The organism is Symmachiella dynata (genome assembly GCF_007747995.1).
Lineage (GTDB): Bacteria > Planctomycetota > Planctomycetia > Planctomycetales > Planctomycetaceae > Symmachiella > Symmachiella dynata.
On sequence record NZ_CP036276.1, the window covers coordinates 4,100,781 to 4,216,123 of the forward strand.

The window sequence follows — 115,343 nt, forward strand, 5'->3', positions numbered from 1 at the left end:
CCCCCTTCAATCAAAGTCTCGTACGTTTTGATGGTATGGCCAGCGGGGGTCACACTGCATCCGGTACAGACGTCAAACTCCCATTGATGCCAAGGGCAGGTGACGACCCCGTCGGTGACTTCGCCCTCGGCTAGTGGTGCCCCTTCGTGAGGACACGCGGCATCGGTGCAGGTGATTTTGCCATCGACTTCAAATAGTGCGTACTCGCGCCCTTGGACTTCGACCGTAAGGCTTCCGGCAGCTGACAGTTTTTCCAACTTGGCGGCAAAGTTGAATCCATCGGAACGCACCGGTGATGGATCCCGCGCTTCCACTACGGTTTCGGTTGGCGAAGTCTCATTGTCTAAGCGGGCGAAATGACGCCGCAATCCCGCACAGCTGGGGCAAAAGACCGGCGGGTCTTCACCGATGTGGCGATGATCACAGCTTTCGCACAACCAGACCGGCGGTTGATACTCCTCATCACCAACCTTGTCCGCTTTGGCGGCTTGAAGTTTCTCGCGCCAATACGCACTGAATGTCTGTCCCGGCTTGTGCAACAGGTAATATTCTCCGACAACGTCTTCAATCAGCGTCGGCAACTGGTCGACATCGACGCCCAATCGATAGGGCATGCCCATGTGGACCTGTCCGGCAATTCCTCCGCCAAGAAACACGTCGAAGCCTTCGCGGGTGCCGATCAACCGTCGTACGCGGACCCCTTTGAGTCCGATGTCGGCCGTAAAATGTTGAGCGCAACTCGACGGGCAACCGCTCATGTGAATGCGAATACCGTGCAGTTTGAGAGCGCGTTTTCGCAACTTTTCGACCAGTTGCAACATCTGCCCTTTGGTTTCGGTCACAGCAATGTTGCAGAACTGGCTTCCCGTGCAGGCCATGGTGTTTAGGTCAAACGGGTCGGCATGCACGCCGAGCCCCAAAGCCGCCGCATCGGTTGCCGCCGCATCCTTAAACCCCGAAGGGATGTTGATCACGGCGATCCCCTGCTCGTGCGTCACCCGCAGTTGGCCATCGCCCCATTTTTTACTGAGGCGGCCCAGTCCTTCGAGTTGTTGCCACGTCATGCGGCCCAACGGAACCGAGAGTCCCATTGTCCACAATTTTGGATTTGTTTGGCGAAACCAGCCCACCAGTTCGTCGTGACTGGACGCGGGAGTCGGTTCGCTGATTCCCGGTTGCAAAGGAAACGGCAGCGTCTCCTCCAACCATTGCAGCACCCCGCTGACACCAATTTCGTCGACGAGAAACCGAAAGCGCGCCGCATTGCGTTTGACCCGCGAGCCTTTCGCACGAAATAGATCCAATATCGACCGCGTCACATCGACAACCTGTTCCGGATAGATCAGCACCGGCAAGTGCGACGCTAAGCGGGGGTTTTGTCCCTGGGTGCCGCCGATGAGCGGCTGAAAGACTACTTCGCCATCGTCGTTGTGCGTTGCCAGAAAGCTAATGTCCTGCGTCCAAAAATGCGCCGAATGTTGATCGGTACCGTTGAGACAAATATTCATCTTCCGCGGCAGGTCAGAATATTCACGGCTATCAACAAACAGTGCCGTGACGTCGTGGCACAGTTGCCGCGTGTCGATCAGTTCGTCAGGAATCAATCCGCTAAAAGGATGCGCGAACACATTGCGGATGTTATCGTGCCCTGTTTGTTTGGAAGTGACACCCACCTTGTCCAGCCGAGCGGCAAATTTGGGAAGATGCTCAATTTCCAGCCCTTGCACTTGAACATTCGCGCGGGTTGTGACATCGACAATTCCATGCCCATATTCATAGGCCAAGTGCGCGATTTCTCGTGCCTGTTCGGCGTTCATTTCCCCGGCAGTAATCCGGATCCGGTTCATGTACCGGCCTGAACCGTCCCGTTTCCGGTAGAAGAAGCCGTACCATTTCATGCGTTCCAAATCAGGTTGGGGGATCTCCTTCATGGGCGTGCGGGTGGCGGCGTATTTCTCACAGTCCTCCCAGACCTCGAACGAATGTTTTTCCGCTTTCCAATCTTCAACAGGGTTGGCCATGTTGTTTTTTCTTCTATCCGTGAGAACTAGTCGAGCGTGAATTCTGTACAGCAAGTTTCTTTAAGATGTCGCCGGGGCGGGTTCCAATTCCAACGGCCCGGAAAGGCCGACACCGACCGCATCGGTGTGGAGCCGAGCTTCGGTTTCGGCGGCCTCGCTGAAGTTCACCGCGAAACAAAAGAACGAGCAGCATGTGACAATCGAGCCAAGGACAAATAGTGCCGTCGGCCAGGTGAGCGACTCGGCTTTGAAGAGAAAGCCCGCCGCAACAGCCCCTGCGTTTCCACCGGCCCCTACGATGCCCGAGACCGAACCCAAGGCCCGTTTGTTGATGAACGGCACCACGGAAAAGGTCGCGCCTTCGGACATTTGCACAAACAGGCTAAACAAGATCAAAGCCGGAATCGCCAACAGCAAGACACTCATCTGTGAAAACAGCATCAGGGCCAAACCTTCACAGAACAGCACCACGAATAACCATTTCACGCGGCCCGACAGTCCCCATTTCGCTCCAAATTTATCGCCGAAGTGCCCACCCAGCGTCCGAGCAAACAGGTTCATCAAGCCAAAGGAACCGGCAATCAATCCGGCGATACTGAGCGCTTTGACGCTATCCATTTCTTGGAAGTAGTCGAAGTGATTGAGGAAATACAAAGTGGCCACGTTGTTGATCGTCAGCTCAATACCGAAACAGGTCCCGTAGATAATGAACAATGCCCACACCCGGTAGTCCTTCGCGGCTTCGAGAAACGTCCCTTTGCTTTCCTCTTTTTTAGGGAGCAAACCCTTGGCGCGTAGTTCACTAAAATTGCCATCCGGCGCATCCTGCGTGAAGAGATAGTAGGCCACGCCGGTCAATGCGCACATCAACCCGGCGACAAACATCGAGGCCCGCCAACCGATTGATTCGCTGAAACCCAGTAGCGTGACGAATCCGGCAAATACAAGGGGCATCACCATTTGTGTCACGCCCCCGCCGAGATTACCCCATCCGGCGCTGGTGGCATTGGCCGTCCCCACACAGTTCGGGGCGAACATCACTGAGGTGTGGTATTGCGTGATCACAAATGAAGCCCCGATGGCTCCGATCGCAATTCGGAAAATCAGGAACGTCGTAAAGTCGTGCGCAAAGCCGATGCACATCACCGGAATCGAACCGAGCAGGAGTAGCCATGTGTAAGCCAGTCGCGGACCAACGCGATCACACAACCAACCAATAAACAGACGGGCGAGGACCGTGATGGCCACCGAGCCGATGATGCACCAGCCGATTTGCGATTTAGTGAGGCTCATCTCCTTTGCCACGATCTTCATCAACGGCGCAATGCCAAACCAAGCGAAGAAGCAAAGGAAAAATGCAAACCAACTCATATGAAACGCCCGCATCTGCGGCGTCCCCAGAAGTTTGAAATTAAAGATTTCACGCGGACCAAACCGAGTGGCTTTGTTTTTCAGTTCCATGAATCAAAAACCTGTAAGAGTGTATTTGTCGATCAGGCTCGCAATGCCTCCAGCAGCGCGCAATCTCTACGCAGAGCGATATCGCTTTCGCGAATCGCTGCTCACCAAAACCATTCGGAAACAGCGTTTGTTGGGGTGGTCTTTACAGAGGTAAACAAACGGTCTCGGATGGGTCTCCGAGGCAGGAGGTGAAATTCATTGCAGCGGTTCGATCTGTGAAGACAACCTCTGCGAACTTGTCGAATGACGCTCCCGACGATTGAATGTCTGAGTTTGTTTAATGATCAAACCTCTTCCTCAGACAGACTAGAAGCAATTTATGTGCCACACTCCGATCGACGAGCCACAACTGCGAATTCTCACTTTGCGAAAAGAGTTGTTTCCCCACCAGTTTTAAGACAAACCAAGCAATGTCACCGGTTTGAGGCTGAAGCTCTTTCAATCTCCCCGCCTGCCTACCCAATGGGCAAGTCTGGTTGAATTTCAATGCAGGCTGCTCGAAGATGTTTGCGTTGCAAGAGCGCGAGTTTTCCCCGGTCATTTCCCACATAGCGAGCATCTGTTTAACTAGGCTACTGCATCTGCAACCTACGCAGTGCCATCAAGCAAATGGTGCGTTCTAACCGTTTCCCGGTAGAGAACGGTTTGTTAACCTGAATGGACCTGAGGAAATATGGCCGTGAAGTTTGTTCGGATGTCTGTTTATGAATTCACTCTCAAAGCTCAACACGGCCGTTTTGACTGCCTTGATATTGTTAGCAGCGGCCTGGTGGGGACGCTCGGCGTTGAGTGATATCGATACGCTTGGTGAGGCTGAGATCCACCAAATTCCCGGAACGAGAAAAACGGGGAAACCGGCGAAGGCATCTCTCCAGAGCAGTGGGCGCATCCAGTTGTCAGTAACCGAGGCTGGCCGACCGGTCTTCTGTCGCGTGAATGTCGTGGGGGCCGATGGAAACTATTACGAACCGGCCGACAATCTCCTGGCCCCCTGGAGCCTGTCGCGTTTAGGGAATCGCCAGGGGAAAGGTCCATTTCGTTATTACGGATGGTTTTTCTATTGCGACGGCCAGTGCGAAGTGGTCGTGCCGGCCGGTGAGACGCGGATCGAAGTCTGGAAGGGCTTTGAGTATCGTCCAGTCGTTGTCAAAGCAGAGGTCGCGGTTGGGCAATCGACCGCAGTAGACGTTCCGCTCAAGCGAACGATCGACCTGGCGGCTGAGGGGTGGTATTCGGGCGATACGCACATTCATCTCGATCGCCGCAGTGAGGAAGAAGATCAACGAGCACTTGATTTGCTGGCCGCTGAGGATATTCGTTTCGGCCACATTCTCTGCATGAATGACACACGTTCGTACCGACCGGTGATGGATCAGCAGATCTGGCACCAACTCAACGGCATGGGAAAGAAGTCCGTTCGGCGCCGCGGCGCTTACCAGATTTCGTCCGGCCAGGAATACCGCTGTGGGACGTTCGGTCATATTTGCTTGATTGGCGGAAGCCGCCTAGTCGATGCGGATGGCTTAAAAACAGATCCCAACAATTGGCCGCCGTTCGGCATGGTGGCCGACGAACTACACGGGCTGGGTGGATTCGCCTTCCATGCCCATGGCGGATATTCCAAAGAGATCTACATCGACTTCGCGCAGCGGGCGACTAACGGCGTAGAGTTACTGCAATTTGCCGAGTACCGCGGCATCTCGTTGGAGGGTTGGTATCACATCCTCAACGCGGGCTATCACTTTCCCGGTGTCGGCGCGTCGGACTATCCGTATTGTCGCGCATTAGGAGACTGCCGGACCTACGTCCACCTGACGGCTGCACCAACGTTTGAAAACTGGAATGCCGCCGCCGCTGCCGGTCGTAGCTTCTTCACGACCGGACCGTTATTGCGAGTTACCGTCAACGACAAACCCCCGGGGGATACCCTCGCTCTTCCCGATGGCGAACACGAATTATCAGTACGGGTGCGCATGCAGAGCTTACTCAGCCCTGTCGATGAGATTCAAATAATCGTGGGAGGAGAAATCATTTCCCGAAAGCGGTTGGAAGGTGCACAGCGCACCGATCCGGTGGACTGGACTGAGGCTGTAACCGTCCAGGATTCCACATGGGTTGCGGTGCGTGCCTTTTCCAAAAGCGCCAGCGGCCGGGATGACTCCGAAGCCCACACGAATCCCGTCTATGTCAGCCTGGGCGAGCGCCCCGTCCGGAATGAAGCGAGTATTTTGTGGCTACTGAATCAGGTGGACGAACGCATCGCCTTTCAACGTAGCCGTGAATTTCCGCAACGCGAACAAGTCTTGAACTACTTCCAAGCCAGCCGCGACGCATTGACTAAGCTGCTGAAATCGACAGATTAAACCCGAGCGGCCGCCGGGTGGCCGACTCTACATCGAGCTGAGGAGCAGACTCATCAGCACGCGCTCAATTCGCCTGTCGTGCTCGCTTCGTATCCCGGCAATGAGTCCAATAACCGGCGATAATTTTTCGAACGGACGACCTTGAGCAAAGCTTGGATGCGCGGGTCGTTGATGAATGCATTGGGTATGCATAGGTCATAGGCTTCGAGTTGCACAGGCAGGAAAACCAGTCCCGCCTCGGAGCTGGTCAGTTCCACACAAACTCCGGCATCCGCCCAACCGGAATGTACGGCATCTGCCACACCGCGATGATTGTGAGCGACACGGCGGGGGCCGCTGCGATTGCCCAGCAAACGATCCAGACATTGCCGGGCCCCAGATCCCGGTTCGCGGCCGACCCATCTCAGTTTTGAGCGTAATGCCCCGCGCACGGACTTGATGCGGGAACTGGAGGCCACAGCGATCCCCTCTTGCCAGCGAGCAATGCGCAACAATTGATAATCGCTCCCCAGGACCTCGCGCACCACTTGAGCATTACCTTCCGACTCGTCCGCTGTGGAAAGGTGTAACCCGGCGAGATGCACTTTGCCTTCTTGCAACAATTTAAGAGCTTCGCGACTCGAGTGAGACAAAATCAACATCCGCTGGCCGGTGGCTTGTGCAAATTCGCTCGCCAACAATCCGGCAGCGGGATCACAGCAGGCAATCACCAGGGTTTTGCTGAGAAGCCGTTGCGAGCCAGCTGTCGTCGACACTTCGGAAGCCCCGCTCCCATCAGGCAGCAGCGTATACATCGGGGCTGTCTCGGCCGGATACAACCAATGTCGTCCCCCAACTTCGGCTTGCCAGTAAGACTGCTTTGTCGTCTGCGGCTCCCAGGCCCACGTGGGAGATTGTTCTGAGGCGTCCTTCGGCCCAAACAACACTTCCACAGTCGTTTCCAGCGCCAACGCCAATGCCAATGCTGCTGAGACAGAGGGAACAAGCCGCTCGCCCTCAATAGCGGTCACTGCCGTGCGGGATATCGCCGCCAGCTGTCCCAGCTCCGCCTGCGTCAATCCAGCGGCAGTGCGAAGTTGGCGAACACGGTTACGGTTTGATGGCTTGGCTGTCATGGTCCTGCCATTCTACGCTCTGATCCTGCCATTGTCACTCCGGTCGCCGGTCTAACTGCGTTTCAGCATCCCGGGAGGGTGAAGCTCCCGCTGAGCCACAACAAGGCGTTTCGTGAGTGAAAATGGAAGATTTCCATGGCCAAGACAAGCCGAAGGGTTCATCACAGCGCGGCAGAAGCCGCCCCCTCCCCTTGCGGAGAGTTACACCTCAGAGAGCGCCACATTTCAGAGAATGCGTCAGCGCCGCTCCGCTACTGTGGACCCTGCTCGTCATCATTATAGGCAACGGTAGGGGCTTGCGGTGCTGGGTTTTGAGTGCTGAATGCCACCCAATGCCCTGTCTCGGTCACCGGATAAAGCCCGCGGCGAACCTCCGGATTCAACGACCGCCAATGTTTTCGTTTGAACACCAAGATTTCCTGCGGCGATTGCTCGACTCTCTCCAATACGCAAGAGGCACCGCGATCCGTATGCCGAACGATCTGCCCGTTATGGCAGGCCTCGACGTAGAAGTTTGCCGAATTCTCGTCTCCCATAGGCAGCACAATCGGCCATCCGCGCGCCTCGGTCAGGCCGGCAACTTTCGCAACGATCGTTTTTGTGGAATAAGTATCGTTAATCAACGTGCTCCCGGACGACAAAACCATTGTCATAAACAGCGGAATTCCCATGCCCACGGCTGACGAGAGAAACATCCCATCACCACGCTGGTGGCCAAACCAAGCGGCTGCAAAGCACAAACTGGCCGCTGCCAGAAAGCCGACGAATTCCACAGGCGTAACGGGATAAATCAGTTCGCCGGTAAATGCGACCAGTAACAGAAATGTACTGCAGACGGTACTCACGCGCAGTAACCTCAGCAATTCTGCTTTTTCCGTCGACTGCAGCCAACGCACAAGGACAACCGCCGCTGCCAATGCCAGTCCCGCAAATCCAGGCACCACGTAGGTAACCAGAATTTGTCGGCACAGCGTGAAAAAGATGGCCGGTGTCACTCCCCACACAATCGCGTACGTCAACCACAGATCGCGCGGCTCCGCCGCGGCACTACGGCGACCGCGCCACGATTCAATGGCAAAGCGAATCAACAGCGGTGTCCATGGCAGAAACGCGACCACCAGCATCACCCAACTCGCGCCATAAGGCTGAGTATGTCCGCCGCCGTATCGATCGCCGTAGTCGTGTTTCAGGTATCGTAAAATGTGTTCGTTGATCAGAAAGTAGCGAAGAAACCCCGGATTCGCCCGCTCCGCCAGCACGTACCACGGAGCGGCTACGGCAATGGCAATCGCTGTCCCGGAAATCCACGGCAGACGCTTCAGCACCTTCCACTGATGTGTTATGGCCAACCAGCCCAGGAGCGCAATCCCCACGAGCACAACTGACACTGGCCCTTTGGCCAAACATCCCAGTCCCAAGGCAAGGAAAAAGGCCCGCCCCCACCAAATCGAATTTGTGTCGCCGGCTACAAAGAACGCAAAAGACAGCATGGCCAAACAGACCGTAGCGGCGAGCGCCATATCAAGAATGCACGCTCCACTGAGCACAAAGAATAAGCCGGATGAAGCCAGCACCAATCCCGCCAGCAATCCCACCTGCGCGCTCCAAAACCGGCGGCCGAACAGGACCGTCATCAAGACGATCGCTCCGCCGAGCAGCCAACTAGAAAAACGCGCCGCCCACTCCGAGACTCCAAAAATCTGATACGCAGCAGCAGTCATCCAGAATGAAAGCGGAGGTTTGCCAGAGAAGGGTTTGAGTTGCCCCCGGAGATAAAACGTGGGTGTCACCCAATTGCCCGTGCGATACATATGCCAACCAATTTCGGCATGACGCGCTTCAGTATTATCGGTAACGGCAAGCGTGCCCAGCGTCGCCAGACGGACGGCGAAAATCGTAAGAATGGCGACCAGAATCATGGAATTCGACGAGCGAATCCAAGAGCTGCTTGGGCGATCAGCACTGCCGATAATCATTGCTCCCTCGAAAAAACAAACCTGCGACCGCGTACGGGCCTTCAATCCAATCCCAGCATTCATCTGGTCTTTTGCGGGCTCTAGGTCTGCAATTTGGCACAATACGAAGCGATATTTCGCCCGTTACACAGCAGAAACACTCATTTTCCTGGCCCCAAAGTGGCGTAGCGAGGTTCTTTATCTCATTCGGCCAAATGCGTCAACGCGAAATTGTGTTGGGGCCATAGGAGTTCAGGTCACGAATTGGGGAGCAGCAAAATCTGTTCGGTGACGAGGCAAGCGGAACAATGGTAAAATATCGATCACGTTAAAAGAGATCCGATTCCACAGAGACACTCTCTGTCAGCAAGGAGCGTTCACCATGTCCGAAACGGAAAATCATAAATCTCTTTGGCCCCGGCCGGGAATGCTGTTGCTCATTGCGGCGGTTCTACTTATCGGCGGTGGCGTGATCTTGGTATGGCTACCGTATCAGAAAGAGCAGCAAGTAGTAGCTGAGGTTGAACGACTCGGTGGGAGAACAGTATCAGTGATTCAGCGTCCTTTCTGGATTCCAGATGCAGTGGACGATGAATACTTGAAAGTGTTCGAGAGAGTTAACGAAGTCAATTTAGCCAACACCCCTGCCAACAATGCAACACTTGAGTCTCTCAGCGGATTGCCCCATCTTGCACGCCTAGATCTCATGAACACACAAATAAGCGATGCGGGACTGGAACGGCTTTGCAAATTGACGAAGCTTGAATATTTGTCCCTCTTCGGTACTAAGATAACCAATATTGGGCTGGAGTATATCCAGCAAATTTCGAGTCTCTCGTATTTATCCCTCGCGTCTACCAAAATTGACGACGAAGGTATGAAGCAGATGAAAACATTGACTCAACTTGAGCAACTATCGCTCACTGAAACTCAAGTAAGCGATGCCGGAATAAAGCATCTTTACGGAATGACTAATCTGAAGGGAATTATCCTGGCGGACACACAAGTCACAAAATCAGGAATGCACGGACTCCATAAATCTCTGCCCAGGCTCATCATCGTCGGCCGTTTAGTTTCTCCTGCCTCACCGTAGCGGTCGGTTTAACTGGCAGCGTGGCACGTTGGTGAAAGTCCTGAAGGTGCTCTGACCTTTTTTGCCAGGCACCTCCTTTTTTCTCTTCACAGCTCGAAAGTGATCGCTGTCTCCATTCAGTTCGACAATTTTGCTCATCACGCTTTGACCGCCGAGGAACTTGCACATTCTCACCACGCACGAGAGAATGTAGGGTCGAATTTGCTCCCTCTACGCGACACGGGAGTGAACCTTCTGAATCACCAGCCTCCTTACAGATACGGATCAAATCATAGATGTCAGCTGAACCCTTGATTGCAGTGTTTGTCGATTTTGAAAACTTGGCAATCGGCGTGCGTGATATGAAGGCGGGCAATTTCGAGATGCGGTTGATCCTCAAGCGGTTGCTGGAGAAAGGGCGCATTGTCTTCAAGCGCGCCTACTGCGATTGGCGAAATTATGCCGATGATGTGCGAAAGTTCCACGCACAAGGCATCGAGCTGATCGATATTCCGCAGACCAAAATGAGCGGCAAAAACAGTGCGGACATTCATATGGTGGTCGATGCGCTCGATCTGTGTTACTCAAAGCAGCACATCGATGCCTTTGCCTTGATTTCAGGCGACAGCGATTTCTCACCGTTGGTTTCCAAGTTGAAGGAAAACAACAAGCGCGTGATCGGCTGCGGGGTGAAAAGCTCCACCTCTGATCTGTTGATCGCCAATTGCGACGAGTTCATCTACTATGACGACTTGATCCGCGCAGCTACGAAAAGTCGCGCGCCTAAAAAGGACAAGGCCAAGCCCGACAAAAAGCAGGAAGTCGCCGACCAACTCCTGGAAGTCTTACATTCCGTGGAACAGGACTATGACATCGTCTGGGGTTCCGCACTCAAACAAGCGCTGCGACGCGTGTATCCGGGATTTAACGAAGGTTATTACGGCTACTCAAGTTTCTCCCAGTTACTGCAGGGCATCGCCGCCAAGGGGCTGATTGAACTCGATTACGACGAAAGTCGCGGCAACTACGAAGTCCGCTCCATAGAAGAGTAAGCTTCGCCCAATCGACAGATGATCCGTCAAAGGGGGCCCGGCGTTCAACTCCCAAGCTTAGGAAAAAAGCCTCACGCAAAGCCGCAAAGGCCGCCAAGGAATCATTGGGATCGCCACCTTCTGGAATCACCGCTACGGCGCGGGGATCTTGTTTTTGAAAGCAAATATAGCCCTGGCAAGTTGAATTCGATCTAGGTAGACCGCGACACAACAAATTGACTTTGCATTTTCTTTGCGAGCTTCGCGGCTTTGCGTGAGGCTTTTTTAGAAACCAACCAGTGACCGCAATCACTAGCTGGTGGCAACGCGTTACCGACTCCACGACGAACGATAATCTCCCCCCGACCTCTGACCACGGCAATTCCGCGCCCGCGATTCGTAGACTGGCCCCAACCGGCGCTCTGGTAGGTAACTAGCCATTGGTCTAAAATTAAGTGGCAGCAAGGTTCCGTTACGATGGAACGAATTCAGAACCGGGAAAATGACTCCTCAAGGGCGTATCGACAATGCACAATCCTGTCCGTATTGCGAAACAGAACTTCGCGAAATCCATCTCTGCTTCCAGCGCGTCGTTTTGGGCCTTGCTCATCATGATCGTAGCGACGCCCGGTACGTGGGCTCGGGCGGATGAATTCAAACTCAACGGGCATACGTTTACGTTGCCGGCAGGGTTTACGATCGAACAGGTCGCCGGGCCTCCTGTTGTTGATCGCCCGATCAGCGGAGATTTTGACGAACAGGGCCGGTTCTATGTCTCGGATTCGAGTGGATCCAACGAAAAGATCCAAGTGCAACTGGAGAAGCGCCCGCATCGTCTGCTTCGTCTGGATGATATCGATGGCGATGGCCATTTCGACAAGAGCACTGTTTTCGCCGACAAGATGATGTTTCCCGAAGGGGTGCTGTGGCACGAGGGATCGGTTTATGTGGCGGCTCCGCCTGAAATCTGGAAACTGACCGACAGGAACGATGATGGGTTCGCCGATGAGCGCGAGGTTTGGTTCGATGCGAAGACGCTGACCGGTTGCGCCAATGACCTGCATGGTCCTTACCTCGGACAGGACGGTTGGATCTACTGGTGCAAAGGAGCTTTCGCCGAACAGACCCACCCGCAACCAGGGCGGCCCGATTTGGTCACCAAGGCTTCGCATATCTTTCGTCGACACCCCGACGGCGGGCCGGTGGAATCGGTGATGACCGGCGGGATGGACAATCCTGTGGAAGTCGTCTTCACGCCCGGCGGCGAGCGAATTTTCTCCACGACGTTTTTTCAACATCCAGCAGGAGGGCTGCGCGATGGTTTGATTCATGCCATTTACGGCGGCGTCTATGGAAAAGAGCACAGCGTCCTCGACAACCATCCGCGAACCGGCGGGCTCATGCCGGTGCTCACCCATCTCGGCGCCGCTGCCCCCTGCGGATTAGTGCGTTTGAAATCCGACGAGTTGGGCGAAGGGTATCGGGACAGCATCATGACCTGCTTGTTCAACATGCACAAAGTCACCCGCCATGTGCTCGTTCCCCACGGGGCCTCATTTAAAACGCAAGACGAAGATTTTTTGGTCAGCGACAACTTGGACTTTCACCCCACGGATATCATCGAAGATGCCGACGGCAGCCTGTTGGTGATCGACACGGGCGGATGGTACAAGCTCTGCTGTCCGACATCGCAGTTACACAAACCCGACATTTTAGGAGCCGTCTATCGCATTCGCCGCACCGGAGCTCACGAAATCAGCGACCCGCGAGGACTGGAGATCAACTGGAAAGAGATCACCAACCCGCAGTTGGCGGCCCTTTTGGGCGATCCGCGACCAGCGGTTGCGCAGCGGGCGATCGAGCAGTTGGGAAAGCAAGGCGACGCAGCAGTCGCGCTGTTAAGCGACCTGTTAAAAACGTCGCAAAATCCTCAACAGCGGCTCAACAGTGTTTGGACACTCACGCGCATTGATGCGCCTACGGCACGCGCCGCTGTCCGTGCTGCTCTGTCGGATAGCGATGAAACCGTGCGTCAAGCGGCGCTACATTCAATCAGCTTGTGGCGCGATGCCGAGGCAGAACAATCGCTGATTGCGATGCTCGGCAATTCTTCACCCAGCAATCGCCGCGCCGCCGCCGAAGCATTGGGGCGAATCGGCTCGGCCGAAACGGTCGACAAGCTACTCGCCGCGGTAGATGAAACAACGTTACAAGACCGCGCGCTGGAGCATTCACTGATTTATGCGGCGATTGAAATTGGCGATCCGGCGCAGACGCGACGGGCATTGGCGCATGCCAACCCCTTAGTGCACCGAGCGGCTTTGATCGCGCTCGACCAGATGCCAGGCGGCGGACTGCAGGCGGCCGATGTGGTCGGTTTGTTGGAGTCGCCAGAGACGCCGCTACGAGAAACAGCGTGGTGGATTGCGGAAAGTCATCCGGAGTGGGCGGGCGAAATGGCGTCAGTGTTTGAAAAGGCGGTGCGCCGCCCACAAACAGACCCCGAACAACTCACGGCCTTATCCGGGCGTTTGGAACGTTTCGTCAAAGATCCCGGGGTACAAGCGGTGATGGCGACCGCATTGACGGATCCATCCATCAAGCCCGAAGTCCAGGCAGCGGTGTTGAATGCGATGATTTTCAGCGGCCTCAAAACAATGCCGGCTACTTGGTCCGCGCCGCTACAGAAACACCTCTCCGCAACCAATCCCGCCTTGCTAGAAAAAACCGTCAAAGCGGTCAGCACGCTATCCAATGGCAAACCATCCGCCGCAACGGCGACTCAATTGCGAAACATCGTCAACGATGCCACGCTCCCGGCGCAAATTCGCCTACAGGCGCTGGTCGCACTGCCGGCAAAGGACCGGAAATTGGACCGCGATTTGTTGGCATTCCTCTGCGAGAATTTGGATATTGAAAACGGAATCTCGCTACGGTCGCTCGCCACGGATATTCTGCTCAGCACGCCGCTTAATAGCGAACAGTTGCAAGTCGTCGCCGACGCAACAGAGACGACCGGCCCTATGGAACTCAAACGTCTCATGGAACTGTTCACAAAATCCGGCGCCCCGCAGGTCGGGACGCGGTTGGTCAATGCCCTCGCGAACTCCGCGTCGGTCTCTTCGTTGTCTCCCGATGAACTCCGCAAGCAGTTTGCGGTGTTTGGCGGGGAGGTCCTCACCCGTTCGCTCCCCTTACTGGCACGGATTGAACGTGAGAACCAACAAAAATATCAAAAACTGGAGTCAATCCTGGGCAAGCTCGACCAAGGCGACATCCGTCGCGGTCAAAAGGTGTTCCACAGTTCCAAAGTCTCTTGCATCGCCTGTCATGCAATGGGGTATCTCGGCGGCCGTGTGGGGCCTGACCTGACACGGATCGGCGGCATCCGTAGCGAGCGGGATTTGCTGGAGTCGGTCCTGTTCCCCAGCGCCAGCTTCGTGCGCAGCTTCGAGCCAACTGCGATTGCCACGGTCGACGGCAAAGTTCACAGCGGGATTATTATCAACGAATCCTCAACTGAGTTGGTGTTGCAAGTCGATGCGGAGAAAGCTCTTCACATTCCCATTGATGATGTCGACGAACGCGTCGAGGGGACAGTCTCCATCATGCCCGACGGCCTCGACAAACAACTCACGCCACAACAACTGGTCGACCTGATTACATTCTTGAAAGCTTCGAAGTGAATCACCGGTTCAGTTGTTAGCCGCACTCTGAAATTGCTTAGACCACAACTCGCCCAGAGCCTCAAACCTCCACATGCCTTGATTGCCGCGAAGGGAGCGCCGAGGATCGACCGCGTTTTTTGCCGACGGACGGCAGGTCAAATCGTCGCAGAAATGCCGGACGATCGCTCCGGCCGCCGCGCGTGTAGTCCGCCCAGATGTTCTGAGCGACGACATCCTCCGGGCGTCCCAGCTCTTCGGTCAAAAACTGGAACAACAACTCGGCCAATCTCTGCAAGGAAATGCCGTGAGCGCGATTTTCCGTGGCAAACAACCATTCTGACAATTGGCGAAATACTTGATAAGGAGATTGCCCGTCACTCCATAGCAGCTTGCGCGTTTGCACAAAGTTGCCGCTGTTGGAGACCAAATCCCAGTACCGCGAAAAACGCCGTAATTGATGGATTTCTTCAAAATCGATGAGGCCGGTCGACAGAATTTCGTACGGCGCGTGCGGGCTATACACCATGTCGTAAGGCTCGTCGTGCCGCACGATCGGAGTTCCGCGTAGTCGCTTGAGTAATCCGACTTGAATTTCCTGCGGATCAAGCGCGACCAACCGGTCGAATCCGGCGGCGAAACTTTCTACGCTCTCGCCCGGAAGCCCAACGATCAGATCCGCGTGGACATGGACTCCCGTCTCCTCGCGCAGAAAACGAAAGTTCTTCGCCAATTTGTCGTTGTCCTGCCGCCGGCTGATCAACTCGCCCACATCGTCATTGAATGTTTGAACTCCGATCTCGAACTGCAAAGCCCCGGGTGGAAACTGTTGAATCAATTCCCGCAAGGAGTCCGGCAACCGGTCCGGAATCATTTCGAAATGCAGAAACAGCGCCGGATCATATCGATCGAGGAAAAACTGTAAAATTGCCTGGCTGAATCGCAAATTCAAATTGAATGTGCGATCCACAAATTTAAACTGCCGGACGCCGCGATCCAGCAATTGCTGCATTGCGGCGAGAAAATCTTCCACCGCGAACGTCCGCACCGGGATTTCGAGGGCGGACAGACAAAATTCACAGGTGAATGGGCAACCGCGCGATGCCTCAACATAGATCACACGCTGAGTGATATCTTCGTCGGTATACAGATCGTAGGGCAGCTTGATTTGGTCCAGCGGCGGCACCGCTGCTGCAATGAACTTCTCCGGCTGGCTTGTGCCGCTCAGCAGTTCAGTACACAACCTGGGGAAAGCTAAGTCCGCTTCGCCGCTGATGACATGATCCGCCAATTCGACGATCGCCTGCCCCTGGGCTTCATAGCTGACTTCCGGCCCGCCTAGCACGACGATTGTCTCGGGTCGCACGCGTTTGAGTTCAGCCACCAGTCGGGTCAACGGCTCGACATTCCAGATATAAACGCCCAGCCCCACAATCCGCGGGTTGTCGGCCAGAATCCGGGAGAGCATCTCAATGCTGTCATCATTGATGCCGAACTCCAGGATTTCTGTTTTGTCTTGGAGCGGCCCCATGTTGGCCAACAGATAACGCAGTCCAAAGGCGGCATGCCAATAGCGTGCATTGAGTGTCGCCAGGATAATTTCAGGCATCGATACAATTTCGAGGGAATAAGTCGAGGTCAGACCCGAGGAGTCTTGGTGCGCAGTCAGCCACGCGGACAATGCGCCCGCGTACTTCGGCTCTGCACTGAGTAGAGTAACAGCCGACACGCATGTTTTCCATCATACGTTCTGCGCGGTCCTCGACTACTGGCTCGGCTTGGTGAAGAGCCCCTCCCCGATTCACGCCCTCTGCGGGGGCAACTCAAAGCTCAATTAGAGACAGAAATGGCCTGACATTGTGGGTATCTATTTGTCGGCTTCTGTTGTATCGAGCCAACCATTCCCGTCAGTATCCAATTTCTTAAAGACATCCAGCGGACCGAGAAATTCCCGCTTGGTAAGCCTTCGATCGCGATTGCGGTCCATTTTGTGAAACCAACGATCGCCTGTGACGACCCGACCCCTGGATACCCCTCCCCAGGTAGCTTGCGTCGGGGAGACTCTGTTTCGCATTTGCTGAAGATTAGCATCCCCGCGTGCCAGAATCATCTCCAACCCGCCGGACAGTTCATCCCGGTCTATGTTGCCATCTCCGTTGCGATCCAACGCTAGAATTTTCGATTTGAGTTCTGCTAATTCTTTAGCGTCCAATTGGTTGTCAGCGGTCGTATCGACAACACTAAACAGCGACGCACTCTTGCTGGCTAGATTGAGGTTCAATACGTGCTTCTGAAGTTCCAACTGCTGTGTTACGAACGAGGTATATTCCTCTTGGACGATCATGCCGTCCCCATCAGTATCGACGAGTTGGAATTGATTCCTGTCGAACCGTCGGATCGCTGAGCCAAACTCATTTTCATCGAGGTATTCGTTCTTGTCATTGTCAGACCGAACGAAGGTTCGATACTGCTTAGCGCGGACTTCCGGCCGTTTCGGAGAAGCAACCAGCTTAAATTCGACGTTGTTCAGCCGCACGAATACGTCGCCGTTCTCATGTGTGACAAATTGCAGCGGCGCCGTTGGTGGCGATTCCGCATTGACCACGGTTTTAATTACAGGCGTAGTGGATTCGTCGCCGAACTGTATTTGAATTTCGATGATCGGCTGCGGATTGGCCAGAAAATCGCGGAGTTCCTGTTGATCGAGGAGCTTATCCTGGTTGTGATCAAAGGGAGACACGATTTCAGCAGCCAGTCCCAATTCCTTGGCACTGAGTCGCCCATCCTTGACGAAGCGGCGCGCGGTCGGCCCGCGACTGAGTTTGTCATATAGTTGTATCAGCCGACGGATGAGTGCGTCGTCGACATGGTTGCGATGGATCGGTTTCAATAACGACAGGGAGGCGGCCGCCTGTCCCTCGGGGGTATCGGCACTCTGCTGCGCGACACCGAATACAGTTGGCAGGGGAATCTCTCCGGCCGTAATTTGTTCGTCCAGGTTGAAATCCATCAATCGCAACCGGCGGGCGGCTTGTGTCAATTCGTCGTCGCTGAGTCGATTGTCATGATCGCGATCCAAGCGATCAAACAAATTGACTGATTGGCCGGGCGATAAGGATTGGACTTCACTGTTTATCTGAAACGGCGAGCCGGTAGCAGCCAGGAGGTAAGCATTGAACTCTTCGCGTGTGACTTGCCCGTCAGCATCCGAATCCGCCGAACCAGAATTGCCCGCTCCTGCGGTGTTTTGACCACCAACAGGCACCAGATGACCGACGGGGGGAATCTTCTCCAGTTCTTCCTCTTTTAGGACGCCGTCACCGGATGCGTCGAGTTCGTCGAAGAGTTTGGCCGAATAGGCTTCACGCTGTGTGAAGAAGCCCTGGCCTTCGCTGCGGACACGGAATCGCACAAAGATCGGAGCGCGGGGCGCCAAATAAATGAGATCTAACGTTTCATGGTCAGGCCCACTGGCCGCCGTCTCTTCAGCAAAAACGTGAGTCGCGGGAAAAATCATGACCGCTGCAAAACAGAGCAGCGCGCTGAACAGTCTACCGATAGTCTTGTAGAATTGATCCACTTGTAAGCAATGTGGTCCCGTCATGCGATCACCTCCTGAATTGGCTTGGCTTCCGGATCGACGACTGAGATGGGGCGACCCACGTTAGAGATATTTTCGGCCTGCGAGTCGATTCCCAAGCAACCGCAAATAGTCCCCAGAAAATCTTGTGCGTTCACCGGTCGGTCGACAACCTTCATTCCATCGGGACTGGTTTGTCCCACAATACGCCCCCCTTTGACACCACCGCCGGCGAGGACCGACGACCAGGCTGCGGGAAAATGGTCCCGGCCCGCGTTGCTATTAATTCGAGGAGTCCGGCCGAATTCTCCCATCCAGATGATGGTCGTCGAATCGAGCAGTCCCCGCTCATCGAGATCCTCCATCAAGGTCGCCCAGGCGGGGTCGAGGACCTGGCACAACGAAGCGACGCGGTCCAGGTTTTCTTGATGCGTGTCCCAGCCGAAACTACCGCCGTTTCCGGCAGCATTGTTGAGCGACACCTCAATAAAGGGAACGCCCCGTTCGACCAGCCGTCGGGCCAACAGGCATCCCATGCCGAATTCTGTCAGCCCATATTTTTGTTTCAACGCATCCGGTTCACCGTCCAACTCGAATGCGGCGATCGATTCGGAGCGCATCATGCGAATCGCATTTTTGTAAGCCGTCCGATGTCCGTCGACAGCGTTTCCCGGACGACTGCCGGAAAAATCATCTTCCAAACCTGAGAGAATCGAGAGGCGATCGTCATGTCGCGCCACATCGACGGTGCCCGGCAAACTGAGGTTCTCCACCTTCAAGGAACTGGACGGTTTACCGTTGACGCGGACCGTACCGCCGTTGCCGACAACGAGTGGCGCGTACCGCGGTCCCAAAAAACCTGGGCCATAGGCGGACGCATTAAATCCACGGAAGGGAGAAATGCTGACGTAGCCGGGTAAGTCGGCGTGTTCGTTGGCCAACTCCTTGGAATACAACGCGCCAATCGCGGGATACTGAATGGGCCCCTGCGGACGATAGCCAGTCCGCATCACATACGTGCCCCGCGAGTGGTCCCCCTCTTTGGTACTCATCGAGCGGACAATCGCCATTCTCTTCATCCATTTGGCGACTTGTGGTAGGTTTTCGCTAATCCGGATGCCCGGCACTGAAGTCTCGATCGATAATCGTCCGCCACCGTTTTTATGTTCCGGCTTGGGGTCAAACGTATCAATCTGACTGGGCCCGCCCGACATCCATAGCAGGATGCACGCCCCGGGGCGACGCGGTTTGTCAGCGGTTTCGGCAGCGAATGCTGGGAACCAATTCGATGAGATTGCACTCGCCGCGCAGCCGAGCGTTGCCTGCAACAGCGTTCGACGCGAAACATGCCTGGTAGCGGACTGCGGTGGCTGTGATTTTTGCCGTCTGGTCATCGCGCTTACTCCAGAGAAATGGCTATTGTGAGAAATCGTCATCCACACACGTGGATTAGTGATTGAAGATAAACTCACTGCTATTGAGCAGAGCCCAGAATATATCCGCCAACGCCTTCTCCTCATTGGCGTTATTTTTTTCTGCGACAGGCTGAATGAGAGAACGCGCGGCTTCAAGAAAAGAGAGTCGTGGGGCGGGTTCCTCTGACTTGGTCTCGACATAGGTCCGCAATCGGCTCAGTTCGGCTTCGCGTGGTTGGCGATTCAAGGTCGTCAGATACATCGTTTCGATCTTGCCGTCCGTATCGAGGAACGGACTCTGCAAGATGGCGGAAAGTGTGTTGCTGGAAGCCGACTCGGTTTGCTGCGTGATAAATTGGCAATTCATTAGCGCCAGTGCTTGCAAAATGGTCGATTGTGGGTCGACGTTGGAATCACGTTGGTTCTCAAACAACGCCTGTATCTGTGTGTCGACTTGCCGTCCCCCCAAAAACTGATTGCGAGGATTGGAAGTCTCAAATCCCCCGGTCGCCTGAATCAAACAGTCGGCAAGTTGTCGCGGACTCATCCCTTTGACCGGCATGCGTCCGATCCAACGCTGCTCATCCTGACTGTCGTCCGTGCGATGGCTGGAGAGTTGATAGGTTTTGCTAGCGGTGATGGCGCGGATTAAAAACTTGAAGTCGAAATCGTGCGCCGCGAATGAGCGAGCCAGGTCGTTGAGTAATTCCGGATGCGTGGGTGGATTGGCTTCATCAAAGCCATCGGGCGGGTCGACGATCCCCACACCAAAAAAGTGTGCCCAAATGCGATTGGCGCCCGTTCGGGCGAAATAAGGATTCTCCTTGCTGGTGATCCAATCAGCCAACACGTCTCGCGTTCGTGCCTCACCCGACCAGTCAGGGGACGTTTCATCAATAAATCGCGCTTGGACCAGCGTCTGACTGCCGTCGAGACCGATTTCGCGACGCGAGGCATCGTCACTCAAGCTACCAAACCGGTCACCGTCTATCCCCGCAAAAAAAGCGGTGAACCCCCAAAATTCTTCCTGCTGCCATTTGGCAAAGGGATGATTGTGGCATTGGGCACAATCCAATTGCACCCCCAAAAATAACCGGCTGATGCTGGAGGCCACGCTTTCCGGTTTGACCTCTTTGGCCCGATAAAAGGCGACCGCTCCTTCACGCTCGTTGCCCGAGATCCGGCACGCAATCAACTCGCGGGCCATCTCGTCGTACGCCACATTGTCGATGAATTTGTCGCGCAGCCACCCTTCAAAACTCGGCGCCAAGACCCGCGCTTGCTGGTCCACATCGGCTTCAGGAATCATCAACATTCGCCATGTATGCGCGAAGTGGTTGACATAGCCCGGGTGATCGAGCAGTCGATCCACCAATTGGCGGCGCTTGTTGGGATCGGTATCTGCCAAGAATTCTCGCACCTCGGAAACCGGTGGAATCCGTCCGGCAATATTTAAATAAGTACGGCGCATAAATTCGGCATCATCGGCCTGGGGAGCTGGAACAACCCCTTGCGTCTCCCACGCAGCGGCAATGTGACGATCGATCGTGGCTGCCAATTGAGCGACGTCGTCTGACGCGACATCGTCAGCCCAAAGCGGGGTCGCAGCGAGAGACGTGGAGATGACTGTGACGATGATCCATAGCAAATGTCGAATGCTCATTTTGCTCTCCGTAAAAAAGCGCTTTCCACGGTGGTAACCGCTGGAGGTCATTTAGTGAACTCGAGGATGGCGCCGTCAGCCTTTGACTGAAATTCCGATGGTTTCAACACATCGAATGACCCATTGGGTTGTTCGACAAGGTACACGACTCGTTCTTCCAGGACTTCTGGATCGCCGGAGGTGACTTGCCCCGCCCGATTGAAGGCAATGCCGACATGATGCGGTATTGATGAATCTTCGGCAGGGGGTTCGAGACCGGCGACATAGATCGCCATTGCTAAGATTTCGCCTGTCTCGACATCCACAATCCGGGCCATCCCATCCCAACCGCACGTTGCTAACTTTGTACCATCGGGGCTATACGCGACGCCCGTACAGGGAGCCGCATGATTGGGGAACTCTCTCAGAAATGTGCCATCGGATTTCCAAAGGAGTACCGATGTATCCCAACAGCCCGTAGCAACCGTCTTGCTGTCCGGACTCCAATTCACGCCCATGATCGAGGCTTCAAATCCCGGCACGACCGGCCCCGGCGTTCCATCCGGTCGCCAAAACCGCAGACTGGTGTTGTGCCCCGAAACAATCCACTCGCCATCCGGACTCCAATCGATGCTATCCACGTCTCCGTCGTAAGCCTGCATTACTTTCAACTCTTTGGGGGGAGCCGTTGGATCTTCAACCTGTGAGACCCGCACGTTTGCATCCAGGCCACTCGTCGCCAACTGTTTTCCATCGGGACTGAACACGGCTCCTGTTGCTCCCTGGGCATGCATGTTGGACGACTTGACATCTCCTTCCATATCGAAAATGTCCAGCGATCCGCCGCGCCGCGTGACGACCAAACGCTTGCCATCGGGCGACCAAGCCATCCCACGGGGGATCCCGCGACCTCCGCTCAGTTCATTGAGCAATTCGCCTTCGGCGCTGTAGAGGCCCACCCGCTGGAAAGCTTCATTCGCCGCGAATTTCTCCCCATCAGGGCTCCATTTGACGCTGCCGACAAAGTTTTGGAATTCGTCAATGGTCAGTTCCTTCTCGAAGTTCCCTGACCAAAGATGCACTGCAGAATCTTCGGCGGCAATTGCAATTTGATCGCGCGAAGGATGCCAATCCAAGTTCATCAGTTTTGCACCACTGGGGCGAATTAACTTTCGGGAACCAGCAGGACCGTCGGTTGTAAAAAATCGCACGGAAAAGCGGCCACCGGCAAGAATGCGGTTTGTCTTCGGGTTCCAATCTAGTGTAAAGACATCGCCGTAATTGAAATTCGTTCGTTCCAGCCGACGGATCAAATGCCCCTCGACCGACCACAGTAAGATTTGGCGGTCTTCGGCTGCCGTGATCAACTGGGTACTGTCCGGACTCCAGGCGAGTCCGCGAATCGATCGACTGTGGCCGCGTAGCGTCGGGCCGGGTGTTCCGTCAGCTTTCCAAAGTCGTACGGTGGCAATGGCTTGTTGTCCCGGTTCGGTCGGGATCAATCCCATACTACTGGAAGCCAACCACTTGCCGTCGGGGCTCCAGCGTACGCGGGTCATGCCGCCGTGATGGCCTTCCAAAACCGCTCCTGGCTGGCCATCTGCTTTCCAGAGACGGACCACGCGGTTGTCATCTCCAGCGGCCAGCACCGTCCCTTCTGGATTCCAGGCAATCGTATTGACCGGTGCTTCGTGTCCTTCGATGACAATTCCGGGCGTCCCGTCAATTCCCCAGGTACGAATCGTGCCATCCATCGCAGCTGTCGCAAAGGATTGACTGTTCGGATGCCAAGCGATACTTCGAACTGGAGCGAGATGATCTTTTAATACGGGACCGGGCACGCCCTCCGCACTCCAAATCCGCACCGTAGCATCATCGGCGCCTGTCGTAATCCACTTTCCATCCGGAGACCAACCGATAGCACGTATGTTGCTGCTGTGCCCAACCAGTACCCGCTGTAGATCTAACGTTTCGGCGTCATGGATCCGAACATAGGTCCCCTCGCCGAATGCGATTGATTTTCCGTCGGGACTGTGCACGGCTGCTTCGACATAACCACCGACCGGCACCATCATCGCCTGCCAGCGACCTAATCCAGGAATTTCGGCCGGCGCGGGAATCAGGCCCGGCAAGGTCGTCCCGGCAGTTCCAGGCTGCCAGCGTCCAGATTTCTCCGCGACCGCCTCTGTATTTTTAGTAGGACTCGCCGAGTCGGGCGTCGCTTTCGATGGTTCATTGACAGATTCCTTGGCAGCAGTTTTCGGGGCATCGCCAGCGCCGTCAGCTAATGTAATTGTGCCGCAGACAGCGACGATCGCCATCACGATTGACATCATCACGACCAACGTTGTTCCGCGTGCCGTCAGTCTAATCATGTGGCTTCGCCGTTCGTCAAGCAATCCGGCCACGCGGCGTTCCAGCTTCCAACGCGATGTGAACAACCCGACCGTCCCCGGAAGCGGACGCGAAGCGTGTATCAGTTCTGCAAGCGTCAACAGTGTGCGGCCATAGGAGTGCGGATCGGTGTTGGCCAGCACATAGTTATCGCAAACTTCTTCACGAGCGCGGGCCAGTTGTTGATTGACCGCAATTGCAAATGGATGCAGCCAGAAAATGCAGGATGCGACTTGCTGAAACAGCACCACCACTTGATCACGACGCACAATGTGGGCCAACTCATGGATCAAAATATCATTTAATTGCGTAGGCGTAACTCGTTCGACCATTCCTTCGGGAATCACCACCCGCGGCCGCAAAAAACCAGTGGCAACCGGCCCAACAATCACGCGCGAACGCACAACTTCCGGCGTCTGTTCTAACTTGAGTTTTTGCACAACCTGCTGAAACGCTGTCGCTAATTTTGCATCCGTGTTCGGTACAGCCAAACGGAGAATCGAAATCAGCCGAGCCCAACCCCAGGCCAGCCGTACCAAGAAAAATAACGTACCAGCAGCCCATACAACAAACACGCCCTGCATTGACACGCGCAGCAAACGGCCATACCAAGTCATCGTCTCCTGAGCTACGGGAACCACAGGGACGGTTTGTGCCTGGGCCGAGCCGGAATCCGTGGGCAGCGGTGAAACAACGGTCGCTTCATTCGGCTCTCCCTCTGGCAACACAGCGACTATCTCAGCACTTTGGGACTCTGCCACCGCAACCGGCTCTGATTCCGGAAGGTTTTCCGCTGCATCGGCATTACGCGGCGGGACGATCACAAATTGTTTCGGCAACCGCGGCGTTGTTGGAGTCACTTCTGGAGTAGTCGGCATCACCGTTGGAGCGTGCGGCGTGGGAGCAACCGGCGCCGCAACCGGTTCAGCGACGAGTGACACAGAGATCAAGCTCCTGCCTGAAGACTGCATCACCCAGGCAATAACCGGGCTCATTAACATGAACATCAAGGAGGCACAGAGCACCCAATAACGCACCGCTGGACGGCGACGCACGAAGGCAATCACGACCAAGGCAACCGCGGTGACTAGCGTGACCTGCAGTAGGACATTTACGGCCCACACCAGAAGTTGGTCACTCGGATCTGTGAAAATCGATGCGATCATTGGTTTCACTCCCGCAGTTTGGATCGTTATCGTTTGCTGGATTCTGCCTCGTCAATCATGTCGCGAATGCGTTCTGCTTCGTCCGCAGTCAAACCGCGGTATTCGATCAGCGCGGTGACCATTTCTTCCGGGGAACCTGCAAAGAATCGGTCGACCATTTGAGCGACCTTTGCCCCCAGTGACACCGTGCGCGGTCGATTCGCAGAATACACGAAAGTTCGCCCTTGTTCGCGATGTTTCAGCCAGCCTTTATCCTCCAGGCGGACAATCATCGTCTGCACCGTGTTCCGCGCCAGCTGTCGCCGCGCGGAGAGCGCATCGCGGACTTCGCTGACAGTCACCTCATGGCGCTCCCACACGATTTCCATGATTTCGCGCTGTGCATCGGTCAGCGGAGAAGAATTTGATTTTGCCATCCGCGGCCCCTCGAAACGGTGAACCCGTATTCAACTGACCGCATATTACCTACAAACAGTAGGCAACGCAAGATCGGATCGGAAAAATCGTCTCAGCGGGGGCAATTCCCAATACCGCGCGGCGCTATTCATATCCGCGCAGCTCGAACCACAGGCTTGGGGCAGAATCAGCTCATCGAGCTATAAGAAGATTACCGCGTTCACCAACAGGTATGCACCGAGCAACACTAAGCCGAACCCGCGTTTCATGTGACTGCCCGAGAACAAAATCCCCACCCGAAACACAATCAGCACGGTGAGCATTGCTGGAAAAAGCACATGGAAGAATTGGGGCCCCGCCTCTAATCCTTGCGGCGTAACAGCTGCTGCCGCGCCGGTCACGAACAGCACGTTGAGGATATCTGCTCCGATGACATTTCCGACCGCGAGATCGCCGTGCCCATGCCGGGCAGCGGTCACGCAGGTGACCAATTCCGGCAGGGATGTACCAAACGCGACAAGCGTTGCCGCAATCAAGGCCTCGGGAATACTCATACGAATCGCCGCTTCCTCAACGCACGGAATGAGTATATGTGAAGCTCCGACAACCAAAATGACAGCAAATGCTAACTTGGTGAGAATCCAAGCCGTTGAGGCTTTGGCATCGCCTTCGAAGTCTTCCAACGAGGTGCCATTCTTCTCTTCACGCGCCCAGCGAACCGATTGCCAAATATACCACGCCAAGATTGCCAGGAACGCAAAGCCTGTGATTTGTGCGATATGGCCTCCGTCGGTAAAAGCCGTTCCGGGCGCGTTCCATGGCCAACTGACTGCGACTAATAAAATTCCGGACCCCAACTGCACCCAGCCTTGGCGATTGACGATCTTTTTGTGCAGCGGTAGGGGAGCGATCAGACAAGCAATCCCCAGAATCAAGCCGGTATCGCAAATCACCGACCCGACTGCATTTCCTAGGGCGAGACCGGGTACCCCGTTGACAGCTGCAAAAACAGAGACTGCCACTTCAGGCATCGTTGTCCCCAAACTCACCACAGTGGCGCCGATGACAACCTTAGAAAGCCCGGACCGTTCAGAAAGCACGACCGCTTCTTCAACCAGCCAATCGGCTCCTTTGGCGAGGACCGCCAGATTCACCGCAATCATGCCCAGCAATACGGTCCACGCCAGTGCAGGCGTGGTATCCCACGGCAGATCGTTAATGAAGCCTTTGATTATCTCTTCCATGTCTCGTCCACAGTTGTTTGAATTCAGCGACTACGACGACTGCCAAATGCCCCGCCTTGAGACATTCGCTGGTTTCGCCCCCCTCTTACACCCTTACCACGGCGAGTCAGGGAACGGTGATATCGGGATGGCCCCACTCTCCACTGGGTCAACCGAGCCAGGGTAACCGTTGCGATATTACCGACCGACAGTCGGAATCACAACTCGCGGAATCACCGGCACGGCGTGATCTCAGTTTCCAAACGTCCAGCGGGTGAAATTGGATCACGAATTGCCCCAGATCCACTTTAAGGGGCGCGTTTGGAAGACTTGGGGCAACAACAGACCCGGCATAGCCGCCGTTTATAAGTCGTTCAACTGCCCAATGCCAACCGCGTCGTGCGTGACCTTTGATTGATCCGTTCCAGTCGTACCTGGTGGGAGTGGTGTACGGCGTACGTATACGCCGATCACTTTTCCATCCTTGGCCAATACCGGACTGCCGAACCACTCGAATCCAGAAAAATCACCTTCACACTTGAGCACCAGTCGCTCGACAGGTGCCGAAGCAGCTTGGGGCAACAGCACAAGAATACGGCCTGCACTTTGACTCGGAACCGGTGGTTCCTCTGGGTCCCACATAAAATCTGCTGTTTTCACAGGACACCCTTGTAGCACAATCTTCGAACTGGTGCTGGGGCGATCGCCAGTCTCAACCAGGCTCAGATAACTCTCCAAGTCGTCGGTGACTTCGATCGCGCCAATGTCAAAATAAAAGCCTTCTTCCGAGATCTGAAATGCCTTTTCCTCCAAAGGCTTCATTTGTTCATCAATGGTGTTGCGCTCCGATGCGTCAGCCGCTTGTTCCTTTTTCTCGTCCAACGCCTCAAGTTGGGGGATGAGTTGCCCCAACTGCGTCATAGCGTTTGCGAATTCGGGATGCACCTTCGTCTTGTCAAAGTCGATCAAGATCTCACGTTTGGTCATCGGTGAAATCAGAAGTGCCGTCATCTCAGATTCGGGCGTGCAGAGTTTCCGTGCCGCTTCAATCGCGCTGGCCGTGGTGGCAAGCCGATGCGGAGAAATTGCAAACGCAGTCCCCAGTTGATTCATCTGTCCCCCAGGCGACTTAATCACAATCGCATACAACGCCTGGGTTGCTGGCGGTGGTGCTGGAGTTTTCGGAAGAGGAGAAGGCGAATTTTCTGGCCCGGGCTTGTCAATTGGCTCGCGGTCTGGTTCAGCAACCACCGGCGGCAGCGGTTCCTCAGCCGTCTTGTCAGGTGTTTCTGAAATCATAACACGTTCATCACCGCCACCGGAATTCCCACTGAGCAGAGTGAACGCAACGACGAGCACTACTGCCAATCCTCCCACGCCCCAAACGGCGAGTTGCTTCGGCGAAAATGCGCGGTTCTCATCGGCAGCCTGCGAAGCTCCCGTAGTCTCGGGGGAAATGGGAGTGTCTGCCGTTACGGCATTGTCATGCGCAGCATCAGTCGCAGCGACTGGAACGGCAGAAGCCAACGGGGGGGCTGCGGGTTGCGCAGGTTCAAAAACGAGTTTGGGACCCGTTTCGGTGAGGCCAATCGACTCGCCCGGTTGCAACCAGTGCACCCTGGCCGGCGCCGCATTTCCGGCGGTGAGCAAATGATCCCCTTGGCTTTCAATCATCCAGCGTCCCGCAACACGTTTGATTGTAGCGTGCTGACCGCACAGTCGTTCGTCGTCGGGAAAAGCGATTGCACAAAAGCGGTCGCGACCGATCACAGCCGACGTGCCTTCGATTTCGATGATTGCCCCCGCCTCGGTCGCTACTCGAAATGCCATAGGTTTCCAACTCGATTGAAGCGTTTGGTTGGCGGCACCAGCCGCTGGGTGTAGATTCTTCGATTCTCAGTGCGGAGAGAAACCGATTATTGAGTGACGGAATCGTCGTCCTCGACAGTTCGATAAAGGTCACGCATGATGAAAAATGTTTCGCGATAGGCGGATTCATCACCGTTGAGCGCCGGTGCAAATTCTAATCCGTGCCGCGACATGTGCGTGACCAACGCAAGCAGGTTATCGCCCTGGAATTGCGCGGAGTCTTCGAGGACCACCGTACTACCTAACTCTTGCAAGCGCGCCATTTCGCCAGCCAGGCTTTCCAAGAAACGTCGAGAGGCCAAAAACCGGAAAAAATTCCGGCCGCCTGATTCCGTGCGCCGCTCCTGGGTGTAATATTCGATGAACGTAGTAAACAGCCGATCGTGGGCTTCCATGAGCACCTTCATCCGGTCGTTGACAGCTTTTTTGTCGCTCGGCGAGGTTTGAGCCAGTTCAGCCCGGGCTTTCTCAAAGTCATTGCGCTGCGATTCGAAACGATCATCCTGTAAGGCAAGCGGCCACTTTTCGATGTTGAGCGATTCTTTGGAGTTCACACGAAACACACGTTGTTTGCCACCAGAGAGATCTTCACGCACGCGGAGTTTGGATAGCGTTTCCGGCGAGAGCTGCAGTTGCGCACTTAGCCCTGGGTCCGCATTGGTTAACCCGTACTGCGTCGCTAAAATTGGCCCCGACAAACGATGCAATAAAAAGTTCAGCGCGACACCGTTATTGATCTCATTGTCGTTCAGTTCCGGAAAGTCCTTCAAGCGGCGCCACGTTTTAGCATTCCGCTGTTCAGCGGCATCTAAAGGTGCCGTGTACAGCCGCAATTTTTGGGCGCGATAAATCTCTTTCTTCTCCCAGTAGGCCTTCGCGTATTCGACGGAGTTAGCGATTTCCTTGCTATAGGCTTCAGCGCGCCGATTCCGCGCATCGGCCTGCAAGACAGCATTATCACCGATGCTGCGAACCAAGTCCGCCTGAGCGCGAATCCGATTTGAAATGGCGTCGGCCGGACCGTAATAGTGTCGCCATCCCCAAGCGGAACGAAAACCAGGATACCGGCGTCCGGCTGGTTCGATTTGGGAATAAGCCGGGGCAGCGGCACTCAATACCGCAACACTTGCCAATAGCAGGCAGCGAAGACCGCGGCTGAACTGTTTGCATCGTTTCATGACGTTTCCCCGTTTGGTCCACGATTAGTTTGGTTTTGAAATCCGAGCGGCCCAGCTGTGTTGGAAAGTCTTTCGTGCCACTGGCGAAACGTGGCTTCGGTCAAGCCGGAATCGCGTTTGATGGTCATCGCGACTTCGCGATCGATCAACGGCACACGTGCCCGCACCTTTAGGCGACCGTTGGCAGCGTACTGAAAGATCACCTCGACCGTTGTCCCCGCGGGTAGATCGTCGGGTAAATTGTCAATCAGGCATTGTCCGATAGGCGTTGCGTTGTTACCACTCGAATCGCCCCCTTCAATCACCTTGACGGCAATATTCTTTTGTGCCGATTTGGAGGTACGAAAACGCTTTCCCTTGGTGACGGGCAGCACTGTGTTTTGTGTGATAATCACCGAGTTGCGGGGCCGACGGGTTTCGGGGTCTTGGGCCAACACTCCCAGGCTGTGTGAATTGACGTTCTTAATTTGCATCGAAGGTGGTTCGCCGTCACGGACAGCCAACAATAAACCCGCATAGATTGCCGCCCCTTGAGCAACCGCCTCGTCTTCCGATGCTGAATGCACTGAGTTGAGACCGGACGCTTGCTCCACCGCGCGGCGAATCATCGGCATGCGGCTCGAGCCTCCCACGAGCAATAGCCGCGTGACATCGCCCCACCCGACGCCGGCATCTTTGAGAACCTTTCGCATGGTGAACAGCGTGCGTTCGACTAAATCGGCCGTTAAGCTTTCAAATTCCTCACGCGTAATCGTAACGCGAATCCCTTCACCAGCATGCTCGAAACTAATCGTCGCTTGGTCACGCGCCGTTAATGTTCGTTTCGCATCTTCGGCTTCGCGGAGCAGCTTCTGCATACCGGAAGGATTTTGTCGTGGGTCGAGGCCACGATATTTTTCTTGGTACTTCTCGGCAATGAAGTCCACAAGACGCCGGTCCCAATCCAGTCCGCCCAGATACACGTCCCCTGCCGTTGCTACCGTGTTGTAGTTCTTGCCATCGATCTCCATCAGCGTGACGTCGAACGTGCCTCCTCCCAGATCGTAGACCAACACACGTTCCATTTTCCGCGCAGCCCCGGCATCATCCAGAAATCCCTGTTGATAGCCATAGGCAATGGCTGCGGCGGTTGGCTCGTTGATTACGTCCAGCACATTCAGCCCCGCCAATCGTCCGGCATCTTGCGTGGCTTTGCGGCGCGGCTCATTGAAAAAGGCAGGGACGGTGACCACCACGTCTTTGATCGGCCCCAGTGTCTTTTCCGTATCATTCTTAAGCTTTTCAAGAATGAGCGATTGAATCACTTCGGGCGGAACCTGCTCTCCCAAGATCGGGCGCGAGAAGTGCGGGCTGCCGATGTCGCGTTTGACGTAGTCGGCGATCCGGTCCGGTTCCATGGCAGCCGCTTTGACTGCTTCTTTGCCGACAATCACCGAGGACTCGTCAAATAACACCACGCTGGGAGTAACCCGATCCCCTTCGCTATTGACGATCATGCAGGGGCGGCGCGACGCGTCAAGATACGCCACCGCTGAAAAGGTGGTGCCGAGATCAATCCCGACGGCGATTTGGTTGGTATTCGACATCCAGGCGGCTTTGTTGGCGTTTTTTATCAATGGTTCGCAAACGAGCATTATGCCACGTTTTCCTTGAAATAGCATAAAACGAACGGATGTGGATGGCAATTCGATTTGTATGGAACGGTCCAAGAATGCCAAAGTCCTAAGACAATCACTCCGACCACCTAGTACGATATCCGAAACCAGAACCGTAACCCGACAAGAAATCCATGCTTTTTTGTTGGATGTTCTCGCGCAGACGCATTATCGTAGCTTTTGTGTAGACGTTGGGTGTTTGGGCGGCAGGCCCCCACTCTTTCCTGGCAAGCGGCCCCTCGTTGAAATGAATTCATGGAAGACCCCGTTGACGGCTCTATCACACACGTTTTCGGCCAGATGCGCCGCGGCAACCCAAATGCGGCTGGCAAACTGTTGAATCAGTTTTTTCCACGTCTCGTAGGGCTGGCACGCAAAACTTTGGACGGCAATCCGCGTCAAGTGGCTGATGAGCAGGATGCTGCGCAAAGTGCCTTTGCCAGTTTTTGGCAGCGGGCCGAACGGGGGGATTTTGGCGGCGATCTGGACCGCAATGAAATCTGGAAACTGCTCTCAACCATCACCGTTCGGAAGGCGCTGAAGCAAATCGAACGGGAAAAGGCCCAAAAACGGGGCGGCGGCCGCGTACACGCCGAATCCTCCTTGGCAGCCATGGCCCACGCCCAAGGGGGGACTTTTGGTCTGGACCAACAGTTCGGAGCGGTGCCGTCTGAGGAGTTCGACCTCATTTGTGAAGAACTGTTGATGCAACTGGACGATGAGCCGCGTGCCTTCGCGCTCATGCGTCTGATGGGCTACAAAAACCGCGAAATCGCCAAAATCCACGATTGCACCGAGCGAAAAGTCGAACGGAAATTGCAACTCATACGATTAATTTGGCAAAATGAGACAGCGGACTGAATGGCAATACAGTCTTAATGCTGTCTCGAAATTCGAAGACCGACGAGTTTTTTTAAGAATCCTGTTTTTTTGTGTCGGATTTCAGATGGCGTTGGGAATGTACTAATGGGGAACGCAGGCAACGCCTCGACATCGAAATCGTGTTGCGACGCACTCCTTGGAAGATATCTGTTTGGAAATGAGGCCGGACGATGACAGGCGATGCCATCCCACTTTCGGTAGTGCAGCAGATCGACACTGCTTGTGACAAATTTGAAAGTGAGTGGAAATCCGGAAAACACCCACGGATCGAAGATTATCTGGACCATGCCGAAGCACCACACGCGCGGGAATTTCTGAAGTCATTGCTGCAAGTCGAATTGGAACTATTGCGGCGGGACGGACAACCCATTTCCGCCGAATCATTCGTCGCTCGCTTTTCTGAATATGCGGACCTCATCTCCGATGTCATGGATTCGGTTCAGGCCTCTTCTCCCAAAGATTTTGGAGAAAACGTCACCCGGAAAGCTCCCACAGTGAGTCTGCGGGATGCTTCGATTGACACATCGCGAGTGGGAAAAACCACTGTCGCCAGAAATCGAAAATCGACACCGGAGTCCATCGGCCGTTTTGAAATCATGGAAGTGCTCGGCGAAGGAGCATTCGGTACGGTCTATCGCGCGACTGATCCGCAACTGCATCGTGAAGTTGCCTTAAAAGTCCCTCGCGCCGGCGTCCTGGAGACGCAAGAGGACGTCGACCGGTTCCTACAAGAGGCCCGCGCAGCTGCGACGTTGCGACAACCGCACATCTGTCCCATCTATGATTTCGGGAAAATCGGCGATCACTATTTCATCGTTATGGCCTATATCAAAGGCCAACCGCTCTCAGAAGTACTGGCAAAATCGAAGAAGATCTCGCCTCGAAAAATCGCCGCCGCCGTCCGTAAAATTGCGCTCGCTTTAGGCGAAGCCCACAAAAATCACGTCGTGCATCGCGATTTAAAACCCTCGAACATCATGATCGACAAACGGGGCGAGCCGGTTGTGATGGATTTCGGGTTGGCACGAAAGGTCTCCGGCGACGAAGCGCAATTGACGCACAGTGGGGCCATCCTGGGAACGCCCGCTTATATGCCGCCCGAACAAGCCCGCGGTCAGTCCAAAGAAGTGGGACCAACGTCCGACGTTTATAGTCTGGGGGTGATTCTCTATGAGCTGTTGTGCGGCCAGCGCCCCTTTCGCGGCGCCGTGGCAGAAGTGTTGGCAGCAATTCTTTACAAAGAGCCGCCACCTCCCTCGTCGCACAAACCGGATGTCGATCCCCAACTCGAAGCGATCTGCCTGAAGGCGATGGCCAAGAAACCGGAGGAACGGTATTCCTCGATGGAGGGTTTGGCCGAGTCGCTGACTGAATATTTGCGGGCAAAACGCGACAGCAGTTCGGGAGCACCAAGCGATTCGCAGGAAATGGGTGCCTTTGCGTCCATGGCCGATAGCGGACCGGTTCCGGTGCCGAAGAAATCCCGACCAAAGCGAAAAGCCAAACGCACCAAGCGCGCTGCCGGTGAATTTGATCCTTATCACAAATGGCTGGGCATTTCTCCCGAGGAACAACCCGCCAATCATTATCGCTTACTGGGCCTCAAACCGTTTGAAGATGACGCCGACGTCATCGATGCAGCCGCCGAACGGCAAATGAGCTACCTACACCAAATCGCCGCCGGCCCGCACTTGGCGGACTCGCAACGGTTACTGAACGAGTTGGCTACTGCGCGGTTGTGTCTACTGAACGAGGAAAAGAAGACCGCCTATGATGCGCAGTTGAGGGACGAACTTGTCACTGCCGAAAGTTCCGTGGAACAGATTGCCGTGGCCGTCGAGGTCGACGATGACTTTGACGAGTTCGCGACACTCCCCCAGCGGTCCCAATCATCGAGTGATGAACCGCCATGGTGGAAAACGCTGGACCGCAGGATTGTGGCTGCGGGCGGAGTCGTGTTTTTCGTTTTGCTGGGGATTGTGATTTTTTGGCGTTCGGGAGGCGTAACGTATCGCGTCGAATTGAGTGACGAGCTTTTGGCGGATGGAGCGGTCACCCTCAAGACCGATGGAGAAGAATATGAAATCGGCCTCGATGGGCTCGGCATCACCTTGAAACCGGGTACGTACAACTATGAAGTGCGGCGCGGCGAAGAAATCATCCGGGGCAACGGCGAATTTACCGTGGTGCGAGGTGGTGAGAATCTGTTGACAATCACGCGGGAGAAGCAAGGACCTGAAACGCCCCTCGAACCCCTCACCTCCGGGGAACGGGAATGGTCTGAGCCGGTAGAAATCCACCGCCTCAAAGTAATCGGCCAAAACACAGACACCTACGCCCTGACCTTCACCCCGGACGGCAAGAAACTCATCACGGGCAACCAAGACCAGCAACTTCGCATTTGGGACGTTGAGAGTGGACAACTCATCTCATCAATTAAGACGCCCAGGGCTGGTCGCGCCTTGGCCGTCTCACCGGATAGCCGTTATGTCGCCTATTGTGGCGTGGCGGCGAAAGCCTGGATTTGGGACCTCAACAATGGTTCAAAGGTCCTTCAACTCAAGAGCAATTTTGGAAATCCCGGTATGCTGATGGGAATCGATTACTCCCCCGATGGAAAGTGGATTGCCGCGAGTTGTTTGGACGGATTCGGGAGGATTTGGGAAACCACAACCGGCCAAGAACTACACAAGTTTCCCATCAAAGCGCCCAAGAACGGTGGTTGCTCCATCTACTTCACGCCAGATGGGAACAGACTTTTGGTCAAGGGCAGCCATTCTCGCGTGCAGGTTTTTGACGCACACTCCGGGACATTGAAAACTGAGTACGATCTTGGTCCGGACTCAGCAGGCGGCCCCGACATGGCGATCTCCCCCGACGGCCGACAATTCGTCACTTGCACCTTTCATGCTCAAGCCTATGTCTACGATCTGGATACCGGTCAGAAATTGGGCGAATGCGAAAAAGGTCATTCGGACGTGTCGCAGGTAGCGTATTCTGCCGATGGGCGTTGGATTGCTGCAGGGCACCACCATGGAAGCATTCAATTGCTCGACGCAGCAACTCGAACACAAAAATTCGTGCTCCATCACGAGCGAGCGCACGTAGCCGGGTTGGCGTCTTCGCCCGACGGACGCCATCTCGCTGCGGCCACCATGCGCTTTGACAAAGATCACTTCACCGGAGGCGACATCCGCATTTGGCGAATGCCCGATGCCGCGCCGTTGGCGCAGGCGGACGATGGCCCCGAAGGCAAGAAGGCAGAGGGCCGTCTCACGCATATTACAAGTCCCCCAAAGAACAACAGCCTATCGACAAAGTCGGGCCATTATATTGCCGCACGGGGCGGCCTACCACAGGATGCCGGCTGGACTTTCCAACAGGACAATCTGGGAGGAACTGCGCAAGTGCAATCCAACAGGTTGGTCCATGACGCCACGGGTAAAGGTAGCAGTTTCTGGACAGCAGCGCGGCCGGTATCGGAGAGTGCAACACCTGGCGTCTATATGGAAACGTCCGCTAAGATTATCGAAGAAAGCCACACATCGACCTCCGCCGGCGTCACGCTACTGGATATTTCTCGACCAGTGACCGGCGGAATCTTGGCCGCCTCGTTGTTGGCCCAGGATAATATGTTGTTGCTTCGGGACAGTCATCATAACATTTTGAAGACAGTCTCCATGAAGACGACGGACCGCGTCCACACCTATCGCCTCGAACTTGCCGACGACACATTCTGGCTGTTCATCGACGGGGAGCTGAAAGAGTTCGCATCAGCTCCGCAATTGGTGCGCCCCATTCAAGGGATGAACGGGATTTCGCAAATCACAGCAAGATTCGGAGACACCTTCGCAGCAACTTCGAGTTCTCGGGTGGAATATCAACAAGTCTCCTTTGGCGAACTGGCAGACGAGGGCGGACCGACTGTGCTTCGGGAGATCAATAAATTTGAGAACCCGCGCTATCCGGCAAACATGAATCCGCTAGTCACCGTCTATGACGCCGGTCAAAACGAATTACCGAAGTCAGCGGGTTGGAATTACAGCAGCGAAGCGGGCGCAGCTGAAGCGGAGATTCGTGACGGAATTCTAATCCATGATTCGTCCAAAACCACACGGAGCTTCTGGACCACATCGCTGCCCGCCGGGAGCGCTCCGACGGGCGCTGGGGTATTCATGGAACGAACCCTCAAGGTCAATGATGAACAACATACCAATCCCCGCCGTGGCATCAACGTGGTGGAAATCAATGAAGTCACTCCCCAATCTGTTGGAGGGGCGACGGTCTATGCTTGGCAGGACCGCGTATTTGTGATGGATCATGACGATCGAACTGTCATCAGTGACATCAAATTCGACACGACGGACGGATTTCACACCTATCGTCTAGAAGTACTCCGCGATCGGTTTTGGTTGTACATCGACGAACAATTGAAAATTGAGGGGACCGGACTGCTCACCCCGACGCCGAAAAACGGGGAAAGCCCGATCCCCACTGAGGACCTGGCTGTGCCGAGGTTGGTCGGAAAGTTCGGAAACGGCAGCTCAAGTTCGCAATCTGTGACCGAAACCAAATCGATCGTATTCGGTTCGCTGGCCGCATTGGGCGGCCCCACCGCAATGCGCAAACCGACCGACTACGACGATTTATTGACCGGCTATTGGCAACAGATTCCGTTCCCTACGACCGGTGGCGAGTTAACGAAGCCCGACGGCGTTCCTACGTTTCGCCCCCAAGGTAATGTGCTCCTCGGCAGTCGGCCCTATCGTGATGTGATCATCCGTGCTGAGATCAAGAAAATTGGTGGATGGCATCCTACGATGTCTTTGCGGTCGAACCTAAAAGGGGTCTACACCGCGTATTTAGACAAATTCAAACGCTTTGGCCTGGGTAAAAACGTTTCAGGAGAGCGTTGGAAAGATCTGAAAGTCCAATTCACTAAACAAGACCATCGCGACTATTTTCAATGGACACTCGCAGCCATTGGTGACCGCTTATTGGTCTATGTCGATGGTGAAAATATCATCGATCACCGCGATTCTATTCATGCGGTTGGATTTCCTCAAATCGGGGAAACGAAGTCTATGGCCGGCTTTCGTAACCTGCAGATCATGGATCTGACAAACGGGCCTTCCCGCCCACATGGAGCCATCAAGCAAACCGTCACAGCGCATGTGACAACGCCAATCGGTCAACCGACTGACGCGGACGAGTCGCAATTTCAACCGCTGTTCAATGGCAAAAACCTAGATGGATGGGTGGGAGATGAGTCGGCCTTCGCGGTGCAAAATGGGAATCTGGTCAGTCTCCCCAATAAGAAAGGCAACTTGTACACAGCGAGCGAATACACCGACTTTACTTTGAGGTTTGAATTTCAACTCACAGCGGGAGCCAACAATGGCATTGGCTTACGAACGCCCTTGACCGGAAATCCAGCCTATGATGGTTTTGAAGTCCAGATTCTCGACAATTCGGCAAAACGCTTCCAACAGATTACAGCCGAAAGTCGCCACGGCTCCCTGTATGGCGTTGCAGCGGCCAAATCGGGGCATTTAAAGCCTGTGGGTGAATGGAATACACAGGAAATCGTCTGCATCGGCAATCAGCTAAGAGTCAAACTGAATGGGGTCACGATCCTCGATACAAAACTCGACCAAACGGGAACCGTGATCACGCCCGACGGCAAGGCTCATCCGGGCCTTCAGCGACGAAGCGGGCACATCGCACTGATGGGTCAGAAATCGCGAGTCTTATTTCGCAATCTGCGGATTCACACAGGCCGGCAATTCGATTCAACCTCGACAAAAGAACACACCGCCCCCACATCCGAGTGGGACGATTTATTCAACGGCAAAAACCTCGACGGCTGGACGCCCAGCAATACCAAACAGTGGAAGGTTCTAGCCGGGGCAATCCAAGGCGATGCGCCGGCGGGCGGGAAAAGTTGGTCCGCTCTCACGTCCGATCACGACTACGATGATTACGAATTCTCCTTCCAATACCGTTTGGCCAAGGGAAGCCGGGCACGGGTCCTCTTACGTTCCAATCGTGGTCTGCCCGGCGATCCCCACGATGAAGGTGCTCAAATTCAATTGATTGACGACGACGCCCAGTTCTATTTCGGAAACAGAACGCGACGGGTGCCCCCCCAACGAAAAAACGGGGCCCTCTTGACCATGACTCCGCCGGTACTTTCACCGGGGATGGCGATCTGGGATCGAAACGGCCTTCCGGCCGGGAAATGGAACGAGATGACCATCGCAGTCGAAGGGCTGCATGTGATCGTCACGCTCAACGGTAAACGAATCGTCAATAGGCAGATCGACCAGACGTCCAAGTACAAAAAATTCCAGAACAAACCGAAGTCCAGCCAATTTGATCGCCTGAATAAAACGTCCGGCGCGATCAGATTTTGTGTACTCGACAACACGATCGAAATTCGCAAACTGCAAATCCGGGAACTCGGCCAAAAGACAGCAACCAATTCGAAACCAGCACAACCACAAACACAACCACTGCCAAGAGCCCTGTCCGCACGAACCGCTGCACAGTGGGTTCTCGACAACGGTGGCGAGCTGCACGTTCGTGGCGAAGGGGGTTGGAACCAGAACCTCGATCACCCCACCAAACTTCCACAGCGTCCGTTTCGTGTCACAAACGTAAACTTGTCGAGCAATGGAATGTTTCAGCCCAACGACTTATTTCGCCTGGAGAAATTATCGGAGATTGTGCAATTGAATCTCAACGACGTTCAGCTGTCAGATAAAAGCATGCAAGTTTTGGCAAAGCTGCCTGATATACAACGTTTGTACCTGAGCCGGACAGGTCTTGGGGACGGTTGCTTCGAGGGCATTGCCACCCTTGCGAACTTGCATCAACTGCACCTCCCGACCACTAACATTACCGATGCTGGATTGGCGAAACTGACGCACCTCAAAAAGCTGCACCTTCTCTGGATTTGGGAGACGAAAACGACTGATGAAGGGCTAGGTCACATCAGCCGACTCACGGCGCTAGATGACCTGAATCTCGATGGCACCAATATCAGCGACAACGGATTGGTGCACCTGACGAAATCAACCAAATTGAAGCACCTAAATATTGGCAGGACACGCGTCACCGACGACGGCTTGAAACACCTCTACTCTTTAAAAACGCTCCGCACGTTGAACTTGAAGGATACCGCTGTCACGGCCAACGGCATCGCCGCACTGCAAGCCGCACTCCCCGCCTGCACGATCAAAGGGGTGTTTGTCGGTGGCAACCAAGCGAATTAAGGGACAGACTTCCCTGCCCTTCATCTGCCACGAGGATTGTGAAGAATGTTAAAAATCTGTTGTCCTAGCTGCGGAGTGAAATTAAAAATCCGCCCGCGGATGCTCAATCGCAAAGGCAAATGCCCGCGATGCGAGCAACGACTGCGCATCGAGCCACAAAATTATGTCGTGCACGCCGTGCTACGTGCGAACCCCAAATCCTAATCGATACTGACCGATTTCAGCTAGAACTCGCCTCCTCAGCGCTTTGGTGTTTCCCGAACGCTCGAAATTTCTCCAGACCATTCTCCTCGTATTAAAAACCCGATGTTGTCTATTCCGTTTACCGTTGTTTGCCGGTGAGATCCTTGTCATACTTCCCGCAAGTTTGCGTTTGGATCTACCGTTTGAACAACAAAGGATAGGCGGGCCATGACTGTTTTGGTGACGGGCGGCGCAGGGTATATCGGATCACATGCGGTCCGGAAGTTGATTCACAATGACCATCGCGTCGTCGTCGTCGACAATCTATTCCGCGGCCACCGTGCCGCTGTCCATCCCGACGCAACATTTGTGGAACTCGATCTCGCGGCAACCGACGAGTTATCCCGGATCATGCGCAAGAATGAAGTGACGGCGGTTTTGCACTTCGCGGCCTTGGCCTATGTCGGCGAATCGGTTACCTCTCCGCTGCAATACTATCGCAACAACACCGCCGGGACGTTGAGTCTGTTAGAAGCCATGCAGGCGGCCGACGTGCACCGTTTGATCTTCAGTTCGACCTGCGCGACGTACGGCGTGCCGGAACAGTTACCACTGAACGAGTCGACACGGCAGGTCCCCATCAATCCCTACGGTTGGTCAAAACTGTTTGTTGAGCAGATTCTCAAAGACAAGGCAGCCGCTGACCCCAAATTTGCGTGCATCGGTTTGCGGTACTTCAATGTCGCCGGTTGCGCCGATGATGGGAGTCTCGGCGAAGACCACACTCCGGAAACGCACCTGATTCCGCTCTTGCTGCAGACAGCATTGGGGCAGCGTGAATCAATCACGGTCTTTGGGAACGATTACCCCACGCCGGACGGAACCTGCATTCGCGACTATGTGCATGTCGATGACCTCGCCGACGCGCATCTGCTGGCACTGGAGCACCTGCAACCAGGATGTGCCGAATTTCTCAATGTGGGAATTGGCCGCGGCCATTCGGTGCGCGAGACAATTGACGCTGTGATCCGTGTCACCGGCCGCGAGGTACCGCTTGAGTACGGTGCCCGTCGTCCGGGTGATCCGCCGGAACTGTGGGCCAACGGTGATCGCATTCGTCAAGAATTCGGCTGGGAACCGAAATTTGCCAATCTGGAGGACAACGTGGCAACGGCGTGGGAATGGTTTCGAAGCCACCCTCACGGTTACGAAAAAACGGCAACTTGATTCGCCGGCCAGCCAGTCTCTTGGTCGCCCCTTTGATTAGCGGGAGCGGGCCAAGAGAGTGAACAGATCGTCGTCGTCATCCAACAGACGGAACTGGCCGAAAACAAAGTCGTCTCCCAAACCGGAGTCGATAAAGCTGCTGCCGAAAGCCACGATGAAATCGTTCCCGGCGAAGGTGTAGATGGTATTGAACCCGCCGTCGTCGCGAATACTATCGTCGTGCGCACCGCCGAGGATTGTGTCGTTGCCGATACCGGTGCGGACCACGTTGCTGCCGTCTCCAACATCAATATGGTTGTGGCCCCCTAGGTCGTTGACGTGATCCTGGCCCGAGCCGGTGATGATCACATCGTTCCCCTTGCGGACATTGATGTCGTTGTTTCCATCGCCGGCATCGATCATGTTGTTGCCGCCAAAGTCAGTGATCTTGTCATCGCCGTTACCCGACTTGACGTAATCGTCGCCGATATTGGTTTTGATTACGTTGTTGCCGTCGCCCACCGAGACGTAATTGTCCCCGCCGTAGTCGTAAACGCGATCTCGGCCGTCACGCCCCAGGATCGTATCGTTGCCGTAGTAGGTATAGGAAACATTATTGCCGCGCCCCCCATCGAAGTAGACATCATAGTCTCCATGGTCACCGCGGAACCAATCGTCGCCCCCCATGCCCATGGCATAGATCGTACCAGGCACGGTATGCACGCCCAACGAAATCCGGTTATGGAATATTTCCACGCGATCGGTGCCGGCAAGTGTCACCACGCGGAATTCGTCGCGGGCGTTTGTGCCGGAAATGGCAAAGTCATCCCCTTGCCGTTGCGACGTCCCGATGCGAATGCGGCGTGAATAAGATGTATTCAAGCCGGTCTCGTTGCTCACCGCCGTGGCACTGATGGTGTAGGTCCCAGGTTTGTTGTAGATTTTGCTGATCGACAACCCAGAGATGCCTGTAACAACCCGCGGCTTGCTGCCATCGCCCCAATCGACGGTATAAGTGTATTGGCTGTCCGTCACGGTTCTGCCGTAAAGTTTGAGCGAAACGACTCGTCGCTGCCCGACCACCCCATCGTAATCGCCGCGAATCCGCAGCACCGCAGTGTCCTCGCCAAACACGCGTACAAGGTTGGATCGCTTGGCGCCTTCATCATCGACCACCGTCAATCGCACGACGATATTGCTTTTTCCGTTTAAGTCGGCAGCAGTGATGTAGGGTCGTACCCCCTCGGCATCGAAGGTCCCATCGTTGCCGTAATCCCACAGATAGGTCAGCGTATTCGCAGGTTGATCGACATCGTAGCTGCCGCTGCCATCCAGCCGGATCCGATCACGATTGCCCAACACATAAGGCCCCCCGGCATCGGCAACAGGGCGGGTGTTGACGAAGGGAATGACGATAATCACCAAGCTGACAGTGGCATCAGGAGTCGTACCGACAGTCACATCGTCTACGGTGACCGTCACGTTCAAAACCGGATTCGAGTCGCTATCGAGAACCGCGCCGGCTTTCAGAAATAATTCGGCGCCAATGATCTCAAATAGATTCGCGTCCGCTCCGGTGAGCGCGAGTTCGTTGTCACCCAACGTATCATCGGTGACCACAATGTCCGCCACTTTAATGCGGAACGTCGTGTCGATTTTCTCCGGTAGACTGTCGACCGTGTTATCTAACGTGACCAGCGGCGGATCGTTCACGTCGACGATAAAAATGGAAAGCGGCACACTGTCGTCGGGCGTGCTCCCTACCGACGCGTCATCAACGTTGACGACAACGTTTAAAATGGGATTGCTGTCGTGATTTAAGATCGTGCCGGCCTTGAGGAACAGTTCATCACCAATGATCTCGAAGAGATTCGCGTCCGCTCCTGTCAGATAAAGAACATTCACGCCCAGCCCGTCGTCGCTGACGGCGATGTCAGCGACTTTGAGGCGGAACGTCGTATCGGTATTTTCCAGGAGAGTCGTGACCGCATTGCCCAATCCGACAATCGGCGGGTTATTGACTTCAGCCAGTTGAATGGCCAAAGCTGCGGTATCGTCCGGCGTGGCTCCGACAGTGTCATCATCGACATTAACAACGACATCCAAAACAGGATTCGAGCCGATATCAAGAACCGTGCCAGCTTTCAGGAATAGCTCATCGCCGTCGATCTCAAACAGGTCCGCGTCCGCTCCAGTCAGCGAAAGCACGTTCGTTCCCAACGGGTCATCGGTCACGACAATATCGGCCACTTTAACGCGAGACGTTGTATCGGTGTTCTCTGGCAGGATCGTGACCGTGTTTTCCAAGGCGACCATCGGCGGGTCGTTGACATCGTCGTTGACGGTAATCACCATCGCCGCACTGTCATCGGGCGTGCTGCCTACCGTGCCATCGTCGACATTGACCGCGACGTTCAGAACCGGGTTGGTGCCGCTATCAAGAACCGTGCCGGCCTTCAGGAACAATTCATCGCCGATGATCTCGAAAAGATCTGCATCCGCTCCGGTGAGCGTCAACTCGTTGGTTCCCTCTGCATCGTCGGTAATTACGATGTCGGCCACTTTCACGCGGGAGGTGGTATCGGTCCCGTCGAACAAATCAGTGACCCTGTTCTCCAACTCGACCATCGGCGGCGCGTTGTAGAACATCGAATACCCGACAATCGGATCGGCCGTATCAGACGCCCACTCTCCGTTAGGATTCTGCGGAGTCCCATTGGCCAACTCGCCGCTCGCTTCCAAAGAAAACGAGAGATTAAGAATGCTGTCCGCGCTAATAATCGGATTGCCATCTGGATCGACCAAAAAGCCCTTGAGCGGGACCTTCATCTCCAATTCATGCCCATCCGCCGAACGCATTTGGGTGATGATGCTTTCATAAACCGGCCCTTTGTCTTGAACGAGGATGATCTGATCTTTGACGCCTCCTCCTTCCAGCGGGACTTCTTGATAAACCCATTGCGTATAATGCTCGTAAACGCCTGGCCGTACATCCACGAATCCAGGCGTATAGGGACCAACGACATCTTCAGGGAGTTCACCAGTAACGTCGTCGATGTCTCCAGTGAATTCACCCGATGTCTGGTCCAGAAAAGCCTGATACAGCTCTTCCTCGTCAAGTGCGCCGTGACTCAGATAATGCCCCGTATTGAACTCGCCATCATAAAATTCGATCTCGGCGTTCATGTCGTAGCCGGAGGTTGTGGGATAATATCCACCTTGATGCAAAGGGTATCCCGTATTTACATCGTTGTCGACATCGATGGTCACGATCACATAATACCGCCCCGCCTGCCCGCCGCCCGAAGAATCCTGCGTCCGTCCGATTACTCCCTCAGAGCGGAAGTAGAAGTACAGGTTCTCCGCATCATGAGTGACGCGAAACTCTCGTAGATCGACGTCCGGGTGATAGACATAATCAGGCTCATCATTTTCCCCTTTGGGATCGGTGTCATGCTGGTCGTCTTGCCCGTCGGTTCCCCCGACATAGACAAGGTCGTCTTCTTCCCAGTCAGTGAAGTCCCCATCAATGATAATCGGCGGCGCCGCGGAAAGGACCAGTCGATCTTCGAGATTTTCGATCAACAGCGTTCGATTGAAGGGATTTCCTCGCCCGCTAGCTGAAAGTGCGGATGAACGATTCGTTTTAAAGAAATGTCGTGCAGCTTTACTGTTGGCCCGTTTGGTCATTTCCCAATCCCTCTTGGAGACGCCTTAGCGTGTTGCAGATTCCGGTGCTTGGTTTACGTTTCTCAAATGTTTGCGCAAACTGCGCACAACAATCAGCAAATCAAATGACGTGGGAACGATTAATAGTCGCCCACGGAAAGCCAGCGCATCTTACCAATGCTACCGGACCGTTACCCCCGATTCAATCGATTTGTTTGCGATTGAAGCCTTTTCTGACCGCCTGACGCGCTGCAGACACCTGACGCGAGACGCCTCGGACCGGCTCATTCATCCGCATCGGGGCCGCAAACCGATCTAAAGCGTAGCCAACAGCGCGCAATCCCGCTTTAGGAAGAATGCGCTGCCAACGCTGTGCCCTGTCCCCGATTAGTTCCCAGCGGAATCTTTTTCCGGATTAAACAGCCGGAAGGTTTTGTAGCCGCCGCTGACATTCACAACATCATATCCGGCTTGCAACAGCACCCGCGTCGCCAAGTACCCCCGCTGCCCCACTTGGCAATAGGTGGCAATCCGTCGATCAGTTGGCAATTCATCCAGCCGCGATCGCAACTCGTCAATCGAAATGTTCACCGCGTCTGGGAAATGCCCAGCTGCATACTCCTCCGCTGTGCGGACATCCAACAGCAGCGGACGTTCCTCGGGCGACTGCTCCATGAGCGTTGCGACATCAATCTGCGGATGATCGCCGCGCAACAGTCCCGCAGCCACAAAACCCGCCATGTTCACCGGGTCCTTAGCGGAACCGTATTGTGGTGCGTAGGCGAGTTCCACTTCTTCGAGATCAAAAACTGTCATCCCTGCCTGAATCGCGATCGCCAGTACGTCGATGCGTTTATCCACACCCGCGCCGCCGATGCCCTGCGCGCCCAGTATCCGTCCCGATTCGGGATCGAACAGCAACTTGAGCGTCATCTGTTCGGCGCCAGGGTAGTATCCGGCGTGGTTCGCAGGATGAACATAGATCTTCCGAAATGCGATTCCGCTTCGTTGCAGCGACTTTTCCGACGCACCGGTCATGGCTGCCGTCTGATCAAACAATCCCAAGATGGCCGTTCCCTGCGTCCCGCGGTAATGCACCTCCCTGCCAAAGACATTATCAGCGGCAATGCGCCCTTGCCGATTCGCCGGACCGGCCAGTGGGATTTGAGTTGGTTCGCCGGAAACGAAGTCCTGGACCTCAATGGCGTCGCCGACGGCATAGATGTCGGGATCGCTGGTTTGCAGAGAATCGTTCACCTGAATCCCGCCACGCGGACCGACCTCCAAACCAGCGTCGACAGCTAGCTTGTTCTCCGGTCGCACTCCAATCCCCAATGCAACCAGCTGCGCCGGTAGCGCGCGGCCGGATTTGGTATGGACGACAACTCCCGTCTCCGTCGTTTCAAATCGGTCGGCCGATTCTCCCAGCAGCAGTTTGACACCCCGGCGCGTGAGCAGTTCTGCAAGCGGCGTCGACATCTCCTTATCAAACGGCGGCAGCACCTGATCCTGCAATTCGACAATTGTCGTGTCGATGCCAAGTTGCAACAGATTCTCAACCAACTCCAGACCGATAAACCCCGCTCCCACCACGACTGCCTGCTGGATGTTGGTATCAAGCATGGCTTTGATACGGTCGGTGTCCTGAAGATTGCGCAGCGTGAACACACCGGGCGAGTCGATCCCCGGAATCGATGGTCGCAACGGCGCAGCCCCCGGCGCCAGGATCAATTTGTCATAGGCCTCGTCGTAAATCCGCCCCGATTCCAGATCATGAATCCTTACGGTCTTTGCCTGACGGTCAATCGATTCGACGGAGGAACGAACCCGCACATCCAGCCGCATGCGGGCCTCCAACCGCTCAGGCGTCACAACCAACAGTTTCTGCCGATCGACGATAGTCCCGCCCAAGTAATAAGGCAGTCCACAGTTGGCAAAGGAGACGTCGGGGCCCCGTTCCACAAGCACGATCTCGGATTCCTCCGAAAGCCGACGGGCACGGGCAGCCGCTGAAGCGCCTCCAGCTACGCCTCCTACGATAACAATCTTCATGTCGAACGGTCCTCAGTCTCTATATTTCATTCCTTGAAACACGGGCGCACGATATTCGTGCTCCGAAAATTCTTGTCGCGGTATTCTTGCCGTCAACCCCCTCTCGCTGCAAGAGTGCAGAAACAGAGAATAGGAAACATGGCGTGCTCATCAACAAGATCGTGCTGATGAGCGCCTGGCTGCAATTCTCGCTTGCGCGGGAACTCCCAATCAGCACCGGGTTTGTCGCATGGCGTTGGCGGCCGCAAAACAAACTGGCACCAAATCCCGGAACGGTTCAACAGCACGACTGGCCAATCCCAAGACAATTAGCTTCCCCAAGCACCTTTGTTGCACGTAATTTCAGTGCATCCGAATCATGCGGGCGCATTGATTCGTTGTGGAACTCGACCTATCTTGAACGAACTCATTCAACGACTTCCACTCCGAAAATGCAAAAGGTGACCTAAGTGCCTAGCGTCGATCGAATTACGTTGCGACTGATGGTCGCGTGTATGATGGCCTTGGCAGGACAGCTTCTGTTTGTCCCACGTACGGCCCACGCGGCGGAAAATCCACCGACCGGTTTTCAAGTCCCGGTTGGCCAGCGACAATTGTTCCTCGACGATCATGGCATCGCTCAGCAAAACAACTTACGGCGCCAGATGCATCAACCGGAAAAACGCGGAGCAGTGATCCGCAGTCCGCAGCCAAATAAATCCATTCAGACACGCACAGCGCCGGTCTGGGACGAGAAAGCGGGGCTTTACAAGACGTGGGTCATCACCGTTGACGACAATCTGTGGCAAAGCCGAGATGGTCTGAACTGGACGCCCGGACCGAAGACCAACATGCCGATCATGCTAGCGGTTTATGATCCACTTGACCCCGATCCTGCGCGGCGGTTCAAAGCGCCGCTCTTAAACCGCGGTTTCGCCGTCTCGCCCGACGGAATTACCTGGAAACAACTTGATCTCAAGGCGGTCCCCAGTTCTGACGAAGGGAATTTTAGCTTTGATGCCGAAAACGGTCTGTTCATCCATACCGTCAAACGCGGCGGTCCGCACGGCCGCGCGCTTGCGCTGGCTACCAGCAAGGATTTTAAGACCTGGGACGATCACGGTGTCGTGTTCCAGACCGATGAACTGGATCAAAAACGCGGAAAGCAACACATCGCGGATCGGTTGGCCGACGCCACTTTGCAGCAACCGTTATACAACGACCCCAGTTTCTATAATGTCGATGTCTACAACATGGGCGTGTTTCGCTACGAAGGATTGTATATCGGCCTGCCGGCCCTGTATCACGCAGTCGGGCCCGTTCCGAATTATCCCAACACCGACGGCTTTCAATTGATTCAACTGGCATGTAGCCGCGATCTGAAAAACTGGCAACGGCTGGGCAACCGGGAAACGTTCATCGGCCCCTCACACATCGACTCCGGCGCCTATGACCTCACACAACTGCTGCCCCCCTCCGCACCGATTGTTCACGACGATGAATTGTGGTTCTACTACACCGGACTGAAATGGCGCAGCAATTTCCATTACATCGGAACCTACCCCGACGGGCGGACTGAACTGATTCCCGGCCGCGATCGCGATGGAGGCGGAATCTGTTTGGCTGTACTCCGGCGTGATGGTTTTGTCTCACTGGATGCAGGGGACGAAGAAGGCCAGATCGTGACCCAACCCTTTAAATGGTCCGGCAAAAACCTGATGATCAACGCCGACGCTCGCAATGGTCAAGTGCGGGTTGAGGTTTTAAACCCACAAGGCGAAGTCGTCGCTGCCGCGAAAAATGTCGCCGAGGATTCCCCCCGCAAGCAATTGCAATGGATACAGGGCGACCTGGATGCACTGCAGAATCAGACGGTGTCGCTCCGATTCAAACTCCGCAATGCCAGCCTTTTCTCTTACTGGCTGACGGATTAGCATCAGGGGCGTCCGACAAGCGCAGTCTCAAGCAATGGTTGTCGGCAACTCAGCATAGGATTGCTGCTTCATCCACCAGAGGGAAATCCCGCCCCCGCATCATACTGTACATTGAGAATCGAAGATTGACTCTCCAGCCGTTCATTGCCCGCATAAACGGTAACGAACTAAACAAAAGAGGACACCATGAGAAGAATGCTTTCACGCAGTGCCGTTGTTATCGCCATCGTCGGTTTATCCATCCTGCCTGCAACCGCAGCCGATTTTTCACCGGTGACCGTTTTTCAAAACGGCCAGGATGGCTACAAGATATTTCGTATCCCGGCCATCATTAAAGCAGCCAACGGTGATCTCTTGGCATTTTGCGAGGCTCGCGAAGGGGGAGACGCCAGTCAGATTGACTTGGTGTCGAAACGCTCCACCGATGGCGGGGCGACATGGGAAAAACTTCAAGTTGTGCAACACAACAAAGATTTTCGCGATTTGTACAAGGACGATCCCCGGCCGATCACCGTCGGCAATCCCGCCCCGGTTGTCGATCTGCTAGATGAAAAACACCCCGGACGTATCTGGTTGCCGTTTAACGTCGAAAACGATCTCGTGTTTGTGACCTACAGCGACGATCACGGCCAGACTTGGGCACCGCCCCGCAACATCACTGCGGATGTGAAACCGGAAGCATGGGGCTGGTATGCGACCGGTCCAGTCCATTCGATCCAACTACAACATGGCAAACATCGTGGCCGGTTAGTCATCCCCGCGGATCACCGCCTCGGCGACGATGGCGCAGACCGTGGAGGGAACGGCGCGCAGGCTATTCTTAGCGATGATCATGGGAAAACATGGCGACTCGGCGCCATCGACGACACCTACGAGGATGGTTTGAATGCCAATGAGACCACCGTCGTGGAACTGAACGACGGCCGGTTGTATTTCAATACGCGTGATCAAAACGGCAAAGCCCAGGGGACGCGCGGCGGTGCTTATAGCAGCGACGGCGGCGAAACGTTCGATCCTTCAAATGAGACCGCCTACAAATGGTTCGCACCGGAAGCCGCGCTCCTCGATCCCCCCGTCGTCCAATGTGCCTTACTCCGCGGTCTTTCGACCCAACTCGGCGACGAGACGAATTTAATCCTCTTCTCCGGCCCCGATGAAAATGGCCCCTCAGGCAAAGGCCGCAGCGATCTGCGGATTCGCTATTCGACCGACGAAACCGCCACCTGGCACGATGGTCCATTGATCCACACCGGCCCAGCCGCCTACAGCGACATGGTGCGGTTACAGCCAGGCGAATTCGGCGTTTTGTTCGAAGCGGGCGATGCGGGACAAAAACGGTACGATCGGATCGATTTCGTGCGGTTTGATGCCCTGCCCTTTTCGCAGCAATAGTTATCGTTCCACCTCGAAATCGCCCATTGCGAGTCGCGAATCTACGGCAACTTCATGTGGCTTGCGATACCACTCCGGCCCATACTCAGAGCGTTCTAAGCCAGTTCGGATCCCCTTTAATAGCAAGTGATAGCCGCAATCTGGATAAGATTTACTAGCCGCATGTTGGCAGAACGAGGTATCCAAAGGTTAATGGGCATGGTACTCTCATTAGTTAGCTAACGAACCGAAGCTCAAATCCACAGCGGGCATGGAGCGAATGGAGTTGAGTGTTTGGGCGGGAGATGGCCCGCAACCACCGCGAAACAAAACGCTGAAAGCGATCGTTTCGCATCACGAGAACAAAAGCGTCGATCTGATCAAGCGTAGCGTTTCGCTGAACAGAGTGTTCTGGGAGTACATAATGAGCTCGTCACATGTCATAAAAATTGCTTTGGCCGCTTTACTGCTTTTAGTGTGTGATCACACAGCACATGCCCAAAAGCCGCCCCGGCCCCCCGCGCGTGTCGTTGTCGAAAAAGTGGTTGCCAAAGAGATGGCGTCCGGACAATCCTTTGTCGCCACAGTCCTGCCGATCAAGCGCGCCATCGTCGGCAGCGCCGTTGATGGGCGTGTCGTCAAGATTTTGGCGCGCGACGGCCAGCGCGTCACAAAGATGCAGCCGCTGGTTCAACTGCTCACCGAAACAATCGAACTGCAACTGGTGGCCGCCGAAGCTGAGTTGGAATTGCGGCGGCAGGAGTTGTTGGAGTTGGAGAACGGGACGCGGAAACAAGACATCGAGCAAGCGCAAGCCAAAATGCTGGGAGCCAAGGCCAACATGGCCTATACCACCACGCGGCGCAACCGACTTCAAAACCTGCGCGATGCGCGGGCAGCGACACAGGAGTTGATTGAAGAGGCTGAAGCAGCGGCAACGCATGCCGAACAAGATTATTATGAATTCAAGTCCGCGTACGAATTGGCTGTCGAAGGCCCGCGGCCGGAAAAAATTGCGCAAGCCCGCGCGAAAGCCGCTATCCAACAAGCGTTGGTCGACGAACTGAAATTACGCATCAAAAAGCATACGATGATTTCGCGTTTTGATGGATATGTCATCGGTAAAAAAACAGAAGAGGGAGCCTGGGTCTCGTCGGGCGATCCTGTGATGGAATTGGTCGCGCTGGATTATGTCGAAGTGCAGGCGTTTGTGACCGAAAATCACGCCGCCTTTGTAAAACCCGACATGACTGTCCGCGTGGAAATTCCTGCATTACCCGACCGACTCTTTACCGGATTTGTCAGTGCCATTATTCCGCAGGCCGATGCACGGGCCAGAACCGTTCCGATTCGCGTCCGGGTGAAGAACGAAATTACCGAAGCAGGGCCCATATTGAAATGGGGCATGTATGCACGTGTCGAATTACCAACCGGCTCAATGCAACAAGCTGTCATGGTCCCCAAAGACGCATTGGTCCTGGGTGGCCCCAAGCCATTGGTCTATATCGTCGAAGTGGGAAAGGATCAATCCGGCACTGTCAAAGCAGTCCCGGTGGAACTGGGAGTCGCCACAAAGAATTTGATTCAAGTCAAAGGACCGATTCAAGTGGGGGAATCGGTTGTTGTCGAAGGGAACGAACGTCTGCGCCCCGGTCAGAATGTCGTGATTGTCAAGAAGATCCCGTCAACGGCCGCGGCCAAGAACTAACTGAGATACGTTACGGCACAATTTCAACATCTCCGAGAACGGAGAACTGAAAAACAAAACATCCCGCCCCGTGTCTGCATGGGAATTGCTCCTCAACTCGAGCATCGTTCACGATCCATCCGCGGGGATTGAAACCAGTCGCACGCAAATTCGCAGGTTTGATGGTACCCAGTCATGCAGCTCATAGAATCGTTCGTTCGCAATCCCGTCAAAGTGAGTGTCGGCGCGCTCTTGGTCGCCCTCTTCGGTCTGGTAGCCCTGACGCGAATGCCGATGCAACTCACGCCCGAAGTGCAGACGCCCACGATTACCATCGAAACGCTCTGGCCCGGGGCCAGTCCGCAGGAAGTCGAACAGGAAATCGTGTTGGAGCAGGAGGAGCAGCTCAAAAGCGTCGAGGGGATCACGAAAATGACCTCCGAAAGCGCCGACTCCAAGGGAACCATCACGCTCGAATTCCAAGTCGGCATCGACATGGGAGAATCGCTGCTCAAGGTCAATAGCCGCTTGCAACAGGTACGCGAATACCCCGAAGATGCCGACGAACCGGTCATCTCGACCGCGAACTCCTCAGACCGGCCGATTGCCTGGTTTATTCTTAGTTCGCGTGCTCCCTCAAATGAGCAATACGATGCATTCGAAGCCAAGTATCCCGAATTGGTCGAATTGATCGCTCCGGCGCGGCGGGCCAACAACGTCGGGTTGGGAATGCTGCGACTCCGCTTGCTGTCCAAGGAACATCCCGAGCTCAAGGAGTTATTACCGCCGGACGATCTGGATGTGACCAAGATGCGGCGTTTTGCTGAAGATGAAATCGAGGCCCGCTTTGAACGCGTCTCAGGCGTATCGCAATCGAATGTGATTGGCGGACTCGAAGACGAACTGCAAGTCGTCGTCGATCCGGAAAGACTCGCCGCTCGGCAATTGACTCTCACAGACGTTCGTAACGTCCTGCAGGCTCAAAACTCCGATACGTCAGCGGGCGACTTCTGGGAAGGCAAACGACGGTGGGTCGTCCGTGCTCTAGGACAGTTTCGTGATCCCAAACAAGTCGAGGATCAACCGTTGGCCGTTGTGAACGGCGCCCCCGTTTTTGTGCGAGACGTGGCAGAGGTCCAGTTGGGATACAAAAAACCGGACGGTTTGGTGCGGCGGTTCGGCGAATCCAGTATCGCCATCAACTGCCTGCGGGAAACCGGGGCCAATGTGTTGGACGTGATGGATGGTTTACGCGCCGCAGTCGCCGAGGTGGATGAGGACATCCTGAAGCCCCGTGGTCTGCAACTGGTACAAGTCTACGACGAAACGGACTACATCAACTCTTCCATCAATCTCGTGCAACAAAACATCTTCATCGGTGGTGCGCTAACCATGATTGTGTTGATGTTGTTCTTGCATCTCGGGATCCGCACCTTGTTGGCTGTGCCGCTGATTGTGGCCAGCGCCTGGGCCGCCGCCTACATCTCCCCGATATATTTTGTCGTCTGTGTCGCAGTCATCGTCGCCTCGGGATTTTGGTTTGCCCGCGGTGCGTTGGTTGTCGCGTTGGCGATTCCCACCAGTTTGATTGCTTCGTTCCTCGTCATGGGGATCCTCGGACGATCACTCAACGTCATCAGCTTGGCCGGATTGGCATTCGCCGTGGGGATGCTGGTCGATAATGCCGTGGTCGTTCTGGAAAATATCTATCGTCGCCACGATTTGGGCGAAGGTCCATTTGAAGCCGCCGTCCGGGGGACGCAGGAAGTTTTAGGAGCCGTCGCCGCTTCAACTATTACGACAGTCGCCGTGTTCCTCCCGGTTGTGTTTGTGCAAGAAGAAGCTGGCCAGTTGTTCCGCGATATCGCACTGGCAATTAGCGCCGCGGTTGCGTTATCGCTGGTCGTCTCCATGACCGTAATTCCCACCGCCGCATCCCGACTGTTTCACTCTGACGACGAAGACGCGACTCCCCGTAAGCCGTCCGTCTTGCACCGCTTGTTCCACCGATCCGCTGGAAAGAATGGCACGCAACGGAATCAATCCGCACCGGAAACCACGCCCGCCCCGAGTACACGTTTGGGCAAATTCGCACAAATCATCGTTGCCCCTTTGACAATTTTCGGCAACTTATTTGTCTCAGCGATCGTCGGCTTCAACCGTTGGATCCAACGCGGAGTGTTGCGTCGTCTCGCCGTTGTCACGGCACTATTCGGCTTAGCGGTCGGAGTCAGTTGGGCACTCTGGCCTAAAATTGAATACCTGCCAACCGGGAACCGCAACTTGGTCTTCGGGATCGTGCTACCACCGCCGGGGTACAACCTTGACCAGTTGACAAAATTGGGACAGACCGTCGAAACAGAATTGCGGCCCTATTGGGACGTCGACGTCGACAGCCCTGAAGCCCAAGCTCTGGATTACCCTGTCATTAGCGACTTCTTCTTCGTAGCCCGCGGACGGCAAGTCTTCATGGGAATTCGTGCCTACGACGGGCAGCGGGTGGGAGAACTCGTCCCGTTGGTGCAACAGGTCGGATCTAAAATCCCCGGTGCATTCGCCATCGCAAAACAATCAAGCCTGTTCGAACAAGGTCTATCGGCAGGTCGGACGATTGATATCGAAATCACCGGTCCAGACCTGAAGAAACTTGTCGCATTGGGTGGACAGATCTTGGGGCAAGTCTCGCAGATTATGCCCGCAGCCCAAGCACGTCCCGTCCCCAGTCTGGACTTATCCACGCCCGAATTGCACATCGACCCCAAACTCGTCCAAGCAGCCGAAATGGAGGTCAGCAGCCGCGACCTAGGATTTGCAGCCAACTCCTTGATCGACGGTGCTTATGCCGGTGACTACTACTTGGACGGAAAGAAAATCGACTTGTCGATCGTCGGACGAGAGCACTACGCCGATACGACACATGAAATCGAAGCATTGCCCGTGGCGACGCCCAGTGGGCAGCTTGTCCCGCTGTCGTCGTTGGCTCATGTGACCATGTCCAGCGGACCGGAACAAGTCAATCACCGCGAACGGGTCCGGGCGATCACCATCGAAGTCTCGCCCCCGCAGGGGACCGCTCTAGAAGATGCGATGATTCAAATCAAAGAGCGTATCGTCGGTCCGATCATGCAAAGCGGGCAACTGGATGGAGGTTATCAAATCAACCTTGCGGGGACTGCCGATAAACTGAGCAAAATGCAAGACACCTTTTTCGGCCGGTGGACCGGCTGGAACGTAGACAGTCTCACCAGCGTATTTACCAGCCAATTTGTGCTCGTCGTGCTGATCACGTATCTCTTGATGGCGGCATTGTTCGAATCGTGGTTGTATCCCCTGGTGATTATTCTCACCGTGCCGTTGGGTGCTGTGGGAGGCATCTTGGGGCTCAATTTGCTCAACGTCTATCTGGTTGCCACCGGTCAGATCACACAACAATTGGACGTGCTGACCATGCTTGGTTTCGTAATTTTGATCGGTACCGTCGTGAATAATCCGATTCTGATCGTGCACCAATCGTTGAATCATATGCGTGAAGATGGCATGCTCCCCCGCGATGCGATTTTGGAAAGTATTCGCACGCGGATCCGGCCGATCTTTATGACGACGCTCACCACCGTGTTGGGCTTGCTGCCGTTGGTGCTGTTTCCCGGAGCGGGGAGCGAACTTTATCGCGGATTGGGAAGCGTTGTCTTGGGCGGCTTGCTGGTCTCGACCGTCTTTACGTTGGTTTTGGTTCCCACGCTGTTCAGCCTCATGCTCGATGCCAGAACACGGTTTGTGCGGTTGTTTGTTGGGGAACGAATTCCAGAGACAACTTCACCGCCCGAACCGCCACAAACACCCGCCCCGCAACGGGAACTGGTGCACCCAAGTTAATCAGCGACGTTGGGCCACGTTATTTGCGAAAGATGTCGCTGACGGACTTGCCAATTCCCGCCGCAACCAAAATCCAACCGCCGATGAGCGTACCGGCCACCGGCGCAGGTGTGCCCACCACAACGCCGATCACCAACGCCTTTAAGATAGCCTTCCAGAGCGGGTCTTTCGCAAATTGTTTTTGAAAGAACAACGTACCCGCGCCGCCCAGCAGAAACCCTATGACCATGATGATGGGTGTCGCCAATCCCCCCATCAAACTGTTTGACCCAAACAGCAGCCAGTCCAAGCCGAGGACCCACACACCGGTCAGCGGCAACAACATCCGCCGCGGTTCGTTATCGATCAACCAGCGAAACTGACCACCCGGACGCGATGGCTTTGCTGGTTCCAATTTATCAGCGCTAGATTCAGGCACGATGGCAATCCTTCGAGACAGTCTCGTGGGTACCGCTACTTGGAAGCCGCCATTTTGGAGGCAATAAACAGCACCAGGCACGCGCCAATGGTGGACATAATCCATCCCCCGGGGTGCATCGCTGCCCCGTCGCCCCCGCCGAAGATGAGTGTTGAGATAAACCCACCGGTGAAGGACCCCACCACGCCAAGCAGAATTGTCATGATCAGCCCCATACTCTGCGTGCCCGGCATCAAAAAGCGAGCGATGGCGCCGATGATGAGCCCAAACACACACCAACTGATGATTCCAATGATCATGGCAGACTCCAATGCATTCGATGTGATGAAGTAGAAAACGCTACGGCAGTATTCCGCAAGGCCCGGGAAAGGCAGTCTGAATCCAGCATTTGAGACGGGACGATAACCACAACGCTATACGGTGACGTACTCAACGTCAAGCTTTGCCCCGCAACGATAAACATGCTTGAACCGGATGCGGTCGGTTTTTAGTCCGTGTCAGGCATCACGAATAATCGATGCCGGAAGATGGATGCATCTGCGCTTCTGCATGCGCGAGACTAGCGTCAAACTTGTTGGTCAATTCCTGCCTGTCGAACGACGAGCCGATGGCGACGATTTGTGTCCGCGGCGTTCGATCACCCCACGCATCTAATTCCGCGATCTCCGTACGACGTCCGACAATCTGCAGGGCGATCCGCTTATCCGGTGAGTCGGCGGCAAACACGACGCCTTTGCAACGATAAATCGATGCTGGAAGCTCCCTCCGCACCATCTCTCGCAGAGCTTCTAACGAAAATGGCCGGTCGGTCTCGTAGCTCCAAGTATTGAATATGTTGCCAACGGTTCCATGTCCATGAAGGTGTTCCTGGTTTTCGCCTTCACGTTTGTATTGTGCCACAACGTGTGCGGGGTCGAAACGTCCAACCGCAAGCAGAACTTCCAGCGGGACATCGCAACGTGTGGCGTCGATGATCCGTATCCGATGCAAATGGTGATTGATCCACTCCTTGACAACCTCAAGGTGCTCAGCACCAATAAGATCAACCTTGTTCAGCACGACCAAATCCGCGAAACCAATCTGGCGCAACTTGAGCATATTCAGCGCTTCATTGTCACCATCCGCAAAAATCCCCTCGGCATCGACAAGGCACGTGATGCTGTCAAGCCGCAGCAACTTTTCGTACCTCTGATCCAAGAAAGTCATCACAATACCTTCCGGGTCAGCCACGCCGCTCGCTTCCAAGATCACGTAATCGATCGTTTCGGTCCGTGTGAGAAGCTGCTCAAGCGAGTTCACAAGGTCATCGCGAATTTCGCAGCAGACACAGCCGTTGGTGAGGTTGATCGTATTTTCCTCAATGCCGTCTATCAGTTCAGCGTCAATATTGATGGCACCAAAGTCGTTCACAAGCACGCCCACCCGCAGTCCATGCTGACCGTTGAGAATTCGGTTGAGAAGCGTCGTTTTTCCAGCACCGAGGAATCCAGTTAGAAGCGTGACCGGGACCGGATCGCGCCCCGGTATAACGAGAGGTTCGGTTCTAGGGGCCGGAGCAAGAATCGGGGGGGCAAGATGCTCGGTCATGATATTCCTTGTGAAGAAAATAAGGCAAATCACCGACTCAATCGTGATGTGCTCTGGAGCCTGAAGTAATCTATTTGTCGTCGCCCACGTCGATTCCCTTTGCCTTGAGCATCTCGCGCGGGTTCAGCACCACGCCGGGCCACTTCTGAACCGGCTTGCGATAGACATCCGGCGGGTAGTATTTCTTAGGGTCGATTTCTAAATCGCGCACGAATTGCTCTTGCTGCACTTCACGCGGCATCGTTGGCGTTGGCAACTCGATTTCATCAGGCAGTTTTTCACCAGGCTTCAAAAACCAGCGTGGGTCCATGTTCGCCGGAGCAGCTCCATCGGCAACCACTGCTTCCCGCGACCAAATCGCATCTTTGGTGACGTTGATTACCTGGAGATCCAGGCCAAACATAAATAGCCCGTCCCAGTTCGACCGAACCTCCGCCACCGATTCGGCGGCCAGTTGATCGCCTGACCATTCGAAATGGCAGATAGCAGCCATGCGGGGCTGGGCCTGCTTGAACAGGTAACCGGCTGCATAGTACATCGTGTGGAAGATGTCGATCGTATACTCCCAGAGTTCGGCGGGCGACCCAAGCTTCATTGCCGAAAGAGTTGGAACGTCGATCGTGCCTTCCGAAACGAACACGTCTGCTCCCTTGCCGTATTCGGCGGAGAGTTCGTCGGGGCGGCCGTCCCCGGTCCAGACAAACGACAGGCCGGCATCTTCCCAATCAAGTCGATAAGCAGACGCGCCGTCCTTCACATGCGAGCGTGGCCAGTGACGTACCTTCACACCGTCTTTGTCGTAGCAGATTCCGTTTCGTTCCTTCCAGTCAAATTCGGTGACTTCGATCTCCATCCCATCACCGACGGGGCAGGCATGGAAGTTTTCTTCGTGCCAGCGATTCATCTCCCGCATATGTTTGATCATATGCTTGATCCCCAACTCGGGTGTCCTTCCCGAGGGTCCATACACCCGTAGAGGGGTAAATCCGCCCGAAAACGCGCGGAAGGGATACATGTAAGGCAGATCAGCAAAGTGATCTGAGTGGAGATGGCTGATGAAGATGTCGTTGATGAACGGCGCAGGGACTTGCAGCGCAATGGCATTTCCAACGCTGCCGTTGCCCAGATCAAAGAAAAACCGCCGTGGTTGGGACGTCCCGTTTCCCAGTTCGACCAGCATCGAGGTCCCTTTTTGCAGCCGATTCGGCGGCCAGGGCGAGCTTCCCAGGAATGTGATCCGCATCTCGTTTTTGGGCAGCGTTTCTGTGCCGGGGAGGTACATATTGCGGTTTTTAATCGCCGGCCAAGGTTTGTAGTACTCCGGGAGACTGATGCCCCCACCCGGGCGTTTTCCATACGGATTTTTGGATGGAGCATCTGATGGGGAATAGGAAGCTTGCGAATCCGCCGCGTCGGCCTCTGCCAAACCGGGAACGGTTGCCGCGGCAAGCCCGCCCGCAACAATGCCCCCTCCCTTTAGAAAATCGCGGCGGCTTTGCTCACTGGTCTCCTGGTCCTCTGGCTGGGTCTCTTGTTCGCGCATGGGTACAACTTTCCTTGTTGGATTCATCCCGGAGGCTGGCTGCAAGGGGAGAAGACGTATAGTCGACCAACTTGAATGGTTTGCTGTACCCGAGATCTGGCATGAGACATGTCTTTCGCCTCTGCCGGATAGGTGCTGCAAACAAGAAAGTCATCTCCCGTCAAATCGAGATATCGGGATGTTTGCCCAGGCGCGAAGAGATGAAGTCTGTATGGAATGCCAGAAACAGTCCAATTCCGAGCCAAATCCCGTAGAACCCGTCGCTCCCAGAAAGCCAATGACCGGGTAGCCCCCAAGGCCCATCTCAGAACCCAGCATCCCGGACAGTCGTGAATTGACGCACGAAGTAGCCCAGCCCAGCGCAGCAGAGCCGCAACCCAAACGACGATTATTTTTAGCCACAGATCAAACACAGATCAAACACAGATTCGCGTGCGTGAAACCGCAAAGTCCCAAACCGACGGCTTGCCGTCGTGCACGGCGATCCTTGTCGGGCACGGTGGCCGAATGATTTCCGACGTAAAACAACCTGTCGGATCGTTCTGCATCGTTTTTTAAATGGCCACTATGCACCAGATCCTCAAAAAGCCTCGTCACACGAATATGGGGTGCAGCGCGTCACTGCAGAAGCTGGAAATTCCAATAGTCCGGCTATAAGATGATGCAAGCTGCGAGACTTGCGTTGACGGTGGGGCAGCAAGAAGCATGTGATTCGCGGGATGGGCAGCATATTTTGATCGTGAGAGGCAGTGTGCGGCGAAGCGTCTTAGGATTCTTGTTCTGGCACTTGTAAAACGGAGAGACAAATGACACCAGGAGTCAAGTTCACCGTAATCCTTTCGTCAACTCTTCTCTGCGCTGTGTCGCTCTTCCCACCCCGAGTTACAGGAAATTCCACACCCGTTGGTCGTGGCTTCTTGTTTGGGGATCTCTATCGAGCCAATGTCCCTCAAGTCATAAACGTAAATTCTGGAGTCGACGCGTCGATTTCTTACCAAGAGGTCTCTTGTCGCATCGACTTCACGCGACTAATTCTGGAATTGTTGGTTATCGTTTCTGCCACCATTGCCCTTGTGTCGTGGATAACCCCATCTCGAAAGCCAAAGCAAGTCGTTCAATCTGATGACGAATTCCGCCCGTAATGCTTCACAAGTCTCCCGCTCGGCAAGTTTGCTCCGACTCGAAAGCGTAACTGACGCATCGAAACCGCCGCGCTCACAGCTGACTATACGGAATCGAAAACGTATCCCCATCGTTTACGTCGCCCCCTTTGAGGCCGCGCATAAACCAGCGAGCGCGTTGTTCGGATGTGCCGTGGGTGAATGATTCGGGAACGACGTAGCCGCGTGATTGTTTCTGCAAACGGTCATCGCCGATCGCAGTCGCTGCACGTAGGGCTTCTTCGATATCTCCTTCTTCTAAAATCCGCCAGTTCTGTTGCGCATGATGGGCCCAGACGCCAGCATAAAAATCGGCCTGCAATTCCAGCCGCACCGACAATTGGTTGGCTTCCTCTTTGCTGACTTGGCGTTGCCGGTTGTGCACGCGTTCGTTGGTGCCCAATATTTTCTGCACATGATGTCCGACTTCATGAGCGACAACGTAAGCTTGTGCGAAATCGCCCGGCGCGCCCAACTGGCTTTTCATGTCGTCGAAGAAACTCAGATCAATGTACACTTGCTCGTCGAGTGGACAATAAAACGGCCCCGTGGCCGCATTTTGAAAGCCGCAGGCGGAACGGACTGAATCGCGAAACAAAATGAGTTTGGGATCCCGATATTGTTTCCCGTCTTCTCGTAACAGTTCGTCCCACACTTCCTCAGTGTCGGCCAACACCACCGAGACCATTTGCGCCAATTCGTCTTGTGCCGGATCGTTGCGAGCCGGAGCCCCTGGTTGCGCCGGCTGATTTTGTTGCATCTGTTGCAACAGCTGAGCCGGATCGCCCCCCATCACAATCACAATAATCACGATGACGATGCCGATGATCCCGCCACCGGCGACCGCCGGACCGCGAGCGGACCGCCGGTCCTCGACATTGTCGCTTCCCCGTCTACCTTTCCAACGCATCGTATCGTACCCTCATGTCAATCTGGAACTTGGATGTTTGAACAAGGCAACAAGCAGCCCAACTGCGGACGGGCTGGATTCTCAACAAGATGAACGGCCGCCAAGAAAACGGTTAATCGTTGGTTGCGTCCGCGAGTGGCTGGCCATCTCCGGCAACGTTCTCATGATACACATGCACATCGCGTTGTGGAAATGGAATCGAGATGCCGTTGCGGTCGAATTCCTCTTTGACTTGACGGGTCACGTCCCAAAAGACGGTCCAATAATCACCCGCTTTGGTCCAAGGCCGACAAATGAAATTGACCGACGAATCCCCCAACTCGTTGAGCTGAATGACAGCGGGGGGATCCTGAAGGACCAGTTCGTGGTTGTTGACAATCGATTCCAAGATTCCCCGAGACTTCTCCACATCGTCGTCATAGCCGATTCCAAACATCATATCCACGCGCCGCGTGTCGCTGGCCGTTGCATTGGTAATCGTGTCCGTGGCGATCTTGTTGTTGGGGACAATCATCACCTTGTTGTCGAAGGTGCGAATTTTTGTCGAGATCAGATTCATCGAATCGACGATGCCGGTAATCCCTGCCGCTTCGATCACATCACCCACATCAAAAGGACGATACCCCAGGATAATCAACCCGCTGGCAAAATTACTCAACGTCCCCTGCAGCGCCAAACCGATCACAAAAGCCGCACCGCCGATGGCAGCCAGCAACGGCGAAATGTTGATTTCTAATGCCGAAGCGGCGATCACCAAGCCGATCAACAGCACGACTTGTTTGACAAAGGTTCCCAGGAATTTTTTTAATAACTCCGACGAACCCTTGGTACGCGATGATGCCCGCACGACAAGATTGCTAATAATGCTCGCCAAAATATAAAACGCCCCAAGAATGAGCACGAATTTCAATATATTCCAAAACCATCGCTGTCCCCCCTGCTCCGACATCGCCCAACCTTGCAACGCCGCCCAAGTGGTACTGGCATCGGTCACGTCAATTTCCAGACCACCCACCGCTGACACATATTGTCGATACTCTTCATCCTCTCCCCCCTTTAACTCCCAAGCATCGAGCACCACATTGAGTCGATCGATCAATTGTGTCCGCTGTTCCTGCAATTGGGGAAGTTTCTCAACCAATTCCGCCTTCAGATCTTTTCCGTCGGCATCGGCACCCGCGTCCCCCGGCGCTTCCTCCGCGCCCTCTTCGCTCGCTTGGGTTTGCTGTTTTGCGCTAACTTGCAGTTGGCTGGATTCTTCCACCTTTTCCTTGAGCAGTTCGCGCCAACCCGCTGCTTCCACAGCCAATTCTTCGCGTGTCAACGGTTTGACAAGTAACTCCAACTGATCAACGGTAATCTCGACATTGCTCGTCGTAGTCGGTTCTGGTGGTGCGGCAGCTTCTTCTGCGGCTTGAAGTAAGCTCGGCATCCAGGGCAGAACAAGAGCAATGGCCAGAGCCCCCGACCTGCAAAACATCCGTAGACAAAACTTCATCCCAGTTCCCTTTCTTCCTAATTGAAGGATTCACCGCCATCGTGATTACCCGATCCCCAATGGCTCATTGGGGCCACGAGAGCAGCGGCGGATGAATAGATCCACCGCTGATCAAACGCGTGTGGCCCGACTGTACACTCTACCTGTTTAATTGCCAGACATTGATTTCAACTTGTCCATCAACTCCGCCAACTTGGGTTGAATCACATCGCGGACTCCGGGAATCGCTTCGACCTTCTCAATCAGCGCTTTCAATTGAGCGGTCCCCGCAGCGATCATGGGCCCGATCGATGCTTGGGCACTTTCGGGTAACTTGCCGACCATGTCGCCAATCTTGGCGATCGCACCGTCCAGATCGCCTAACTTCGAGACTGCGGCTTCGGCTGATTCCTTGTTTGTGATTCCCTTGAGTGTCTCTTGGGCCGAGCCAAAGAATTCTTTGACCTGTGTTAACAACTCACTCCCACCGTCAACACCTTCTAAAGCGCTCGCCGCCTTTTCGGCGGCCGCCGAAAAGCCTGCACTCAGTTTGTCGCCAGCCTCTTTTGCAAGTTCGCCAGCAGACTCTGAGGCCTCACCCACCGCCTCACCAGCATCTTCAGCTGCTTCTTTGACCGCACCACCGGTTTCTTCAGCGGCATCTGTCACAGCCTCTCCCGCCTTGTCCAGTGCATCCCCGGCTTCTTGCGAGCAACCGAGATTCACAATCGCCAACATCGAACACACAAGCGTGGAAACGACCCAAAGATTTGCCGGACGTGCGATACCACGCTCACTCAGATTTCTCATCGACATCGTTTTCTTCCCCTTGCTGAGTCTGCATGAAACAGACATAGACGTGAAATAGAGACAGCCTTCGTTTCGTTATTCTGCCAATTTCCGCTTGGGCTTCAATCGCATAATCACGTATTTCCCAACGATCCCAGAATTAATCTGGCCGGCCCCAGGACCAATTCGGGCGTCAGAAACCTGCTAAACCATAGGAGTTTCAGCCTATTTCAGCACAATTCCGCCACCTTTCTCTAGACCCACGTAACGACCGATCGTCATAATTGATGTGGGACCATTGCGCACAGTCGGTGGCCTCTCCCTCTTCAGGAAGCGACCAACAGACTGTTTTCTCCAAGTTGACCGAGTTTTTTCGCATGCTTTTTCGCACCTATTGGCTGACGCGGCTTTCGGTAGCTAACTGCCTAACGGCCCTACGTCACCCGCGACTTCTCGACGATTCGACGATCCTGCAGCCGCTACGGCTTGAGGAACGCCGTCTCTTAGACAGCAATCCGGTGATCACTGCCCTTGATGTCACTCCCACGGTTGTCGACGAAGGTGAGACGGTCACTCTCAGCGGAAAATTCCAAGATGCCCCACCCGGCGAGGCCGATCACCACATCCTGATCAATTGGGGAGACGGACAAACCAGTGAACTGACAGGTGACTTTAGCGGATCAACGTCCGGAGCCAACCGCGAATTCACCGCAACCCACATCTACCAGAACGCACCGACCGGCGGCTCTTCGCAAAGTCAATACACAATCACCGTCATCATAACCGACGCAAGTAACGGCAGTGACACTGCACAAACCCACGTCAGCGTCAACAACACGATCCCCACCCTAGCGGATTTGACCATCACCTCGCCCGTGCTGGAGAACGACTTCGCCACCGTCAGCGGACGCGTCGTCGCTGCCGGCATCCGCGACACGCACACCGTCAGCGTCAATTGGGGAGACGGCAGCGCAGCGTCGATCATCCAACTCGCCGCCCGGGAAACCACCTTCACCGCCACGCACCGCTACCTCGACGACAACCCCACCGGCACACCGCAAGACATCTATCCCGTCACCGTCTCCGTCGTAGACAACGAAAACAGCGGCAGCCAACAACAACTCGACGTCACCGTGCAAAACGTCGCTCCACAGATCACCACGCTGGCCACCAAACCGGATGCCGTCGAAGAAGGCTCACCCCTCGTGCTCGACGGCACGTTCAGTGACATTGGTTCCCGCGACACGCACAGCGCCACCATTAACTGGGGCGACGGCACCAGCAGCAGTGTCGCCGCCGGCGGCGGGATCTTCAGCGGCGAGCACACCTACGTTGATTCGGGTGTCTACACCATCTCCGTGACCCTCACCGATGATGATGGCGGCAGTAGTACCTCACAGATCAACGTTATCATCGGCAATTCAATTCCCACACTGACGGACCTCACCATCACTTCACCCGTGCTGGAAAACGGCCTCGCCACCGTCACAGGAAGGGTCGTCGATGCGGGCATCCGCGACACGCACATCGTCAGCGTCAATTGGGGAGACGGTAGCGAAGCGACGATCATCCAACTCGCCGCCCGGGAAACCACCTTCACCGCCACGCACCGTTACCTCGACGACAACCCGACCGGTACGCCACAGGACATCTACCCCGTCACCGTCTCTGTCGTCGACAACGAAAACAGCGGCAGCCAACAGCAACTCGCCGTCACCGTCCAAAACGTCGCACCGCAGATCACCACGCTGGCCACCAAACCGGATGCCGTCGAAGAAGGCTCGCTCCTGGTCCTCGACGGAACGTTCAGTGACGTCGGCAGTCGCGACACACACAGCGTCACCATCAACTGGGGCGATGGCAGGACCAGCAACGTGTTGGCCGGCGGCGGAATCTTCAACGGTGAGCATACCTACGTCGACTCGGGAACCTACACTATCGCCGTCACCCTCACCGACGACGACGGCGGTAGCAGTACGTCGCAAATCAACGTCACCATCGGCAACTCGATCCCCACACTCAACGATCTGACAATCACTTCGCCCATCTTTGAAAACGGCCTCGCCACCGTTACGGGAAGGGTCGTCGATGCGGGCATCCGCGACACGCATACCGTCAGCGTCAATTGGGGCGACGGTAGTGCAGCGTCGATCATCCAACTCGCCGCCGGCGAGACCACTTTCACCGCGACGCACCGCTATCTCGATGATAACCCCACCGGCACGCCACAGGACATCTATCCCGTTACCGTCTCCGTCGTCGACAACGAAAACAGCGGCAGCCAACAACAACTCGACGTTACCGTGCAAAACGTCGCACCGCAGATCACCACGCTGGCCACCAAACCGGATGCCGTCGAAGAAGGCTCACCCCTCGTGCTCGACGGCACGTTCAGTGACATTGGTTCCCGCGACACGCACAGCGCCACCATTAACTGGGGCGACGGCACCAGCAGCAGTGTCGCCGCCGGCGGCGGGATCTTCAGTGGCGAGCACACCTACGTCGACTCGGGAACCTACACTATCGCCGTCACCCTCACCGATGACGATGGCGGTAGCAGTACCTCACAAATCAACGTCACCATCGGCAACGCGATCCCCACGCTGACCGATCTGACGATCACCTCGCCCATCTTCGAGAACGACATCGCCACGGTCACCGGACGCGTCGTCGATGTTGGCATCCGCGACACGCACACCGTCAGCGTCAATTGGGGCGACGGCAGCGCAGCGTCGATCATCCAACTCGCCGCCCGGAAAACCACCTTCACCGCCACGCACCGTTACCTCGACGACAACCCGACCGGCACGCCACAGGACATCTATCCCGTCACGGTCTCTGTCGTCGATAACGAAAACAGCGGCAGCCAACAGCAACTCAACGTCACCGTGCAAAACGTCGCACCGCAGATCACGTCACTCACCACCAAACCGGACGCCGTTGAAGAAGGCTCACCCCTCGCGCTCGACGGCACCTTCAGTGATGTCGGCAGCCGCGATACGCACACCGCCACGATTGACTGGGGCGACGGCACCAGCAGCAACGTATCGGCCGGCGGCGGGATCTTCAGTGGCGAGCACACCTACGTCGATTCGGGAACCTATACCATTGCGGTTACGCTCACCGATGACGATGGCGGTAGCAGTACCTCACAAATCAACGTCACCATCGGCAACGCGATCCCCACACTCAACGATCTGACAATCACTTCGCCCATCTTCGAGAACGGCTTCGCCACCGTTACGGGACGCGTCGTCGATGCGGGCAGCCGCGACACGCATACCGTCAGCGTCAACTGGGGCGACGGCAGCGCTGCGTCGATCATTCAACTCGCCGCCCGGGAAACCACCTTCACCGCCACGCACCGTTACCTCGACGACAACCCGACCGGCACGCCACAGGACATCTATCCCGTCACAGTCTCCGTCGTCGACAACGAAAACAGCGGCAGCCAACAGCAACTCGACGTCACCGTGCAAAACGTCGCTCCACAGATCACCACGCTGGCCACCAAACCGGACGCCGTCGAAGAAGGTTCCCCCCTCGTGCTCGACGGCACGTTCAGTGACATTGGTTCCCGCGACACGCACAGCGCCACCATCGATTGGGGCGACGGCACGACCAGCAACGTCGCTGCCGGCGGCGGAATCTTCAGTGGTGAGCACACCTACGTCGACTCGGGAACCTACACTATCGCCGTCACGCTCACCGACGATGACGGCGGTAGCAGTACCTCGCAAATCGACGTTACCATCGGCAACGCGATCCCCACGCTGACCGATCTGACGATCACCTCGCCCATCTTCGAGAACGACATCGCCACCGTTACGGGACGCGTCGTAGATGCCGGCAGCCGCGACACGCATACCGTCAGCGTCAACTGGGGCGACGGTAGCACAGCGTCACTCATCCAACTCGCCGCCGGGGAGACGACCTTCACCGCCACGCACCGTTACCTCGACGACAACCCGACCGGTACGCCACAGGACATCTACCCCGTCACCGTCTCTGTCGTCGACAACGAAAATAGCGGCAGCCAACAGCAACTCGACGTCACCGTGCAAAACGTCGCGCCGCAGATCACAACACTCACCACCAAACCGGACGCCGTCGAAGAAGGCTCACCTCTGGTGCTGAACGGAACGTTCAACGATGTCGGCAGCCGCGACACACACACCGCCACGATCAACTGGGGCGACGGCACCAGCAGTAACGTGGCCGCTAGCGGCGGGATCTTCAGTGGCGAACATACCTACGTTGATTCGGGTGTCTACACCATCTCCGTCACGCTCACCGACGATGACGGCGGTAGCAGTACCTCGCAAATCGACGTTACGATTGGGAACGCGATTCCTACGCTGGCCGACCTGACGATCAATTCGCCAATATTAGAGAACGGCCTCGCCACCGTCAGCGGGCGCGTCGTCGATGCGGGAAGTTTGGACACGCACATCGTCCGCGTCAATTGGGGCGACGGTAGCGCAGCGTCACTCATCCAACTCGCCGCCGGCGAGACCACCTTCACCGCCACGCACCGTTACCTCGACGACAATCCCACCGGCACACCGCAGGACATCTACCCCGTCACTGTCTCCGTCGTCGACAACGAAAATAGCGGCAGCCAACAACAACTTCCCGTCACCGTGCAGAACGTCGCTCCGATTATCGACAGTGCTGCATTAACAGCGATTCCGGAGGTCGATGCGGAATTCGTGGTATCCGGTAAGTTTTCAGATGCCGGTTCACTGGACGACCATACGCTGACAGTCGACTGGGGTGATGGATCGGCGCCCTCAGTGATTCAGTACACGGGTGGAGCACAAAACTTTATTGCCTCGCATGTGTTTGAGTCCGAAGGAGCCTTTGCGATTACGGCTACGCTGCGGGACGATGATGGTGCGACAGCCGTTTCAAGATTTTCAGCCGATGTCAGCCTGGAAACACAACTGATTGTCACCGAGTTCCCTCAAGCGACGGTGGCGAATGCCCCCAGCGGTGGGTATGTCGCTGGCGTCGTGATTAAGTCGTCTCGCGAAAACATTACGACCACGGTCTCCCCCAATCCGACAACATCAATTCCCTTCGAAGGCAATACCAGCGACCGACCGGTGAAGGCCATGGAAAATCGCGGTTCTCAGGAAGAAGTGGTTGTGATTGAACTGCTGTCTCCTGAGGGAAAGAGGATTCGACACCAGAATCTTCCCAAGACCATTCTGGTGGATCTTCCCGAATATATTCGAAAATTGCCCGACGGTCATTATCGCTTTTACTTCAAGACGCCTGAAGCTCAGCGTCTGATTATGGATGTTCATGTCAGAGGCGGACAAATTATTGATCCGGGAGATTTGTTGAAAACGCAACAACAAAACGTTTCACAAACCCCCACAAATGACGGCGAATTACCGGCGCAGGCGAGTGCCCTGCGAATTGATGCCGCGGATCAAGGCGAATCGACCAGCGCTCACATCGATCATCCTAACTGGGAAGCAACGGTCGACTCGGCGATGTCCAAGTTTCCCGAAAGTTCGTCCCAAGTCCCGTGGTCGGCACGGCGCTCCACTTCAACTTTCTAAGCCAATTGTTTCTGTAAGACTGCCATACCATGTTAAATTGTCCGCACTGCCGAACCACGTTAAAAACGTCGGACTTGGAGTTAGACGCCTGTCCGCATTGCGGCGCCGTATTAGTACCATCCAATAGCGAGTCTTCGCTGGGGACCGATCGAACTATAGCCGATAACCCCGACGAAGCTGCCGATGCGACGACCGCCGAAACTCCCACAGTCGCCGACGTCGATGCGGCCAAGTCTGCGGAAACCGACGAGACTTTCGTGACGAATGTCCTGGACGACGACCAGACATCTGCGAAAACAATTGCGAATACCGAATCATCCGATTCACCGCGTGATACCGAAAGTGATAAAACGATCGTTGTCGATTCCGGCACTTTCGAAGCGCCCTCTGATGGCAACCAAACCATCGCCGATTCCGGTCACATCGCCGCCACGGAACAAACGTTTGTCTCCGACGAATTCGATGCAGATCGCACCATCGCCAATGATCCGGATCAGGGTCCAGGTTCCGATCAAGCCGCTGCGATCGATCGCACTTTTGTGACTGAAGATGTCGACATCACTGCCAACCTGGATCGTTCGATGGCCGACGATTGGTCGATCGCGATCAAGAACGACGATGCTCCCACTACGTCGATCCGGGCCAAGGAACGATTCGAACCTTCTTCCAATTCCTCGTTGGTCATCAAACCCCGCGCCGTGCAGTCCACAACCATCCCCACCGAGACAGACGAAGCGGAATACGAAATTCTCGGCATTCTGGGAAAAGGCGGCATGGGGGTCGTCTATGAAGCACGGCAAACGTCGATCGATCGGTCTGTCGCCGTCAAAATGCTGGGAGAAAAAACAAAGTCCGGTGCGCAAAACCAGCAAAAGTTTCTCGCCGAAGCCGTCGTCACTGGCGAACTGGACCATCCCAACGTTGTACCCATCTACGACGTGGGCGTGAATGATCGTGGCTCCCTGTTCTATTCGATGAAGAAAGTCCAAGGAACTCCTTGGAGCAAGGTCATCAAGGACAACTCGCAGGCCGAGAATCTCGACATCCTGCTGCGTGTTGCTGATGCGGTCGCTTTTGCGCATTCCCGCGGAATCGTACACCGCGACCTCAAGCCCGATAACGTCATGCTGGGAGAATTTGGCGAAGTTTTGGTGATGGACTGGGGTCTGGCGCAACCTACAGAAACCTTCCGCAAAAAAAACACGGTGGCCAATATCAGATCCCTGGGCGGTACTCCGTCCTATATGGCTCCGGAGATGGTGCTCGGTCCGGTGGAGTCCATTGGACCAGCCAGCGATACCTATCTATTGGGCGCGATTCTGTATGAAATTCTGACCGGCAAACCACCTCACACTGCCTCGAACGTCTCGCAGGCATTGGTCTATGCGGGCAAAAACATCGTCAAGCCGCCCGAGGAAACAAACGAACTCACTGAAATTGCCATGCGGGCGATGGCGACCAATCCGGAAGATCGTTATCCCAGCGTGCGGGATTTCCAAAATGACATTCGCGATTACCAATCACATATCGAATCGGTCGCCCTCTCCGGTGTGGCTGAAGAGTATCTAAGAAAATCTCGGGAAACAGATGAGTATGAAGGTTTCTCGCGCGCCTTGTTCGCCTTCGAGGAAGCATCGTCGCTGTGGGAAGGAAACACCTCCGCCAAACGGGGCGCTGCCGCAGCCCGGTTGGAATATGCGCAGACGGCTTTGGAGAAAGCCGACTTCGATTTGTCGGAGTCGCTGCTCGACGCCGATAATCCCGACCATACTGAACTCCTGCAACAAGTCATCACAAAAAAACAAGAGCGTGCCGCTCATAAACGACGATTACGCAGAGCCAAACTACTGGTCCGCGGACTGGTCGCAATCGTTTTGGCCGTGGTCAGCATCGGCCTGCTGCTAGTCATGAAAGCCGAAAAAACCGCCCGCCGCGAACGCGACGTCGCGGAACAACAACGGCAACTCGCGGAATCGGAAACACTCCGCGCCAATGAAGCAGCGGAAAAGGAATCCTTGGCAAGAGTCGTGGCTGAGAAAGCGACCATTTTAGAAAAAGAGGCAACGGCCAAAGCGAAGAAAGCCCTCGCTGCCGAAGAGGCTGCCAGGAAGGCTGCGGTCCTAGCCTGGAAAGCGGAAGAAGAAGCCAAACAAAAGGAAACTGAGGCCAAAGAAAAGGAAACAAAAGCCCGCAAATTGGCCGAAGAGGAACGGCTACGTGCCGACGAAGCGCGTGTCGCCGCCATCGCAGCCAAAGAAGCGGAGGAATACGAAGCCTACATTGCCCGCATCGGTTTGGCGGCCGCTAAGATCGATGAGAATGCTTTTGATTCAGCGCGTGTATTGCTCGAAGATTGCGACCCCAAGTTTCGCCAATGGGAATGGGGCCGGTTGATGTATCTGTGCAGCCAGTCCGAGAAGAGTTTTGATGTGCGGGAACCGGCGAGTTGTTTAGCACTGGCGCCGGATAATCAAACATTTGTTACCGGCGGCCCCAGCGGTACCGCCCGGATATGGAACGCGCAAGATGGAAAGCTTCTGCACGAATGCCGGCACGTGGGCGATGTGATCCACGCGGTCGCGTTTTCTCCCGATGGACGACTGCTGGCCACCGGCGGTGATGATACGAACAGTCTCATCAAGATCTGGGATGCAAAGACCGGACAACCGATCGAACGGCAATTCGGCCCCCCCGCTTCCGAAGACGCCTTTGAAACCGGCCATACGCAAACTGTGACCAGCGTCCAGTTTTCACATGACGGCCGCCGGTTGCTCACCGCATCGCTGGATGGCACAGCACGCTTGTGGGACGTCGAGTCCGGGAAACAGATACAACGTCTTTTCGGTCACAATTGGTGGGTCTGGTCGGCAACCTTTCGTCGCGAACAGGATGCCCAAGGCCAAGCAGTTGATGAAAAACGAATTGTCACGACCGGGCAGGATGGTACAGCCATCGTCTGGTCGGACGAAACCGGTCAATGGACCGATGACACTCAGATCCGACAAGGCATTCCGTTTCGAGGTCACAAAGGCCCCGTGTTTTGCGCCCGCTTCACTCCCGATGGCAAACACGTAGTCTCGGGAGGTTATGACCGCCGCATTTTGATCTGGGAACCCGAAGCGATTGTCGAATTCGATTTCCGCAATCTGGCCGAAGGATTAGCGCCCACTGAAACCACATTTCAAGAATTGACCGGCCACACGGACACCGTGCGGTCGATTCGCTTCTCACAAGACGGATCGTTGATCGTCTCCAGCGGTCGCGATAATACCGTCCGCGTGTGGGACATTGGCTCCGAGAAATTGATCCGGACATTTCGCGGGCACGGCAGTGCGGTCGCGGCGGCCGATTTTTCCGCTGATGGACGCTGGATCCTCTCTGCCGGAGGCGATGGGCAAGCCAAACGTTGGAGTCTGGACGGCGACGACGAAATCCAAACGCTGCAAGGTCGCCGGCTTGCTGGGCATACTAACGCCGTGTTGGGCGCCAGTTTTTCACCCGACGGCCAACAGGTGGTAACCGCCAGTCAGGACCGCTATGCCAAATCATGGTCGGCCGAATCCGGCGACGTCACACGCGCGTTCTTCGAAGGACATCAGTTTCTTTCCTCCTCGGTCGTATTCTTGCCCGACGGACGGCGACTGATCACCAGCGCCATGGATAATACGGCGCGTGTGTGGGATTTGGCTTCGGGAACGGAGGAATTCTCGCTGTTGGGGACGGGGCGCAAAGCGGCTGTGGCCGCCTCGCCTGATGGAGATTGGATTGTGACCGGCAGCGATCAAGCGACCGTAAAGCTATGGGACGCCGCCAACGGAAAACTGGTGCGAGAATTCACCGGTCATGCACATGAAGTCACCGCCGTTGCCATGAGCACGGCCAAGGGAGGATTAGTACTCTCTGGAGATGAAGCTGGCCGCTGCTGGTTATGGGATGCCAGTACTGGAAAGCAAATTCGGAGACTGACCGGAAAACTAGGAGGACATTCCGGACGCATCGTCGCGGCCGCGTTCACCATCGACGGACGCCGCGCATTAACGGCCAGCAACGACCGTACCGTCGCCCAATGGGATGTGGAGACTGGTGAGGAGTTGGTTGACCGCGTTTTAAAACATCCCGCAGCCGTCACGGCAATGGCCCTCGCGCCGGAAGGTGGGTTTGCCTTAACCGGTTGTCTCGACGGTACGGTCCGATATTGGGATATTCAAAGTGGAAAGCTGTTGCACTCGTTCGTAGATGTGGGTGGGAGTGGCGCTGTTTCTGATAACTTGCGGTCGCTGATGGAAGAACGTGCCTGGTCTGTGGCTGATCTAAGCCGGCAAAGTCACGTTCGTGAGGAAGAGATCGACAAACTATTTTCCGGCAAGGCGGTAGTTGAAGCAGCCACGATTGATCAGTTGGCCAAAGCGTTTGATGTTGCAACGACAAAACTACATGAATCGGTCCCGGTTTCGGTGAGCCTTTCCCCGGCTGGGATGGCAGCGGCAACCTATGCGGCCGACGGGAAAGTCCGCGTGTGGGAAGTAGCCTCGGGACGTGAAGTCCTTAATCAAGAGTATCCATTTTTGATTTGGTCGGCGGCGTTTGACCCGCAGGCGCAAGGCTCACGGCTGGCCGTTGTCGGTGGAAATCAGACGCATTTGCTCGAAGCGGCTACCGGACAAGTCGCGATGGCGTTCGGCCCGCACGGAGCGGTCGCCTCCGCGAACTTCTCGCCCGATGGCAATCGCCTAGTGACGGGCAGTTGGGATAGTTCGGCACGTATCTGGGATGCGGTCAACGGACGTGTGCTGGCCAAATTGGAAGGGGCACATGCCGGCGCCATCAATAGTTGTGTTTTCTCGCCCGATGCCGAAGGCCGATTTGTCCTCACCTCCAGCGACGACGGAACTGCTAAACTTTGGGAGATTGTCACCCAACGGCACAAAGTCTCTCCAGACGCCGCTGAAGTCGATGTCCGTATAGGCCGCGTGGTACGCACCTATGCCGGACACACCGCTCGCGTGGGATTTGCAACATTCTCTCCCGACGGACGCTGGGTCCTGACCGCTTCGGACGACAAAACAGCTGCCCTGTATGAAACATCGGCACCCGCAACCTCCGGCGCAGACGAACAGCAAATCCAACCCGCCTGCGTATTACGGGGGCATGAATGGGAAGTCCTCTGCATCGCCGCTTCGGCCGACGGGACACGGGTCATCACCGGCAGCGCCGACAATACAGCCCGTGTCTGGGACCTCGATATCCAAGAGGACGGCAGTATAAAGGCCGCTCCCAGCTTGCTATTGGACGGACATACTTCAAGCGTCACCTGCGTCGCATTTTCGCCGCCGCAGGACAAAAACAACAACGGCCAGTGGGATCCCGGTGAAACCAACGCCGTCCGTGCCATCACTTCCAGTCGGGACAACAGCGTCAAGCTGTGGGACACCACAGTCAATTCCAGCCGTGACCAGGACGACGGGACCGGAGGAATGTTGAATGCGACCGAGATCCTGACCTTGACCGAACATGATCGTACGGTGACATCAGTAGCGTTTTCCAACGACGGCCGCCGCATTCTCTCAGCCAGCCGCGACGGTCGGGCGATTGTTTGGAAATCCGTCGACTGGTCAGCACCGTAAGCAGAACCTGGAGACACCTCTCTCGACATGTGGGGCATCTTGTCACAATTCGGAATGGTCTCGGCCCGCGGCGAATTCAACCGCGCTCAAGCCGCGCTGCGCCGTGTGACAATCGCCGAACGAGACCTGGGCAGTTTCACCGACGAGCAATTACTCCGGGAAAGCTCCTCGCTACGGTATCGCGCCAAGTGCGGAGACGCCTTAGATGCATTACTGCCCCGCGCCTTTGCTCTGGTGCGCGAAACCGCCGGTCGGCAATTGGGCATGCGGCATTACGACGTGCAAATTATCGCGGGAACCTTATTAGCACGCGGATGTTTAGCCGAGATGGCAACCGGCGAAGGCAAGACATTGTCCGCCGCATTACCGTTATACTTGCACGCTTTATCCGGCAACGGCGCGCATTTGGCGACCGCCAACGACTACCTAGCGAATCGCGATGCCGAATGGATGCGGCCGATTTTTGCGGCATTGGGGCTTTCCGTCGGCGTGATTCAATCCGACATGCTCCCCGATCAGCGGCGCGCGGCGTATGCCTGCGATGTCACCTACGGGACAGCTAAGGAGTTCGGCTTTGACTTTTTGCGAGATCGGTTGCTAGGAAGCGAACATGGTCTCCTCAATACCGGATTCCACAATCACGGCGAACACCGCGCCGCACAGTTCGTACAACGCGACTTGAACTACGCGCTGGTCGATGAGGCTGACAGCATTTTGATCGACGAAGCTCGTATCCCCTTGATCATCAGTCAGTTTGAGTCCGCATCATCCGCAAAACTGACCGCAGTCTCAAAATGGGCCGCTGACATCGTCGGCCGTTTAGAACAGACGACAGACTTTGTGCTGGATCCGGAAATCTCGACATTTCGCCTCACCCCCGCCGGTCGAGAATTGATCCGCCGATTTCCCAAACCGTCGACCTTGGCGGGCATCCCAGTCAGCGACCTTTACCACAGCGTCGAACAAGCGATCTTGGTGCACCAGCGATTTCGCCGCGAACAACAATATGTGATTCAAGACGGCGAAGTCGTGATTGTCGATGAATTCAACGGACGTATCGCCAATGGACGCCGCTGGCGCAACGGTTTGCATCAAGCGATCGAGGCCCGTGAAGGTTTGGCAATTTCTCCCGTCTCGTCATCCGCAGCACAACTCACCACGCAGGAGTTATTTCTTCGCTACAACTGTTGGGCCGGCATGTCGGGCACGCTTCTACCCGCCGCAAGGGAAATCAACAGCGTCTATCACCGGCCCACCGTCGCCGTCCCTCTCAACCGTCCCTGCCAGCGGAGCCATTGGCCCGATCAGGTCTTTTTAACGGCCGCCGAGAAATGGACGGCGATCGTCGAAGAGATACGCACCGTCAGCCAGCAAGGCCGTCCCGTCTTGGTCGGAACGCGGTCGATTGAGAAATCAGCACACCTCTCCCAATTACTCGACCAAGCGGGCATCTCGCACCAAGTCCTCAACGCGCTGCACGTTCGTAGCGAAGCCGAACGCATTGCCAGTGCCGGGCAGCAGGGACAAGTCACCGTCGCCACGAACATGGCCGGTCGCGGCACGGACATTGGTTTGGGACCGGGAGCAGCTGAATTAGGCGGTCTGCACGTGATCGGCACGGAATTGCACGAATCTCCACGGATCGATCGCCAACTCAGCGGCCGCGCCGCACGCCAAGGAGATCCTGGAAGTGACCGGATGTTTCTTTCACTGGACGATGAAATCCTCGAAGCAGGTTTTGGAAAGGAACAATCCGCCAAACTGCGAGCAGCTGCCCAGAAGCGCAAAGACACACGCGGCTTAGCCAGTCTCTTTCGATCCGCGCAGCACCAAGTCGAAAAGCGACACGCAGGTCAGCGGCGGCAATTGATTCAGTCCGCACTGCGCCGACAAGACCAGCTTGAACAATTGGGACTCGATCCGTTTTTAGAAGTCGAAGAGGACGCGTCCATCGCGCTTTCTTAAACAGGTTACCCGTGTCGACGGGTTGCTACGTCGAACAGAGACCGCGTCCCCGGAAGGGCGAAGCTCCGTCTGATCCGCATCGGTACACTCAGCATGGTTTGCAAGATCGTAGAGAAAGCAAGCGTCTCGATCAGTTCACATAACCGCCTGGGGTGCCACTGGCGGCTTGTCCGCCAGTGCGATGGAAGAGCATATTCTCCATGCCAATCGACGACAAACAACATGCGTACTGCAAGCCTCCAGCGCGCCGACAAACGTGAACGGAGAAGTCATGTCGAAACGCTGTAGTATTTGCCTACGATCAGTTCACATCGAATAAACCAACCGCGTCTTCGCTCTCCCCATCGAACTCATCATCAAACCACGCTTCCGCTCCATCGTTATCGTCGGGGGCAGGAGGCACAGCGACGGGTTCTGAGATTTCCGGTTCGCAATCTTCCGGCAAGACCTCGGCGAATCGGCTCACCTGCCCGTAAGGGCCGCGGCTGACCACCGGATCGGAATAGGTCTTTTGCAGATCCTCGAGATTATGAATCCGTGATTGCAATCGTTCTTCCGCATCGCAATAAGCGGCTTGCGGCCAGGGGCCTTCGGATAGATAAATCTGATTATGCTCCAGCAAAGTCCCTTCAGCATAGAACAGATTTTTTAGTCCCAGCGCATATTCGACGCGGGCTTTGTAGTGGGCGCTATCTGCTTCGGCAAACCGTCGTTGTGCGTCGAGAACGCGGTCAAGATCGGTGATGTTTTCCTTCTCGAATTTGTCCTGTAACACTTCAAATTCCCGCTTGGCTGCCAAACGTCGATTGAATGTCGTCTTCACCGAGGCCTGTGACCGCTTCACCTCGCCCACGCTATTACTCAAATCGTGGACCACTTCCCGTTCTTGCTCGTGCAAAATTGCTCGGTCGCGGGCCAAGGCCAATTCCGCGTTTTTCACCGCAGCATTCGCACGTCGATGGCCCAACGGCACCGCGAATTCCATCCCCAATTCCCATTCTTGGTAGTCGCCGCTCCCGAGATTTCCCCAGGCATTATTAAACTGGCCGTTGACGCCGGCATGTTGCCCCATCAGGTCCTTACCGAATCCGCGGAACCGGTAGGTCCCCAAGGCATCTAATCGCGGCAGCAGGAATTTGTTCGTGGCTTCCAACTCCAACATCCGGCGTTTGACTTGCCATCGTTGCCGGCGCAATTCGACGCGGCGTGCTAAGGCTTCGGATTTGATCGTCTCCCAATCGAAAATCACTTCCGCTACAGGGGGTTCGTCGATCGGGCGCAGTAGCGTCCCATCCGAGAGTGGCAGCCCCATCAACAGCCGCATCCGCCGCTCAGCGACCTGAATTCCTTCCAGTCCGCGAAACGTACCACCGCGACTGCCGTTGTTGTCCCGCGTCCCTTCGACCAATCTGCCGGAGAGCGCGTCCTGCACCGCCTCTTCAAATCGATAGTATTGTTCTTGAGCCTGCGCTTCGTTTTCTTCTTCACCACCCACGCGTCCGGCAAGATTGAGCGCCTTAACGCGCCGCCATGTTTCTAAAGCGGCGTCGCGGGCAGCGATACGTGAATGCAAATTGCGGTACGAAAAGTAGAGGTCCCAATACGCGTTTTCTACGTTACTGATGAATTTGATCACACTTTCTTCAAAGTCCGCCAGACTGACATCTTCATCAATACGTGCCAGCATCACGCCGTTAAATCGCGATCCGTAGGGCAATCGCGGTAACGTTGCCGTGCTGCCGGTACCGGGAGGAAATTGCGGACCGGCGATGCGGTTGAATTCCACACCGGCTCCCAATAGCAACGGTTGGCGGACATTGGCCTCGATCCGCGTATCCCATGCACTGGGAAATCGGTTGCCCGGAGCGTTGTTCGCGTCGTAACCGGTGATTTGCCGAATGCCTAACTCGGCCCCAGTCACCGCTCGTTTGTCCAATCCATATTGCATAAATGCGGCGTCTTGTTGCAGCATCTGCGTGCCGAATGCGGTGACCGCGTTATTGACGGCCCGGTCATTCTTCTGATGGAAGCCATTGGCATAAAAATTGGGATCAAAGGCGCTCAACGCTCCTTCCACACCAAATCGTGGATCAGTCTCGGTGATGGCTGGATCGTAGGTTGTGGCTACGACTTGTGGGGCATCCAAGACTCGTCCGCCCAGATCCCGCAGTACGCGGGAATTCGAGAGCGCCGTCTTGACGGTTTGTTCCAACGTCAGGTCCGTAAACTCGGCGATGTCAACATCTTCAACGGTCAAGGGTGCCGGCGTGATGGACGCATCGAGATCCGGCCCCTCATCGACAAGTGGTTCTTCGATTTCAGTCGAGGCGATCTGATAATCACTCAAATCAGGCGAGAACGGCACGTAGGAATTCGTGCTGCTACAACCCGTGTACGCCACAGCCATGAAAATCATGGCTGCTAACCAGACCGCTCGTGTTGCAGGTGAACGGGTGTAATACACGGAGGTTATCTCGACTTTTTGGAAATTGAGATCGACAACTTTGCCCCAGCGGCACCGCACCAACGCTCGACCGCCACGACCTAAGACTAAGCGTTAGGCGATCATCCGTGAGCGGACCCTAGACATTGATGTGGACGTACCAATACGAAGTATCGGCAATCCACGCGATCGGCATGACCGGTACTATTGATACAAGCCGGAAATTCCATATTTCCCATTCAATTGCCCCAGTCTGCCATATGAGAGGCACGTGCAGATAGCCTCGCCCAGCGAACAGATCCGCCATCAAGCCGCGCAGACAGCTGTTCGGTAGCGGTTTAGAATGAATCACCGCCCGTACAAAACATCATATCAATTGCCGCCCCTGTTCTTTTTTCCGAGCCTTCGATGCCTCCTTCTCCACTCAGTGATCCGCCGGATGCCGCCGCGGCGGCACTGCGCGAAATCCACGAGTTGATCGCCACGATCGCCCATACCGGGGAAGGCGATGCCACGACCGAGGTGTTTTACGACACCCTGCTAGAGAACTGTGTCCAAGCGACCGCTGCGATTGGCGGGGCGGTCTGGTATCAAGATGTGGACTCCGGCTTCTTTAAGACAGTCCGCGAGCTGAATTTCCCCCCGACGCTGTTCAACGACTTTCAATCTGAAGAAGCGCATGCAGGACAGCTGGCCGAGGTTTGCCGCACGGGCGAACCGCAAGGTCTCCCCTACTCGACGACAGCACCTGATTCAGGCGATGCCCCGCATTCCCCCGATTATCTCCTGTTGCTGTGTCCGGTTCCCGTGGACATAGATTCGAAATGGATCGTTGAACTTGTCCTGCGACGTACAATCTCGCCTTCTGCACAACAAGGACATCTGCGATTTCTCTCCGCCGTCAGCGAGATTGCCGCCGACTTTCATCGACACGCTGAATTGCGAACACTTCGCGGCAACGAGGAGCGTTGGCAAGAACTCTACCGTCTCTCGATCGATGTCCACCAAGGCCTCTCCGTCGACGAAACCGCCTACGCCATCACCAACGGTAGCCGACCATTATTGGAGTGCGACCGTGTGAGCGTGCTCCAACGGCGTGGCGGTCGCTGTCGTCTCCTCAGCGTCTCGGGTGTGGATCAAATCGAAAGCCGCTCACTTTCCGTACGACGGCTAGAGTCACTCGCCGAAGCGGCCATCGCCACCAGAGAACCGCTGTGGTACACCGAAAACGGCGACCCGTTGCCGCCACAAATTGAACGTCCGCTCGAGGACTACCTCAACGAAGCGCACATGCGGCAACTCGCCGTGATCCCGATGTTTCAAGCTCGCGAATCGTCCGAGACCAATACGGCCCCCGCGTTTGCAGCGATTGTTGTCGAATGGAAACGAGCACACGACTTAGACGACGTCGCTCGCAAGCGATCGCTCCGCGTGGCCCACGTCTGCGAATCAGCATTGGCACGGGCACTAATGCTGCGCGGGTTGCCATTCTCCGGTTGGTTACTGCGACGACGGAAAACGACTCTAGCGACACCACGGCGCTGGTTCAAAAGACTCTTTTTCGCCGCAATATTAATCACCGGATTGACGTTGCTGGGCATGCTCCCCCGGCCCTTTACGGTTTCCGGATTGGGTGAACTTCAACCGCGAAATGAGCAGCGTATCTTTGCCGTCTCCGATGGCGAAGTCGAAAAACTGCATGTCCAACATGGAGATGATTGCGCTGTCGGTGAATTGTTAGTCACCATGACTAACTCGCAACTCGATTTCGATCTCAAACAGGTCGGCGGCGAATTACAGACCACGCGCACGCGCCTCACATCCGTCCGCGCCGCCTATTTGGGCATTGACCGTTCGCTGACGCAATCCAACCAGCGGTACGAAGAACTCACGGCCGAAGAACAAGAACTCCAAGAGAAAATCGATAGCCTCAACAAGCAGTACCAGATCCTGTTGGATCAAAAACAGCGGTTAGAAATCCGCAGCCCGCTCGACGGACGCGTACTGACCTGGGACGCCGAACAATTACTGCAAGCACGACCGGTCCGTCAGGGCCAAGCACTTTTGACGGTCGCCAACCTCAACGGTCCGTGGCGCGTTGAATTGCACGTTTCTGAAGAAGACGTGGGCTATCTGATCGCCGCTCAAGATGAACTCGGTGCGGAATTGCCGGTGAGCTTTCTGCTCGAATCGGACCCCAGCGTCACCTATACCGGAAGACTCGAAACCACCAGTCTCTCGACCAGCTTCGACGAATGGGACGCAGCCGGTATGGCAGTCACCATCGTCATCGACGAAGGTCAACAAATCCCCCTCCGCCCCGGCGCCCGTGTCCGCGCCAAAATCGCGGGAGGGGAACGCTCACTCGCGTTTGTTTGCCTACACGATTTGTATGCCGCTGTGCAGCGCTGGTTGTTGTTTTAAGGTGCCAAGTGACATGAGAATCATGGACCTGAATAAAACGATGCGAATTTTCATAATCCTGACAGCCGGTGTATTGCTGACGGCGCAGTCCTTACCGGCGGATGAACCACAGACCATTGTGATTGATTCCGTGCTGGTCACCGTGCTAGAAAAAGCTGACGTACCGGCGCGAGAAGCGGGGTTGCTGGCAAAGCTCAATATTCGTGAAGGGGATCTGGTTCGTGCAGGCCAGATTCTGGGTGGGCTGGATGATAAGGTTCCTCAACTCGAGCGGGACCGCGTGAACGCTGAACTCGATTTGGCCAAGCAGCGTTCCACAAACGATGTGCGGATTCGTTTTTCTGAAAAGGCCGAAGCCGTGACGCGCGCAGAATTAAAACGGGCTCAGGAGTCGGTCGACAAATTCAGCAAAGCGATTTCGCAGACCGAAATGGACCGCCTACGGCTTTCCACCGAGAAATCGACACTGGAAGTGGAGCAAGCGCGGCGCGAGCAACGGGAGGCGGAATTGGAAACGCGGGTGAAAGAACAAGAATTGCGCCTCGCCGATGAAGCCGTGCACCGACGTACAATCAGCGCCCCAATTTCCGGCATTGTCGTGCAAGTCAGCAAAAGCCCCGGCGAGTGGGTCGAACCAGGAGAAACTGTGCTGCGCATCCTTCGCGTCGATCTACTCCGCGCCGAAGGATTCGCCGATGCGCGTCTCATGCAACGCCGCCAAGCCGGCCAACCTGTCACTTTGACGATTGATCAACCAGGCGAAAAATCGCAAACGTACTCCGGCAAATTGGTATTCGTCAGCCCCGAGGTGAATCGCTTCAACGGACAAGTCCGCGTTTGGGCCGAAATCGAAAACCCCAGCTTGACGTTGCGTCCCGGGTTGACCGCCACAATGACCGTGACGTCCAAGCCCCACAAAGACAACGAGCCACCGGGGGAATAAACGTCATGATTTCCCTCACGCCCGTTCAACCACTTCGGCAGGCAACACCCCGCGCCATGCCATTGCGTCTGCGCGATGACTTGATCATTCAACAAGTGGGCACCGACTCCGCCACACGGTGGGTGGTCAAAGATCCCATCTCCTTGCGTTACTTTCATTTTCGCCGCGAAGAGTTTTTTGTCCTGCAACGGTTGGATGGAACACGCTCCTTGGAAGATATTCGGCGGGAGTTTATACGGGAATTCCCAGCTGAGAATTTGACAACAATGCGGTTGCAGACCTTCATGGCCTATCTGCACGAGAACAGCTTGATCATCACCGATGCCGAAGGCGAAGGGCAGCGGATGCTGGTTCGACGGCGACGGGCACGAGCGAGCGGCGCGCGGGCCGCCATGACCAACCTGTTGGCGATCCGTTTTCCTGGATTTGATCCAACGCGTTTGTTGGACTGGCTGTCACCGCGTTGCCGGTGGATGTTTACGCGCACGTTTGTCGCCGCTTGCCTCCTGGTGATCATAGCAGCGGCGCTGCTATTGGCGGTCCAGGCCCGCACTTTCCTCGTGCGCCTGCCTGATTTTCACGCGTTTTTCACCGTGATAAATCTCGTCTATCTGATGGCGGCGGTGGCCGGTGCGAAAGTCCTGCATGAATTGGCCCACGCTTTAACCTGCCGCCATTTTGGAGCGCAGTGCCATGAAATGGGATTCATGCTGTTGGTCTTCACCCCCTGCCTGTACTGCAACGTCACCGATTCCTGGATGCTCCGCCATCGCCGCGAACGGATTCTCATTAGCGCCGCGGGCATGTTCGTCGAAGTGGTTTTGGCCGCCCTTTGTGTATTCGGCTGGTGGTTCAGCCACCCCGGTCTGTTCAACTCCTTGTGCCTGAATCAATTGGTGGTCTGCTCGGTGGCCACGTTGCTATTCAACGGAAATCCGCTGTTGCGTTACGACGGTTACTATATTTTGTCCGATCTCGTGAATGTCCCCAATTTGCAGCAGCGCGCAACGGAGGCGCTCCGTGCAGTACTGGCAAAGTTTTTTCTCGGCGTGAAGTTGCCCCGGACTGAGTTCGGACAGCGGTCCCATACCGGCTGGCTAGCTGCTTACGCCATCGCCTCCATGCTTTACAAGCTGTTCATTCTCGCCGCGATTTTGTGGTTCTATTACAAATTGCTTGAGCCATACCAACTACAGGTCTTCCCTCAAATCCTCGGCGGATTAACGATTGCAACCGCATTCTTGCTTCCCTTATGGCGCTCGATGCGATTCTTCGGCGGACTGGCGAGCGGCGGACATGTGCACTGGTTTCGGTTCTTGTTTCGAACAATAGTTGTCGCCGCAATCTTAGGCGTGATCATTTTCGTTCCACTCCCCAGAACGGTTTCGGCACCGGCGGTTCTCGAATCCCAAGATGCACGGCGAGTGTATGTCACCGTCCCGGGGGAATTGAAGTCGATAGTTGCCGAAGGAACCGTCGTGCGGCAAGAGGATGTGTTGGCGGAATTGGAAAGCCCCCTATTGCGGCGGGATGTCGCTGAATCGCAAGGCTTGCTAAATCAAGAGCAACGCCATCTCGACAATTTGCGGAAACGACGCATTCAAGAACCGGATGTCGAATTGCAAATTCCCGCTGTCATCGAACGGATCAAGGATTTGCAGGACCAATTGCAGCAGCGGCTCACCGATCTGCAGGCACTTTCGATCATCGCCCCACGCAACGGCACGGTCATCGCCGTGCCCAACGACCAATCGCAGGCTGCGGAAGGCGAATTGATGGCCTGGTCAGGCAGTCTGCACGATGCCAAGAACCGGGGATGTTTTCTCGAATCGGGAACTCAACTCTGTCTCATCGGTGATCCCGATCAAGGTGAAGCGATGTTGCTCATCGATCGTAACGATATTCCGTTGGTGCAGCCTGGCCAAAGCGTGAAGTTGTATTTCGGCGCGCTTCAGAACCATTTGATGACTGGCAAGATCGTTGAAGTGGCCGAAGCAGACACCGACGTGCTGCCTCCCATGTTGGCCAAACAGGTGCAGATTCCGGTGCGTGATCAAACCGACAATGGAGCGCGGCCGATGGAGACGGTTTATTTGGCTCGCGTCAAGTTTGAAGACCAGCCGCAACGGATCATTTCCGGCAGTTCGGGCGCAGCCCGCATTCGCGTCGCCCCACGTTCGCTTGCGCTGCGACTGGCCGATTATGTGACGCGCACGTTTCGCATGGAATTCTAAGCTAATTCCCACCGGCGAATCAGCGACAACATTCGTATGCCTTGCCGACGGTCCGGCAATGCCACTCGAACGGGACGCAGCGACCGGGACGATAATGGCCCAGATAGTATTCGCAGTCGTGGGGTGGTTCGATCAACATCTTCAGCGGCAATAATCCGATGGAAGCGTAATAATGTCCGGCAGAGACCCACGGCTGCCAACATCCAAACGTATTGCCATACCGCTCCGCATTGACTTCCTCGAAGTACAGCGGGTTGTAACAAAACGCCGGCGCCTCCCATTGGTAATTCATCAGGCCCCACAGTCGCACCTGTTCGATCGGCACCAAGTGATCCCCATTGGCGGCGAAGTATTCACTCGCGCTATCCGGCGCCATCATCAACGCGCGCCCTTGTTCATCGCGTGATTTGGGGAGAATGTTCACGCTCAATGCGGTGATCGGTACAAAACCGACATCTTCCTGAACGGGCGTCGGCGTCAGTACATCTTCGGGGAATTGCGAGACGAATCCAAAACCGTCCTCTGCGGGAATGCTTTCCACCGCGGGAGTGCTCAGGTCATCAGCACGCGCGCAGTGCGTCTGCGTGCCGATCCCAGTCACTCCGACCAACAGGCCGAGAATAGCAGGGAACCACCGTATCTCAAATGGTTTAATGCATGACATACCTGGCGACCTCCTTGTCTGGTGGAATGACATGTTTCTTTTTCGACGTGTCTCGCTGCCGAGCTACAACCGTTCAACGTCCGTTGCCATCGATCCTCCAGTGATTCTGAGGACAATCGCGCAAATCCGCAAAATCGCTGTAGCTTTCTTGTGAGACAGACGCGGTTGCCTCACCAGCCAAAATAAGACACGAGGAGTCGCGGCTGTGCCTTCCAGGCCGCCGGATGCATTCCAGAATTCGGCCGCCGTCGTGTCTTAGGAAAGCAACGCGTGAACCGGCTCATGTTCTTCCACACCGGTCAGGCGGAAATTGAGGCCTTGCGAGCGAAACGTCAGGCGCGAGTGATCCAGCCCCAAACAGCGTAGGATCGTGGCTTGAACATCGTGCACATGCACCGGATTCTCCTGGGCATGAAACCCAAGCTCATCGGTGCGACCGTAGGCGATTCCCGGCTTGATGCCCCCGCCGGCAAACCACATCGTAAAGGCCTGTGGATGATGGTCGCGCCCCATACTGCGGCCCAGCGCCGCGCTGGCTTCGACCATGGGCGTCCGCCCGAACTCTCCGCCCCAAACCACGAGCGTATCATCCAGCATCCCGCGGCGTTTCAAATCCACAATCAATGCCGCACAGGCTTGGTCGGTTTTGGCGCACTGGCTACGGACGCCCCCTTCGACATTGCTGTGATGATCCCAACCGGCGTGATAGATCTGCACAAACCGCACACCCCGCTCCGCAAGCCGCCGCGCGAGTAAGCAATTATTGGCGAAGACCGCCGAGGGCTCTCCCGGTTGCGCACCGTAGAGATCCAGCGTCTCCTGTCCCTCTTGAGAAAACTCCATCAATTCGGGAGCACGGGACTGCATACGGTAGGCCATTTCATAGGCATTGATGCGGGTTTCGATTTCGGGATCGCCAATGGCGCTATATTGGTTCGCATTCAACGACCGAATCAAGTCCAACGATTCGCGCTGCGCACGGGCATCGTATCCCGCTGGGTTGGCGACATGCAAAATCGGATCTCCTTGGCTGCGGAACGGGACTCCTTGATGCACCGACGGCAAAAATCCACTGCTCCACATCGCCGCTCCGCCACTCAGGCTGCCCCCACTTTTGAGCACAACGAACGACGGCAGATCATTCGCCTCGCTGCCCAATCCATAACTCAGCCATGCCCCCATCCCTGGTCGCCCCGGAACGCCGCTGCCTGTATTCACAAACAATTGCGCGGGTGAATGATTAAACAAGTCCGTATGCACGGAACGCACGATGGCAAGCTCATCCACCACCTGGGCCAAGTGCGGCATCACATCAGCAATCTCCGCCCCGCATTTCCCATGCTTAGAAAAAGAAAACCGCGGCCCCAGCACCGCTGCGTCAGGCTGGATGAAGGCGTACCGTTGTCCTTGGATCACCGACGGCGGGATCGGCTTGCCTTCCAGTTCCGCCAATTTTGGTTTGTAGTCGAACAGGTCCAACTGGCTCGGCGCGCCTGCCATAAACAAGAAGATCACCCGCTTGGCCGTAGCAGGAAAATGTGTAGCGCGCGGCGCAAACGGACTCGCCGATTCACCCGCCGCCGCTGAGGAGGGGACTAATCCCTCGGCCAGTAGCGACGCCAAAGCAATTTTCCCCACGCCGACTCCGCAATCGTGAAAGAAATGCCGCCGCGTCTGTTGTTGAAGTTGAATTGGATTCATGATGTCGTTCGTTGGTTGCATTATGGTTTTGTAATCACTTCATCCAGGTTCATCAGCGCTCGGGCCGCCATCGCCCAGGCTGCTTGCTGAGGAGTCGCCTCTTCGTTCCCCGCGATTTCAGCAGTATTCAATTCGCCTGTTTCTAACCGTGCTAGTTGCGCCCGTTGATATTTGACGACTGCATCGATCTCTTCGACTTCGACGGGCCGCGTCAATAACTGTCGCAGCAACAGACCCGCCCTTACCTTTGGGGAAGATGCCCGATCCATGATCCGTTTCGCGAGCGCCCGAGACATTTCGAGATACATTTCATCGTTCAACAACGTTAGCGCTTGTAGCGGAGTGTTGCTGCGATTGCGACGGGCGATGCAGGTCTCTCCAGTCGGCGCATCAAAGACCGTGAAGGCCGCAAAGGGAGCCGTCCGTTTACTAAACGTGTACAGTGATCGTCGGTAACGGTCCTCACCGGTCGAAACCGGCCAACTCGCACCTCCGTATGCCAATGCGCTCACGCTGTCAGGCTGCGGCGGATAGACGCTACGACCGTAGAGTTTGGGGGACAATAAACCGCTGATGCGGAGCATGATGTCACGAACGGTCTCCGCATTCACACGCTGCCGCGGTCCGCGGGCTAACAACGCGTTGTGCGGGTCGCGCTCGAGTAATTCGGGGGTAAACTGGCTCCGCTGACGATAGGTCGCGCTCGTCACAATCAGCCGGTGCAGCTTTTTCAGCGACCAACCCTGTTCAACGAATTCTGTCGCCAACCAGTCCAGCAATTCGGGATGTGTCGGGGGATCTCCCTGGGTGCCGAAGTCGCTACTGGTTTTTACTAGTCCCGTTCCGAAAAACGCCTGCCAGGCGCGATTGACCGTCACCCGTCCGATCAATGGATTATCGCGGCTAACCAACCAACGGGCGAGTGACAACCGGTCGGACGGTCCATGAGTTCCGTCGGTTGTGGTGAGCAGAAATTCGGGAATCCCCGGCGTAACCGCTTCTTTGGGGCTGAGGAATTCACCACGATGGTGCCGGTGGGTGGGACGAGGATTGTCGTGCGGACGTTCCTGCATCACCAACGTCGTGGGATAAGCCGGTAACTTTTCACGCAATTCATCGATCGGTTTACGGGCCTCAGCCAACTCCGGTGCGCTGAGCGAATAATGCCGCTTGATCCTCGCTAAATCTTCGTCCGACCATTGATCTGCCCCTGCGGTCAAAAGTTTTTCCATGGCGACTGGCATTTGCTTGGCAGCTATCTGCCTATCCGCAGCACCGGCCGAAAATCGAAACCGCCCCAGACTAGCGGCGTAGTGCCGCTCGAATAACATCATAACTTGCAGTTCGCCCACCTGCGTGATCGGTTGGGACAGATTCAACACGAGTTGATGCGGCTCCCCTTCCCGCTGTGAGGTTGACCATCCGGTCGACCCGTCGCCGTCGTACACATTCTCAGCGTTGGCATTCACGCTATCGACTTTACTGGCGAAGGCAAGCTTTCCATAACTCTGCGACGCAGCGACGAATTCAACCGCCGCACCACCGAACTTGGCGGACAGTTCGCTGAGGAAAAAGTCCCCCTTGCGGCCTTCGTAATAAGCCCGTCCCGGACCTCCGGCGGGCAGTCGATCATCGGGCAGCACTTCCAAGCGAAGCGCCGTAACGGGCAGCGCCGCCTCGTCGATTTGAAAAGTGAGGTGAAAGACATCTCGTTTCGTAATGTCGCCACTTGAAAAAATCGAATGATCATCAAGCCGTTCCAGCTTGGGGAGGTTCGACTTGAATTGCACAGGTCGCAAAACCGTCCAGTCGACCGCTTCCGACTGTGCCTTCTGCAACCATTCCTCAAACTTGACCTTAAAGCGTTGCCTAGATAGCTCCACGTCAGGTTTCGCTTTGGGTTTCTCGTCAGGTTCTGCTTCAGGTTCCGCGTCGGATTCCGGTTTAGGTTTTGCATCAGGTTTTGCGTCAGGTTTTGCTTCAGGTTTCGCGTCAGGTTTCGCGTCAGGTTTCGCGTCAGGTTTCGCGTCAGGTTTCGCGTCAGGTTTCGCGTCAGGTTTCGCGTCAGGTTTCGCGTCAGGTTCCGCGGCGGGTTCCGCATTAGGATCTGCTTCAGGGTCCTCGTCAGGTTTCTCCTCATCGGTGATCGGAAACTGGTTTGGCAAATCCGCTTCCAGAGCCGCAATTTGTAATTCCAATTCCTCGCGGCGTTGTTGAACATCCGGCGTTTTTAGAATCAAATCCGGCTCATCCGCATTGTCCAACAATGCCATAAAACGATAGTAGTCGGTGTGTGTGATCGGGTCATACTTATGGGTATGGCATTGGGCGCAGCCTGTGGTTAGCCCCAACCACACCGTCCCGGTCGTCGCAACGCGATCCACCATTGCATAAAAACGATATTCCAACGGATCGATGCCCCCCTCTTCGTTGAGCATCGTATTGCGGTGAAACCCCGTCGCGATGATCTGATCCGTCCTCGCCCCCGGCAGCATGTCGCCGGCGAGTTGTTCAATGGTGAATTGATCAAACGGCATGTCGGCATTGAGCGCGCGAATCACCCAATCGCGATACGGCCAAATGGAGCGGTCGCGATCCTTTTCATATCCATTCGTGTCGGCGTACCGCGCCAAGTCCAGCCAGTCCCGCGCCCACCGCTCCCCATAATGCGGCGATTCCAGCAACTGATCCACCAGTTTTTCGTAGGCCGCCGGATCTTCGTTGGTCGCAAACGCGTCCGCTTCCTCCGGTGTCGGCGGCAAACCGATCAAGTCCAAATAGACCCGGCGAACCAGCGCATAACGATCCGCTTTGCGAGTCGGACTTAAGCCTTCAGCTTCGAGTCGGGCCAATACGAAATTGTCGATCGGATTGCGGGGCCACCTCGCATCCTCAACCGAAGGAACCGGCGGCCGTTTTGGCGGGACAAAAGCCCAGTGTTCGTCGTATTCAGCCCCCTGACTGATCCAGCGGCGAAACAATTCTTTTTGTTCGTCGCTCAACGTGTCATTAGACTGCGGCGGCGGCATGCGCAGATCAGGATCATCCGATTCGATCCGCGCGATCAATTCGCTTTCATCCAGTTTTCCGGGAACAATCGCCCCCAACTCTAAGGTCGCCTTGCGGTCATCGAATCGCAAATCCGCCTCACGATGCTCCTCATCCGGACCATGGCAGGCGTAACATTTGGCCGCAAACATCGGAAGTATGTCGCGGTTATAATCGACCGGACTGTCGGCCGCTTGGACTGCCGGTGTTGCCACCAAGGCTAGCGCCAAAATGGCCCACAAGGTGATTTTATTAATACCACTTGCTTTGACAAACATTTTCTTCCGCCACTCCATACCATGACACACTGCATTCCCCGATAACATTCAGTACGATTTTCGTCAGCAGAATCGTAGTTTTTTATCGGGATTTCCATGAGAGCGCGTTCCCAGAGAACCGTCCACTTATTGTACGAAGTCCCGGCGGCATTTATCACCCTTTGCGCCATGGCCCCGGTGGACGAATTCTCCCAAGATTTACATAAATGGGACGCTTCGCCCAGGAATTCTTTGGGCAAGCGTAGAGCGAATCAAGCCCCGACAATCCAACCGTTCGCCCCGTCACAGCAATTCATGAATCGGTTTGCCCGTGCCAACAATACTCACCGGGCGGCCGGCGGCGTCTTCGAAATGGGTGCCGAGCGGAATCCCCATGGTTTTATAAATCGTCGCCAGCACATCCAGCGGAATCACCTGCCGCTCCCGCACGCCACCGCCATGCTTTTCACTCGCGCCAACGACCTGTCCCCCCTGCAAACCGCCGCCGCCCAATAAAACGGTAAAACAGTTGGACCAATGGTCGCGGCCCGCATGCCCGTTCATCAACGGCGTTCGCCCGAATTCACCCGCACAATAAATCAGCACATCGTCCAGCATCCCTCGTTCATCAAGGTCCTCGACCAGCGTGCCGAGTGCACGATCCAGGGGAGGGAGATGTTCTTCGAGCCCCGGCTCGATATTGTCGTGATGATCCCAATAGCCAGTATTGATCGTCACACAACGGCTGCCCGCTTCGACCAACCGCCGTGCGAGCAACGCGCTTTGGCCGTATTGATGCCGGCCATAACGTTCCCGCAACTCCGGCGATTCGGAAGCCAGATCAAACGCTTGGCGGACGCGATCTCCGGAAACCATATCCAGTGCCTGAGCTTTGAATGTATCGAGTCCCTCCAGCACTCCGGAACCGTCAATGTCGCGCCGCAATGTATCGAATGTTGATAACAGTTTTTTCCGCGATTCAATACTTTTCAATTCCAAACCATCGGGCAAAGCGAGATTCGGAACCTTGAAGTCCTTCGCATTGGGATTGGCACCGACCTCGAACGGGTTATACGCTTTGCCGAGATAGACGGCTCCCTGATAGCCAAACGCCTCCGATTTCGGCACGGTGACATAAGTCGGCAGTTGCGGTGTCCGCGCAGGGCAGGTGCGGGCAATCACTGAACCAAACGAGGGATGTTGCGCCGCATTTCGCGCAAGCGTCGGCCCAAAATAACCGGTTTGCATCCAATGCGCGGACGGAGCATGAATTCCGTTCTCATGATGCACCGACCGGATTAAAGAGAGTCGGTCCATCACCTTGGCGTGCTGCGGGAATCGTTCGCAGACCGAAATCCCCTGTGCGGAGGTCGCAATCGGCTCGTACATCCCCCGATACTCCGCCGGCGCATCGGGCTTCATATCATACGTATCTTGCTGACTCATCCCGCCATGCGTCCAGAAGACGATCAATGATTTTGCATTGGACGATTCTCCTTGATCAGCCGCGCGCCCTTGCGCACGAAACAGATCCGTCAGCCCCAACCCCAAAAGCGGCGCGCCAATTTGCAGAAATGTACGGCGGGGAATTCCGTCGCAGCATCGATAGGATGAACCGGAGACTTTCAGCATTGCATCAATCTCATCTTTGAGACGTTAATGATTGAACATAAACTCGCCCGTCGCCAACAGCGACCACAACAGCGTTCGATATGCTTCCCCGCGATCCTCGGTAGCCTCCAGAAAATCCACCGCGGCAACCAACTCTTCGCCGCGCGGTGGGCGGGCAAAGGTGCGGAGAAATATCTCTTGGACGTTCTCGCGATGAGATGCGTCGCTCGCAGCCAACTGGGCGGCATAGCCGGTTTCGGCCGTCAGCTTTCGTTGGATCTCGGCTGAATTGACAATTTCCAAGGCTTGTGCCAGTGCCGGTTCGTCGGAACGCTCGCATTCACACGCCGAGGTCCGCCCCGGGCGGCCGAAGACGTCCAAGAAATTCAGCGGCACGTTTTCGTCCGGTAAATCGATAGCTCGTGTTCCGAGCGGAAACTTGCCGGGCGTTCCCACAAAAACCGTCGGCACGTCGAGCACCTGACTCATCCCATCCAGTAAGACTTCCGCAGTTAAGCGTTTGGGATAAAACCGCGCAAAGTTTTGTTTGTCCCCGCGATTCCCCGGCAACGGCGTCGAACTATGCCGGTACGCGCGGGATGCTGTGATCGTGCGGATTAACTGCTTGACGTCGTATCCGCTTTCAACAAACCCGGTCGCCAAAGCCTCAAGGAGTTCGGGATTGCTGGGAGGATTCGTACTGCGGGCATCGTCGATCGGATGAATAATCCCTCGCCCCATAAAATGCCCCCACATCCGGTTGACCATCGTGCGGGCAAAAAACGGGTTGTTCGCCGAAGTCATCCAGGCTGTGAAGCCTCGCCGAGGATCGTCGAATCGAGAATTCGCAAACACCGGTCCCCCCAAAGCGCGGGGCGCGATCACCGCATTCGTCCGCGGATGCCGCACCGTTCCTTCACGTTTCACGAAAATAATTTCGTTGGTGGGAACTTCCGAGTCGGCAAAACCTTGCTTGCGACCGATCCGGGCAAACACGGCCGCCAATCCGTAATAGTCCGTTTGGCTCCACCGCTCAGCGGGATGATGATGGCATTGCGCACATTGGATGCGGACCCCCAGAAATGCTTGTGCGATCGATTCGACATATTCTTGCGGCGTACGGATCGAGCGGTACCAAATCGTGGGAGGATTCTGCTGTTGGCTGCCGGTCGCTGTGAGAATTTCCGCCACAAACCGGTCATACGGCTTGTTCTCAGCGATCGAGTCACGTATCCAGGCCGAGAACAGTGCCGTCCCCGCGCGTTGCTTACTCGTGGCATATCCGCCCCCGCGGTTTTTCAAGATCGCGGCCCATTTCTGCGCAAAATACCCGGCGTACTCCGGACGCTCCAACAACCGGTCGATTAGCAGCGCCTGTTTGTTCGGCCGTTCGTCGGCGAGATAGGCTTGGACTTCCGCAGTCGTGGGCAGCGTGCCACAAATATCCACAGTCGCACGGCGAATCAACTCCGCGTCGGTCGCCGGTGGGGATGGCTCGATCCCCAATCGTTCCCATTGCCGCCAGAGTTGCTCATCAATCGTCGACAATTCTCCAGCGGGACGGCTTGGCGCAGTGCCGCCGATCGATGCACGATCATACGGAATCGTCCCTTCGAAGGCGGCAATTTTGTCGCCGAAGCGGACCATCACCGCAAACAGCCCGCCGCCCGATTGCGTCGCAATCAGTCCATTCGCGTCAACATCAGCAATTTCCGCTTCGTTGGATTCAAAAACCGCCCGGCGGGTCACGTCGCGCTGAGTACCATCCGAGAAATGCGCCGTGACCGTCAATTGTTGCTGCGTCTCTGCTGCTAACACTTTGCGGTCGGGCGAAATCGTCAATTTTTCCAGCACGGGACTATCAGAGCGCGATCCAATCCCGCCCGATGCAATCCAGCGATAGAGCACGCGGTACTCGTCAGACTCCGCCGCCAGTCGCCGCCCACCGCCATGAGGAATCTGTCCGGTCGCTTTGCGCAACAACAGACTTCGCTCCGGTGCCGCCGGCAGTATGCGCCGACTTCTCCCCTCCTGCACCAAGGCTGCATGATCACTTTCGGGATGAAATCCGAAAAGCGAAATCTTCAACCCTCCCTGCCCCGTCGATTTCCCATGACAACCGCCGCTATTGCAACTTAATTTTGTCAGCAGCGGAATCACGTCATTCCGAAAATCGGGCGCCGCCACTTCAGCGGCATCCAAAGCAGACGCGAGCCATGCGACCGCAATCAGCGACACGGACAAACGTCGATAGTTTGAAAAAACAATCCTCATGGTCCCGCCGTAATCTTTCAGGTGGTTCCCATTTGACTCGACAACGTTACTCCACGACTTCCAAATTCAAAAAGCAGCTCCCGTGATAGATCGGTTGATCTTCCACCGTGCCGATGCCGTACAACCGCAAGAAGGGTTGTTGGCCCAATTCCGCATCGTCGTTGGCGATGATTTGTATCGTACCCGAATCGGTCTGCCCCACAAACGTCACCCCCCGCCCGCGAATCCCGGCGACCTTGACCGGTGCAGCCAGTTCCGTATGAATTTTGCTAATAAACCCATTGACCCGGCGGGCCGTATAATTAATTTTAATGACTTCACCACGACGAATTGTATTCGGGGCGTAGGGATCAATTTCAACAACAAATGCCGGGCGATGCACTTCAAAGGAAACCGCATTGCTGATCACGGCGACCGATTTGGGTTTGCCCTCGTTTTGAGGATCAGGCACAGTCGTTTCCGCACGGATGGCGAGCGAGTAATGGCCCAACTCCAGTGTCGGTGGAAGGTAGAAGCTGATGTATCCTTTATTTCGCCCCGGCGGAATGGTGGCTGTCTGGTTTCCGATCATTGGCGGCAGTCCGGTGCCGATGAGTTTCACTTCCGCCTGATGATCCGCTCCCGCCCGTTCGACATGCACTGCCACATCCACGATCCCACCAGAAGCATGCCGGACTTTCAATTCCCCATACAATTCATGCAACCGTGGTTCGTGAGCTTCAGCGATAATCCGTAAGGGTGACGGCATACCAGAAACCGCCACCGGATGATCGGCCGTAAGCCGCCCCCATCCGTTGGGTCGTCCGTTGCGCACCATCGTCCCCGATTGGACAGAACGCGCTTCGACCGATGGAGCATCCGCCACCAAATCGAGTGACGCAATCCCCGGCGCAGCACCCCGCATTGCTGTGATCACCAACGGTGCGGAATCAACTCCAGGCCCCAACCAAATCGGCGGGCATTCCAAACCGGGCGGAAGATTGCGGGCCGACACGCGAATCGGACCGCTCATACCGCGCTGGCGAAAAGCCAACACATCAAGCAGCGTCCGTCCCCCCGGTTGGACATTCAATGACTCCGGTCGTTCCGCGCGAGGAATAACGACGACATGAAATCCCGGTTCCTGGCGGCGGATGGTCAGCGCGTAAACTCGACGCGGATCGGCATCCAAACCGCCGATCAGATTTCGTACCAGAATCAAATATCGCCCATCAGCCGGAACCACCCACGAGCCTGCCGGATCCAGGTGCCCGGATGGAAATCGAACGTCGCCAAGATTTCGCACGTCATCGCTGAATCGCGCGAACTCCGTTTCGCCATCGGCGGAGAGAATACTCAAATCCAGATCGACCGGTGAACCGAGACGTTCCCCAAAACCTTCAAACCAAAGCACCTCACCCCGCCGCGCCTCAAACGCGAAAACGTCGCGTTCGTCCCCCGCTAACAATTGTCCGCTGATCGCACACGGAATCGGTACTGACGGGTGTGAAGCGTTCCCAACTTGCCCGTCGCTTTCCTGAACGACCGGCATATCGGTCACAGCCAGCATTACGGGAACATGGCTGTCGGCAAGATGATAGGCAATCGGATCGAGCGTCGCTTGCGACGGCCGCAGTCGCAACGACCGTGCCGATGTTTCCGTATCACCGGGGATATTCACTTCCACATCACGACGATCCCAGTCGCCGCGCGTCTCTGCAACGAAACTCACCTGCGAACCGTCACCAGCCACACCCTCGCGGGAAATAGGGGGATTCAAATTCCAACCATACAGCGCAACGGTGGTCGGTTGGTCCCGTTCCACAATTGCCGGCACAGCAAACGCGACGCGCGGATGGTTGCCGATCTCCAAACGATAGACAGCATCCTCGCTCCCCGTATAGACGAGGTCGAACACCCGTACAATATAATCGCCATCCTCGGGAACGACAAAATCAATCAGCGGATCGATACCGAAGTAACCCCGATTGACGCGCAAACGTCGCCCCCGACTGTCATATACTTCCAAGACAGCCCGCAGTGGAGAATCAATGCGTTCCGCCCAGCATTCAATCACAATCCGCTCACCCCGTTGGGCGGTGAACCGAAAATGATCCTGATCGCCCGCTGCGCCTATGCGACCATTCACCGTTTGGACCGCAGCAATTTTTTGCGGCGACGCCAGGGTGTCATTTGGCTCTGCTTCATTGAGTTCGGCATACGTGCCGCAGCAGAACGTCCTTGGCGAACTGAGGCCGTTTAGCCCCACCGTGCGAAGGTCGTATTGCCCTGGCAGTACGCTGTCGGGAATGGTGACCCGAAATTTGTTCCCGGCAACCTGCTCAAAGCCGATACCGGGGTGGCTGCACTGCAGGGTTGTCAGGCCGTCTAAACCGGTTCCCGCCACATCGACCTCAAAGTGCGTCCCCACTTGACCGCCAGCGGGAAAAACATGATTCAGCACAACTGCCGGCCCGTCCGCTTGCGCCGCTGTCCCGCCCGATGCCCAGAGAATCAGCCCCATCGCGCAAACGATGAACGATTTCACTCTGGGATATCGGAAAGTTGACAAATCACGAAATCCAAAGAAACGGCCTGGGAAGGTGACGAGTCCAATCGATTACGGTTTTCACTTGTGCGTTCAGAATGGCCGTAATTTACGCCACTCTTCCAAACGACACAGAACAAACACATCAACGGCAATCGATATATTAGAGTAACTGGTGGCAGCAAAATTGTCACCCCGGAAACTCCAATTCTCTTCAACAAGCCATTCAGACCAGCGCGTCTCCGCATTCAGCAACACGTGCAGGTTCCTACTGCACGCGAGGCAATCGCTCGGTAATGAAACTCAGCATTCGCTCATCCACATCCGACAACCCGCCGTTCGCAGACTGCTTTTTCGTCCACAGCAGGTCTTTGGCCTCACCATATTTCTCCCGAGCTGATGCAAAATCCTTCCGCAGTTCGGCAATGCGCGCCCGTTGGACACCATCCAAAACGCGCCGTGCCGTCGGATCGTTCTCTCCATGTTCCCACGTGTAATCTTCAACGACCTCTTCAAATTGGACGGTCGTGCTCTTTGCGGAACTCTGTTTGGCTCCGAAGGTCAACAGAAACAGAATTCCGACCGCACATGCCCCCAGGATGATCAGCGACGTCGTATTTTTGTTACCTTTTTTTTCAGTCGGTTCGTCCGTCGATTGCTCATCATCGTCGTCGTACCGTTCCGTCGATGGAGCTTGCTTCAGTGCCTCTTCAGCCGACTGCAGCATCAGCGCCGCCTCTCCGCCGATCTCCAATTCCTGCCCCAGGTCCCAGGGATTCGATGCCCCTTCGGGGACTATCTGCCCGGCGATGCGGATTGGTGCTGTGCACCGATTGAAGACATAATACCGGCCGCCGCGATGTTGAACCGTCAACGCATGCGGCGCGATTCCTGGGAGCGGCAACTCGCAACCCGCATCGCTGCCGACTCGAATCACATCGTCATTGACCCAAAATTCGGTGAGGGCGGCATCTGATGTTTTTGCAAATATTTTGGCGGTCATCTGAAGACTCCGGTAGTTAAATTCTGTTTGTGTACAGGATTAATTTATTAGAAAGGCGAATTTTCAATGGCATCAATCACGAAGGGAGCGACCACAATCAACAGGCAAGCCAACATGACAACCAGCCCCGGAAAGGTAATCATGGTTTGCGCTTTACCGGCTGCGACTTCGGCCCACTGTGATCGCTTCAGTCGAATTTGATCGGCCATCGTCAAAAAGATCTTGCTGAGCGGCGTCCCCAGTTCTTCAGCTTTCACAACAGCGAAGACCAATTCGTCAACATCCCCATCGCCTAACCGATTTTGAAACTCCTCAAGTGAGGCCCGCATCGACTGCCCCCGTGCCAGGCTACGGAGCACACCGGCGAATTCCTCTCCGACCGGGTGGCCATCGCTCTCATTGACCACGGTTCGCAAACTCTCACGAAACCCGCCGCCGGCTTGCATCATCAAGGCCAACAAGTCGACGGAAAAAGGCAGGCGTTGTTTGAACCGCGCCATCCGCATCGTGGCGGTGCCCGACAATTTTTGGACACCGATACGCAGATAGCAAAAGGCTGCAAAGACGGCGATGAAGCCTGTGACGAACATTCCGGCAAAATTGCTCACCAGGAACCACGCACCGACTCCCACGCCGACGGACTCCAGCGCCCGAACAGCCAAATATTCCTCAGCCGTCCACGGAACCGTTGTCCCCCGCAATCGCAACGCGTTCTCAACCCGCGCCGTCCCTCCCAGCCAGCCCAACAGGGACGAGCCTTTGATTTCTTCAACGAGCGGTTCCAACCAACGATACGTGCGGCTGGCCGTACGGAGTTGAATGCGACGATTTTCCTCGAACTCCCACGACTCAGCTGCCATGCGGTACGGGCGATAAATCAACGCAAATATCTGGTAGGCCAACCACGCAACCGCAACTCCGCACAACACACCGCCCAAAACGAGCGACGTATTCGGCGGCACCGCAGCCGGTTCCGTTGTACTCAAGAAAGCAGTGACCATCAGTTCCACTCCGAAGTTTAAAACAGTTGTCTTTTTCGTTATCAAGTATCAGCCGCCACTGGAAAGTGCTCCGCGGCACTAGACATCGCATCGCATAATACGATTGGCCCAGGCGACACCCAGATAGACCAGTATGGCCACCACACACACCACCAATTGCCCCGCCAATGTACCGAACAACAACGCTCCGGCATGGGGATCAACAAAGTAGAAGAAACCGATAAAAAACAGTGGGAACACAGCGAGGATTTGTACGATCTGTCGTCCACTGGCCGTGTCGGCTTCCAACTTGCGTTCGATACGTTGATTTTCCTGCAAACTGACACTGATGCGGTTCAAGGCTTCGCCAACATTTCCACCGCGGTCCAACGAGACTTCGATGGCTAGGGCGAACAATGTAAACGCGTCGATGTCGAGACGTTGGCGAACTTCCTCAATGGCATCCCGCAGCGGGCGGCCGCGGTGGTATTCAAATTCAATCCTCCGTAACTCCGAAACCAGCGGCTCGGGAACTTCTTCACAAATCGACGTTAATCCCTGCGGCAGCGACAATCCCGCTTTGACTGCGTTGGCCAGCCCCATGGTGGCCGACACCATTTGGTCTCGAATGAGTGTGCGGCGGCGTTCGACAAGGTAGTGCAAGATGTATCGCGGCGCGACGTAAACCATCACGCCGGTCATCAAGGCCACGGGAAACATCCCGCACACAGCCCACAAGAAAAACACCGACCCGATCATAGTCGCCCCCCACAACCGCAACCCAAGCCGCAGTCGGCTGGTTTTCAAACCGAGACGCTGAAACATCTCCGTTTGTTGCGACCATTGCGCCCCGGCAATGCTATCCCAAACCGCTCCCGCCCGGGCAACGCCCCAGGCCACAGCGGCGAACAGCGAGGCCGATCCGAGCACCAGCGTCATATCAGTTGTGGTCATTGTGGCAAACATCGTGAGTTCCAAGTTCCTACAGTGCGGGGTTAGCGGTACGTTAAAAAAATATTCAAGAGTCGGGTGCCACTGCTGGCTTGTCCAGCAGTGTTTTTTACCGGACACACGGATTTCAATGTGTGATTAGCGGTAAAAGCCATCGAGTTCGATCAAATCCCCATCAATCAGTTCGTCCATAAAACTCGGCAGTCTCCCGGTCGGCATCAACTCCAACGTCTTCCCCATTTTTTCGAGAGCAAAAATATCCTTCGTTCGCACGCCGCCGTGCACTTCGTCGATGCCGTCGATTTCCGTAACTTGCGAAATGCGGCGACGTCCATCCTTCGCTCGATTCAGTTGGACCACCAAGTCGATTGCCGAAGAAATCTGGCGATGAATCGAATCCACCGGCAATGCGACCGCTGATTGCACCATGATTTCTAATCGAAGCACTACGTCGGCAGAATTATTGGCGTGAATCGTCGTCAACGAACCATCGTGGCCCGTGTTCATCGCCTGCAACATGTCCAACGCTTCTGCCCCTCGGCATTCCCCGACGACAATCCGCTCGGGTCGCATCCGTAACGAGTTTTTCACCAAATCGTGAATCGAATATGCCCCGGTTCCCTCGGTGTTGGCCTTCTTTGTTTCCAACCGCACAACATGTTCTTTGTTGAGTTGTAATTCGGCCGTATCTTCGATCGTGACAATCCGTTCTTTGTCCGGAATGAAGTCGCTGAGGCAATTCAGCAAGGTGGTTTTTCCCGTGCCCGTTCCGCCGGAGATTAAAATATTCTTGCGTGCAATAACGGCCGCCCGCAGGAACGCCGCTACCGTGTCGCTCATCGCCCCCATGGCGATCAAGTCGTCGATCATCAGCCGTGATGCGGGGAATTTGCGAATCGTCAGACAGGGTCCACTGACTGCCAGTGGCGGAATCACCGCGTTCACACGGCTGCCGTCCAGCAAACGGGCGTCGACCAGGGGTTGCGACTTATCGATCCGTCGCCCCACTTTCCCCACGATCCGCTCGATAATTGTCAGCGTGACTTCATCCGAGATAAAACGCCGTCCCGAATTTTCCACAACGCCGTTTTTTTCGACGTAAATCTGATCCCGGCTGACCACCATAATTTCGCTGACCGTCGGTGTCCGCAACAAATCTTCCAAGGGTCCGTAGCCGAAGACAATGTCTTTGATTTGCTTCTTCAAGTGCCGCAGTGCCGTATAAAGTCGGAACTCCTCAAATACGTCTCCGCTCAGGCCATCCCAGGCAGTCCAAAACTTTGTCTCCACCAAGGCCATTTGCTCACTGATGTCGGACACCGCTTCCAGTTCTAGATTGCGAAACATGCGATCGATCACTTGGTCCAACTCGCGTTCCCGGTCCGGAACGGCGGAAACCAAACGTGCCCAGTCGTGCGACTCACACAGCGGATTGGCCGCATCTTCTTTTTTGCACTGATCAATCAAACGCTCAATGAGTAGATTGCGGACCGCTTGTCCGGCAATGTGCGTGACCAGCTCCACCTTGTCGGGAGCGGTGATTCCGTTCAGCCGCGCGATTTCATCAATGTTTCGCTCTAGCGACATCAGGTATTCGTCGCTGTTATTCCGCGGGTCATCGGCATCACCCAAATCCATGTGCGACAGCAATTGGACATGCATGTCGCGGATCAATTCCGACGTCTGAACATCGCCGGCACGATGCCGCTCTTCCGGAGTGCTGACTTTGTTTTTTTCCGGCTCCAACGTGAGCGTGAACGGAAACAGTTTGATCTTTTCCGAACCGTCGAGTGCGATCCGGTCCCCTTGCCATAACGGCGAATCGTTGACTTCGCAGCCATTCAACCCCAAGGCAATCAGTTCCCACCGGTCGCCCCGCCGCGATAGCACAGCAGCTTCCTCAGCGACGTAGGGGCTTTTCAAGACAATATCATTCCCGACACCGCGTCCAATGCGGACACGATTTCCGACCACGTCGGTAATGAATCGTTCGGATTCCAGTGCGTTGTTGTACCAAATTTTCATAATGACTGCGGCTTACTATTACAAGTCGTTTTAAAACCCTCTGATGCGTCTCACTGACTATGATCCGCAAGTTTTCAGAACTAGCTCAACCGGGTTTTAAAAACTGGTTTTAGGGAAGAAATTCGTCGTTCTGTCAGCTGTGATGTCCGTTGTGTCAAATTGTCGCCGGTCCTATTCAGCCGTCCAAAAACACACCTAACACACGTTCGACGGAATGCGTTTCCATGGCTTGCGACAGCCGCTCCATCCGCTCGTCGTCCCATTTGACGGCAACTTTGATGTATCCATTCGACCGAGCCGCATCTTCTTCACCAGAAACGTCGAACCCGCCGACTTCCAAGACGCGGAACGGGCCGATCTTCTGATCAGTCGTCGCATTCGCCACATAATTGGTGCGAGCGTCGCCTCGCAATTTGGTCGTGTCGGTTCCCACACGAAAACTGACTTGCTGCCCCGCGCGGATGTCTTTCGGCACAGCCTGCAGATCACGAAAGGCGACGTGAAACTCCAATTCGCCCGGTTCCGCTGAAAGCTTCAACGTGGGAGCCGTGGCATCCCGCCAAAACACGATATCCCCCGCCTGCAAGTTGCGTGGCACCGGACGTTGATAAAGCACTGCCCGTTCTTTCCAAGGCACGAATGTCTTTGATAAGTCCGACCGTTCGCCTTGCAAGGAGACCTTGGTGAGGTTGTCGCCCGAAAAGCTTTCGCCCGCTTTCAAGTCCTCGCTCACGCGCACAAAATACTGCGGCTGGATCCGAGCACTCACCGTCTTGTAGTTCAAAAATGCTGCGACCAAGCCTAAGCCGATCGGCAATGCGAGTTTTGTTAAATGATTCATAAAACACCTTGTGAGTTAGAAAAGTCAGATTCAGCGAATCACTTGAGGACTGCGAACGAACAGCACATAGTCCGAGGGGGTACCCGGAGCGGCCAAGACATGGACCTGCACAATCTCCGAGCCGCGCGTCAACTGAAAGGAATTGGGATCGGTCTTCGCGACGGGCAACGCGTTCACCTTCCAACCGGCGTGTTGCCAAGCCAGGGACGCTTGCTCCAGTCCGCCGTGCAGTTGCACAATTTCGCATTGCAAAGTGCCATCCGCATTGCGACGGGCCGCGACTCGCTGTGAACCGTTCGGCAAAGTCGTCAGGAACTCTTGGTGGTCCACCGTCAATGCTTGCGGCACACATCCCCGGAGCATGACGACCATCCAGTGGCCGTCCCCACGCGGGACCGCCACATTTCCCCCCAGAAAGTGGTCGGTCCCGCCCCCGTTACGAAAGTACATGCGAACGCGTACAGAGGGTTCGTCCATGCCGTACACGTGAACGTCCTGGTCGGTTGCCAGCTCAGCCATGCGCGACTTGAATTGATTGATCATCACCGACAAGTCGTTGGCGACGGAAAACGGGATCTCGTTAGCAGCCGGAGCTTGGGATAAAATCGCATCGACGCGGCTTTCATCTGTTTGCAATAACTCGATGCTGACCGGCATTCCGGTGACTTCCCACCGCCCGCGGAGCATCTCAATCGTCACCGCCGGCATTTGTGGGAACGCATCGTTCTCAACGACCTGAGGAGCTTGGGCTGCTTCGCTGGAAAACAAGGTCTTCAGCGCGCCGCCCGTTGTAATCCCCGCCCAGATCAGCAGGACGATAATCAGAATCCGTCCCGCCCGGGTCGCGATTTTTGCCGCCCCGCTTTTCTCTTCTGTGGGGCGAGTTTTTTCGGAAAGGCTCGACATGTTTCCCGCCAATTTGTGATGAGGAAAACCGCGAGGCGAACCCGACGTTCGCCCCTGCGGCTACCTAGTTGATCACAAACTCGCGTAAAAACCGGACATCTGCAGCACAGATTCTTTCAGGAAATTGCCGCAGACACCTTTCGCGACGCCTCCAACAAAACCAACTTCCCTAACTGCTTTATTTATATACAGTTAAGACACAGCCTAAATCATGGCCCTGTCACCGCATCCAGGCGATCTGAATGCGAGGGGACCGGGCTGCGTGTGGCAGGGTCCCATGCCGTCAATGCAACTCGATCCCCACCGCCAAGCTCAGATTGGTAGCTGGTTGCCAAAGTTGTCCAGTTCACCCATCGCGTCCTGAATTTCGCTGATCTGATTATACAGTTCTTGAATTTGCTGCTGCAGTGCCTGGATCTGTCCCCAATCCGGCGGATCGGCGTCTTTCAATTCTTCGATTTGCTCTTTGAGGTCCTCGATTTTTTCATTTAGCTCTGCAATCTTCTTCACCGCATCCGCTTTCCCCTGGGTGAGTGCATCCACAACATCACTGCCATCGAGCAGTGAACCGACGTTGGCAATCAGATCAGCGCTCAACAGGTCGGCGAAACCGGACATATCGGGCATCGAAATATCTCCCAGATCCAGCGAAGTGAAAAGGTTCGACGGAACCAACCGCCCCCGATCAGTGCTCGGCACGCGCCGGTGATCCCATGCTCCTCCCAACACAAAATGATTGGCGTCGGTCGTCAGATTTTGGGACTCGTACCCCGGATGCGCCACGGCCACGGAGCGACTGTCGTTGCCTTCCAACAGACCGGCGTTAGTCGCATACCCCGGCCCCAGCGCCAGGATCACACCCAAAGCCCCCGTGCCGGCCACATTACTATTGGTTTGAGAGTAGGTTGGTGAGTCTTGCCATTCATTGTTCCGTTCCCGCCACGCATTATGCCGCGCGGTGACGGCACTTTGCGACTTCGTCAGCCCCGCGCTAGCCAGCGTGAAGATCACCGCCAACGCCCCCACTAAAAAGGGAAGGCACAGGACCAATTCAATCGGAGCCGCCCCACGACGGCGCGATGTGGCGAGTTTTTGTTTACGGTTGTTTTTCATTGTGATCACCCGCGCAATTTATGTTTGCCTTGGCCTCGCCAAGTGTTATTAAAAATGCCCTCTACGAAAGTCCGCACCCCAAATGAGCCATTTGATACAACCCGATGTCGGTTGCTTTATCCACGTTTAATGATGAACCATCGGCGAGGCGCTGACAGTCCGTTCCAACACACTGCGAAACGGCTCCTGGACCATGGCTGTCGGTTGAGCGGTCAGCATGCGATTGTTCGTCACCGGGACGAGTTTTGCCTGCCAATTCAGTCTGATCGTCGGAAATCCCGTGCTCCGTTCATCAGTCGGGCATTCCACTGGTCGATCTTGCCAGTTCAACGTATCCCACCCCAGTGCCGCTTGACGGCTTTGAACGCTTTGAAGCGGTTCTTGAGGATTCGCGTTGTAGAACATTGCCTGGGCAAAGTTCACCATGCCATCCTCCTGCGATTGTGTATAAACGACCGGTGAAATGACCGGCGGCCGTTCGCGATGCGCAAAGCCCACCATGGTGAACATGTTGTCTGCTGCTTGGGAATCGGTCGTCCAGTCTTCGTGCCCTTTGTCGGGATCTTTCACATCGGCCATCATCAACAGTTCCATAATCCCGTCGACTTGCAGCCGCCGACTGACGACGATCGTGCATTCGTTTGTGTGTGTCTCATAAAATCCTTGCGCCCCGGAAAACGTGAGCCAGTTTCGCATGAAATCGAGAATCGGTTTGCGATGGAATGTCACCCAAGGGTACGTCGCACGGACGAATTGGGTTTTCGCAACATCCGCATCCGAGCTATCACTGGTCAGATCCTCACCCACCGGATCCGCCTCCAACGGCAGCATCAAATTCGGCAGTGCGACAAAACCAGTCGTGTCGTTCCGCTCAGCGACCTCTTTCGCCGCTGCCAATCCGACGGCCGGTATTCCAGCCTGAACAACAACGGTGTACCCCTTCACTGCCGGCAAAACGACTTTTTGCAGTGCCTGCGAAACCGGTTTGAGCCCCGACGCGATTAAGTGAATACCCTTCAAGACCATGTACTCTTGATAGACTTTCAACTCGACCGCAGTGGCAGCAATGTCCAGGGCGATACCAACCGCGTACGTATAGGGAATCGCTTCCAAGACAGCCGCAACCGCCTTCCCGCCGTAGGCCACCGTTAGAATAATTTTCAGTTGAGTTTTTGAATCCAACAGCGTCCGCTCGGCTTCGATTCCATCTTCTTGGCGAACCGTGTCGTAGACTTCGTCCTGCGGAGCAATTGCCGCACTCTGGGCCAAGTTGTACGCAATCTCCAACGCCGCATCTTCTGCCTGCGTCGCTTCTTTCTGATTGGTGTCATCCAAATCCTCACCACCAATCGCCTCATGCAGCACGACAAATGCGTTGATCTCGCCCATGACATGATTGGCCATCGTCACCGCATTCATCCCGCGGGCATGCCACAGTGCGGCAGTATAGGCGGTCGCGTCGGCTGAGTTTTGTACCTCGACCTTGTGCCGCACAATATTGCCGGCATTGACCACCAGACCCATCAAAATGGTGCATAACAAGATCGCGACCACATTCACGACCGAGATAAAACCCGCTTCGGACGAATGCAATGCGGTGATTGTGCTCGATGTTTTAGATGGCTGAGTCATATTCGATCCCCAACAGTTGATTAGACGACTGCGGCCCCTCCTGCTCGAGGATGACCGATGAGCTAATTTTTCGCGTAAAAAACGGTGCCGTCGGCCATGATGCTTGGTTCCCTAAAAAGCGACCGATGCCCGGCACGTTGATCGGCATTTCATATTCGACACTGACTTTCAATTCGCTGTTCGGCTCGTTGCCTTGTGGCTCGATTGTGATCTGCGTGGCAATATCGGCGAACTGGTATTTGCCAACAATATAGTCCTGCGGCGCGTTGCCCTTGGTGTAAAACTGGTAGGCTTCGTGATACAGCAGTCCGTCGATCGACGCCGATCGCGGCAGAAATTCCAGAGGCGTCCCCCGGCGATGCACATCGCGCCCCGACGCAAACGGCGTCATCGCTTGCACGGCTGCTTTTTTGACCTTCGCCTGCGAGGCGTCGTCGTCCTGTGGCTCAGCCGGCACCCAAACAATCGCCGACCGCCCCGCCGCATATGCGGCATACATCGTGCCGGTCTTCACAACCAACATGAGCGTGCACTCCACGATCAGACACACCAGAAAAATATAGACCGGCATGACAAGCACCAGCGACAGCGTATAGGACGCCCCCTCTTCGCCGCCGGCCAATTCGCGAACGTTCCAGCGCCGCAGTCGCAAAATCGCTCCGCGAGTCAAATAAACGAGCGCAGCGGCGGAGAGAATCCACACCAGCCAAACATCCGCTACGGAATCCATCAGTGATTGAATTGTGATCATTTCGGTTTCCCCCTAAGGGCGAAGTTGTCGTTCGTAGAAATGGAATCGTTGTGCAGAAGTGCCGAGTGAGAATCGTATGCTGCGAAGTGCATGCAGGTCGTAAGAAATACCGATGATCTGTTACATGTAAGGCGAACCGACCATACCGCCGATCACCTGGAAGAGATTGTGGCAAGACATAACAGCCATTCTGTAGAGCGCGACCGTGAAGACGAAGACTGTCCCTAATGTCAGTACCAATTCCAACATGGCCAGTCCGCGACGCTTGCGCACAGCAATGCGCGATGGTCTTCGGCGAATGATTTTCATAGCGTCAGCCCCTGAAAGTACGAGAGGATTGTGCCGACCGCGAAGAATGCGGCCAACGGCACAGGACGTTGGAGGATGGCTTGCGCGCCCAATCCGGGCTTCGCAATCCGGCTAGGCAACAACACCGAGCCGACGTAACGCAAAAGTGTAGACAGAAGTTTCAACGGGCCGAGCTGCCAGACCAACATGCCGACCATCACGACTCCCGCCGCAATGTGGCACCACAGAATGACTGTGAGCCCCTGTCCGGTTCCCAGGATTGCCCCCAGCGCCGCCGCCAATTTCACATCGCCGGCTCCACTGCCGGCCAATTGAAACACGACGAGCATCGTCGCAAAACAGACCGCCGCTCCCAACAACGACGCTCCGATTCCAATCGGCGGCACGATTGCACGCGAGGCCCCAATCGCCTCACTGCTCATTGTCGCCGAGGCAACCAAATTGACCGCCAATGCCCAACCCAGGGCCGAGTAGGTCGCCCAGTTGGGAATCTTTCTCCAGTGGCTGTCCGTAAAACTCGAAACCGCCAAGAGCAGCACAAGCACAGCGGCATTGATGGACGCCAATGCCGTCCCCCATGCGACCACTGACTGCGACAAGGCAATGACTAAACCCACAACCAACGGCGCGGCCGCGGCCAGCTGCCAAGCCCGTCGCCGCTCCCCGCTACCGGCGGGGGAACAGATGGTGCGTTCGAATTGAGCCGTAATCGTCACGTCATTGCTCCCACTGATTTTCCGAGTTCCGTTTGTATGTTTTGTTGATTTGTTGTGCACCAAGTCTGCATCAAGAAAAATGCCGCCCGTTCGGCCCCACGCAAGTCGGACCGAACGGCGGCAACATCCCCCACAGGATTAGCCGTCGGTTCCGCCGAAATCGACATCGAAGATCCGGCCCAACAGGTCGTTCACCCACCCCCCGACCGTGTTGTCACCAGCACCGTCACCCGCGTTGCCCACCCAGGTGTTAATCATCAATACGATCAATGCGGCGATCGCGACAATCACCACGACCTGCAGGGTTTCCATGCCCCCTTCATCGTTGTTGAACTTGCCCACAATTTTCCGCAGCTGACTGTTTTTTGAGAAAGCCTTCATAGTTTCGTTCCCTTTAAGATGGAGTCCTTGTGATTCCCCAGCCGAATGATTCAGCCAGATTTGATTTCACCATTTCGTATGGCTAGTAAATGTCGCCGCAGCGATTGGTCTCGCAACTGGCGACCCTTTGGCGACCCTCACACCTGTCGCCCCCCTTCGTTAGCTAGATCGCAATTCCGTCGAATAACCGGACATCCTGCCGCTCACGATTTTGTATTTTTTTCCGTTTTGTGAGATCCATTGCTACGCGAGCTGCGCGCAAATTCCGGTGACCTTGCAAACAACCCTTCCGTCAATTGAATACGGTCCTCAAAACCCATGGCCGCCGGCTCATCGGCATAGGTCGGACGCAGACCGGTCGGCAGCAGTTCGCCTTGGATCCGGTCGTCTTTGTCACGCCCCTGTGCCTGGAATTGAAACAGATCCCGCCATTGGTATTTGTCGCTGTCGTCCAAACCAATGGCTTCACTGATCGTCTGCACCCGTCGCGAGCCGTCCGCCAGACGAGAAATCTGCACAACCAGGTGAATCGCCGAGGCGACTTGCGCCCGTGCAACATGAACAGGAAGTCCCGTGTCGTTCATCAAGCACAATGTCTCCAAGCGACTGGCTGCGTCTCGCGGCGTGTTGGCATGCACCGTCGTCAATGACCCGGAGTGCCCCGAAAGCATCGACTGGATCAATTCCAAAGCTTCGCCGCGGCGGACTTCACCCACGATAATACGATCGGGCCGCATCCGCAGAGAGTCCACAAACAGGTCGCGAATCGTAACCCCGCCCCGTCCGCTGGGCCGCGGCGGTTGTGCTTCCAAGTAGACCGTATGCGGTTGATTCAACTGCAGCTCCGAGGTGTCTTCGATGACGACAATCCGCTCTTCGTCCGGTACGGCCGCCGAAAGTGCATTCAGCATCGACGTCTTCCCCGTACCCGTTCCCCCGGAAATGATGATGTTTTTGTGGAGCAGCACACTGGTGGCCAGAAACTCCGCCGCCATGTCGCTCATCGAACCTCGATCGACCAACGACGGCAATGTGAATGTCGCTGGCTGAAATTTACGAATCGTCAGACAGACACCCCGCCGCGAACTGGGTGGAATGATCACGTGAACCCGCGAACCGTCCGGCAGCCGCGCGTCCATGCTGTGGTTATCCGCATCCAGCCGCCGCCCCACAAACTCCGCAATATTCTGAACCGCCGCCATCAAGGAGGGTTCATCCTCAAATCCACTCTCGGCCTGTTGAATCCGCCCCGCAGTTTCAAAATAGACGGTGTCGTACCCCACAACCATCACTTCCGAAACCGCTGGATCGTCCAACAACGGCTGAATCGGCGCCAAAAAGTGCCGCAAGGTTTCACGATAGATTTCAACAGTTTCCATAGTTTTCCCTGGGGATTCGCCCCCATTGGTCATGTGGTTTCACAAAGTAGCTGCACGCATCAGGTGCCACTGGCGAATCGGGTGCCACTAACAGCTCGGGTGCCACTGGCGGCTTGTCCGCCAGTGCAAACAACCATCAGCCCTGGAGCAGAGCGAAGAGCCATCCTGGCCTCCAAATGCCCCAACCGAACGTTAAGTGATGATCCCAACCATCGAAGCGGCAAACCGATTAGCCGCCGTCAGAAACGGCCGCAATGTCCGCCGAAACAACCCACCCGACTTGCCCGAGGCGGGCGTCGATTTCGTGGGGCTGCTGGGTTTTGCTTTTTTCTCCGAACTGTTCAATTCCGCGATATTTGCCAACGGCCGAAACGACGTTTCGTTTTCACGTGCCGCGCGTCCGTCCGCCCCAATTTGTCCAGCACGAATCAATTGACGGATCTGCTCAGTGGTCCCGGAAATCCGCTGCACATTGCCGTCATCCCCCAGGAATACAACCTTCCACAACGCATCTTGCTGTGGTTGTGGTTGGACGTCCGCGTCGCTCTCACAACGCAAATAACCGACAGTTGCCTTCGCAAAGGCTTTCGCACTACTCGGACGTTTGGCGGAATCCTCATGCATCGCTGCCCGAATCAAATCCCGCGTCTGCTGGCTGAGTCCCGGAACGATTTTCTCCGGCGGCACATAGTCATTGCGCGATTTGCGGATCAATTGATCAATCGCGGATTTCCCTTGAAACGGCGACGCGCCGGTGACCATCTGGTACAGCGTCACTCCCAATGCATAAATATCGGCCGTTTTACTCACCGTCTTGGCATCGCGAAACTGTTCCGGCGGAGCGTATTGCATGGTCCCCAATGCGTGGCCCGCTTGCGTCAGTTCATAATCCAACTCTTCCTGTTTGGCCAAACCCAGATCGGTGAGACGGGCATTGCCCTGGCTATCGAACAGGATGTTCCCCGGCTTGACGTCGCGATGCAGCAGGCCCTTGCCATGCAAAGCATCCAACGCTTTCGCCACATCATAGACAATCCGCAAAGCCTGCGACTCAGGCAGTCGTCCTTCCGTGCGAAGAGTTTCCTTTAAGTCCTTGCCGGCAATATATTCCATGGCAATGAAGTGTTTCCCATTGTCACAGCCCACTTCATACGCTGGAACGAGATTGGGGTGCGACATCTCCATCGCCAATTTCGCTTCTTGATAAAACCGCACCAGAATCCGCTCATTCGCGACCAAATGGTCATGCAGAATCTTGATGGCGACAATCGACCCATCAGCGGCGCGGGCGCGATGGACGTGTCCCATGGCGCCGCGGCCGACCTTGGAGATCAATTGATAGTCGCCGATACGGTCCGAAAAACCTCGCAGCAATTGCACAAATTCTTCCATTGACTGCGGACGCTCCGCCGGATCGGCCGACAAGGAGCGATCAATCACGTCCGCCACCGCGGGAGACAACTCCGCCGCAAACTCCGCAGAGCCGCGGTAGTTGTTGGCCCGTTTGTTCTGCATCAACGACAGCCGTCCCGCACAGGCAAAGGGGGCGTCGCCGCTCACCATGGTGTACAACAGAGCCCCCAACGCATAGACGTCGGAACGGACGTCCGCTTTGTTTGACCGGCGTAGTTGCTCCGGCGCAAGGTACCGAGCGATTTTTGTCTCGGCCGTCGACGGCGACGATTGGTCATCCAATTCAGGCGACGAAGAAAAACCAAAGCTGATCAACTTGGCCTTGCCTTCGGAGGTGACCAGCACGTTCTCCGGATGGATGTTGCGGTGCACCAGTCCAGCGGCATGGCATGCGGTCAGCGCGTCGGCGAGATGCAACACCATCTTCACCGCTCGTTTTTCGCTGATCTTTTTCTTCTTCTTGATAAATCGCGACAGCGGTTGGCCGCTGACGTATTCCATCGCGACCAAATCGCATTCGCCGGAATTCATGACGTCAAACACCTCGGCCAAATGCGGGTGCTTGATCTGCATGGCGATTTTCGACTCGCGTTGCAACTGTTCGGCCCAATCCCGTGACTTCTCGTCACGACCGGTGATCACCTTCAGTGCCACCCGGCGGCCTTCCGGATCGTGTGCCCGATAGACGGTTTGCCCCAAGCCGCGTGATTTTACGCTGCGAAGACGATAGCCACACATGTCGCCCAATAACGACGCCCAACGTCCACGCGACGCTGACCGTCGTGCCGAATGTTTATCCAATGAAGCCGCTTCGTGTGGGAACGCTGCAGCCTGTGTTTTGATAGTTTGCATCGAAAGGTCTCTCCTAAGGTGGTTTGCGTTACCCCTTGGATCGGAGTTTCTCAAAAAAAGCGGACATCTCTCCGCAGATTTTCTTTCGTGGCCGCCCTGTTAAGCCTGTTAGCTGCACGACTTACATCCAGTCGGAAATCCCTCCTTCGCCGACACTGCAGCGAATTCCCCTGATTGTCTGTCCGGTTTTTGCGAGCAATTGTGATTCCCTATTGAAGGGCTCCACCGAACGGCATGACTGCGGTGGAAAATTGATCGCCCGAAATTCAAAGCACGGCTAATAAGGGTTCAACATGCGAGATAACAGCAAATCGTCGCGCTCGGCGCGGAAACTCGACGCCTCATTCGCGGCCGATGACTCAATCTCTCGACAGCTAAACGGCGAAAGTGGAGCGTTGGGAGACAGCACACACTCTTCGATCGCCGAATTGCTACGGCCCGAAACTCGCGAGTCCTATCACACTCGCAAGCAGGGCGAGTCGTCGCTCCATGGCCAATTCCAACAGTATCCAAACGACGTTGGGCAGAATGATACTCCCGCCTCGTCTTCGTCGATCCTGTCAGCTTCATCCGTGTCTCATGCTGCGCCTGAAATCCGCCCCATCGATCATGCCAATCAAATGATCGAACAACTGACGCGTTCGATGAAGCAAACCCAAAAGCCGCAGGCTGACAAAGCACCTATCGCTGCTGCTCAACCCACTCCACAACCGGCAGTCGGCGCGCCGCTTCCTAGCCACGCGGATTACGAAATCCTCCGCGAACTCAGTCGTAGCGATTCGGCCGTGGTCTATGAGGCCTATGACCGTTCCCTGCGCCGCTATGTCGCGATCAAACAACTCAACGAACAACTCCGCGCCGATCCGCGGCAAAGCGAACTGTTTTGGCACGAAGCTCGTTTTCTGGCCAGTTTGGTCCACGAAAACGTCTGCCGCGTTTATTCCGTTGATGAACAGCAAGCCTGGATCGTCATGGAGATGATGAACGGCAGCCTCGACCAACGACTGGCCGAAGGTCCCTTGCCCAGCGATTTAGTCAGAAGCATTCTGCGCCAAGCGTTGCAGGGTCTGAAGTATCTGCACGGACAAGGCAAACTCCACGGCGAAATCAAACCGTCGAAATTGCTGCTCGATGACGGATGCATCAAACTCAGCGCCTCCGCAGGATTTTCTATCGGCGGTGAGTTTCGTCGCCCCAGCGGGACACAAAAATACGTTGCCCCCGAATTGCTACGTCCCGAGGTCTTCGGCGACGTCGGCCCGGGTGTCGATTTCTACTGCTTAGGTCTCACCGCTTTGGAATTGTTAATGGGCGATAACTTTTCCACGGCCTTCAAAGGCGTCCAAGATGTCAGCGACGATCTGGCTTGGATGCGCTGGCACTGTTCGTCCAGCGAAACACTGCCGGAGCTGGAACAACTCATTCCCAAATTGCCGCAAGACTTGGCGAAGACCCTCTCGCGCATGCTCGCGAAACCTGTCTCTGCCCGGTATGGCTCGGCCGAAGAGGCATTGAAGGACTTGGAAGAAAAACCAATCATTCTCGTCGACGTTCCGCAGGCGGCTGATACGAATGCGCGTCGCGAACACAATCCGGCTCCGGTGCAAATCGGCGCGCGGCCCAATCTCAGCGCTACTCCCTGGCCGAGCCAAGACCAGGCATCCAAAAACAAAACCTGGTCCGCTCGATTTGCGCAACTGACCGACCCGGAGTTCCTCAAAAAACAAAGCAAAAACCCCAAAGTCCTTTACCCAGTGCTGGCCGTCATCGTACTGCTGATGTTCCCGCTGTTAATGACGAGCAGCTCCGGGAAAAAACGTTCGGCGAATACGATCGCGGTCGCTCTCAAATCGACTCCCGCCGGCGCTCAGGTTCTGCTGGATGGGAAACCGTTGGGGATTGCCGCGCCTGGAAAAATTGAACTCAAACCGGGCACCTACAAAATTCGCGCCGAGATGGCCGGATTCGCGCCTACGGAAAAAACGGTCAAAGTCGAATCGAGCAACGAAGACCTCCGCCTGCATTTTGAGTTAGCCGCGCTTCCCAAGAAAACGCCGGCCAAACCTTCGGCTCCCAAGAAACCTAAAATCGAGTTACCACAAAAAGATGAACCCAAGGTTCTGGCTAAGACCGAAGTGCAACCACTGGTGGAGCCGCAACCACCCGCTGCGCCGGAACCGCAGCCCGAGACGCGTACGTTCCAACGCGAAGTCGCTGCCGACTTTGCCACCTACGCGCCGCAACTCATCAGCGACGGAAACGACCGCGACGTCTACTTGTCGCACGTGCATGGCATTCTCAACGATGCGTGGGAGACCAAAAACTTCCGCGAAGCGTGTGAGATTGCGGACGGCCATTTCCGTGCTGCTAGAAACATCAACCGACACGCACCTTGGGCGTATTATGCCCATGGTCTGCTGTTGTCAAAAAACAATCGGAGTCGCGAAGCACTCGCCCAATTCGAAATCTCGGCCGAGCAATCGTTGAAGCATCGGATTCCCTTATTCGCGCCATTGCGTGAGGTCATCCGCCATCGAGCTTTGAACGACGAATTCGCCCCAGCTGTGCGTGATTCACTTCACTTGGCTCAAGCCGTGATCAGCTTCGCCGATGCGGATGAATTGGGAGACCAAGCCGCGGCCACCATCGACATGAACGTCGACTTCGTCGGCCGCATCATGGGCTTCATAAAAGGCCCCGCCGAAAACAAAGCTCGCACGACCGTCGACTTGACGGCCTGGGAAGCTGAATTACAAGCGGCGCTGCCGAGCCATTCATGGATCACTTATACCGAAGCCCGGGATGGTGTACTCAAGCAATACACGGAGCAGTTGGCTTTAAAAGAACAAAAGGAGCGAGCATTCAAAGAGCGCGTTCAAGAGGAACGCACCAGCGGTGAAACACGCGCGGTCCAATTCGCGGGAAATGTGCACGGCGAACGTTCACGCGAGCGTTCCCATTCTCGCACGAGCACGTCACTCATGCCGATACCGATTGGACAGGAGCAATCCCCCACCACAACAGGGCAAACCAGCCTGCAACTAAACGGCGTGGGATCAGAGCAATCCACAACGTTGCAACAAACAAACCGCGAAGAACCTAGCGTCTGGACCAACGTCTTAACCAATAGCAAGCGCAAGGTCGACTGGACACGGCAATACGAGTCGACCAAACATCTCGACCAATTGCAGCCACAAATTCGCGAACCGTACGTCTTGCGAACTTACCTTCCAGAGGATTTCGAACTCCGCCGACTCGTCTTTATGAGTGACTTATCGTAAACCCATATTTCAACAAAAAAAGCGACCGGCGAATCACTCGTCGGTCGCTTTTTTAATTTCTTCAACACCGCGTGCTGTTAAAAGAACATGCGGTATTCCGCTCGCAGGATGTCTTGGTACCAGCGTTCGCCGGTCAGGGCGCGGCCGTAGCCGATGTAGATCGAATCGCGTTGCTTCGTTGGATCACATGTGTCTTTGCCAAAACCGATGCGGACGCCGAATTTGCCGTTGACGATGGTGTCGCCGCTGGCATCGACCGGGCCGATGAGGCGTCCCGAGGACGCGTAGTCCGTTTTTTGTCCATCCAACACCGACCAACCGACG

General features: G+C 55.6%; 64 protein-coding genes (2 of these 64 cut by a window edge). 19 read left to right on the forward strand and 45 right to left on the reverse strand.

Going from position 1 to position 115,343, the window contains the following annotated elements; translation table 11 throughout:
- On the reverse strand, nt 1–2,021 hold the 5' portion of the coding sequence (locus Mal52_RS15575) for a Rieske 2Fe-2S domain-containing protein (RefSeq protein ID WP_145377109.1). 814 nt of this gene lie to the left of the window's left edge; only the first 2,021 of its 2,835 coding nucleotides appear in the window; its start codon is at nt 2,019–2,021; its stop codon lies beyond the left edge, outside the window.
- A gap of 60 nt (nt 2,022–2,081) precedes the next feature.
- Complete coding sequence (locus Mal52_RS15580) at nt 2,082–3,482, reverse strand: MFS transporter (protein ID WP_145377110.1); 1,401 nt, start codon at nt 3,480–3,482, stop codon at nt 2,082–2,084.
- Nucleotides 3,483–4,186: 704 nt separating this feature from the next.
- Between Mal52_RS15580 and Mal52_RS15585 the strand changes: the two genes are divergently transcribed.
- Nucleotides 4,187–5,845, forward strand: a complete 1,659-nt coding sequence (locus tag Mal52_RS15585; protein WP_145377111.1) for a CehA/McbA family metallohydrolase — start codon at nt 4,187–4,189, stop codon at nt 5,843–5,845.
- 53 nt (nt 5,846–5,898) lie between these two features.
- Here Mal52_RS15585 and Mal52_RS15590 read toward each other — a convergent pair whose 3' ends face one another.
- Both Mal52_RS15590 and Mal52_RS15595 read right to left on the reverse strand, forming a co-directional pair.
- The gene (locus Mal52_RS15590) at nt 5,899–6,960 is read right to left on the reverse strand and encodes a substrate-binding domain-containing protein (RefSeq protein ID WP_145377112.1); all 1,062 of its coding nucleotides are present in this window, start codon (nt 6,958–6,960) and stop codon (nt 5,899–5,901) included.
- 251 nt (nt 6,961–7,211) lie between these two features.
- On the reverse strand, nt 7,212–8,999 hold the full coding sequence (locus tag Mal52_RS15595; RefSeq protein WP_145377113.1) for an ArnT family glycosyltransferase: 1,788 nt from the start codon (nt 8,997–8,999) through the stop codon (nt 7,212–7,214).
- Nucleotides 9,000–9,297: 298 nt separating this feature from the next.
- Here Mal52_RS15595 and Mal52_RS15600 point away from each other — a divergent pair, with 298 nt between their 5' ends.
- The 3 genes from Mal52_RS15600 to Mal52_RS15610 all read left to right on the forward strand — a co-directional run bounded on the left by Mal52_RS15600 (nt 9,298) and on the right by Mal52_RS15610 (nt 14,704).
- Nucleotides 9,298–10,008 (forward strand): leucine-rich repeat domain-containing protein, encoded by a 711-nt coding sequence (locus Mal52_RS15600; protein WP_145377114.1) that lies wholly within the window; start codon nt 9,298–9,300, stop codon nt 10,006–10,008.
- A gap of 275 nt (nt 10,009–10,283) precedes the next feature.
- Nucleotides 10,284–11,039, forward strand: a complete 756-nt coding sequence (locus Mal52_RS15605) for an NYN domain-containing protein (protein WP_145377115.1) — start codon at nt 10,284–10,286, stop codon at nt 11,037–11,039.
- Between the two features lie 506 nt (nt 11,040–11,545).
- Entirely contained in the window at nt 11,546–14,704 is a 3,159-nt protein-coding gene (locus Mal52_RS15610) for a PVC-type heme-binding CxxCH protein (protein ID WP_145377116.1), read from the forward strand.
- A 61-nt stretch (nt 14,705–14,765) separates the two neighbouring features.
- On the opposite strand, the gene Mal52_RS15615 is transcribed toward Mal52_RS15610, so the two are convergent.
- The 10 genes from Mal52_RS15615 to Mal52_RS15660 all read right to left on the reverse strand — a co-directional run bounded on the left by Mal52_RS15615 (nt 14,766) and on the right by Mal52_RS15660 (nt 31,132).
- Nucleotides 14,766–16,292: a B12-binding domain-containing radical SAM protein gene (locus Mal52_RS15615; protein ID WP_145377117.1), complete on the reverse strand. Its 1,527-nt coding sequence runs from the start codon at nt 16,290–16,292 to the stop codon at nt 14,766–14,768.
- Nucleotides 16,293–16,550: 258 nt separating this feature from the next.
- Nucleotides 16,551–18,287, reverse strand: a complete 1,737-nt coding sequence (locus Mal52_RS15620) for an EF-hand domain-containing protein (protein WP_145377118.1) — start codon at nt 18,285–18,287, stop codon at nt 16,551–16,553.
- Nucleotides 18,284–19,657, reverse strand: coding sequence for a DUF1501 domain-containing protein (locus Mal52_RS15625; protein WP_145377119.1), 1,374 nt, complete (start codon nt 19,655–19,657; stop codon nt 18,284–18,286). The genes Mal52_RS15620 and Mal52_RS15625 overlap by 4 nt, the downstream gene beginning before the upstream one ends.
- 55 nt (nt 19,658–19,712) lie before the next feature.
- Entirely contained in the window at nt 19,713–21,341 is a 1,629-nt protein-coding gene (locus Mal52_RS15630) for a DUF1549 and DUF1553 domain-containing protein (protein ID WP_197534226.1), read from the reverse strand.
- A gap of 47 nt (nt 21,342–21,388) precedes the next feature.
- Nucleotides 21,389–24,880 carry a M56 family metallopeptidase gene (locus tag Mal52_RS15635; protein WP_145377121.1) on the reverse strand — a complete coding sequence of 1,164 codons (3,492 nt, stop codon included), beginning with the start codon at nt 24,878–24,880 and terminating at the stop codon, nt 21,389–21,391.
- Nucleotides 24,881–24,906: 26 nt separating this feature from the next.
- The gene (locus tag Mal52_RS15640) at nt 24,907–25,296 is read right to left on the reverse strand and encodes a BlaI/MecI/CopY family transcriptional regulator (protein ID WP_145377122.1); all 390 of its coding nucleotides are present in this window, start codon (nt 25,294–25,296) and stop codon (nt 24,907–24,909) included.
- 180 nt (nt 25,297–25,476) lie between these two features.
- Nucleotides 25,477–26,520 carry a calcium/sodium antiporter gene (locus tag Mal52_RS15645; protein WP_145377123.1) on the reverse strand — a complete coding sequence of 348 codons (1,044 nt, stop codon included), beginning with the start codon at nt 26,518–26,520 and terminating at the stop codon, nt 25,477–25,479.
- Between the two features lie 342 nt (nt 26,521–26,862).
- Nucleotides 26,863–28,329 (reverse strand): FHA domain-containing protein, encoded by a 1,467-nt coding sequence (locus Mal52_RS15650; RefSeq protein WP_145377124.1) that lies wholly within the window; start codon nt 28,327–28,329, stop codon nt 26,863–26,865.
- A gap of 86 nt (nt 28,330–28,415) precedes the next feature.
- Entirely contained in the window at nt 28,416–29,546 is a 1,131-nt protein-coding gene (locus Mal52_RS15655; RefSeq protein ID WP_145377125.1) for a hypothetical protein, read from the reverse strand.
- A complete protein-coding gene (locus Mal52_RS15660; RefSeq protein ID WP_231962368.1) occupies nt 29,543–31,132 on the reverse strand; it encodes an Hsp70 family protein in 1,590 nt (529 codons plus the stop codon). Before Mal52_RS15660 ends, Mal52_RS15655 begins: the two co-directional genes overlap by 4 nt.
- A 324-nt stretch (nt 31,133–31,456) precedes the next feature.
- Between Mal52_RS15660 and Mal52_RS15665 the strand changes: the two genes are divergently transcribed.
- From Mal52_RS15665 to galE, 3 genes are all read left to right on the forward strand, one after another.
- Complete coding sequence (locus Mal52_RS15665) at nt 31,457–32,062, forward strand: ECF-type sigma factor (RefSeq protein ID WP_145377127.1); 606 nt, start codon at nt 31,457–31,459, stop codon at nt 32,060–32,062.
- 191 nt (nt 32,063–32,253) lie between these two features.
- Nucleotides 32,254–39,360, forward strand: coding sequence for a 3-keto-alpha-glucoside-1,2-lyase-like domain-containing protein (locus Mal52_RS15670; protein WP_145377128.1), 7,107 nt, complete (start codon nt 32,254–32,256; stop codon nt 39,358–39,360).
- Nucleotides 39,361–39,771: 411 nt separating this feature from the next.
- A complete protein-coding gene (galE, locus tag Mal52_RS15675; RefSeq protein WP_145377129.1) occupies nt 39,772–40,770 on the forward strand; it encodes a UDP-glucose 4-epimerase GalE in 999 nt (332 codons plus the stop codon).
- Between the two features lie 36 nt (nt 40,771–40,806).
- On the opposite strand, the gene Mal52_RS15680 is transcribed toward galE, so the two are convergent.
- Entirely contained in the window at nt 40,807–44,439 is a 3,633-nt protein-coding gene (locus Mal52_RS15680; RefSeq protein WP_145377130.1) for a hypothetical protein, read from the reverse strand.
- 366 nt (nt 44,440–44,805) lie between these two features.
- On the reverse strand, nt 44,806–46,470 hold the full coding sequence (locus Mal52_RS15685; protein WP_145377131.1) for an FAD-dependent oxidoreductase: 1,665 nt from the start codon (nt 46,468–46,470) through the stop codon (nt 44,806–44,808).
- Between the two features lie 143 nt (nt 46,471–46,613).
- Here Mal52_RS15685 and Mal52_RS15690 point away from each other — a divergent pair, with 143 nt between their 5' ends.
- From Mal52_RS15690 to Mal52_RS15710, 5 genes are all read left to right on the forward strand, one after another.
- Nucleotides 46,614–46,919, forward strand: coding sequence for a hypothetical protein (locus tag Mal52_RS15690; protein ID WP_145377132.1), 306 nt, complete (start codon nt 46,614–46,616; stop codon nt 46,917–46,919).
- Complete coding sequence (locus Mal52_RS15695; protein ID WP_145377133.1) at nt 46,920–48,383, forward strand: glycoside hydrolase family protein; 1,464 nt, start codon at nt 46,920–46,922, stop codon at nt 48,381–48,383.
- A 186-nt stretch (nt 48,384–48,569) separates the two neighbouring features.
- Nucleotides 48,570–49,775, forward strand: a complete 1,206-nt coding sequence (locus Mal52_RS15700; protein ID WP_197534228.1) for a sialidase family protein — start codon at nt 48,570–48,572, stop codon at nt 49,773–49,775.
- Nucleotides 49,776–50,178: 403 nt separating this feature from the next.
- A complete protein-coding gene (locus Mal52_RS15705) occupies nt 50,179–51,462 on the forward strand; it encodes an efflux RND transporter periplasmic adaptor subunit (protein ID WP_145377134.1) in 1,284 nt (427 codons plus the stop codon).
- Nucleotides 51,463–51,636: 174 nt separating this feature from the next.
- Nucleotides 51,637–55,314 (forward strand): efflux RND transporter permease subunit, encoded by a 3,678-nt coding sequence (locus Mal52_RS15710; protein ID WP_145377135.1) that lies wholly within the window; start codon nt 51,637–51,639, stop codon nt 55,312–55,314.
- Nucleotides 55,315–55,333: 19 nt separating this feature from the next.
- Here Mal52_RS15710 and Mal52_RS15715 read toward each other — a convergent pair whose 3' ends face one another.
- The 7 genes from Mal52_RS15715 to Mal52_RS15745 form a co-directional block, all read right to left on the reverse strand.
- Nucleotides 55,334–55,732: a hypothetical protein gene (locus tag Mal52_RS15715; RefSeq protein ID WP_145377136.1), complete on the reverse strand. Its 399-nt coding sequence runs from the start codon at nt 55,730–55,732 to the stop codon at nt 55,334–55,336.
- 35 nt (nt 55,733–55,767) lie between these two features.
- A complete protein-coding gene (locus tag Mal52_RS15720) occupies nt 55,768–56,031 on the reverse strand; it encodes a GlsB/YeaQ/YmgE family stress response membrane protein (RefSeq protein ID WP_145377137.1) in 264 nt (87 codons plus the stop codon).
- 205 nt (nt 56,032–56,236) lie between these two features.
- The gene (locus Mal52_RS30370; RefSeq protein ID WP_145377138.1) at nt 56,237–57,319 is read right to left on the reverse strand and encodes a CobW family GTP-binding protein; all 1,083 of its coding nucleotides are present in this window, start codon (nt 57,317–57,319) and stop codon (nt 56,237–56,239) included.
- A 70-nt stretch (nt 57,320–57,389) separates the two neighbouring features.
- Nucleotides 57,390–58,862 carry a guanitoxin biosynthesis MBL fold metallo-hydrolase GntH gene (gene gntH, locus Mal52_RS15730; protein ID WP_145377139.1) on the reverse strand — a complete coding sequence of 491 codons (1,473 nt, stop codon included), beginning with the start codon at nt 58,860–58,862 and terminating at the stop codon, nt 57,390–57,392.
- Nucleotides 58,863–60,077: 1,215 nt separating this feature from the next.
- Nucleotides 60,078–60,932 (reverse strand): KPN_02809 family neutral zinc metallopeptidase, encoded by an 855-nt coding sequence (gene ypfJ, locus Mal52_RS15735; RefSeq protein ID WP_145377140.1) that lies wholly within the window; start codon nt 60,930–60,932, stop codon nt 60,078–60,080.
- 112 nt (nt 60,933–61,044) lie between these two features.
- A complete protein-coding gene (locus Mal52_RS15740; protein ID WP_197534229.1) occupies nt 61,045–62,364 on the reverse strand; it encodes a mechanosensitive ion channel family protein in 1,320 nt (439 codons plus the stop codon).
- 213 nt (nt 62,365–62,577) lie between these two features.
- On the reverse strand, nt 62,578–63,219 hold the full coding sequence (locus Mal52_RS15745; RefSeq protein ID WP_145377142.1) for a hypothetical protein: 642 nt from the start codon (nt 63,217–63,219) through the stop codon (nt 62,578–62,580).
- Nucleotides 63,220–63,575: 356 nt separating this feature from the next.
- On the opposite strand from Mal52_RS15745, the gene Mal52_RS15750 reads away from it, so the two are divergent.
- From Mal52_RS15750 to Mal52_RS15760, 3 genes are read left to right on the forward strand one after another with little or no spacing between them, the layout of a single operon-like run.
- The gene (locus tag Mal52_RS15750) at nt 63,576–68,771 is read left to right on the forward strand and encodes a beta strand repeat-containing protein (protein ID WP_145377143.1); all 5,196 of its coding nucleotides are present in this window, start codon (nt 63,576–63,578) and stop codon (nt 68,769–68,771) included.
- Between the two features lie 29 nt (nt 68,772–68,800).
- A complete protein-coding gene (locus tag Mal52_RS15755) occupies nt 68,801–74,395 on the forward strand; it encodes a serine/threonine-protein kinase (protein WP_145377144.1) in 5,595 nt (1,864 codons plus the stop codon).
- A 39-nt stretch (nt 74,396–74,434) separates the two neighbouring features.
- Nucleotides 74,435–76,360 (forward strand): preprotein translocase subunit SecA, encoded by a 1,926-nt coding sequence (locus tag Mal52_RS15760; RefSeq protein ID WP_197534230.1) that lies wholly within the window; start codon nt 74,435–74,437, stop codon nt 76,358–76,360.
- A gap of 301 nt (nt 76,361–76,661) precedes the next feature.
- Here the strand turns inward: Mal52_RS15760 and Mal52_RS15765 are convergent, their stop codons facing one another.
- Entirely contained in the window at nt 76,662–78,725 is a 2,064-nt protein-coding gene (locus Mal52_RS15765; protein WP_197534231.1) for a TolC family protein, read from the reverse strand.
- Between the two features lie 486 nt (nt 78,726–79,211).
- On the opposite strand from Mal52_RS15765, the gene Mal52_RS15770 reads away from it, so the two are divergent.
- Genes Mal52_RS15770 through Mal52_RS15780 form a run of 3 tightly spaced genes read left to right on the forward strand, consistent with a single transcriptional unit; the run spans nt 79,212 to nt 84,404 of the window.
- Entirely contained in the window at nt 79,212–81,227 is a 2,016-nt protein-coding gene (locus Mal52_RS15770) for an RND family efflux transporter (protein ID WP_145377147.1), read from the forward strand.
- A gap of 13 nt (nt 81,228–81,240) precedes the next feature.
- Complete coding sequence (locus Mal52_RS15775; protein ID WP_231962369.1) at nt 81,241–82,170, forward strand: efflux RND transporter periplasmic adaptor subunit; 930 nt, start codon at nt 81,241–81,243, stop codon at nt 82,168–82,170.
- A 5-nt stretch (nt 82,171–82,175) separates the two neighbouring features.
- Entirely contained in the window at nt 82,176–84,404 is a 2,229-nt protein-coding gene (locus Mal52_RS15780) for a hypothetical protein (protein ID WP_145377149.1), read from the forward strand.
- A 19-nt stretch (nt 84,405–84,423) separates the two neighbouring features.
- Here the strand turns inward: Mal52_RS15780 and Mal52_RS15785 are convergent, their stop codons facing one another.
- From Mal52_RS15785 to Mal52_RS15880, 20 genes are all read right to left on the reverse strand, one after another.
- Nucleotides 84,424–85,068 carry a hypothetical protein gene (locus Mal52_RS15785; RefSeq protein ID WP_145377150.1) on the reverse strand — a complete coding sequence of 215 codons (645 nt, stop codon included), beginning with the start codon at nt 85,066–85,068 and terminating at the stop codon, nt 84,424–84,426.
- Between the two features lie 255 nt (nt 85,069–85,323).
- Nucleotides 85,324–86,769, reverse strand: coding sequence for a DUF1501 domain-containing protein (locus Mal52_RS15790; protein ID WP_145377151.1), 1,446 nt, complete (start codon nt 86,767–86,769; stop codon nt 85,324–85,326).
- 20 nt (nt 86,770–86,789) lie between these two features.
- A complete protein-coding gene (locus Mal52_RS15795) occupies nt 86,790–90,095 on the reverse strand; it encodes a DUF1553 domain-containing protein (RefSeq protein ID WP_197534233.1) in 3,306 nt (1,101 codons plus the stop codon).
- Between the two features lie 282 nt (nt 90,096–90,377).
- Nucleotides 90,378–91,706, reverse strand: coding sequence for a DUF1501 domain-containing protein (locus Mal52_RS15800; protein ID WP_145377153.1), 1,329 nt, complete (start codon nt 91,704–91,706; stop codon nt 90,378–90,380).
- Between the two features lie 24 nt (nt 91,707–91,730).
- Entirely contained in the window at nt 91,731–93,959 is a 2,229-nt protein-coding gene (locus Mal52_RS15805; RefSeq protein WP_145377154.1) for a DUF1549 domain-containing protein, read from the reverse strand.
- Between the two features lie 46 nt (nt 93,960–94,005).
- A complete protein-coding gene (locus Mal52_RS15810; RefSeq protein WP_145377155.1) occupies nt 94,006–96,486 on the reverse strand; it encodes a hypothetical protein in 2,481 nt (826 codons plus the stop codon).
- A 268-nt stretch (nt 96,487–96,754) separates the two neighbouring features.
- Nucleotides 96,755–97,489: a hypothetical protein gene (locus Mal52_RS15815; RefSeq protein WP_145377156.1), complete on the reverse strand. Its 735-nt coding sequence runs from the start codon at nt 97,487–97,489 to the stop codon at nt 96,755–96,757.
- Nucleotides 97,490–97,536: 47 nt separating this feature from the next.
- The gene (locus tag Mal52_RS15820) at nt 97,537–98,490 is read right to left on the reverse strand and encodes a type II secretion system F family protein (protein ID WP_145377157.1); all 954 of its coding nucleotides are present in this window, start codon (nt 98,488–98,490) and stop codon (nt 97,537–97,539) included.
- A 78-nt stretch (nt 98,491–98,568) separates the two neighbouring features.
- Complete coding sequence (locus Mal52_RS15825; protein WP_145377158.1) at nt 98,569–99,435, reverse strand: type II secretion system F family protein; 867 nt, start codon at nt 99,433–99,435, stop codon at nt 98,569–98,571.
- A 123-nt stretch (nt 99,436–99,558) separates the two neighbouring features.
- The gene (locus Mal52_RS15830) at nt 99,559–101,445 is read right to left on the reverse strand and encodes a TadA family conjugal transfer-associated ATPase (RefSeq protein ID WP_145377159.1); all 1,887 of its coding nucleotides are present in this window, start codon (nt 101,443–101,445) and stop codon (nt 99,559–99,561) included.
- Between the two features lie 175 nt (nt 101,446–101,620).
- Entirely contained in the window at nt 101,621–102,286 is a 666-nt protein-coding gene (locus Mal52_RS15835; RefSeq protein ID WP_145377160.1) for a hypothetical protein, read from the reverse strand.
- A gap of 30 nt (nt 102,287–102,316) precedes the next feature.
- Complete coding sequence (locus Mal52_RS15840) at nt 102,317–103,192, reverse strand: hypothetical protein (RefSeq protein ID WP_145377161.1); 876 nt, start codon at nt 103,190–103,192, stop codon at nt 102,317–102,319.
- 312 nt (nt 103,193–103,504) lie between these two features.
- A complete protein-coding gene (locus Mal52_RS15845) occupies nt 103,505–104,305 on the reverse strand; it encodes a FlxA-like family protein (RefSeq protein WP_145377162.1) in 801 nt (266 codons plus the stop codon).
- 126 nt (nt 104,306–104,431) lie between these two features.
- Nucleotides 104,432–105,937 carry a Tad domain-containing protein gene (locus Mal52_RS15850; protein ID WP_145377163.1) on the reverse strand — a complete coding sequence of 502 codons (1,506 nt, stop codon included), beginning with the start codon at nt 105,935–105,937 and terminating at the stop codon, nt 104,432–104,434.
- Entirely contained in the window at nt 105,921–106,688 is a 768-nt protein-coding gene (locus tag Mal52_RS15855; RefSeq protein ID WP_145377164.1) for a TadE/TadG family type IV pilus assembly protein, read from the reverse strand. The genes Mal52_RS15850 and Mal52_RS15855 overlap by 17 nt, the downstream gene beginning before the upstream one ends.
- Before the next feature lie 120 nt (nt 106,689–106,808).
- Nucleotides 106,809–106,997 carry a hypothetical protein gene (locus tag Mal52_RS15860; RefSeq protein ID WP_145377165.1) on the reverse strand — a complete coding sequence of 63 codons (189 nt, stop codon included), beginning with the start codon at nt 106,995–106,997 and terminating at the stop codon, nt 106,809–106,811.
- A complete protein-coding gene (locus tag Mal52_RS15865) occupies nt 106,994–107,713 on the reverse strand; it encodes a prepilin peptidase (protein WP_197534234.1) in 720 nt (239 codons plus the stop codon). Before Mal52_RS15865 ends, Mal52_RS15860 begins: the two co-directional genes overlap by 4 nt.
- A gap of 138 nt (nt 107,714–107,851) precedes the next feature.
- Nucleotides 107,852–108,094 carry a hypothetical protein gene (locus Mal52_RS15870; protein WP_145377167.1) on the reverse strand — a complete coding sequence of 81 codons (243 nt, stop codon included), beginning with the start codon at nt 108,092–108,094 and terminating at the stop codon, nt 107,852–107,854.
- A 203-nt stretch (nt 108,095–108,297) separates the two neighbouring features.
- Nucleotides 108,298–109,473 (reverse strand): TadA family conjugal transfer-associated ATPase, encoded by a 1,176-nt coding sequence (locus tag Mal52_RS15875; protein ID WP_197534235.1) that lies wholly within the window; start codon nt 109,471–109,473, stop codon nt 108,298–108,300.
- Nucleotides 109,474–109,665: 192 nt separating this feature from the next.
- Nucleotides 109,666–111,738, reverse strand: coding sequence for a serine/threonine-protein kinase (locus tag Mal52_RS15880; protein ID WP_145377169.1), 2,073 nt, complete (start codon nt 111,736–111,738; stop codon nt 109,666–109,668).
- 293 nt (nt 111,739–112,031) lie between these two features.
- Between Mal52_RS15880 and Mal52_RS15885 the strand changes: the two genes are divergently transcribed.
- Nucleotides 112,032–115,019 (forward strand): serine/threonine-protein kinase, encoded by a 2,988-nt coding sequence (locus Mal52_RS15885; RefSeq protein WP_145377170.1) that lies wholly within the window; start codon nt 112,032–112,034, stop codon nt 115,017–115,019.
- Between the two features lie 77 nt (nt 115,020–115,096).
- Here Mal52_RS15885 and Mal52_RS15890 read toward each other — a convergent pair whose 3' ends face one another.
- Nucleotides 115,097–115,343, reverse strand: the end of a protein-coding gene (locus Mal52_RS15890) for a transporter (RefSeq protein WP_145377171.1). Its footprint extends 986 nt past the window's final position; the window shows 247 of its 1,233 coding nt (coding positions 987–1,233); the start codon falls outside the window, past its right edge — the gene reads right to left on this strand; its stop codon occupies nt 115,097–115,099.

Excerpts from the sequence above, each read along its gene's own strand:
- Mal52_RS15750 (WP_145377143.1), top strand. The coding sequence starts at position 63,576 with ATGCTTTTTCGCACCTATTGGCTGACGCGGCTTTCGGTAGCTAACTGC.
- Mal52_RS15665 (WP_145377127.1), top strand. The coding sequence starts at position 31,457 with ATGGAAGACCCCGTTGACGGCTCTATCACACACGTTTTCGGCCAGATG.
- Mal52_RS15645 (WP_145377123.1), bottom strand. The coding sequence starts at position 26,520 with ATGGAAGAGATAATCAAAGGCTTCATTAACGATCTGCCGTGGGATACC.
- Mal52_RS15815 (WP_145377156.1), bottom strand. The coding sequence starts at position 97,489 with ATGACCGCCAAAATATTTGCAAAAACATCAGATGCCGCCCTCACCGAA.
- Mal52_RS15770 (WP_145377147.1), top strand. The coding sequence starts at position 79,212 with ATGCCTCCTTCTCCACTCAGTGATCCGCCGGATGCCGCCGCGGCGGCA.
- Mal52_RS15880 (WP_145377169.1), bottom strand. The coding sequence starts at position 111,738 with ATGCAAACTATCAAAACACAGGCTGCAGCGTTCCCACACGAAGCGGCT.
- Mal52_RS15580 (WP_145377110.1), bottom strand. The coding sequence starts at position 3,482 with ATGGAACTGAAAAACAAAGCCACTCGGTTTGGTCCGCGTGAAATCTTT.
- Mal52_RS15685 (WP_145377131.1), bottom strand. The coding sequence starts at position 46,470 with ATGAAGATTGTTATCGTAGGAGGCGTAGCTGGAGGCGCTTCAGCGGCT.
- Mal52_RS15720 (WP_145377137.1), bottom strand. The coding sequence starts at position 56,031 with ATGATCATTGGAATCATCAGTTGGTGTGTGTTTGGGCTCATCATCGGC.
- Mal52_RS15640 (WP_145377122.1), bottom strand. The coding sequence starts at position 25,296 with ATGGCAAAATCAAATTCTTCTCCGCTGACCGATGCACAGCGCGAAATC.
- gntH (WP_145377139.1), bottom strand. The coding sequence starts at position 58,862 with ATGCGCGAACAAGAGACCCAGCCAGAGGACCAGGAGACCAGTGAGCAA.
- Mal52_RS15740 (WP_197534229.1), bottom strand. The coding sequence starts at position 62,364 with ATGCCGAGCTTACTTCAAGCCGCAGAAGAAGCTGCCGCACCACCAGAA.
- Mal52_RS15605 (WP_145377115.1), top strand. The coding sequence starts at position 10,284 with ATGTCAGCTGAACCCTTGATTGCAGTGTTTGTCGATTTTGAAAACTTG.
- Mal52_RS15705 (WP_145377134.1), top strand. The coding sequence starts at position 50,179 with ATGAGCTCGTCACATGTCATAAAAATTGCTTTGGCCGCTTTACTGCTT.
- Mal52_RS15860 (WP_145377165.1), bottom strand. The coding sequence starts at position 106,997 with ATGAAAATCATTCGCCGAAGACCATCGCGCATTGCTGTGCGCAAGCGT.
- Mal52_RS15595 (WP_145377113.1), bottom strand. The coding sequence starts at position 8,999 with ATGAATGCTGGGATTGGATTGAAGGCCCGTACGCGGTCGCAGGTTTGT.
- Mal52_RS15850 (WP_145377163.1), bottom strand. The coding sequence starts at position 105,937 with ATGACTCAGCCATCTAAAACATCGAGCACAATCACCGCATTGCATTCG.
- Mal52_RS15635 (WP_145377121.1), bottom strand. The coding sequence starts at position 24,880 with ATGATCGCATCGATTTTCACAGATCCGAGTGACCAACTTCTGGTGTGG.
- Mal52_RS15615 (WP_145377117.1), bottom strand. The coding sequence starts at position 16,292 with ATGCCTGAAATTATCCTGGCGACACTCAATGCACGCTATTGGCATGCC.
- Mal52_RS15670 (WP_145377128.1), top strand. The coding sequence starts at position 32,254 with ATGACAGGCGATGCCATCCCACTTTCGGTAGTGCAGCAGATCGACACT.
- Mal52_RS15585 (WP_145377111.1), top strand. The coding sequence starts at position 4,187 with ATGAATTCACTCTCAAAGCTCAACACGGCCGTTTTGACTGCCTTGATA.
- Mal52_RS15620 (WP_145377118.1), bottom strand. The coding sequence starts at position 18,287 with ATGACGGGACCACATTGCTTACAAGTGGATCAATTCTACAAGACTATC.
- Mal52_RS15800 (WP_145377153.1), bottom strand. The coding sequence starts at position 91,706 with ATGCTGAAAGTCTCCGGTTCATCCTATCGATGCTGCGACGGAATTCCC.
- Mal52_RS15790 (WP_145377151.1), bottom strand. The coding sequence starts at position 86,769 with ATGAATCCAATTCAACTTCAACAACAGACGCGGCGGCATTTCTTTCAC.
- Mal52_RS15805 (WP_145377154.1), bottom strand. The coding sequence starts at position 93,959 with ATGAGGATTGTTTTTTCAAACTATCGACGTTTGTCCGTGTCGCTGATT.
- Mal52_RS15785 (WP_145377150.1), bottom strand. The coding sequence starts at position 85,068 with ATGTCATGCATTAAACCATTTGAGATACGGTGGTTCCCTGCTATTCTC.
- Mal52_RS15755 (WP_145377144.1), top strand. The coding sequence starts at position 68,801 with ATGTTAAATTGTCCGCACTGCCGAACCACGTTAAAAACGTCGGACTTG.
- Mal52_RS15875 (WP_197534235.1), bottom strand. The coding sequence starts at position 109,473 with ATGGAAACTGTTGAAATCTATCGTGAAACCTTGCGGCACTTTTTGGCG.
- Mal52_RS15700 (WP_197534228.1), top strand. The coding sequence starts at position 48,570 with ATGAGAAGAATGCTTTCACGCAGTGCCGTTGTTATCGCCATCGTCGGT.
- Mal52_RS15775 (WP_231962369.1), top strand. The coding sequence starts at position 81,241 with ATGAGAATCATGGACCTGAATAAAACGATGCGAATTTTCATAATCCTG.
- Mal52_RS15660 (WP_231962368.1), bottom strand. The coding sequence starts at position 31,132 with ATGTCGAATACCAACCAAATCGCCGTCGGGATTGATCTCGGCACCACC.
- Mal52_RS15650 (WP_145377124.1), bottom strand. The coding sequence starts at position 28,329 with ATGGCATTTCGAGTAGCGACCGAGGCGGGGGCAATCATCGAAATCGAA.
- ypfJ (WP_145377140.1), bottom strand. The coding sequence starts at position 60,932 with ATGCGTTGGAAAGGTAGACGGGGAAGCGACAATGTCGAGGACCGGCGG.
- Mal52_RS15680 (WP_145377130.1), bottom strand. The coding sequence starts at position 44,439 with ATGACCAAACGGGCCAACAGTAAAGCTGCACGACATTTCTTTAAAACG.
- Mal52_RS15600 (WP_145377114.1), top strand. The coding sequence starts at position 9,298 with ATGTCCGAAACGGAAAATCATAAATCTCTTTGGCCCCGGCCGGGAATG.
- Mal52_RS15885 (WP_145377170.1), top strand. The coding sequence starts at position 112,032 with ATGCGAGATAACAGCAAATCGTCGCGCTCGGCGCGGAAACTCGACGCC.
- Mal52_RS15870 (WP_145377167.1), bottom strand. The coding sequence starts at position 108,094 with ATGAAGGCTTTCTCAAAAAACAGTCAGCTGCGGAAAATTGTGGGCAAG.
- Mal52_RS15710 (WP_145377135.1), top strand. The coding sequence starts at position 51,637 with ATGCAGCTCATAGAATCGTTCGTTCGCAATCCCGTCAAAGTGAGTGTC.
- Mal52_RS15795 (WP_197534233.1), bottom strand. The coding sequence starts at position 90,095 with ATGTTTGTCAAAGCAAGTGGTATTAATAAAATCACCTTGTGGGCCATT.
- Mal52_RS15745 (WP_145377142.1), bottom strand. The coding sequence starts at position 63,219 with ATGAGAAATCTGAGTGAGCGTGGTATCGCACGTCCGGCAAATCTTTGG.
- Mal52_RS15630 (WP_197534226.1), bottom strand. The coding sequence starts at position 21,341 with ATGAGCATTCGACATTTGCTATGGATCATCGTCACAGTCATCTCCACG.
- Mal52_RS15820 (WP_145377157.1), bottom strand. The coding sequence starts at position 98,490 with ATGGTCACTGCTTTCTTGAGTACAACGGAACCGGCTGCGGTGCCGCCG.
- Mal52_RS15840 (WP_145377161.1), bottom strand. The coding sequence starts at position 103,192 with ATGTCGAGCCTTTCCGAAAAAACTCGCCCCACAGAAGAGAAAAGCGGG.
- Mal52_RS15610 (WP_145377116.1), top strand. The coding sequence starts at position 11,546 with ATGCACAATCCTGTCCGTATTGCGAAACAGAACTTCGCGAAATCCATC.
- Mal52_RS15780 (WP_145377149.1), top strand. The coding sequence starts at position 82,176 with ATGATTTCCCTCACGCCCGTTCAACCACTTCGGCAGGCAACACCCCGC.
- Mal52_RS15825 (WP_145377158.1), bottom strand. The coding sequence starts at position 99,435 with ATGTTTGCCACAATGACCACAACTGATATGACGCTGGTGCTCGGATCG.
- Mal52_RS15625 (WP_145377119.1), bottom strand. The coding sequence starts at position 19,657 with ATGACCAGACGGCAAAAATCACAGCCACCGCAGTCCGCTACCAGGCAT.
- Mal52_RS15835 (WP_145377160.1), bottom strand. The coding sequence starts at position 102,286 with ATGAATCATTTAACAAAACTCGCATTGCCGATCGGCTTAGGCTTGGTC.
- Mal52_RS30370 (WP_145377138.1), bottom strand. The coding sequence starts at position 57,319 with ATGACCGAGCATCTTGCCCCCCCGATTCTTGCTCCGGCCCCTAGAACC.
- Mal52_RS15830 (WP_145377159.1), bottom strand. The coding sequence starts at position 101,445 with ATGAAAATTTGGTACAACAACGCACTGGAATCCGAACGATTCATTACC.
- Mal52_RS15855 (WP_145377164.1), bottom strand. The coding sequence starts at position 106,688 with ATGATCACAATTCAATCACTGATGGATTCCGTAGCGGATGTTTGGCTG.
- Mal52_RS15655 (WP_145377125.1), bottom strand. The coding sequence starts at position 29,546 with ATGAAACGATGCAAACAGTTCAGCCGCGGTCTTCGCTGCCTGCTATTG.
- Mal52_RS15845 (WP_145377162.1), bottom strand. The coding sequence starts at position 104,305 with ATGAAAAACAACCGTAAACAAAAACTCGCCACATCGCGCCGTCGTGGG.
- Mal52_RS15590 (WP_145377112.1), bottom strand. The coding sequence starts at position 6,960 with ATGACAGCCAAGCCATCAAACCGTAACCGTGTTCGCCAACTTCGCACT.
- galE (WP_145377129.1), top strand. The coding sequence starts at position 39,772 with ATGACTGTTTTGGTGACGGGCGGCGCAGGGTATATCGGATCACATGCG.